General features: G+C 68.4%; 98 protein-coding genes, 1 tRNA gene and 3 pseudogenes (1 of these 102 cut by a window edge). 40 read left to right on the top strand and 62 right to left on the bottom strand.

Annotation, left to right across the window (positions count from 1 at the left end):
* Together CRT23_RS07180 and CRT23_RS07175 are read left to right on the top strand one after the other, a co-directional pair.
* Positions 1–282: the end of an arsenic resistance protein gene (locus CRT23_RS07180; RefSeq protein ID WP_103709146.1), read on the top strand. 738 nt of this gene lie to the left of the window's left edge; only the last 282 of its 1,020 coding nucleotides appear in the window; the start codon falls outside the window, past its left edge; the stop codon is at positions 280–282.
* 291 nt (positions 283–573) lie between these two features.
* A complete protein-coding gene (locus tag CRT23_RS07175; protein WP_103709145.1) occupies positions 574–2,238 on the top strand; it encodes an OFA family MFS transporter in 1,665 nt (554 codons plus the stop codon).
* A gap of 63 nt (positions 2,239–2,301) precedes the next feature.
* Here CRT23_RS07175 and CRT23_RS07170 read toward each other — a convergent pair whose 3' ends face one another.
* A complete protein-coding gene (locus CRT23_RS07170) occupies positions 2,302–3,570 on the bottom strand; it encodes an EAL domain-containing protein (RefSeq protein ID WP_146056338.1) in 1,269 nt (422 codons plus the stop codon).
* 174 nt (positions 3,571–3,744) lie between these two features.
* Between CRT23_RS07170 and CRT23_RS07165 the strand changes: the two genes are divergently transcribed.
* Positions 3,745–5,871 carry an adenylate/guanylate cyclase domain-containing protein gene (locus tag CRT23_RS07165; RefSeq protein ID WP_103709143.1) on the top strand — a complete coding sequence of 709 codons (2,127 nt, stop codon included), beginning with the start codon at positions 3,745–3,747 and terminating at the stop codon, positions 5,869–5,871.
* Positions 5,872–5,892: 21 nt separating this feature from the next.
* Here CRT23_RS07165 and CRT23_RS07160 read toward each other — a convergent pair whose 3' ends face one another.
* The 3 genes from CRT23_RS07160 to pyk form a co-directional block, all read right to left on the bottom strand.
* On the bottom strand, positions 5,893–6,288 hold the full coding sequence (locus CRT23_RS07160; protein WP_103709142.1) for a DUF3307 domain-containing protein: 396 nt from the start codon (positions 6,286–6,288) through the stop codon (positions 5,893–5,895).
* Positions 6,289–6,428: 140 nt separating this feature from the next.
* Positions 6,429–7,082 carry a FecR family protein gene (locus CRT23_RS07155; RefSeq protein WP_162242046.1) on the bottom strand — a complete coding sequence of 218 codons (654 nt, stop codon included), beginning with the start codon at positions 7,080–7,082 and terminating at the stop codon, positions 6,429–6,431.
* A 300-nt stretch (positions 7,083–7,382) separates the two neighbouring features.
* Entirely contained in the window at positions 7,383–8,804 is a 1,422-nt protein-coding gene (pyk, locus tag CRT23_RS07150) for a pyruvate kinase (protein WP_055952506.1), read from the bottom strand.
* Between the two features lie 479 nt (positions 8,805–9,283).
* Between pyk and CRT23_RS07145 the strand changes: the two genes are divergently transcribed.
* Complete coding sequence (locus tag CRT23_RS07145) at positions 9,284–10,303, top strand: PAS domain-containing protein (protein ID WP_103709141.1); 1,020 nt, start codon at positions 9,284–9,286, stop codon at positions 10,301–10,303.
* Positions 10,304–10,588: 285 nt separating this feature from the next.
* Here the strand turns inward: CRT23_RS07145 and CRT23_RS07140 are convergent, their stop codons facing one another.
* From CRT23_RS07140 to CRT23_RS07125, 4 genes are all read right to left on the bottom strand, one after another.
* Positions 10,589–10,831: a hypothetical protein gene (locus tag CRT23_RS07140; protein WP_146056337.1), complete on the bottom strand. Its 243-nt coding sequence runs from the start codon at positions 10,829–10,831 to the stop codon at positions 10,589–10,591.
* Positions 10,832–11,087: 256 nt separating this feature from the next.
* On the bottom strand, positions 11,088–11,657 hold the full coding sequence (locus CRT23_RS07135) for a helix-turn-helix transcriptional regulator (RefSeq protein WP_244477308.1): 570 nt from the start codon (positions 11,655–11,657) through the stop codon (positions 11,088–11,090).
* 704 nt (positions 11,658–12,361) lie between these two features.
* The gene (locus CRT23_RS07130; RefSeq protein ID WP_103709139.1) at positions 12,362–13,147 is read right to left on the bottom strand and encodes an alpha/beta hydrolase; all 786 of its coding nucleotides are present in this window, start codon (positions 13,145–13,147) and stop codon (positions 12,362–12,364) included.
* A 283-nt stretch (positions 13,148–13,430) separates the two neighbouring features.
* Entirely contained in the window at positions 13,431–14,183 is a 753-nt protein-coding gene (locus CRT23_RS07125) for an SDR family oxidoreductase (RefSeq protein WP_103709138.1), read from the bottom strand.
* Positions 14,184–14,294: 111 nt separating this feature from the next.
* On the opposite strand from CRT23_RS07125, the gene CRT23_RS07120 reads away from it, so the two are divergent.
* Positions 14,295–15,188: a LysR substrate-binding domain-containing protein gene (locus tag CRT23_RS07120; RefSeq protein ID WP_103709137.1), complete on the top strand. Its 894-nt coding sequence runs from the start codon at positions 14,295–14,297 to the stop codon at positions 15,186–15,188.
* Positions 15,189–15,424: 236 nt separating this feature from the next.
* Here the strand turns inward: CRT23_RS07120 and CRT23_RS07115 are convergent, their stop codons facing one another.
* The 5 genes from CRT23_RS07115 to CRT23_RS07095 form a co-directional block, all read right to left on the bottom strand.
* On the bottom strand, positions 15,425–15,964 hold the full coding sequence (locus CRT23_RS07115; protein WP_103709136.1) for a gamma carbonic anhydrase family protein: 540 nt from the start codon (positions 15,962–15,964) through the stop codon (positions 15,425–15,427).
* A gap of 13 nt (positions 15,965–15,977) precedes the next feature.
* Positions 15,978–16,763: an enoyl-CoA hydratase gene (locus CRT23_RS07110; RefSeq protein ID WP_103709135.1), complete on the bottom strand. Its 786-nt coding sequence runs from the start codon at positions 16,761–16,763 to the stop codon at positions 15,978–15,980.
* Positions 16,760–18,007 (bottom strand): CoA transferase, encoded by a 1,248-nt coding sequence (locus CRT23_RS07105; RefSeq protein ID WP_103709134.1) that lies wholly within the window; start codon positions 18,005–18,007, stop codon positions 16,760–16,762. The genes CRT23_RS07110 and CRT23_RS07105 overlap by 4 nt, the downstream gene beginning before the upstream one ends.
* A gap of 150 nt (positions 18,008–18,157) precedes the next feature.
* The gene (locus CRT23_RS07100; RefSeq protein ID WP_245436021.1) at positions 18,158–19,480 is read right to left on the bottom strand and encodes an MFS transporter; all 1,323 of its coding nucleotides are present in this window, start codon (positions 19,478–19,480) and stop codon (positions 18,158–18,160) included.
* A 293-nt stretch (positions 19,481–19,773) separates the two neighbouring features.
* Complete coding sequence (locus CRT23_RS07095) at positions 19,774–20,949, bottom strand: aminotransferase class V-fold PLP-dependent enzyme (protein ID WP_103709132.1); 1,176 nt, start codon at positions 20,947–20,949, stop codon at positions 19,774–19,776.
* A gap of 249 nt (positions 20,950–21,198) precedes the next feature.
* Here CRT23_RS07095 and CRT23_RS07090 point away from each other — a divergent pair, with 249 nt between their 5' ends.
* Complete coding sequence (locus CRT23_RS07090; RefSeq protein ID WP_055953740.1) at positions 21,199–21,927, top strand: GntR family transcriptional regulator; 729 nt, start codon at positions 21,199–21,201, stop codon at positions 21,925–21,927.
* A gap of 115 nt (positions 21,928–22,042) precedes the next feature.
* Here the strand turns inward: CRT23_RS07090 and CRT23_RS07085 are convergent, their stop codons facing one another.
* A complete protein-coding gene (locus CRT23_RS07085) occupies positions 22,043–23,089 on the bottom strand; it encodes a threonine aldolase family protein (RefSeq protein ID WP_103709131.1) in 1,047 nt (348 codons plus the stop codon).
* A gap of 130 nt (positions 23,090–23,219) precedes the next feature.
* Between CRT23_RS07085 and CRT23_RS07080 the strand changes: the two genes are divergently transcribed.
* Positions 23,220–26,234 (top strand): FAD-binding and (Fe-S)-binding domain-containing protein, encoded by a 3,015-nt coding sequence (locus tag CRT23_RS07080; protein ID WP_103709130.1) that lies wholly within the window; start codon positions 23,220–23,222, stop codon positions 26,232–26,234.
* Positions 26,235–26,343: 109 nt separating this feature from the next.
* Positions 26,344–27,174 (top strand): oxidoreductase, encoded by an 831-nt coding sequence (locus tag CRT23_RS07075; protein WP_103709129.1) that lies wholly within the window; start codon positions 26,344–26,346, stop codon positions 27,172–27,174.
* A 25-nt stretch (positions 27,175–27,199) separates the two neighbouring features.
* Here CRT23_RS07075 and CRT23_RS07070 read toward each other — a convergent pair whose 3' ends face one another.
* Positions 27,200–28,270 carry a hypothetical protein gene (locus CRT23_RS07070; RefSeq protein ID WP_245436019.1) on the bottom strand — a complete coding sequence of 357 codons (1,071 nt, stop codon included), beginning with the start codon at positions 28,268–28,270 and terminating at the stop codon, positions 27,200–27,202.
* Positions 28,271–28,530: 260 nt separating this feature from the next.
* Between CRT23_RS07070 and CRT23_RS07065 the strand changes: the two genes are divergently transcribed.
* Positions 28,531–28,818 (top strand): hypothetical protein, encoded by a 288-nt coding sequence (locus tag CRT23_RS07065; protein WP_055952552.1) that lies wholly within the window; start codon positions 28,531–28,533, stop codon positions 28,816–28,818.
* A gap of 29 nt (positions 28,819–28,847) precedes the next feature.
* Here the strand turns inward: CRT23_RS07065 and CRT23_RS07060 are convergent, their stop codons facing one another.
* On the bottom strand, positions 28,848–29,567 hold the full coding sequence (locus CRT23_RS07060) for a hypothetical protein (protein WP_103709128.1): 720 nt from the start codon (positions 29,565–29,567) through the stop codon (positions 28,848–28,850).
* Positions 29,568–30,252: 685 nt separating this feature from the next.
* On the opposite strand from CRT23_RS07060, the gene CRT23_RS07055 reads away from it, so the two are divergent.
* Positions 30,253–30,849 carry a DUF1003 domain-containing protein gene (locus CRT23_RS07055; RefSeq protein WP_103709127.1) on the top strand — a complete coding sequence of 199 codons (597 nt, stop codon included), beginning with the start codon at positions 30,253–30,255 and terminating at the stop codon, positions 30,847–30,849.
* Between the two features lie 22 nt (positions 30,850–30,871).
* Here the strand turns inward: CRT23_RS07055 and CRT23_RS07050 are convergent, their stop codons facing one another.
* The 3 genes from CRT23_RS07050 to CRT23_RS07040 form a co-directional block, all read right to left on the bottom strand.
* Positions 30,872–32,308 (bottom strand): MATE family efflux transporter, encoded by a 1,437-nt coding sequence (locus CRT23_RS07050; RefSeq protein ID WP_103709126.1) that lies wholly within the window; start codon positions 32,306–32,308, stop codon positions 30,872–30,874.
* Complete coding sequence (locus tag CRT23_RS07045) at positions 32,301–34,214, bottom strand: monovalent cation:proton antiporter-2 (CPA2) family protein (RefSeq protein ID WP_103709125.1); 1,914 nt, start codon at positions 34,212–34,214, stop codon at positions 32,301–32,303. Before CRT23_RS07045 ends, CRT23_RS07050 begins: the two co-directional genes overlap by 8 nt.
* 189 nt (positions 34,215–34,403) lie before the next feature.
* Positions 34,404–34,733, bottom strand: a complete 330-nt coding sequence (locus CRT23_RS07040) for a DUF1127 domain-containing protein (protein ID WP_103709124.1) — start codon at positions 34,731–34,733, stop codon at positions 34,404–34,406.
* A 119-nt stretch (positions 34,734–34,852) separates the two neighbouring features.
* Here CRT23_RS07040 and CRT23_RS07035 point away from each other — a divergent pair, with 119 nt between their 5' ends.
* The 3 genes from CRT23_RS07035 (at position 34,853) to thrB (ending at position 38,487) form a co-directional block, all read left to right on the top strand.
* Positions 34,853–36,277: a PLP-dependent aminotransferase family protein gene (locus CRT23_RS07035; protein WP_103709123.1), complete on the top strand. Its 1,425-nt coding sequence runs from the start codon at positions 34,853–34,855 to the stop codon at positions 36,275–36,277.
* A gap of 137 nt (positions 36,278–36,414) precedes the next feature.
* A complete protein-coding gene (ispH, locus tag CRT23_RS07030) occupies positions 36,415–37,416 on the top strand; it encodes a 4-hydroxy-3-methylbut-2-enyl diphosphate reductase (protein ID WP_055952574.1) in 1,002 nt (333 codons plus the stop codon).
* A gap of 90 nt (positions 37,417–37,506) precedes the next feature.
* Positions 37,507–38,487, top strand: a complete 981-nt coding sequence (gene thrB / locus CRT23_RS07025) for a homoserine kinase (RefSeq protein WP_103709122.1) — start codon at positions 37,507–37,509, stop codon at positions 38,485–38,487.
* 102 nt (positions 38,488–38,589) lie between these two features.
* On the opposite strand, the gene CRT23_RS07020 is transcribed toward thrB, so the two are convergent.
* The gene (locus CRT23_RS07020) at positions 38,590–39,072 is read right to left on the bottom strand and encodes a peroxiredoxin (RefSeq protein WP_103709121.1); all 483 of its coding nucleotides are present in this window, start codon (positions 39,070–39,072) and stop codon (positions 38,590–38,592) included.
* Between the two features lie 218 nt (positions 39,073–39,290).
* On the opposite strand from CRT23_RS07020, the gene CRT23_RS07015 reads away from it, so the two are divergent.
* Positions 39,291–39,899: a YqgE/AlgH family protein gene (locus tag CRT23_RS07015; protein WP_055952582.1), complete on the top strand. Its 609-nt coding sequence runs from the start codon at positions 39,291–39,293 to the stop codon at positions 39,897–39,899.
* Between the two features lie 9 nt (positions 39,900–39,908).
* On the opposite strand, the gene CRT23_RS07010 is transcribed toward CRT23_RS07015, so the two are convergent.
* Positions 39,909–40,880 carry a hypothetical protein gene (locus tag CRT23_RS07010; RefSeq protein ID WP_103709120.1) on the bottom strand — a complete coding sequence of 324 codons (972 nt, stop codon included), beginning with the start codon at positions 40,878–40,880 and terminating at the stop codon, positions 39,909–39,911.
* 438 nt (positions 40,881–41,318) lie between these two features.
* On the opposite strand from CRT23_RS07010, the gene dnaK reads away from it, so the two are divergent.
* From dnaK to CRT23_RS06995, 3 genes are all read left to right on the top strand, one after another.
* Positions 41,319–43,232: a molecular chaperone DnaK gene (gene dnaK, locus CRT23_RS07005; protein WP_055952588.1), complete on the top strand. Its 1,914-nt coding sequence runs from the start codon at positions 41,319–41,321 to the stop codon at positions 43,230–43,232.
* 155 nt (positions 43,233–43,387) lie between these two features.
* Complete coding sequence (gene dnaJ / locus CRT23_RS07000) at positions 43,388–44,554, top strand: molecular chaperone DnaJ (protein WP_103709119.1); 1,167 nt, start codon at positions 43,388–43,390, stop codon at positions 44,552–44,554.
* Positions 44,555–44,732: 178 nt separating this feature from the next.
* A complete protein-coding gene (locus CRT23_RS06995; RefSeq protein WP_055952594.1) occupies positions 44,733–45,368 on the top strand; it encodes an rRNA adenine N-6-methyltransferase family protein in 636 nt (211 codons plus the stop codon).
* A 472-nt stretch (positions 45,369–45,840) separates the two neighbouring features.
* On the opposite strand, the gene deoA is transcribed toward CRT23_RS06995, so the two are convergent.
* Genes deoA through CRT23_RS06975 form a run of 4 tightly spaced genes read right to left on the bottom strand, consistent with a single transcriptional unit; the run spans position 45,841 to position 49,172 of the window.
* Positions 45,841–47,154: a thymidine phosphorylase gene (gene deoA, locus CRT23_RS06990; RefSeq protein WP_103709118.1), complete on the bottom strand. Its 1,314-nt coding sequence runs from the start codon at positions 47,152–47,154 to the stop codon at positions 45,841–45,843.
* Complete coding sequence (deoC, locus tag CRT23_RS06985; RefSeq protein WP_103709117.1) at positions 47,151–47,894, bottom strand: deoxyribose-phosphate aldolase; 744 nt, start codon at positions 47,892–47,894, stop codon at positions 47,151–47,153. The genes deoA and deoC overlap by 4 nt, the downstream gene beginning before the upstream one ends.
* Positions 47,891–48,724, bottom strand: a complete 834-nt coding sequence (locus CRT23_RS06980) for a purine-nucleoside phosphorylase (RefSeq protein ID WP_103709116.1) — start codon at positions 48,722–48,724, stop codon at positions 47,891–47,893. The genes deoC and CRT23_RS06980 overlap by 4 nt, the downstream gene beginning before the upstream one ends.
* Positions 48,717–49,172 (bottom strand): cytidine deaminase, encoded by a 456-nt coding sequence (locus CRT23_RS06975; RefSeq protein WP_103709115.1) that lies wholly within the window; start codon positions 49,170–49,172, stop codon positions 48,717–48,719. The genes CRT23_RS06980 and CRT23_RS06975 overlap by 8 nt, the downstream gene beginning before the upstream one ends.
* A 149-nt stretch (positions 49,173–49,321) precedes the next feature.
* Here CRT23_RS06975 and CRT23_RS06970 point away from each other — a divergent pair, with 149 nt between their 5' ends.
* Positions 49,322–49,543: a DUF2093 domain-containing protein gene (locus tag CRT23_RS06970; RefSeq protein WP_103709114.1), complete on the top strand. Its 222-nt coding sequence runs from the start codon at positions 49,322–49,324 to the stop codon at positions 49,541–49,543.
* 265 nt (positions 49,544–49,808) lie between these two features.
* On the opposite strand, the gene CRT23_RS06965 is transcribed toward CRT23_RS06970, so the two are convergent.
* Complete coding sequence (locus tag CRT23_RS06965) at positions 49,809–50,324, bottom strand: hypothetical protein (protein WP_103709113.1); 516 nt, start codon at positions 50,322–50,324, stop codon at positions 49,809–49,811.
* A 701-nt stretch (positions 50,325–51,025) separates the two neighbouring features.
* Positions 51,026–51,649: a hypothetical protein gene (locus CRT23_RS27720; RefSeq protein WP_146056336.1), complete on the bottom strand. Its 624-nt coding sequence runs from the start codon at positions 51,647–51,649 to the stop codon at positions 51,026–51,028.
* Between the two features lie 280 nt (positions 51,650–51,929).
* Between CRT23_RS27720 and CRT23_RS06960 the strand changes: the two genes are divergently transcribed.
* Positions 51,930–52,838, top strand: a complete 909-nt coding sequence (locus CRT23_RS06960; RefSeq protein WP_103709112.1) for an alpha/beta fold hydrolase — start codon at positions 51,930–51,932, stop codon at positions 52,836–52,838.
* Between the two features lie 532 nt (positions 52,839–53,370).
* Here the strand turns inward: CRT23_RS06960 and CRT23_RS29580 are convergent.
* From CRT23_RS29580 to CRT23_RS06935, 6 genes are all read right to left on the bottom strand, one after another.
* Positions 53,371–53,721 (bottom strand): tetraacyldisaccharide 4'-kinase, encoded by a 351-nt coding sequence (locus CRT23_RS29580; protein ID WP_280951962.1) that lies wholly within the window; start codon positions 53,719–53,721, stop codon positions 53,371–53,373.
* Positions 53,703–53,942: a hypothetical protein gene (locus CRT23_RS29575; protein WP_280951961.1), complete on the bottom strand. Its 240-nt coding sequence runs from the start codon at positions 53,940–53,942 to the stop codon at positions 53,703–53,705. The genes CRT23_RS29580 and CRT23_RS29575 overlap by 19 nt, the downstream gene beginning before the upstream one ends.
* A gap of 61 nt (positions 53,943–54,003) precedes the next feature.
* Positions 54,004–57,498, bottom strand: coding sequence for a PAS domain-containing protein (locus CRT23_RS06950; protein WP_103709111.1), 3,495 nt, complete (start codon positions 57,496–57,498; stop codon positions 54,004–54,006).
* Positions 57,499–57,653: 155 nt separating this feature from the next.
* A complete protein-coding gene (lpxK, locus tag CRT23_RS06945) occupies positions 57,654–58,658 on the bottom strand; it encodes a tetraacyldisaccharide 4'-kinase (protein ID WP_103709110.1) in 1,005 nt (334 codons plus the stop codon).
* Between the two features lie 10 nt (positions 58,659–58,668).
* Entirely contained in the window at positions 58,669–59,985 is a 1,317-nt protein-coding gene (locus tag CRT23_RS06940; RefSeq protein WP_245436017.1) for a 3-deoxy-D-manno-octulosonic acid transferase, read from the bottom strand.
* Complete coding sequence (locus CRT23_RS06935) at positions 59,982–60,758, bottom strand: lysophospholipid acyltransferase family protein (RefSeq protein WP_103709109.1); 777 nt, start codon at positions 60,756–60,758, stop codon at positions 59,982–59,984. The genes CRT23_RS06940 and CRT23_RS06935 overlap by 4 nt, the downstream gene beginning before the upstream one ends.
* A 357-nt stretch (positions 60,759–61,115) precedes the next feature.
* Between CRT23_RS06935 and CRT23_RS06930 the strand changes: the two are divergent.
* Positions 61,116–61,586 (top strand): annotated as a pseudogene (locus CRT23_RS06930) (VIT1/CCC1 transporter family protein); the annotation flags it as partial.
* Between the two features lie 100 nt (positions 61,587–61,686).
* The gene (locus CRT23_RS06925; RefSeq protein ID WP_103709214.1) at positions 61,687–62,586 is read left to right on the top strand and encodes a metallophosphoesterase; all 900 of its coding nucleotides are present in this window, start codon (positions 61,687–61,689) and stop codon (positions 62,584–62,586) included.
* A gap of 38 nt (positions 62,587–62,624) precedes the next feature.
* Here the strand turns inward: CRT23_RS06925 and CRT23_RS28395 are convergent, their stop codons facing one another.
* The 5 genes from CRT23_RS28395 to CRT23_RS06905 form a co-directional block, all read right to left on the bottom strand.
* Positions 62,625–62,777, bottom strand: a complete 153-nt coding sequence (locus CRT23_RS28395) for a hypothetical protein (protein ID WP_181017274.1) — start codon at positions 62,775–62,777, stop codon at positions 62,625–62,627.
* A gap of 339 nt (positions 62,778–63,116) precedes the next feature.
* Positions 63,117–63,692 (bottom strand): hypothetical protein, encoded by a 576-nt coding sequence (locus CRT23_RS06920; RefSeq protein ID WP_103709108.1) that lies wholly within the window; start codon positions 63,690–63,692, stop codon positions 63,117–63,119.
* Between the two features lie 148 nt (positions 63,693–63,840).
* Positions 63,841–64,233, bottom strand: a complete 393-nt coding sequence (locus tag CRT23_RS06915) for a hypothetical protein (RefSeq protein ID WP_055952625.1) — start codon at positions 64,231–64,233, stop codon at positions 63,841–63,843.
* 144 nt (positions 64,234–64,377) lie between these two features.
* A complete protein-coding gene (locus tag CRT23_RS06910) occupies positions 64,378–65,895 on the bottom strand; it encodes a chromosome partitioning protein ParA (protein WP_280137542.1) in 1,518 nt (505 codons plus the stop codon).
* Between the two features lie 291 nt (positions 65,896–66,186).
* The gene (locus CRT23_RS06905) at positions 66,187–66,465 is read right to left on the bottom strand and encodes a hypothetical protein (protein WP_103709107.1); all 279 of its coding nucleotides are present in this window, start codon (positions 66,463–66,465) and stop codon (positions 66,187–66,189) included.
* Positions 66,466–66,754: 289 nt separating this feature from the next.
* Here CRT23_RS06905 and CRT23_RS06900 point away from each other — a divergent pair, with 289 nt between their 5' ends.
* Positions 66,755–67,588, top strand: coding sequence for a Crp/Fnr family transcriptional regulator (locus tag CRT23_RS06900; RefSeq protein ID WP_103709106.1), 834 nt, complete (start codon positions 66,755–66,757; stop codon positions 67,586–67,588).
* Positions 67,589–67,671: 83 nt separating this feature from the next.
* Here CRT23_RS06900 and CRT23_RS06895 read toward each other — a convergent pair.
* Positions 67,672–67,746 (bottom strand) — tRNA-Glu (locus CRT23_RS06895).
* A 247-nt stretch (positions 67,747–67,993) separates the two neighbouring features.
* Between CRT23_RS06895 and CRT23_RS06890 the strand changes: the two genes are divergently transcribed.
* On the top strand, positions 67,994–68,944 hold the full coding sequence (locus CRT23_RS06890; protein WP_245436039.1) for an RluA family pseudouridine synthase: 951 nt from the start codon (positions 67,994–67,996) through the stop codon (positions 68,942–68,944).
* 235 nt (positions 68,945–69,179) lie between these two features.
* Entirely contained in the window at positions 69,180–70,070 is an 891-nt protein-coding gene (gene rpoH / locus CRT23_RS06885; protein WP_055952636.1) for an RNA polymerase sigma factor RpoH, read from the top strand.
* Positions 70,071–70,260: 190 nt separating this feature from the next.
* Here the strand turns inward: rpoH and CRT23_RS06880 are convergent, their stop codons facing one another.
* The 5 genes from CRT23_RS06880 to purB form a co-directional block, all read right to left on the bottom strand.
* Positions 70,261–71,916 carry a histidine kinase gene (locus CRT23_RS06880; RefSeq protein ID WP_103709104.1) on the bottom strand — a complete coding sequence of 552 codons (1,656 nt, stop codon included), beginning with the start codon at positions 71,914–71,916 and terminating at the stop codon, positions 70,261–70,263.
* Positions 71,917–72,062: 146 nt separating this feature from the next.
* The gene (locus CRT23_RS06875; RefSeq protein WP_055952641.1) at positions 72,063–73,355 is read right to left on the bottom strand and encodes an adenylosuccinate synthase; all 1,293 of its coding nucleotides are present in this window, start codon (positions 73,353–73,355) and stop codon (positions 72,063–72,065) included.
* 187 nt (positions 73,356–73,542) lie between these two features.
* The gene (locus tag CRT23_RS06870) at positions 73,543–73,893 is read right to left on the bottom strand and encodes a hypothetical protein (RefSeq protein ID WP_103709103.1); all 351 of its coding nucleotides are present in this window, start codon (positions 73,891–73,893) and stop codon (positions 73,543–73,545) included.
* A gap of 215 nt (positions 73,894–74,108) precedes the next feature.
* Positions 74,109–74,969: a D-amino-acid transaminase gene (locus CRT23_RS06865; protein WP_103709102.1), complete on the bottom strand. Its 861-nt coding sequence runs from the start codon at positions 74,967–74,969 to the stop codon at positions 74,109–74,111.
* A gap of 58 nt (positions 74,970–75,027) precedes the next feature.
* Positions 75,028–76,335: an adenylosuccinate lyase gene (gene purB / locus CRT23_RS06860; RefSeq protein WP_103709101.1), complete on the bottom strand. Its 1,308-nt coding sequence runs from the start codon at positions 76,333–76,335 to the stop codon at positions 75,028–75,030.
* A gap of 493 nt (positions 76,336–76,828) precedes the next feature.
* On the opposite strand from purB, the pseudogene CRT23_RS06855 reads away from it, so the two are divergent.
* Both CRT23_RS06855 and CRT23_RS06850 read left to right on the top strand, forming a co-directional pair.
* Positions 76,829–78,875 (top strand): annotated as a pseudogene (locus CRT23_RS06855) (TonB-dependent siderophore receptor).
* 321 nt (positions 78,876–79,196) lie between these two features.
* Positions 79,197–81,338 (top strand): TonB-dependent siderophore receptor, encoded by a 2,142-nt coding sequence (locus tag CRT23_RS06850; protein ID WP_103709100.1) that lies wholly within the window; start codon positions 79,197–79,199, stop codon positions 81,336–81,338.
* Positions 81,339–81,420: 82 nt separating this feature from the next.
* Here the strand turns inward: CRT23_RS06850 and CRT23_RS06845 are convergent, their stop codons facing one another.
* The 4 genes from CRT23_RS06845 to hemB all read right to left on the bottom strand — a co-directional run bounded on the left by CRT23_RS06845 (position 81,421) and on the right by hemB (position 84,480).
* Positions 81,421–82,167, bottom strand: coding sequence for an arginyltransferase (locus CRT23_RS06845; protein WP_055952656.1), 747 nt, complete (start codon positions 82,165–82,167; stop codon positions 81,421–81,423).
* Between the two features lie 224 nt (positions 82,168–82,391).
* Positions 82,392–82,880: an RDD family protein gene (locus CRT23_RS06840; protein ID WP_103709099.1), complete on the bottom strand. Its 489-nt coding sequence runs from the start codon at positions 82,878–82,880 to the stop codon at positions 82,392–82,394.
* Between the two features lie 113 nt (positions 82,881–82,993).
* Entirely contained in the window at positions 82,994–83,425 is a 432-nt protein-coding gene (locus CRT23_RS06835) for a hypothetical protein (RefSeq protein WP_103709098.1), read from the bottom strand.
* Positions 83,422–84,480 (bottom strand): porphobilinogen synthase, encoded by a 1,059-nt coding sequence (gene hemB, locus CRT23_RS06830; RefSeq protein WP_103709097.1) that lies wholly within the window; start codon positions 84,478–84,480, stop codon positions 83,422–83,424. The genes CRT23_RS06835 and hemB overlap by 4 nt, the downstream gene beginning before the upstream one ends.
* A gap of 338 nt (positions 84,481–84,818) precedes the next feature.
* On the opposite strand from hemB, the gene CRT23_RS06825 reads away from it, so the two are divergent.
* From CRT23_RS06825 to CRT23_RS06815, 3 genes are all read left to right on the top strand, one after another.
* Entirely contained in the window at positions 84,819–85,898 is a 1,080-nt protein-coding gene (locus CRT23_RS06825) for an enoyl-CoA hydratase/isomerase family protein (RefSeq protein ID WP_103709096.1), read from the top strand.
* A 25-nt stretch (positions 85,899–85,923) separates the two neighbouring features.
* Positions 85,924–86,391, top strand: a complete 468-nt coding sequence (locus tag CRT23_RS06820; RefSeq protein ID WP_055952671.1) for a DUF6163 family protein — start codon at positions 85,924–85,926, stop codon at positions 86,389–86,391.
* A gap of 164 nt (positions 86,392–86,555) precedes the next feature.
* Positions 86,556–87,068, top strand: coding sequence for a winged helix DNA-binding protein (locus CRT23_RS06815; RefSeq protein WP_055953756.1), 513 nt, complete (start codon positions 86,556–86,558; stop codon positions 87,066–87,068).
* Between the two features lie 90 nt (positions 87,069–87,158).
* Here CRT23_RS06815 and CRT23_RS06810 read toward each other — a convergent pair whose 3' ends face one another.
* The 4 genes from CRT23_RS06810 to CRT23_RS06795 form a co-directional block, all read right to left on the bottom strand.
* Complete coding sequence (locus CRT23_RS06810; RefSeq protein WP_055952674.1) at positions 87,159–87,689, bottom strand: phosphate-starvation-inducible PsiE family protein; 531 nt, start codon at positions 87,687–87,689, stop codon at positions 87,159–87,161.
* Between the two features lie 162 nt (positions 87,690–87,851).
* Positions 87,852–90,131, bottom strand: coding sequence for a xanthine dehydrogenase family protein molybdopterin-binding subunit (locus tag CRT23_RS06805; protein WP_103709095.1), 2,280 nt, complete (start codon positions 90,129–90,131; stop codon positions 87,852–87,854).
* Between the two features lie 107 nt (positions 90,132–90,238).
* The gene (locus tag CRT23_RS06800) at positions 90,239–91,243 is read right to left on the bottom strand and encodes an alpha/beta hydrolase (RefSeq protein WP_245436015.1); all 1,005 of its coding nucleotides are present in this window, start codon (positions 91,241–91,243) and stop codon (positions 90,239–90,241) included.
* A 134-nt stretch (positions 91,244–91,377) separates the two neighbouring features.
* The gene (locus tag CRT23_RS06795; protein WP_103709213.1) at positions 91,378–92,532 is read right to left on the bottom strand and encodes a dimethylmenaquinone methyltransferase; all 1,155 of its coding nucleotides are present in this window, start codon (positions 92,530–92,532) and stop codon (positions 91,378–91,380) included.
* A gap of 241 nt (positions 92,533–92,773) precedes the next feature.
* Between CRT23_RS06795 and dinB the strand changes: the two genes are divergently transcribed.
* The gene (dinB, locus tag CRT23_RS06790) at positions 92,774–93,862 is read left to right on the top strand and encodes a DNA polymerase IV (RefSeq protein ID WP_103709093.1); all 1,089 of its coding nucleotides are present in this window, start codon (positions 92,774–92,776) and stop codon (positions 93,860–93,862) included.
* Positions 93,863–93,884: 22 nt separating this feature from the next.
* On the opposite strand, the gene CRT23_RS06785 is transcribed toward dinB, so the two are convergent.
* Entirely contained in the window at positions 93,885–95,054 is a 1,170-nt protein-coding gene (locus CRT23_RS06785) for an MFS transporter (protein ID WP_103709092.1), read from the bottom strand.
* Between the two features lie 102 nt (positions 95,055–95,156).
* Between CRT23_RS06785 and CRT23_RS06780 the strand changes: the two genes are divergently transcribed.
* Entirely contained in the window at positions 95,157–96,173 is a 1,017-nt protein-coding gene (locus CRT23_RS06780) for a LysR family transcriptional regulator (RefSeq protein WP_103709091.1), read from the top strand.
* Here the strand turns inward: CRT23_RS06780 and pqqA (CRT23_RS06775) are convergent.
* Positions 96,166–96,255 carry a pyrroloquinoline quinone precursor peptide PqqA gene (gene pqqA, locus CRT23_RS06775; protein WP_055952690.1) on the bottom strand — a complete coding sequence of 30 codons (90 nt, stop codon included), beginning with the start codon at positions 96,253–96,255 and terminating at the stop codon, positions 96,166–96,168. The genes CRT23_RS06780 and pqqA (CRT23_RS06775) overlap by 8 nt on opposite strands.
* 94 nt (positions 96,256–96,349) lie before the next feature.
* Positions 96,350–96,439, bottom strand: a complete 90-nt coding sequence (gene pqqA, locus CRT23_RS06770) for a pyrroloquinoline quinone precursor peptide PqqA (RefSeq protein WP_055952695.1) — start codon at positions 96,437–96,439, stop codon at positions 96,350–96,352.
* Positions 96,440–96,960: 521 nt separating this feature from the next.
* On the opposite strand from pqqA (CRT23_RS06770), the gene mgtE reads away from it, so the two are divergent.
* A complete protein-coding gene (gene mgtE / locus CRT23_RS06765; RefSeq protein ID WP_055952700.1) occupies positions 96,961–98,331 on the top strand; it encodes a magnesium transporter in 1,371 nt (456 codons plus the stop codon).
* 6 nt (positions 98,332–98,337) lie between these two features.
* Here mgtE and CRT23_RS06760 read toward each other — a convergent pair whose 3' ends face one another.
* The gene (locus tag CRT23_RS06760; RefSeq protein ID WP_055952703.1) at positions 98,338–99,084 is read right to left on the bottom strand and encodes a sigma-70 family RNA polymerase sigma factor; all 747 of its coding nucleotides are present in this window, start codon (positions 99,082–99,084) and stop codon (positions 98,338–98,340) included.
* A 411-nt stretch (positions 99,085–99,495) separates the two neighbouring features.
* Positions 99,496–100,206 (bottom strand): Crp/Fnr family transcriptional regulator, encoded by a 711-nt coding sequence (locus tag CRT23_RS06755; RefSeq protein WP_103709090.1) that lies wholly within the window; start codon positions 100,204–100,206, stop codon positions 99,496–99,498.
* 426 nt (positions 100,207–100,632) lie between these two features.
* Between CRT23_RS06755 and CRT23_RS06750 the strand changes: the two genes are divergently transcribed.
* Positions 100,633–101,418: a Crp/Fnr family transcriptional regulator gene (locus CRT23_RS06750; RefSeq protein WP_103709089.1), complete on the top strand. Its 786-nt coding sequence runs from the start codon at positions 100,633–100,635 to the stop codon at positions 101,416–101,418.
* Positions 101,419–101,746: 328 nt separating this feature from the next.
* On the opposite strand, the gene CRT23_RS28390 is transcribed toward CRT23_RS06750, so the two are convergent.
* The gene (locus CRT23_RS28390) at positions 101,747–101,920 is read right to left on the bottom strand and encodes a hypothetical protein (protein WP_181017273.1); all 174 of its coding nucleotides are present in this window, start codon (positions 101,918–101,920) and stop codon (positions 101,747–101,749) included.
* Between the two features lie 128 nt (positions 101,921–102,048).
* Between CRT23_RS28390 and CRT23_RS06745 the strand changes: the two genes are divergently transcribed.
* Positions 102,049–103,356 (top strand): efflux RND transporter periplasmic adaptor subunit, encoded by a 1,308-nt coding sequence (locus CRT23_RS06745; RefSeq protein WP_245436013.1) that lies wholly within the window; start codon positions 102,049–102,051, stop codon positions 103,354–103,356.
* Between the two features lie 12 nt (positions 103,357–103,368).
* Entirely contained in the window at positions 103,369–106,512 is a 3,144-nt protein-coding gene (locus tag CRT23_RS06740) for an efflux RND transporter permease subunit (RefSeq protein WP_103709088.1), read from the top strand.
* Positions 106,513–106,596: 84 nt separating this feature from the next.
* On the opposite strand, the gene CRT23_RS06735 is transcribed toward CRT23_RS06740, so the two are convergent.
* The 4 genes from CRT23_RS06735 to CRT23_RS06720 all read right to left on the bottom strand — a co-directional run bounded on the left by CRT23_RS06735 (position 106,597) and on the right by CRT23_RS06720 (position 109,551).
* Positions 106,597–106,791: a hypothetical protein gene (locus tag CRT23_RS06735; RefSeq protein WP_103709087.1), complete on the bottom strand. Its 195-nt coding sequence runs from the start codon at positions 106,789–106,791 to the stop codon at positions 106,597–106,599.
* Positions 106,792–106,923: 132 nt separating this feature from the next.
* Complete coding sequence (locus CRT23_RS06730; protein ID WP_244477334.1) at positions 106,924–108,249, bottom strand: ATP-binding protein; 1,326 nt, start codon at positions 108,247–108,249, stop codon at positions 106,924–106,926.
* A 70-nt stretch (positions 108,250–108,319) separates the two neighbouring features.
* A complete protein-coding gene (locus CRT23_RS06725) occupies positions 108,320–109,042 on the bottom strand; it encodes a response regulator (RefSeq protein WP_103709086.1) in 723 nt (240 codons plus the stop codon).
* Positions 109,042–109,551, bottom strand: a complete 510-nt coding sequence (locus CRT23_RS06720) for a MarR family transcriptional regulator (protein ID WP_103709085.1) — start codon at positions 109,549–109,551, stop codon at positions 109,042–109,044. The genes CRT23_RS06725 and CRT23_RS06720 overlap by 1 nt, the downstream gene beginning before the upstream one ends.
* Positions 109,552–109,845: 294 nt before the next feature.
* On the opposite strand from CRT23_RS06720, the gene CRT23_RS06715 reads away from it, so the two are divergent.
* The 5 genes and pseudogenes from CRT23_RS06715 to CRT23_RS29060 all read left to right on the top strand — a co-directional run.
* The gene (locus tag CRT23_RS06715) at positions 109,846–110,136 is read left to right on the top strand and encodes a DUF3072 domain-containing protein (protein WP_055952726.1); all 291 of its coding nucleotides are present in this window, start codon (positions 109,846–109,848) and stop codon (positions 110,134–110,136) included.
* A gap of 197 nt (positions 110,137–110,333) precedes the next feature.
* Positions 110,334–110,567, top strand: coding sequence for a Flp family type IVb pilin (locus CRT23_RS06710; protein WP_103709084.1), 234 nt, complete (start codon positions 110,334–110,336; stop codon positions 110,565–110,567).
* A gap of 516 nt (positions 110,568–111,083) precedes the next feature.
* Positions 111,084–112,541 carry a helix-turn-helix transcriptional regulator gene (locus tag CRT23_RS06705; RefSeq protein WP_103709211.1) on the top strand — a complete coding sequence of 486 codons (1,458 nt, stop codon included), beginning with the start codon at positions 111,084–111,086 and terminating at the stop codon, positions 112,539–112,541.
* 278 nt (positions 112,542–112,819) lie between these two features.
* Entirely contained in the window at positions 112,820–113,323 is a 504-nt protein-coding gene (locus CRT23_RS06700; protein ID WP_181017272.1) for a CsbD family protein, read from the top strand.
* Positions 113,324–113,492: 169 nt separating this feature from the next.
* Positions 113,493–113,629 (top strand): annotated as a pseudogene (locus CRT23_RS29060) (PhnA-like protein); the annotation flags it as partial.

The following is a 113,629-nucleotide window of genomic DNA, read 5'->3' as shown; positions in this document are numbered from 1 at the left end:
CCCGCCTACCTAGCCTTCGCCGCGATCGCTCCGCTGATCGGCTGGGGCGCCGGGCGCGTGTTCCGGCTCGACGCGCCCACCGGGCGGACCCTGGCCTTCAGCGCCGCGACGCGAAACTCGCTCGTGGTCCTGCCCCTGGCCTTCGCGGTTCCGGGCGGAGTGCCCCTGCTGCCGGCCGTCATCGTCACGCAGACGCTGGTCGAACTGATGAGCGAGCTGGTTTACGTGCGGTTGATCCCGCGGCTCGGGCGCCCGTCCCACCACGCTGCGTCCGCGCCCTGACCGCCGTTCACCCGGCCATCCGGACCGGCGACCCACCAGTGGCCGGCGTCGGCGCGCGGGATGCGAAGGGTGAGATCGCCGGCAGGACCCGTCGGACCAGACGATGCAACCGCCAGCCGCGCCGGATGCAAGTCGGGCCTGCGATCAGGCGCCGGAAAACACGGTGGAGCGCCTGACAGGGCAAGCAAAACGTTCGACGCTTGCCTTCAGCGCCGTCGCACGACGTTTCTCGCCATGCTTTAATCCCGAAAAATCGCTGCACCGCGGCGTATCGGGGGAGCAATGCCTGGAATGGACCTTCGCGTTTCTGACGCGTCCCTGTCGGACGCACATACGCCCGGGTGGCTGTCCCGCGAGGCGATCGTCGCGAAGCCCGGCTTCAACCGGTGGCTGGTCCCGCCGGCGGCCCTCGCCATCCATCTCTGCATCGGAATGTCCTACGGTCTGTCCGTGTTCTGGCTGCCCTTGTCCAGGGCGCTGAGCGTCGGCCAGCCCGCGCCGGCGGCCTGCCCGGACATGAGCCTCGCCACGGCCCTGTTCACCACCACCTGCGACTGGCGCGTCAGCGACCTCGTCATCGTCTTCTCCATCGGCATCGTCATGCTCGGCCTCTCGGCGGCCGTGTTCGGCGGCTGGCTGGAGCGGGCCGGCCCGCGCAAGGCCGGCCTTGTGGCGGCGCTCTGCTGGGGCGGCGGGTTCCTGATCGGCGCACTCGGCGTCTACGGGCATCAGCTCTGGCTGATCTGGCTCGGCATGGGGCTGATCGGCGGCATCGGCCTCGGGCTCGGCTACATCTCCCCGGTCTCGACCCTGGTGAAGTGGTTCCCCGACCGCCGCGGCATGGCCACCGGCATGGCCATCATGGGCTTCGGCGGCGGCGCCATGATCGGCTCGCCGCTCGCCACCCTGTTGATCAACACCTTCAAGACCCCCGATTCCACCGGCGTCTGGCAGACCCTCGCGGTGATGGGCGGGCTCTACAGCGTGGCGATGCTCTGCGGCGCCTTCGGCTACCGCGTGCCCCCGGCCGGCTGGCAGCCGGACGGCTGGACCGCGCCGGCGGCCAAGAGCGCGATGATCACCTCGGGCCATGTCCACCTCGACCGGGCCCACAAGACCCCGCAGTTCTGGCTGCTCTGGGCGGTTCTCTGCCTCAACGTCTCGGCGGGGATCGGCGTGCTCGCCCTCGCATCGCCGATGCTGCAGGAGATCTTCGGCGGCGCCCTGATCGGTCAGCCGGGTGTCGGCTTCGGACAGCTCGATGCCGGCCAGAAGACCCAGATCGCAGCGGTGGCGGCCGGGTTCGTCGGCCTCCTGTCGCTGTTCAACATCCTCGGACGCTTCTTCTGGGCCTCCATGTCCGACAAGATCGGCCGCAAGGTGACCTACGCCACCTTCTTTGCCCTCGGATGCCTGCTCTATGCCGGCGCGCCCTGGGAGGCGTCGATCGGCTCGAAGGCGCTGTTCGTGACCTTCTTCTGCGTGATCCTGTCGATGTACGGCGGCGGCTTCGCCACGATCCCGGCCTACCTCGCCGACATCTTCGGCACGCAGTTCGTCGGCGCCATCCACGGGCGGATCCTGACCGCCTGGTCGACCGCCGGCGTCGTCGGCCCCTTCGTGGTGACGGCGATCCGGCAGGCGCAGGTCGATGCCGGCATCCAGGGTGCGGCACTCTACACCCGCACGATGTATATCCTGGCGGCCTTCCTCGCGGCCGGCTTCGTCGCCAACCTCCTGGTCCGGCCGCTCGCGGCACGCTGGTTCATGAGCGACGCCGAACTGACTGCCAGCGCGAAGGGCGGAAGCGCCACGGCGCTGGGCCGCACCGGCGATGCCGGCATCGGCCGGGGCGGCGTCACGCCCCTCGCGATCCTCGCCTGGGTCGCCGTCGGCCTTCCGATCGCCTGGGGGATCTGGAGCACCGTCTCGAAGGTAATGATCCTGTTCGGCTGAGGGCCGCCGCGGCCCTCCCGGACGAAACGCCGACGCGCCCGGCCGGGTCGACCGGTCGGGCTTTCAGGCGATCAGGCGAAGCCCGGGACGCTCCGGCTCCGGCGCCGGCCAGGTCCGGATCGCCTGTACCGCGCTGGCCAGGGGCGCGGGGCGCCCGAAATGATACCCCTGCCCGAAGGCGCAGCCCATGCCGGCGAGAAGATCGGCCTCCGCGGCCTGCTCGATGCCCTCGGCCACCACGGACACGGCCAGATCGTCGGCCAGCCGGAGGATCGTCTGGACGATGCCCCGGCTGGTCTGATCGGCCAGGAGGGTGCGCACGAAGGCACGGTCGATCTTCAGGGTCGTCACCGGCAGGGTGCTGAGATAGCTCAGCGAGGAATACCCCGTTCCGAAATCGTCGATCGCGATCCCGAGGCCGGCGTTGCGGCACTGCATGAGGGTGGCGGCGGCGCGCTCGGGATTGTCCATCAGCATGCTCTCCGTGACCTCGATCTTGAGGCTGGAGGGCGCGATCTGGGTCCGGGCCAGGAAGTCGGCGATCATCTCGGGGAACGAGGCGCCGGCGAGGTCGCGGCCCGAGACGTTGACGGTCATGAAGAGGGGACCATCCAGCGCGTCGGGATTGGCCTGGGCGGCGAGGATGAGTTCGGGGAAGACCCGCCCGACTTCCGCGAAGGCATGCGCGGTCAGGTCGATGATGAGACCGGACGCCTCGGCGGCGGGGATGAATTCGATGGGCGGCACCAGGCCCCGGGTCGGGTGGCGCCAGCGCATCAGGGCTTCGAACCCGGCCAGCCGCCGCGACGACAGCCGCACGATGGGCTGGAAGAACAGTTCGAACTCGCCGTTGCGCAGGCCGGCGCGGATCTCGCGCTCCAGCGAAAGGGCACCGAGGGCGGCCGCGAAGGTCTCGGACGGGGGTGTATCGGCGCCGAGGACCGGCGGCGGCGCAGTGCCCTTCATCTGCTCGAGGATGGCCACCGTCTGCCGGTAGCGCGCCAGCACCACGCCCAGGCACATCCGCAGGATCGGATCGGTCTGAGCGATGCGGTGGGAGAGTTGCTCCTCCGTGATGACGACGAGTTCGCTGTCCTCCAGGGCCCGCACCGCGGCGGAGCGCGGCTGGTGATCGAGGATCGCCATTTCCCCGACGATCTCGCCGGGCCCGCGATGCGCCAGGATGAGGTCCCCCTCCGGACGCTCGAGCACGATCTCCAGCCGGCCGCTGACGATGAGGTAGGCGGCATCGCCTACGTCGCCGGCCGAGAACAGGCGCGCACCCGCCGGCAGGTGATGATGGTCCAGGGTCGTCGCTTGGGAACTCGGCACGGAACGTTCCAGGCTGGGCACAGTGATGGCCCGGGCCGAAGCGTGGCGGGGCCCGGTTAAGGGCTGGCGAACGACAACCGCTTTCTTTCGCGGGCCGAGTCCTATCCTTAACGAGATCTCAGCACGCCGGCGCGAGACTGATCGCGAAGACGCCCCGCGCGGAGCCCAGCCCCGATGTTCCTGTTACGACGCCTGGTCCCGGTGGGCGTGGGCCTTGGCCTGGTGCTCACCCTGCTGGCCGTGCGAACCGCCGTTCCAGAGCCGTTCGAGCGCCTGCGGCAGGCGGCCTTCGACAGCTTCCAGCGGATCAACCCCCGCCAGACCGACGGCGCCGCGGTCCGGGTTGTCGATATCGACGAGGAGAGCCTGAAGCGGCACGGCCAGTGGCCGTGGCCCCGTCACGTGGTGGCGGACCTCGTCGCGGCCCTGCAGGACCTCGACGCCGGCGTCGTCGCCCTCGACATGGTCTTCGCCGAGCCCGACCGCACCTCGCCCGCGCTCCTCGTTCCGGACTGGACGCGACGCTTCGGCTTCCGCGCGGTGGAATCCGCGACGCCCCTGCCGGACCACGATGCCACCCTGGCGGCGGTGTTCGCGCGGGGCCGCGTCGTCGCGGGCTTCGCGCTGACGCGGAACGCGCAAGGCGCCCCCGTGACGCGCAGTGCCGGCTTCGCGACGATCGACGGCGATCCCGCCGGGACGGTCCCGAACTTCGAGGGCACGGTCCTGAACCTGCCCGTGCTCGACGCGGCCGCCGCCGGTCACGGCAACTTCGCCATCGCGGCCGGCAGCGACGAAATCATCCGGCGCCTGCCGCTCCTCGCAACAATCGGGGACCGCCTGGTGCCCTCGCTCGCCCTCGACGCCCTGCGGGTGCTGCAGGACGAGGAGAGCTACACGGTACGGGCGGAGCGCGACGGCGGGACGCTGACCGGCTACACGATCCGCGTCGGAGCGGTCGACCTCTCCGTCGATCGCTCCGGCGCTCTGGCCCTGCACTACCCGACGGCCCGCTCGACGCCGACGATCCCGGCCTGGCGGCTGCTGGATCCCGAACAGCGTCCCGGCCTGCGCGCGGAGATCCAGGGCCGTGCGATCTTCCTCGGGACCAGCGCGGTCGGGTTGTCGGATCTGCGTCCGACGCCGATGACCCCGTTCGAGCCCGGCGTGAACCTGCACGCCATGGCCCTCGATCAGGCGGTCAACGGACAGGCGCTCAGTCGTCCGGCCTGGGCCCTCGGTGCGGAGATCGTGGCGGCACTGCTGCTCGGCCTCGCCGCCGCCCTGGCCTGCGGCTTCGTGCGGCTGCGCAGCGCCGGGCTCGCCATGGCCTTCCTGGCGCCCGTGCCGACCTTCGCCACCCTGGCGCTGTTCGCCCGGGGCGGCCTCCTCCTCGACCCGACCCTGCCGACCTTCGGCCTCCTCGTCGCCCATGCGGGCGGGAGCCTCGCCCGCTACGCCGGCTCGGAGCGCTCGGCCCAGCGCCTGCGCGCCGCGTTCACGCACTACCTGTCGCCGGATCTGGTGGCGGTGCTGGCCAGCGATCCCGGTCGGCTGAAGCTCGGCGGCGAGAGCCGCGAGATGACGTTCCTCTTCACCGACCTCGAAGGCTTCACGGCGATGACCGAGGCCTCGGGTGCCGAGGCCCTGGTCAACCTACTGAACGCCTATCTGGACGGCATGTGCTCCATCGCGATGGCCCATGGCGGCACCGTCGACAAGATCGTCGGCGACGCCGTGCACGTCATGTTCAACGCGCCCCTCGACCAGCCCGACCACGCCGAGCGGGCGGTGGCCTGCGCCCTCGCCCTTGACGGCTTCGCGGAAGCGTTTCGGCAGCGGCAGCGGGCCAAGGGCGTGCCGTTCGGCGCCACCCGCATCGGCATCAACACCGGACGCGCTGTGGTCGGCAATTTCGGCGGGACGCGCCGCTTCGACTACACGGCGCACGGGGACGCGATCAACACGGCGGCGCGGCTCGAATCCGCCAACAAGGCCCTCGGCACCCGCATCTGCATCGCCCGAACCACCTGCGACCAGGTGTCCGGCGTCAGCTTCCGGCCGATCGGCACGCTGATGCTGAAGGGCAAATCTGTGGGCGTCGAGGTGTTCGAGCCGACGGGACAGGCCAGCGACGCGCTGGACGCCTATCGCGAGGCCTTCGGACGGCTGGTCTCGGGGGAGGCCGGCGCGGCCGAGGCGCTGCTGCGCCTGCACGCGGCGAACCCGGACGACCCGATCCTGGCACTCCATGCCCGCCGCATCCGGGCGGGCGAGCGTTCCGTCAGCATGGCGGCCTGAGGCGGAGCCGCCGGGACGATCTCAGGCGAGGACGAGAAGCACCACCAGGGCGATGTTCGTGAGCTGGTGCAGGAACTGGTCGAAGCCCATCAGCCACCAGAAACGCGGGTCGGTCATGGGCCAGCGGGTGCGGTGGGCGACCAGGGTCTTGGCCCGGTCGATCAGCCCGTGGACCACGAAGTCGACGAGCGCGAGCCACCACAGGCCGGGCTTGTAGAGCAGGGCGATCGCCAGGGTGCCGAGGGCATGCGTCCCGGCATGGACGGCCAGCGGCGCCGCCCAGCCCGCGACCCGCTCCTTGCCGCGGGCCATCCAGTCGGTCTGGACCACGAAGTCGATCAGGTAGTGCTTGGCCGCCATTGCAACCATGAGAGCCGCCAGGGTCGACAGGGGAACGGGCGTGTCGAGGGCCTGCACCAGGGCGGTCTCCAGAAGGTCGGGCGGCGCGGGACCGCGGTCCCGCCCGGGCGTTGCGGGGTCACCCGGGTGCGGTGGCGGCGGACGCTAGCGGAACGGCGCGCGGAAGCCCACCGGTCCGACCTCCGCTCGCGAGTCTGTCAGCGGCCGAGCGTCGGGACGAAGCGCGCCTGGTCGCTGATCGTGACCGTCGCCACGGCCCGCTTGGTGCGATCCTCCGGCCAGGGTGCCGCCGCCTCGGGGGCCCGGCCCTTGTAGACCATCGTGCCCTGGCCCTTGCGCATGAGGACGCTGCCGCGCTTCGTCCGCAGCATCACCTCGCCGTCGAGCACGAGCACGCCGAAGCCCCCGTCGATGGCGCCGCCCCAGACCGTCGTCCCGCGCACCCCGAGGGTGCCGACCGCGGTCTTGATCGCGACGTTGCCGCCGGTCGGACCCTCGATCTTGCCGCCAACGAAGAGGAAGGCGCCGCGCGCCACCGAGAGGGCAAGCTTCCCGCCCTGGGCGCCGGGCTTGTAGACGAACTCGTCCACGGTGATCTTGCCGCTCTCGCCGAGGGTCAGGACGGTGTCGTCGGCGAGCTTGGCCTCCAGGCGCGACTCGACGCCGGTGCGGATCATGTCCTTGAAGAACACCGGCCCCTGGGGAGCCATGTCGCGGGCCTGGCCGGACTGGGAGGCGACGGCCTGGCGGTCGACCTTGACGACCACGCCGACCTGCTGGGGCGCGGCGACGGCCGGCGCGACGCCGACGAGGAAGAGGGTAGCGAAGGCGCCGACGGTTTTCAGGGTCACGGTCATCGTCCACGTGGCAGGGCGGGAGAGCAGGCACGTGGACGGGGACGCGAACGTCCGCTCAGGTTGAACGACGGCAAGGCACCGGTACACGTGCCCGGGTTCTACGCCTGCGGTCTTAAGGCATCGCTAAATAGCCTGGATCGCCGGGCCGGGCCGGCGCCTCTTCTTGCCGGAACTCGCCTAGACCGTCGACGACACACGAGAAACGGCCCGGTTGCTGCGTTTCTCGGCGACGTTGTGCACAGGAATCGGGTTGTTGCCCACCCCCGCCGATCGCGGCGCCGAGGACGGACCGGTTCAGGCGGGCGGCACCTGCGCGACGCGAATGTTGTTGGTGGTGCCGGCCACCGCGAAGGGGATGCCGGCGGTGATCACCACGCGGGCGTGGGGCAGCGCGAAACCCTCCTCCACCGCGTGAGCCAGGGCGTTGGCCACCATCGCCTCGTAGGAATCGACCTCGTCGGCCCGCAGGCTGTGCGCCCCCCAGAGCAGGCACAGGCGGCGCGAGGTCGCGAGATCCGGCGTCAGGGCCAGGATCGGCACCTGCGGCCGGCGCCGGGCGATCCGGGCCGCGGTGGTGCCGCTCAAGGTGTAGGCGACGATGGCGGCCGCCCCCACCGCATCGGCGAGGGTCGCGGTGGCGCTGGCGACGGCATGGGGCGGCGTCTCCTCCTCGCCCGGATCGGTGGCGGTGATCAGCGAGCGGTAGAGCTTGTGCGTCTCGGTCCGGTGGATGATGCGCGCCATCATCGCCACGGTCTCGACCGGGAACTGCCCCGTGGCGGATTCGGCCGAGAGCATCACCGCGTCCGCCCCGTCATAGATCGCGGTGGCCACGTCCGAGGCCTCGGCCCGGGTCGGCGTCGGGGCCGAGACCATGGAATCGAGCATCTGGGTGGCGACGATCACCGGCTTGACCGCCAGCCGGCAGGCCCGGATCAGCTCCTTCTGCCGTCCGGGGACGTCCTCGTGCGGGATCTCGACCCCGAGATCGCCCCGCGCCACCATGACGGCGTCGGACAGCCGGATGATGTCGTCGATCCGCTCCAGGGCCTGGGGCTTCTCGACCTTGGTCATCAGCCCGGCCCGGTCGCCGATCAGGGCGCGGGCCTCGATGAGGTCGGCGGGCTTCTGGACGAAGGAGAGCGCGACCCAGTCCACCCCGAGCTCCAGCCCGAAGGCGAGGTCGGCCCGGTCCTTGGCGGTGAGCGGGGAGAGGTCGAGCAGGGTGCCGGGCAGGTTCACACCCTTGCGGTTCGAGAGCGTCCCGCCGGTGATCACCTCGGCGGTGAGGCTGTCGCCGGTCAGGCCAGTGACCCGGACGCGCACCCGTCCGTCGTCGATGAGCAGGTCCTGGCCCGGGGCCACCGCCAGGAAGATCTCCCGATGGGGCAGGGGGATGGCATGCCGGTCGCCCTCGGCGCCCTCGAGCACGAAGCGCAGCGTCTCGCCGGGCGCGACGTCGAGGCGCCCGCCCGCCAGGGTGCCGAGGCGGATCTTGGGTCCCTGCAGGTCCTGCAGGATGCCGATGGGCCGCCCGGTCTCCCGCTCCAGGGTGCGGATCGCCGCGTAGACCCGGGCATGGTCGTCCTGCGTGCCGTGACTGAAATTCAGGCGGAAGGTGTCGACCCCGGTCACGAAGAGCCGGTGCAGCATGTCGGGCGACGACGAGGCGGGCCCGACGGTGGCGACGATCTTGGCGTGGCGGTTGCGGCGCATGAGTTCCCACGGCCGCGCACGGCCGCCTCCCTGGCGTGAAGGCAGAGGATCACGACGGGGTGCACCGTCCGCGCGGTCATCCCGACGGGTGAAGCAAGCGGCGACGATTGCGGCCGGCCGGACGATCCGGCGACCCTCGGAATACGCCGAAACCCTATCGCAGGTTAACGGACGGGTAAACGCCGGACGAAGGTCCCTCGGGCCGGGCCAGCCCACGGGCACCGGTGCCAGGCGCCGAGCACGGCGCGTCCGTCACGCCACCCAGCAGCCCTTCCCACCGCGTCCGCGGCAGCAACGCGACCGGCCTTCGGCAGGCCGGAGCGTACACGAAGAGGTTTTTCTCGCACTACAACTACAATTTCAGGTTGGTCTGTACTCACTATTATTTGATTTCGCGCAGGGTTTCCGTGGCTCTCCTCAAGTGCTGTAGGAGAAAAATAACCTATGATATTTTCTCGACCAGGAGATCCGACCCGGCGATGGATGTCGACAGCCTACAATTCTCGTCGCGGCATTTCCTCCATCTTCTCGAGAGCCGCGGCATCAGCGGCACGTGGGGATGGCGCTTCGCCACCGATCAGCATGTCTGGTCGCCCGGCTTGTTCCGCATCCTCGGGCTCGATCCCCAGACGACCCGGCCGAGCTACGACCTGTTGGTCGGGCTGGTGCATCCGGAGGATCGCGGCCGGATGGCGAGCGGCGCCGGCCTGATCCGGGACGTGTCGCAGGGGAAGCAGACGATTCGCGTGATCCGGCCGGACGGGTCGCACCGCGCCCTGTCGGTGCGCAGCGAGCTCAACCTTGCCCCCGATGGACGTCCCCTGGGGATCGTCGGAAGCGTCCTCGACGTGACCGAACGGGAAAGCCTGAGACGGGCCGTGGCGGCGGAGCAGCGCCGCCGGCGGGCGCTGTTCGACCGCACCCGGACCCTGACCTTCTCCAACGATCCGGACTACGCCTACACCTTCTCGGAGGAGGCCTACGAGTTGACCGGCCTCTCGCCGGACGAGACGGCCGATGACGCGTTCCTGGCGGTGGTGACCGAGGAGCGGGAGCACTGGCGCGCCGTGAGCCTCGCGGCGCATCAGGTCGGGCGTGTCTATACGATGAAGCCCGTCCTCTACATCGCCGGCCGGAAGCGGGAGCGCTCCGAGATCTTCACGGTGCCGATCACCGATGCGAGCGGCCAGGTCGTGGATTGGGGCAACCTCGCGCGGCCCCTCGGAACACGGGGAAGCCCGCCCCTCGGCATGCTTCTGAAGGGTCTCGAACAGGCGATCGGCGGACATCACCTGCGCGCCGCCCGCGCCCTGCTGGACTGGTCGATGTCCGATCTCGCCAGGGCCGCCGGCCTGTCCCTGTCCACCGTGAAGCGCATGGAGGAACACCCGGACGGCACGGCCCAGCGATCGCGGCACAAGGCCGTGGAGACGCTGCGGACCGTCGGGATTCGCTTCTCCGTCCTGGACGGCGGCGTCATCGCCGTCGGGCGTCGCTGAGGGCGACGGTTCCCGCACCGGTCCGGGCCGGCGGGAACCCCCGGGCGAGAACGATCCCGCGGCAGGACGATCCCGCGGCAACACACGCTCACGAAACGGTCGCATCCCGCGGACGCGGTCCCATCGGGGACCGGCGCGCACCGATGGGGCGCCGGCCGTGATCGCATGGGTCGATCGGATCGTCCGAGGCGCGGCGGAGACAGGACCGGATCCGAAGACCCAGCCCCGATCCCCGGGAACAGGCCGCGTCCCGCGCCCGGTCCCGGTCGCGCCGGACCGCTGGACTCAGAGGCTGCCGTCGCCGTGATGACCGTCCTGGAGGCGGATGGCGATGTCGGTTCCGTCTCCGTCGAAATCCTGACGCGCGGCAGTGGGCTGGACCGGCACGGTCGGGATCGGCTTCGCTGCGTTCAGGGATGTGTACTTCGCGGAGAGACGCTGCTGTTTCGCGGCAGCCGTGGCCGGTGCGGCGGCCATCACAGTCAGGGACAGGCCGGCCAAGACGAGCACAGGACTGAAATATTTCATTGTTTCCTCCCGTCGATTCTACGACGCCACGAGGATCGTCCAAACCGAGACGCCGTCATCCCCTAAACTGACTACGATCCATCAATATTCGCACCCAGATGCGACAACATATGCTTGCTATGATTGTTCACTTCATGCTGGCATACAATATCTCACAGTGCGAGATTTGATGGAAACTTAGGATGTTCATCGGTCAGCAGGCCATGACCATGAATTGCATTCGGCCGCGCCGCGCGCGCGTGAGCCGGATCGCCGATCAGGGCAGGCTGGAGAGCCGGGACACCAGCATCACCAGTTCGGCCTGCCGATGGGTGTGCGTCTTGGCGAAGATCGCCCGAAGCTGGGCCCGGACGGTGGCGACGCGGACACCCTGGAGGGCCGCCGCTTCCGCGAGGGTCGCACCCTGCGCCATCAGGGTGGCGAGTTTCGCCTCGGTGCGGGTCAATCCGAAGACCTGTTCCAGGGCGCCGTGGTTGAGGATCGGCGTTGCGTCGAGGTCGATCAGCAGGAGGACGGAGTGCGACCCGTCGACCTCATCGATCGGGAGCGGCACCGCATTCATGATCAGGGGGCGCTGGTCGGGGCGCTCCACCAGGATCCAGTTCTCACTGTCCAGCTGAAAGCGGGCCCGACCCTGATTGAGCAATCGCTTGACGATCCCGCGCCCGAGACCGTCCAGCACATCGACCTCAACCTCGGACCGGCTGAGACAGAACATGGCCTGGAAGATGCGGCGCGCGCTGTCGTTGAGGGCCAGCACATGCCCATGCGTCGAGAGCACGAGCCCGCCGTAACCCATTCGGTCGAAGACCCGCAAGAATGGCATCCCGACAAGCATGGTCGCGACATACCTATCCCGATGCCAGCCCGGCGCAGCGACCGTGTCGGGTTACGTTAGGCAATATTCGCGTGTGGTCAATACGTCCGCAGATCCACGGATACTGATCTATCCTGACAGTCCTAATGGATCGCGGGATCGAAGATGACCAGAACCCTGCGATCTGCAGACGTTTTCGCGAGGGCCGGACAGCTGCACCAGGACACCTGGACGCTCGCGTACAGGACCTAGCGGCAGGGGCAACCGCCGGAACGGTCCGGAGCGGTGCCTGGCGAAGCCCGATTGCCGGTTTGACGACGGATCACGGACCGGCCAATGCTTCGTGCGGGGTGTCTCGGCCAGTCCATGGCCCCGCGTGGTCGGAATCCGGCGCTTGGTTCCGATTGGTGTGGGTCCGCTGCGGCTGGATGGCTACCGGTCCGCTCCCGAGCATCGCAGGCCTTACGCGTGCTCTCGACCGGACCCGGCCGCTCGGACGGCCATTGCCCCAGCCCAAAAGACGTCGACCATCCGGCGACTCGACGCGAGGTGGCCGATGGACAATGGCTCGATGAACAGGAGCGGAGCTTCGGCTGCAAGCGAGACACCGAGCTTGCCGAGTGCAGAACGATGCAGTCCGCTCAGAGCCAGGCTGAACTGCTCTTCGCCTTCAGCAATCTCGGCGACGATGCCTTGCTCAGCGGCGCCTCATGTCACCAGCCCCTCACATAGGCCTGGGCAAAGTCACGGATCATGGCGTTGATCTGATCGGGCACGAGAAGTGTTGAGAAGTGACCTGACCCGATCGTCTGCCCGACCTTGATCTGAGGCTGGACTTCGCGCAAACGGCCGACGTTCGCGCTCGAAGTGTCTGCGCCAATATAGGCGATCGGCACTGTGCAGCGCGCGGCAACCGGCTCTGCATCGTAGTTCAGAATGTGTTCGTCAAAAGCTTGTGTGAGAACACGCTGGTGTGTCCTGCGAAGCGAGCCAAAGAACGCATCTCGGATACTTGGATCTTCTCCCGGTATGTACAAACCTGCAAGGCTCACTTCGATGGCCTTGAGGTAGTCCTCCCCCTTCAGCTGTTCGCTGAATATCTCCATCGCATCCCGGAATGGCGTTGGCAGGCAGACATAGCTGTCGACCATGACCACGGCCGCCGCGATATCCGGGTGACTTGCTCCAAATTCGAGCGCGATCGTCCCACCCATGCTATGTCCAACGACAATCGGCTTTTCAATGTCGAGTTTGAGACAAACCCACGCGAGGTCGTTGGCGAAGTTACTGACGGTGTAGTCTTCGGTTGGAGCATCGCTTTCTCCATGACCACGAAGATCAACCGCGATGGCCCTCCGGGTCTGTCCGAAGAATTCCTGTTGGCGTTTCATGAATGAGCGGTTGCACCCCCATCCGTGTACCAGCAGAACAGGCGGATTCGACCCACTTCCGACTTCGTCATAGACCATCTTCATGCCATTGATGCTGAGTTCCGACATCGTGATCTCCGCCTTTTGCTTAGAGCATGACGCTATGCATGCTGTCTTGCGTATCGATTATGAAGTCGCGTGTTTCGGTTTCATGTGTAACGCTTGAGCTTTCGGAGCTTCGCTCAGCACGCAAGCAGAGCCAGACTGGGCGTGCGGTCCCGCAATCCAAGCGCGACCGTTCCAGAAAGCCGCCGATGCGGTTGGAGCTCGGATCACGCCTTCCCCGGCGAGGGCGCCGCCCGTGTCGTCCGAAGCCGACGGCCCAAGGGGCTCGGGCTGCCGGCCGGTGTGATCAGATCTGGGTCAGTCCGCCGTCGACGAACAATTCCGCCCCGTTGATGAAGCTGGCATCGTCCGAGGCCAGGAACAGCACGGCCTTGGCGATCTCCTCGGGCCGGCCGATCCGGCCGGCCGGGATCTGCGTGGCGAGGAAATCCTTGATGCCCCGCGCCTGATCGCCGCCGCCGAACACATCGTTCAGCCCGTTCGTCTCGGTCGGCCCCGGGCTGACGACGTTCACCCTGATGCGACGATCCTTGAGGTCGAGGATCCAGCTACGCGCCAGGTTGCGCACTGCGGCCTTGCTCGCGCTGTAGACGCTGAACGCGGGCGTTCCCGACGAGCCGGCGTTGGAACCGTTGAGAACGATCGACGCGCCGTCCTTCAGCAGAGGGAGCGCCTTCTGCACGGTGAAGATCGTGCCCTTCACGTTGGTGTCGAACGTCCGCTGGTAATGCGCCTCGGTGATGGCCCCGAGCGGAAGCATGTCGCCGCCACCGGCATTCGCAAACAGGACGTCGATCTGAGCGTGCCGCTGCCGGACGGCTTCGTAGACCCGGTCGATGTCGGCGAGGTCGGACATGTCGGCGCGCAGACCCGTGACCTGGCCGCCGATCTCCGTCACTGCGGCGTCGAGCACATCCTGGCGCCGCCCGGTGACGAACACCGAAGCGCCCTCCTGCGCGAACGCTTTGGCGGCGGCGAGGCCGATGCCGCTGGTGCCGCCTGTCACCACCACCACTTTGTCTTGAAACCTACCGGTCATCGTCGTTCTCCCGAGTCCAGCGGCGTGTGAGCCGTTGCCAAGAGAGATGGCCGCAGAACGATGATGCGGATAGGTCGCAAATCTGGCACGTAGCGTTCCAATCGAGGAACGATGATGCGCTCAGACCTCAACGACTACGTCACCTTCGCCGAGGTCGTCGCCCATGGCGGCTTCACCGCCGCAGGTCGGGTGCTTCGCGAGCCGAAATCGAAGCTGAGCCGCCGCGTCGCGGCGCTGGAGGCGCGGCTCGGGGTGCGGCTGATCGAGCGCTCAAGTCGACGTTTCCGCGTGACCGAGATCGGGCAGACCTTTTACGAGCGCTGCCGGGCCATGATGCTGGAAGCGGAGCGGGCGGAAGCGCTCGTTGCGGAAGCGCAGGCCGAGCCGCACGGGCGCATCCGGATGAGTTGTCCGCCGAATCTGGTGAAGGTGGTGTCGGCCATCGTGCGCGGCTTTCTCGACCGCTTCCCGAAGGTCCACCTCCAACTCGTCGTCTCGAACCGCGCCGTCGACCTGATCGGGGAGCGGATCGACGTCGCGCTCCGCGTTCGCCACGAGTTGACGAGCGATGCGTCCCTCACGATGCGGTCGCTCGGACGTTCCCGTTGGATCCTCGTCGCCAGCCCGCAGGTTGCGAGCGGCCTCGGTGCGGATCTTGCCGACCTCGCCTCCGTTCCGACCATGAGTACGAGCGACGAGGCGGGCGAAACCACCTGGAGGCTTGAACGCGAGGACGGGACGGCGCAGGTGCTGCGCCATGAGCCGCGGCTGACCTGCGGGGACTACACCGTTCTCTGCGATGCCGCGGCAAACGGACTGGGCGTCGCCTTCCTGCCTGATCACGCATGCGCAGCGTACATGAACGCGGGCAAGCTCGTCCGCGTGTTCCGGGACTGGCGGAGCAAGGACGGCATCGTGCATATCGTGTTCACGACCCGCCGCGGTCTGCCACCCACCGTCCGCGCGCTGATCGACCACCTGGCGAGAGAGTTTCCGGACCTGTGACGGCGCCAGACCGGGGGTTGATGCTCGGCGCCGCGCGCGTATCGGAACGCAGACGGTCGAGGAAGGAGCGCTCCCGGGAAGCGTCGATGCCGGTCTGAGCAAGCGCCCAGGGTCGCGGGCGGACGATCCCGAGCGTCAGCCGGGCAGGGCGGGGACCTCGTGGGTTTCGCGAGGGCCTGCCACCCGCGAACCATGGGTGACGACGACCAGGCCCCCCGTGCCGGCGCCGGTCTCGGTCAGGCGTCTTCGGGGAGCGCGTGCAGATCCTGGCGGAAGCGGCGGCCGTTGGCGACGTAATTGCCAGCAGTCTGCGTCAGGCGCTCCGCACTCTCCGGGTCGAGGGTACGGACGGCCCGGGCGGGAGCACCGACGATGAGGCTGTTGTCGGGAAACGCCTTGCCCTCGGTGACGAGCGCATTGGCCCCGATCAGGCAGTTGCGGCCGATGCGGGCGCCGTTGAGGATGGTGGCGCCCATGCCGACGAGGCTGCCGGCCCCGATGGTGCAGCCATGCACGATGGCCCGATGCCCGACGGTGACATCATCTCCCAGGTGCAGGGGGAAGCCGGGATCGGCATGCAGCACGGCCCCGTCCTGGATGTTGGTCCGGTCCCCGATCCGGATCTCGTCGTTGTCGCCGCGCAGGACGGAGCCGAACCAGATCGAGACATTTCGGCCGAGATGGACGCGCCCGACCACGTGGGCACCCGGGGCGATCCAGGTGCTGTCCGGGTCCGCGAGCTGCGGGTGGTGCGGGCCGAGGGCGTAGAGGGTCATGCGGCGTCCTCGCTCAGGTTCCGGTCCAGGCCGCGGGGCGCTTGGCCAGGAAGGCCTCGACGCCTTCCGCAAAATCCCGGCTGCCATAGCATTCCGCGATGAGGTCCGTCGCCTCGGCCTGCGGGTCCAGCTCGAGCCGGCGCAGCATCGCACGGGTGACCCGCATGGTCACGGGGGCATGGCCGAGGAGGCGCTCGCAGATTGCCGCCACCTCGGCGTCGAGCCGATCGGCCTCGGCCACGGCGGCGAGGTAGCCGAGCGGCGCCAGGGTCTCGGCGGTCGGCATCTCGGCGAGCAGCATCATGCGGGTGACGAGGCCCTGGCCCAGGGTCGCGGTGAGGCGGCGCAGGTTGGCCGGCGAGAGGCAGTTGCCCAGGGTCCGGGCGATCGGCACCCCGAAGCGGGCCCCGGCCTGCGCCACCCGGATGTCGCAGGCATTGGCGATGGCGAGGCCGCCGCCCACCGCCCAGCCCTCGATCACCGCCACGGTCGGCACGCGGCAGCGCTCCAGCCCGGCGACGTAGCCCTCAATGCGGGCCTCGTAGGCGACGCCGTCCGCGCCCGTGAAACCGACGAACTGCTCGATATCCGTTCCGGCCACGAAGGCCTTACCGCCGGCGCCCCGCAGGACGGCGACGCGCACGGAGGGGTCGGCCTCGATCCGCGCCAGGCTCTCCGCCAGCGCCTCGTACATCGCGAAGGTGAGGGCGTTGCGGGTGGCCGGCCGGTCGAAGGTCAGGTGCGCGACACCGCCCTCGACCCGGTAGCGAACGGCGCCCGTATCCTGGGTCTCGCTCATGCGGCGAAGGCCCCCTCCGCGCGCAGGCGCTCGATCGCCGCCTCGGACAGGCCGAGCTCCGCCAGGATCTCGTCGGCGTGCTCGCCGAGCAGCGGCGCGTGGCGGCGGACCTGGGCAGGCGTGCCCGAGAGCTTCACCGGGAAGCCGATGTTGGGCACGCTGCCCTCGATTGGGTGGGGCACCTCGATGCGCATCGCCCGGTGCCGGCCGTGCTCGCTCTCGAAGGCTTCCGGATAGGTGTTCATGCGCCCGGCCGGGATGCCGGCGGCCAGCAGATCGGTCACCCAGTCCTCCGCGTTCTTGGCGGCGAAGCTCGTCTCCAGTTCGGCGATCAGGGCCTCGCGGTGGGCGAGGCGCCCGGCGATGTCCTGGAAGCGCGCGTCCGCCAGCAGGTCCTCCCGCCCGAGCACGCCGCAGAGCAGGCGCCAGAGCTTCTGGTTCGTCGCGCCCATCACGAAGTAGCCGTCCGCCGCCTGAACCGCCTGATAGGGCGCGCTCATGCGGTTGGCGGTCCCGAGCGGCTCGGGGATCCGGCCGGTGCCCCAGTACTCGCTCGTATCCCAGATCGAGAAGGCCAGCGCCGAATCGAACAGCGAGGCGTCGATGTACTGGCCCTCGCCGCTGGCCTGCCGGCCGATATAGGCGCTGAGGATCCCGTAGACCGCGAAGAGCGCGCAGCCGATGTCGGCCACCGGCACGCCGGCCTTCACGGGCGGACCGCCCGGATGGCCGGTGACGCTCATGACGCCCGACATGGCCTGGGCCATGAGGTCGTAGCCCGGCCGCTTGGCCCAGGGGCCGGTCTGCCCGAAGCCCGAGATGCTGGCGTAGATCAGGCCGCGGTTGCGCGCCCGCATCGCCTCGTAGCCGAGGCCGAGCCGGGCCATCACGCCGGGGCGGTAGTTCTCGACCACGATGTCGGCGGTCTCGGCCATGTCGAGGAGGAGATCGCGCCCGGCCGGGCTCTTCAGGTTGAGGGCGAGGCTGCGCTTGTTCCGGTTCATGTTGAGGAAGCCCATGCTGTCGGGCCCCTTCATCTTGAACCCCATGGCGCCCCGGGTCTGGTCGCCGGTGCCGGGCGGCTCGATCTTGATCACGTCCGCCCCGAGATCGGCGAGCAGCATGCTGCAGACCGGCCCCGCCATCACCTGCGTCACGTCGAGGACGCGCAGGCCCGCGAGGGGCAGGGGGCCGGTCGGGGGGCGGGACCGGGGGTCGGTCGTGTCCTGCACGGCTTCGTCCATCGTGCGCGGTTCCCTGTGTCTTGCGCTACGCAGCTCTCCTCCCCCTCGCGGGGAGGCATGGAAGGTGGGGGCGGCTCCGCCGGCCTCGGCACCGCGAGGGAGGCTCAACCGCCCCGGACCCCTCCCCGCACGGGGGAGGGGGGAAACGCCTCACTCCGCCGGAACGGCCCGCCCCAGCGGCACCGCGGGCTCCTCCACGAAGGGGCGCTCGGGGTGCATGGTGAAGGCGAGGCCGGCGCCCAGCAGGCAGAGGCCGATCGAGCCGACGAAGGGCAGGGTCCAGCTCCCCGTCATGTCGACGATCATCCCGAAGACGATCGGCGAGATGATCGCCGCCACCGCCGAGCCGGTGTTCATCAACCCGGCCGCCGTGCCCGAGTAGGTCGGCGCGATGTCCATCGGCACCGACCAGATCGGCCCGATGACGAGCTCCGCGAAGAAGAAGCCCGAGCTCAGCAGCAGCGCCACCAGGGTCAGGTCCTTGGTGAAGAACACGCCCGTCAGGCTCGCGGCCGCCCCGAGGAAGCCGACCACGATCACGCTGAGCCGGGCGAGCTTGAGGTTGCCGGTCTTCTTAAGGATGCGGTCGCTGAAGACGCCGCCCAGGGTGTCGCCGACGACGCCGGCGAAGAACACGCCGGAGGCGAACAGCGCCGAGTTCTTCAGGTCGAGGCCGTAATTGAGCTTGAAGAAGCTCGGCAGCCAGCCGAGGAACAGCCACAGCGTCCAGCCGTAGCAGAAGTACGTCAGGGTCACGGGCAGGATCCGCATCGTCAGGCGGCTCCAGGGGATGTTCTGCTTGGCGCCGACCTTGCGCGGCTCGGGCAGCACCGCGAGTTCCTCCGGCGTGATGGCCGGGTGGTCCTTGGGGTCATCGCGGAAATACAGGTACCAGACCACGACCCAGGCGAAGCTCGCGACCCCCAGGACGACGAAGCCGATGCGCCAGCCGACGTGGTAGATCAGGACGGCGACGATGGGCGGCGCCACCGCGTTGCCGAGGCGCGCGAAGGCGTGCGTGATGCCCTGCGCGAAGCCGCGCTTGCCCGGCGCCGTCCAGTTCTGCATGGCGCGGGTGGCGGTGGGGAAGGTTGCGCCCTCGCCGAAGCCGAGCAGGACGCGGGCGAGGAACAGGCTGACCAAGCCGCCGACGAGGCCGGTCAGGATCGTGGCCGAGGCCCAGATCAGGCCGCAGACCAGGAGCGTGCGCCGGGCGCCGAACTTGTCGCCCACCGAGCCGCCGATGACCTGGAAGATGGCGTAGGGGTAGGCGAAGGCGGACAGGATCAGGCCGAACTGGGTGTTCGACATGCCGAGATCCTTCATGATCTCGCCGCCCGCCGTGGCGATGTTCACCCGGTCGAGATAGGTGACGAAGTACATCAGGCAGAGCAGGAACAGCACCATGTTCGACGCGGAGACGCGTCGTTTGGCAGGGCCTGACGCGGAGACGCGTCCACTTGCTGGCGTCATCGGGGTTTCCTCCAGTTGAACGCGACACCCCGCCCGGTCTGATCGCCGGGCTTCTTTGCGGGGGCACGCAGGATCGGTGTGATCGGCTGACGTGACGGGCTTTGGTTTCTTCGAGGTCTTCGTCGTCCTAGGCCCTCCGTCAGCCCGGGGCCGCGCAGCGGAGCCCGGGATTTCAGGACCATCGGTCTCATCGCGTCCGGCACCGTCGGCGGATCGGGATCCGGGGCGCGCCGGCGGCGCCCCGGAACGACGGCGTGTCGGACCCGATCCGTCGGGTCCGCCGGAGGGGTCGCTCAGTCGTCGAGGCCGGAGCGCAGCGTTTCCATGGCCGCCAGGACGCCGCCGGCCTTGTGCGGCACGCGGCCCGCCTTGAGGCCCATCTCGACGCCGGAGAGCGCGGCCATCAGCATGAGGTCGTTGGTCTCGCCGAGATGGCCGATGCGGAAGACCTTGCCGGCGACCTTCGCGAGGCCGGTGCCGAGGGAGAGGTCGTACTTCTCGAGGATGAGCGTGCGCAGGGCGTCGGCGTCATGGCCCTCCGGCATCACCACGGCGGTGAGCACGGGCGAGTACTCGGACGGCTCTTGGCACAGGACCTCCAGGCCCCAGGCCTCCACGGCGGCGCGGGTGGCCGCGGCGAGGCGTTGGTGACGGGCGAAGACCTGGGGCAGGCCCTCCTCCATCAGGATGGCGATGGCCTCGCGCAGGCCGTAGAGCAGGTTGGTCGCCGGCGTGTAAGGGAAGTAGCCCGCCGCGTTCGGCTTCAGCATCTCCTGCCAGTCCCAGTAGGAACGCGGCAGGGTCGCGGTCTTGGTGGCGGCGAGCGCCTTGTCCGAGAGGGCGACGAGGCCGAGGCCCGGCGGCAGCATCAGGCCCTTCTGCGAGCAGCTCACCGAGACGTCGACGCCCCAGGCGTCGTGGGCATACTCGGCCGAGCCGAGGCCCGAGATGGTATCGACCAGGAACAGGGCCGGGTGGTTGGCCCGGTCGATGGCCTTGCGGATCTCGGCGATGCGGCTGGTGACGCCGGTGGAGGTCTCGTTATGGACCACCATCACGGCCTTGATCGCCTTCGCGCGGTCCTCGGCCAGGATCGCCTCGACCTTGGCCGGATCGACGCCCCGGCGCCAATCGCCGGGAACGAACTCGACCTCGATCCCCCAGCGGGCCGCCATCTGGCGCCACAGGGTGGCGAAGTGGCCGGTCTCGAACATCAGGACCCGGTCGCCGGCCGAGAGCGTGTTGACGATGGCGGCTTCCCAGGCCCCGGTGCCCGAGCCGGGATACAGGATCACCGGCGCGCGGGTCTGGAACACGGCCTGCGCGCCTTCCAGCACCGCCCGTCCGAGCTTGGCGAAATCCGGACCGCGATGGTCGATCACCGGCATGTCCATGGCGCGCAGCACGCGCTCGGGCACCGGGCTCGGGCCCGGGATGTGCAGGAAGTGGCGTCCGGTCCGTGTCGTCATCGGGGGCCTCGCAGGCGTTTCAGGTGTGCCAGGCGAAGCTGGCGGGCGGGTGCGCCAGGCGACGCTGGCAGGTCGCGGGACAAGGGCAGCGCCACGGCCTACGGTGGCGAACGGCGCTGGATTGTCGTCGATACGATCCGCATCCGGTTCAGTCGACCAAAAATTTGCATTCATTTTTGGAAGACACAAGCATTATTTTGCGCTCGATCGCCCTCGACCGCGGCCGCGGCGGCTGATAATTCTGGAATGATGATGCTCGATTCCGTCCCGGATTCCGCGGTCGAACCGGAAGCCGCGTCCCTGCCCCGGATCGCCGGTACGGGGGCCGCCTCGCTCCACGGGACCCTGCTGGCGCAGCTGCGCGACTACGTGGTCGAGGGCAACCTCGCCCCCGGTGCCCGGGTGCCGGAACGCCTCCTCTGCGAACGCTTCGGCATCTCGCGCACCCCCCTGCGGGAAGCCCTCAAGGTGCTGGCCTCCGAGGGGCTGATCGACCTGCTGCCGAACCGGGGCGCCTGGGTCCGCCAGCTCGGCCCCGACGAGATGGTGGCGCTGTTCGACGTCATGGGCGGTCTCGAAGCCCTGGCCGGGCGCCTCGCCTGCGAGAAGATCACCGAGGCAGGCTTCTCCGAGATCGAGCGCCTGCACCACGCGATGTACGCGGCCTACCTCCGCCGCGACCTGCACGGCTACTTCACCGGTAATCAGGCGATCCATGACCGCATCGTCGAGGCCGCCGACAATGAGCCCCTGCGGACGACCTACGCCAATTTCGCCGGGCGCCTGCGCCGGGTGCGGTACGCCGCCAATCTCGACAAGGACCGCGACCGCTGGGGCGAGGCCATGCGGGAGCACGAGGAGATCCTCGACGCCCTGCGGCGCCGGGCCGGCTCGGAACTCAGCGACATCCTGTTCCGTCACCTGCGCAACAAGCGCCGGGCGGCCGCCGTGCGGGAGACCGCGGCGGCCGGCGCCTGATGGCCGCGATGGGGTCCGCTCCGAATCGTCCCGAAGCGGACCGTCCTGAAGCGGACCTCGGCCAACCGAACCTGGGCCAACCGAACCTGGGCCAACCGAACCTGAGCGAAGCGGCTCAGGCGAGGCGTCCCGACAGGCGCTCGGCCTCGGCGCGGATCACCTCGGCCGCCCACAGGATGCCGGCTTCGTCCACCTCGAGATGGGTCGTGGCGCGGATCTGATGGGCCCCGATCGCCCGCACCCGGACATCCTGGGCGAGGCAGGCCTTGGCGAAGGCCGCGGCCGTGACGCCGAGGGGCTCGACCGAGAAGCACAGGATGTTGGACTGCGCCGCACCGGCGTCGATGGCGAGGCCGGGCGCCCCCGCGATCCGGTCGCGGAGCAGGGCCGCGTGGGCGTTGTCGCGGACGAGCTGCTCGCTGTGGTGATCGAGGGCGTAGAGGCCGGCCGCCGCCAGGATGCCGGACTGGCGCATGGCCCCGCCGAGGCGGTACTTCCAGCGCCAGGCCTCAGTGACGAACGCCTGCGTCCCGCACAGGACGGCGCCGACCGGGCAGCCGAGCCCCTTGCTCAGATCGATCCAGGCGCTGTCGAAGCCCTCCGCGTAGTCCTTCGCGGCGATGCCGGTGGCCGCCACCGCGTTGAGCAACCGGGCCCCGTCGATATGCGCCCGCAGGCCCTTCTCGTGGGCGATGTCGCGGATGCGCCGCATGTCCGGGAGCGCCCAGACCGAACCGCCGGAGAAGCTCGTGGTCTGCTCGATCGAGACCAGGGCGGAACGCGGCGCCGTGCGGGCGGGCGGGCGGATGGCCGCCGCGAAGGCCTCGGGCGTGTAGACGCCCGCCGGGGTCCTGAGGGCCATCACCGAGACGCCGCCGATGGCGGCCGAGCCGGCGGCCTCCGTGTTGTAGATGTGGGACTGGTCGTCGACGATGATCTCATCTCCGGGCCGGGTCTGCACCAGGATCGACACCAGGTTGCACATCGTGCCGGACGGCATGAAGACGCCCGCTTCCTGCCCGAGCAGGTCGGCCACCCGTTCGCAGAGCGCCAGGGTGGTCGGGTCGGAATCGGACTGCTCATCCCCCACCTCGGCCCGCGCCATGGCGTCCCGCATCCCCGCCGTGGGCCGCGTCTGGGTGTCGCTGAACAGGTCGATCATCTTGCAAGCCCATTTGCATTCAAAATATCACCGTATCTTAGCTCCGGCGGCTCAGACCGCCACCCCATCCGGCGGCCGCAGCCCGGCATTCCGATCCGGCTGCGCACCCGCAACGCGAGGACGATGAAGCATGACCGCCACGGCTGAGCCATCGACCCCGCCGCGGGCGGCGACCAGCACGCCCCGCGCGGCCACGCGACAGAATGCCGGACTCGCCCGGCGGCTGGCCGAGGCCCTGCAGGGCGAGGCCCGCTTCGATTCCTTCACCCGTGGACGCTACGCCACCGACGCCTCGATCTACCAGATCATCCCGGCCGGCGTGGTCCTGCCCCGGTCCGCCGCCGACATCGCCGCGACGCTGAAGATCGCGGCCGAGCACGACGTGCCCGTCATCATGCGCGGCGGCGGCACCTCCCAGAACGGGCAGCCGATCGGGCACGGCCTCGTGGTCGATTGCTCGCGCCACTTCAACGGCATCACCGCCTACGACCCCGCGGGGGGCACCATCACGGTCGAGCCCGGCATGGTGCTGGAACGCCTGAACACCCGGGTGAAGGCGGATGGCTGGTTCTTCCCGGTGGAGCCCTCCACCGCCACCCGCTGCACCATCGGCGGCATGGCCGGCAACAATTCCTGCGGCGCGCGCTCCCTCCGCTTCGGCAAGATGAGCGACAACGTCCTGGCCATCGAGGCCTTGTTCCCTGACGGCACGCCCTTCGGCTTCGGTCTCACGGGCAACGACAGCACCGGCGTGACCGGCCCCGACCGGGCCGAGCACCTCGCCGCCGCGATGCGGGCCCTCGCCGAGGCGGAGCGCGACGAGATCCTGGCCCGGTATCCGCGGGTGCAGCGCCGGGTCGGCGGCTACAACCTCGATGCCCTGATCGAGACCCGGCCGAACCTCGCCCACCTCCTGGTCGGCTCCGAGGGCACCCTGGCGGCCACCACCGGGGTCACCCTGAAGCTGTCCCGCCTGCCGGCCCACCGGGTCATGGGCGTCTGCCACTTCCCGTCCTTCCGCTCCGCCATGGAGACCACGAAGGCGCTGGTCGACCTCGGCCCGGTGGCGGTGGAACTCGTCGACAACAACGTGCTGGTCCTCGGGGCCGACATCCCGCTGTTCCGCACGACGCTCGCCGACATCACCCGCGGCACGCCGAACTGCCTGCTGCTGGTGGAATTCGCCGGCGACGACCGCGACGCGCTGCTGGCCGACCTCCGGCGCCTCGACGCCTGCATGAGGGACCACGGCTTCCGGAACGCCGTGGTGGAGGTGCCCGAGCCGGTCCGGCAGAAATCGGTCTGGGAGGTGCGCGAGGCCTGCCTCAACATCATGATGTCGATGAAGGGCGACGCCAAGCCGGTCTCCTTCATCGAGGATTGTGCGGTGCCCCTGGAGCACCTGGCCGACTACACCGACACCGTCACCGAGGTCTTCACCCGCCACGGCACCCGCGGCACCTGGTATGCCCATGCCTCGGTGGGCTGCCTGCACGTGCGCCCGATCCTCGACATGAAGCAGGGCGGCGACGTCGCCAAGATGCGGGCCATCGCCGAGGAGGCCAGCGCCGCCGTCCGCCGCTTCAAGGGCTCCTATTCCGGCGAGCACGGCGACGGCATCTCGCGCTCCGAATACATCGAGCCGATGTTCGGAGCCCGGCTCACCCGCGCCTTCGAGACGGTCAAGGACGGCTTCGACCCGGACAACCGCCTGAACCCCGGCAAGATCGTCCGGCCCCTGCGGATGGACGACCGCGCGCTGATGCGCTTCCAGCCCGGCTACGCGGTGACCCAGCCCGCCGCCACGGCCCTCGACTGGTCGGACTGGGGCGGGTTCGGCCCGGCCGTCGAGATGTGCAACAGCAACGGCACCTGCCGGAAGCTCGCCGGCGGTGCCATGTGCCCCTCCTACCGGGTCACCAAGGAGGAGCAGCACCTCACCCGGGGCCGGGCCAATTCCCTGCGGCTGGCGATCTCGGGCCAGCTCGGGGCGGACGCCTTCACCAGCCCCGAGATGAAGCGGACCCTGGATCTCTGCGTCTCGTGCAAGGCCTGCCGCCGCGAATGTCCCACCGGCGTCGACATGGCCAAGATGAAGGTCGAGTTCCTGCACCATTACCACGCCCGGCACGGCCTGCCCCTGAAGGAACGCCTCGTGGCGGCGCTCCCGCTCTACGCCAGCACGGCCGCGCGGCTGGCACCCCTCCTGAACTTGCGCGACCGCCTGCCGGCCCTGGCCCGGCTGTCCGAGCGCTGGGTCGGCCTCTCGGCCCGCCGGACCCTGCCGCAATGGCGTCGGCCCTGGCACGAATCCGGCGAGCCGGCGCATCCCGGCGACGTCAGCGGCGACTTCCGCGACGTCGTCCTGTTCGGCGACACCTTCAACCGGGCCTTCGAGCGCGAGAACCTCGAGGCGGCCGAGCGGGTGCTGCTCGCGGCCGGCTACCGCCTGCACCGGGTCTTCCCCCATCGCGGCCGCCGCCCGCTCTGCTGCGGGCGGACCTACCTCGCATCGGGCCAGACCGACCGGGCCCGCGCCGAGGCCCGGCGCACCCTGGCCGCGCTGCTGCCGTTCATCCGCGCCGGCGCCCGGGTCGTCGGCCTCGAGCCGTCCTGCCTCCTCACCTTCCGGGACGAGTTCACCGCGCTGCTTCCGGGCCCCGAGGCCGCCGAGCTCGGGCGCGCGAGCTTCCTGTTCGAGGAGTTGCTCGCCGCCGACCTCAAGGCCGGACGCATCGACCTGCCGCTCGCCGACCAGGGCGGCCGGGTCGCCCATCTCCACGGCCATTGCCACCAGAAAGCCTTCGCCGCCATGGGTGCGGTGGAGACGGTCCTGCGTGCGGTGCCCGGTCTCGATGTCCGCCCGATCGAGTCGAGCTGCTGCGGCATGGCCGGCGCCTTCGGCTACGGCGCCGAGACCATCGACGTGTCCCTGGCCATGGCCGAGCTGTCACTGTTCCCGGCCCTGCGCCAAGCCGGCCCCGACGATCTTGTGGTCGCCGACGGTACGAGTTGCCGCCATCAGATCCACGACGGCCTCGGCCTGACCGCACGTCACGTCGCGCGCGTTCTGGACGACGCCCTTGTGACCTCGACACGTCCTTCGCCCCCGTTGCGAAACGGAAAGCCGTTTTTGCCGCTGTAATACCAACGACGCGCGTGTGCCGCGACACGCGCGTCGGCTTGTCGTTTTAGATTATGTACGTCATTTAAAAGGGGTGGGGCCGGCGGATCGGACCCGCTGGGAGAGCGTCATGAGCCAAGCCATTCGCAAGCAGCCCGTCCGCAGGACGGCCATCGTCACCGGAGCCTCCTCCGGCATCGGACTCGCCAGCGTGCGGGCCCTCCACAAGGCCGGCTATCGGGTGTTCGGGACGAGCCGGCGCAGCAGCACCGTCCTGGGCGATGCCGGCACCCTCCTGACCTGCGATATCACCGACGAGGCGTCGGTCGCCGCCATGGTGAAGACCGTGCTCGACGAGACCGGCCGGATCGATCTTCTCGTCAACAATGCCGGCTTCGGCATCAGCGGCGGCGCCGAGGAATCCTCGATCGCCCAGGCACAGGATCTCTTCGATGTGAACCTGTTCGGCGTGGTCCGGGCCATCCGCGCGGTGCTTCCGACGATGCGCGCCCAGAGGAGCGGACGCATCATCAACATCAGTTCCGTGCTCGGCCTGATCCCGGCCCCCTACATGGCGCTCTACGCCGCCAGCAAGCACGCAGTGGAAGGCTATTCGGAATCCCTCGTCCACGAAGTGCGCGGTCAGGGCATCCGCATCGTCCTGGTCGAGCCGGCCTATACCCGCACGGCCTTCGACCAAAACCTGCTCGTCCCCGATGCTCAACTCGAGCTGTATGCCGAGGCCCGCGCCGGTGCCGACCGGACGATGCGTGAAGCCATGGCGACCGCCGACGCGCCCGAGACCGTGGCCGACACCGTGCTCGCCGCGGCCGAGGCCTCGGTGCCGCAGCGCCGCTACACCGCCGGCAAGGTCGCGCGCCAGATCAGCCTGCTTCGGCGCTTCGCCCCCGCCCACCTCTTCGACAAGAGCCTCCGCAAGCAGATGCACCTGCCGAACTGAGGCGAGGGCTCTCCGCGACCGGCTCTCAGAACTCCATACCGAACTTGACCCGGACGTTGTGCCGCTCGAACTGGTTCAGGCCGAGCGCGCGGCCAGCCAGGGTCGGGTCGGTATCGCGGCCCCAAACCTGCCCTGCATACGCCACCGTGAGCCAGATCTTCTCGGTGAAGCGGTGGTGCAGGGCAGGGCCGACAAACAGCGCCTCGCTTTCCAAGTCATTGAGAAACGTGCCGTTATAGCCCCGCAGGTAGCGGACCTCCGGCCCCAGATAGGTGCTCTCCCCGACGCGGGCGATCAGGGCGTTCGACCAGAGGAAGGTCGATGACCGGTAACCCGGTGCGTCGGGACCGCGCTGGCGACCGGCAGCCGGTTCGAAGCTGATGTTGCTGCCATACCAGAGCTTGTTCGGCACAAGCTGGAGATCGAGTTGGAGCACGGTCTCCATGTCGAAGATGTCGGCACCATTTCCCTCAATCGGCAAGACGCGGGCGAAGCGCGGCCGGAGTTCGAGGGCAAGCCCGAGCGGCTGATCCTTGTCGCCCTTCAGGAACTGGTACTTCACCTCCACGGAAACCCCGTCGAACGTCCCATAGGACTTGTCGTCGAGGTCGATGATGTTGCGCACCTGACGGAATGTGCCGAACGCGCCGAATTCGATGCTCAAGCGGTCGATGGGGTCGAACTGGTAGCCGAACTTGGTGTCGAGCACCCGGTAGTGGCCACCGCCGGGACCCGATAGCCGCTTGCCCAGGCGGGAAATCGTATCCACGACGACCTCCTGCTCGCCCTTCTCACCAGCATCGGAGCCTTCGGTGAAGCCGAAAAGATGCTCGGTATCGACATCCTGGGACTTGCCGTCGTTGCCGCCCTTGCCGCCCTGCGTGTCCTTGCTCGCCTTCGATTCCTGACGGTCCGCTTGGCCCCTCTGCGCCGGGACATTCTTTCGGGCAGAGCCTGTCGGGCCGTCCTTCGGCGCCTTGCTCGATCGTTTAACCGTTGCAAGCTCGTCGTTCTCCGCGGCGCCTGCGACTGTCGACGACAGCGCTATGACCACACCAATGATAGATAGGATCGAACGCACACAACCCGCAGTCATCAGGCGAAATCCTGCTTCGGCCCCCAACTTGATGACTGGTGGACCCTCGTGATGACCTTAGACACGCCCGCGCTGTTCCTGCCTGCTGCGGATGAGACACAGATCGAGAAAATGACGATGCCGGTGGATTAAGAACACAGCTTCCTGGGCGCGGGAGGCGCGGAAGAGATCGCATCGGCAATTTACCGAGTCCGCTTGGTCCGCTCGGAACGGGTGCGATGCGCGAGGGTTTCCTCGACGCATCAGCCGGGAGATTGAACATGCGGATCATTGCGACAGCGTCGGCCCTCGCCCTCCTCACCTTCGGGAGCGTCGGAGCGGCCGAGGCGAAAGGGTGCATCAAGGGCGCGATCATCGGCGGACTCGCCGGGCACTACCTGGCCGAGCGTGGCGTCGTCGGGGCAGTCGCCGGCTGCCTCGGCGGACGCTATCTGGCCAACCGTCAGGCGAAGCGGCAACGCGACATCGACTACGGCTCGCGCGTGGAGTCACGCGGCACGGGGTATGGGCAGTACCAGGGGCCGGCGCGCCGCAACTACAGCTACTGAAACCGGGCACCAGTCCTGCGCGATCGGGCTCAGGCCTTTGTTCCCAGCGACGCGAACCGCAGCGGAGCAGCGGGACGCGTCGCCATCCAGAGAACGTGGCGCGGTCCGCTCACCCCGCTGTTGGCACGGATTCGAAATTCGTCGACGGCAAAGCCATGCAGGCGCAGGCGCGCCTTGAAGCGCCGGTCGGGTTTGCCCGACCAGACGGCAAGAACGCCGCCGCTCCGCAGGGCATAATGTGCCCGCTTCAAACCCCAGGCGTCGTAGAGGCGATCATTTTCCCGTCGGGTCATGCCGGACGGACCGTTGTCGACATCCAGCAGGATCGCATCGAAGCGCTCGGGCCCTGATTGGATCAGGCGGTTGACGTCCGACTCGACGATTTTAACGCGTGGGTCGTCGAGACTGTCACCGAACAGATGGGCGAGGGGGCCCCGGGCCCAGGCAACAACGGCGGGGATCAATTCGGCGACAACGATTTTTGCGTCCGGTCCGAGGGCGCCCATGGCTGCGCGCAAGGTGAAACCCATGCCCAATCCCCCGATCAGGATACGCGGCGCCGCGCGACCAGCAAGGCGTTCACACGCGATGGTCCCAAGGGCCTGCTCCGAGCCGCGATCGAGGTTCGTCATGAGTTCCGCATTCCCGACCTGGATCGAGTAGGCGTCTCCCTGCCGCAGCAGGTTCAGCGGAGCAGAACTACCGGGTATGACGCTGGTGTCACAAAGGACCCAGGGGAGTGAGGACATCGACGCTGAACTCCGTCCGCGACATCGTTCGGACGCGGCTGCCACCGGGTCATCCGAAATCGCGTGGAGGTCAACCTCAACAGGCGCAGCGCTCGTTCATCGCGTGGCCTGGCCAGGAGGCCTTCCACAACCTGGATATCGCAAGCTTGAGGCGTGGAATTCTGGACTTGCGGACTGACGCCGCCGTGCGGCCAACGGGTTCGGCGCTCGATCTTGATCCTGGTCACAGCCAAACGACCGTCTTGGATTGTCCGGGCCTCGGTCGAGAGGGAGAAGGCTGCGTGAACCGGTCCGATCCGTCAGGCGGCGGAATGACTCCATCGGGAGGCTCGTTCGGGCCAGGAAACCGATTTCCTGGACGGATTTGACGATGCTGCACCCGACGACCTCGTCGGCGCAGATCCGGAAGTCCTGGGCCATGCATGGTAGGCTGATCGGTCTGCGATAAGAGAGGCCTACCGCATCCAGGTTCCTGACGAAGTGGACGGTCTCCCGGATCCCTATGATCTGGGGCGTTCGTGTCCTGAGCCTCCGCGTCCGTTCATCCCCGCTGAGGGACATCCATCTCGATCGGAAATGGCCCGAACGCCGCGAAGCATTGGCAAAGATTGGGGATCAGGGACGGTTTAGAAGCGGTTGAATCCCAGACGACACCCTCATCCAGCACTTCGTCTGTGAAGTCCCGATGGCCCCTGGAACACTGCATCGATCGCAGGACGCGGATCCGACCCGGCCGACCTACCCGCCGCCGCAGCCGGACGGCCTGTCTCCGGCCCTGGCGCGCAACATCCGTGCACTGCAGGAGCGACGTGCGCAGGACGAGCAGCGTGCGAGCCGAGCAGACCGAATTGCCGAGATGATCACCCGGTTCACCGGGAGCATGGCTTTCGTCGTCCTGCACGTTCTGGTGTTCGGCCTGTGGACCCTGGTCAACGCCGGTCTACTGCCTGTGCTGCCACGCTGGGACGCGAGCTTCGTCATCCTTGGCACCACTGCCTCGGTGGAGGCGATCTTTCTCTCGACCTTCGTTCTCATCAGCCAGAACCGCATGGCGGTCGCCGCCGCAAAGCGCGCGGACCTCGATCTGCACATCGGGCTCCTGGCCGAGCACGAGGTCACCAAGCTGGTGACGATGGTCTCGGCGATCACCAATCACCTTGGCATCGCCACCGAGGCAGATGCCGAGGTCGACGAACTCACTCAGGATGTGTCTCCGAACGTCGTCCTCGACACCATCGAGGGGACGGATTTAGCTCGATCCAGGGGTACTACGGCTCGTTGAAAATCCCCGCCACTGGCACGAGTCAGATCAGGGCGCCGGACTGCGCGGGTGCAGCGGCGCGGGTGGAATCCGTGCCGGCATTCGACGCCTTGACGGCATTGGTCGGGGAGAGCACGACCCCGGCCCGGCGCTCCAAAGTGACGACGGTGCGGAAGGCGAGGGCGATGCCCACGAGACCGAACAGGATCGAGCCGAGGCCAACCCCGGCGATGACGCCCTTGGGACCGAACAAATGCGCGCCGATCAGGGCTGGCGGCACGGTGCCTAGGGTGGCCCGTCCCCAATTCAGGGCCGTCGAATAGAATGGGAAGCCGAGATTGTTGAACGAGGCATTGGCCAGGAACAGCAGCCCGGTAAAGAACCAGACACCCCCGCTGACGAGACAGAAGAATCCAAACAGGTCAGCGGCGACACCCTCGAGCGCAAAGAGGCGTATCAGAGGGCCGGCTCCCAGGATCAGCGCCATCCAGACCACCAGCACGTAGACGGCGGTGACCAGCGTACCGTCACGCAGAACACCGCGCATTCGATCGTAACGGGCCGCACCCCAGTTCTGGCCCAGGATCGGTCCGATCGAACCAGACATGGCGAAGAGGCCGCCGAACGCCACCGGGGTCAAGCGGTCGACCACCACGTTTCCGGCAACCGCGACAGCGCCGAACTTCGCGAGCGCGTGGGCGATGAAGGCGCTTGCCACGGAAGGTGCGAGGTTCGTCAGCACCGCCGGCAGGGCGATCCGCATCACGACGGGAGCATCCGCGATGATGTCAGCGAGCTTCGGTTGCGTGAGCATCCGGTGCTGGCGGACACCCCACAGACCGATCACCGCAAATGTGGCGCGGGCAAAACACGTGGTGATGGCTGCCCCATCGACGCCGAGACCAGCACCAAAAATCAGTAGCGGGTCGAGCCCGGCGGTGACGATGGCGCCGCCCAGGGTGACGTACATGGCCTGACGAGCCGCGCCGACCGCTCGCAGCAGGCCGGAAAACATCATGCCGGGCCCCATCAGCAGGTTGGAGGGCAGCGTGATCCAGAGAAAGCGTGTCGCTATCGGAAGAGTCTCAGCATCGGCTCCAATCCAGCTCAGCACCGTAGGCAGGCAGGGCAGCATCGCCACGACAAGGAGGCCGGAGACCACGATTCCCTGGATGGTCCCGGAGGTGGCGAGGCGCCGCGCACCCGCTTCATCACCGGCCCCGATGGCTCGGGAAACGAGAGCACCGGCTGCGATCATCAGCCCGATATTGATAGCGATGGCAAAGAACTGGACGATGGTGGCAAAGCCCACCGCTGCCGTCAGCGTCGGATCTCCAAGCTTGGAGACGTAGAGCAAGGAAAGGAAGTCAACGACGAAGATCGCCATGAGCCCGACCGAGCCAGTTGCGCTCATCGTCACCACGTGACGGAGAATCGAGCCCTCGACGAACCGCGCCGATCCGGCTGTCGCCTCAGGCATCCGTTCGGGCCTCCTGCTGCTGACTTTGGTAGTCATCATCAGTCTCAAGGGTGCGGGTCGCGGCCTCTCGCCTCTGGGATCCAATGATGTCGCGCGTCTCCGCATTCAGCGCGCGGGAAGGCCGCTTCGGCTCCGTCAGGGGCTCGGGCTTGATCTCGTTAAGGCCACGGGCCCAACTCATCGTATCCGTCAGAGCGCCTGCCTGCTGCAGCACGAGGCGCGCAACGTCGCGCTTACGAACGTCCTCCGCGGTAGCGGCGGCCGCCTCCGTGCTGAGACCGAGACCCTCAAGGGTCGCGCGACCGAAGGCGAGAGCGGATTCGACGGTTTCGCGGAGCTGAAAGTCGACGTCCCGGTTCATCAGCTCGACGGCGTGCGTGCGGTCGAAGGCCCGCACGTAAGTGCGCACGCTGGAGAATTCCTCGTGCACGATATCGACGATTTTCAGCGCGGCCTCGCTGTCATCGACGCAGATGCAGAGGAGCTCGGCCCGTCCGATGCCGGCGGCGCGCAGGACATCGAGGCGAGTCCCGTCCCCATAGTAGATGCGGAACCCAAAGCGTGCGGCGCTGCGGATCTGATCCACGTCCTTGTCGATCACCGTGACGCTAACGCCTTCAGCCAGCAGCACCTGCGTCAGGATTTGGCCGAAACGGCCGAAGCCGATGACGAGCACGCGGGCCTCGGTGCTCTCAATGGCCTCCGGCACCGCCTCCGGCCCTTCGGGACGTCGGGCAAGCCCAGCGTCCAGAGCCTTCGCCGCCACTGGACCGACCAGCATGGTCAGAGCCGCGAGCGCCACGGCAAAGCGTGTGCTCGCAGGATCCACGAGGCCGAGCTCACCGCCCGCCGGCAAAAGCACGAATGCAAATTCTCCGGCCGGTGCCAGGATGGCACCCCCGCGCACCGCATCGAGCCAAGGCGAGCCGAACAAGCGGAACAGGCCGGCCACCAACGCGACCTTAAGCAGGATCGCACCGGCTGTTGCCCCCAGCAGGGTCGGCCATTCGGCCTTGAGGAGGCCACCATCAATGGACATGCCCACGCTCATGAAGAAGAGGCCAAGCAGCATGCCGCGGAACGGCTCGATGTCGGCCTCGAGCTGATGGCGGAAGTTGGATTCGGCCAGAAGCACTCCAGCCAAGAACGCGCCCATCGCCATCGATAGGCCGACATGCTCCATCAGCATCGCGGTTCCAAGCACCACGAGGAGGGCAGCCGCCGTCATGACTTCGCGGGCCCCACTGGCTGCGAGCAGACCGAAGAATGGATTGAGGCCATAGCGCCCGACCAGCACGACGGCGAGGATCGCCGCGCCCACCGTGCCGGTGGATTGCAGAGCCGAGAGGAGCCAGCCATCGCCGCCGCCCGTGCCGGATGAAGCGACCAAAGGCATCAGCGCCAGGATGGCAACCACGGAGATGTCTTGAAACAGCAGCACCGCAAAGGCTCGGCCGCCATAGGGCGTCCCCATGTCGCCGCGCTCTTCCAGCAATTGCAGCGCGACGGCTGTGGCCGAGAGGGCGAGAGCGATGCCGATGACGAGGCTGGCCGAAGGCTTGGCCCCCATCAGGATCCCGACGCCTGCCAGAGCTGCCGAGCAGACAATGAGCTGGGCAGTGCCGAGGCCGAAGATGTCCCGCCGCATCGAAACGAGTCGTGAGATTTGTAATTCGAGCCCAACGATGAAGAGCAACAGCACTACGCCGAGTTCAGCGACACTCGCAGCCGTCTCTGGCTCCGCGATCAGCGAGAAGCCAAAGGGCCCAATCACTACACCGGCAACGAGGTAGCCGAGCACGGCGCTTTGGCCGATGAGGCGAAAGATCGGCACGCCGATCACCGCCGCCGACAGGAACGTCAGCACGGGAGGCAGGAAGCTGACGTGGGTCGCGGCGCTTGCCATGAAAATCCGAGGTTGGATGAGAATCCCAGACGGCGATGGACCACCCCATTCAGAGCGATTCGGGCTCGCCAGGCGGCTCCGTCTTAACCAGCAGGGGCCCAGCCGTCACGTGCACAGGGAGGGGAAGCTTACCGCAAACACTCGCTTGAACGTCCCACAGTGCGAATCGGCACTTTCCCGGATTCGGCGTCAGTGACGCCGCGGCGGCCAACCTCCGCGCGGAATGCTCCGGCTCGCCCGGCGCTCATTTCGGCGGTCGACCAGAAAATCCGACGCGTCACCTTCGACCAGCAGGATCCCTGCATCGAGCACGTCCTGGCGGCTGAGACCGATGTCCCGAAGTTCGCGATCCGACATCGCCGATAGCTGACGGACGACCCTGCGGTTAATGGCAGTGCGGGAAATCCCTGAAGCCACAGCAGCCAACCCGGCGCTTAACCAGGCCCTAAGTGCCGCTACGGCGGTCAGTGTTCTGCCCGCAGTGACAGGTCCAGCCTTGAGCTGAGTAAAGCCGTGCATGGGGTGCGTCCTCTCGTGATGTACGGGCCGATGCCGCGACCATGCGTGGCGGGGGATAGTCGTGATAGGGACAGTCCAGTACGGTTGGATTGAATCGTCCGGCGCGAGGATCAGGACAGATGAAGGTGTCCCCCGTGTCCAAGCTCACCTTGGTCGAGACCGTGGCGGCGGAGGTCACGGATCGGATCAACAGCCGCCAGCTCATGCCCGGCGCACGCCTGCCCTCGGTCCGCGCCTTCGCCGAAGCCATGGGGGTCTCGAAGTCCACCGTCGTCGAGGCCTATGACCGGCTCGGGGCCGAAGGCACGATCGTGGCCCGGCGCGGCTCGGGCTTCTACGTGGCGGGTAAGACCCGACCGCTCTGTCTCAAAGCAGTAGGGCCTCAGCTCGACCGGGCGGTGGATCCGCTTTGGATCACCCGACAATCCATGCAGGCCGGCCCGGACCTCGTAATGCCGGGCTCCGGCTGGTTGCCGTCAGCCTGGATGCCAAGCCAGGCGATCCGGCGCGGCCTTCGACAGCTCGCACGCGGTCCGGAGACCAACCTGGTCTCACACGATCAGCCCCTCGGCTTTCCACCTCTACGCGCACAGATCGCACGGCGCTTGGCGGAGAAAGGGGTTGAGGCCGGCGCCGATCAGGTGGTGCTGGTCGATTCGGCGACGCAGGCTCTCGACCTGCTCTGCCGATTCCTGCTTGAAGCCGGCGATACGGTACTGGTCGACGATCCGTGCTACTTCAACTATCACGGACTCCTCAGAGCGCAGCGCGCCCGGGTTGTTGGTGTGCCGATGACCCCGAACGGTCCTGATCTCGCGACCCTCGCCATGCACCTCGCTGAGCATCGGCCGCGCTTCTACGTCATCAATTCCGCGCTCCAGAACCCGACCGGATCCATCCTCGCGCCCGCGGTCGCCCATCGCATCCTGAAGCTCGCTGAGGCGCACGATACCCTTATCATCGAGGATGACATCTTTGGAGATTTCGAGAGTGAGCCGTCTCCACGCCTGGCCGGTTTTGACGGGTTAGAGCGGGTCATCCAGATCGGAAGCTTCTCGAAGACGCTGTCGGCCGCCATCCGTTGCGGTTTCATTGCGCTGCGCGAGGACTGGGTCGAGCCACTGGTCGATCTCAAGCTCGCGATGAGCCTGGGGAACAGTCATCTGTCGGCGAGCCTGATGCACCGGCTCCTGACAGACGGCACATACCGCCGACACCTCGCCGAGGTCCGCGAGAAGTTGGGACGGGCGACGGCGCCGGCCCTTCGGCACCTCGAAGAATGTGGACTGAAGGCGTGGCTGGAGCCGTCCGGAGGCTTCTTCCTGTGGATGCAGCTGCCGGATGGGGTCGATTCGGCGGACGTCGCTCGGTGCGCTCTTGCACGCGGACTCGTGCTCGCTCCCGGAGGCGCTTTCAGCCCCTCGTCACTCGGCAACAGTTTCCTACGCTTCAACGTAGCCCAGTGCACCGACCCACGTATGATTCCTATGCTCGAGACTTCCCTTGCCGAGGGCGCGATGGCGCGGCCCAAGCGGGTGGCCTAGCGCGCGTATTACGGAGAGTTCCCTGGGTCCTGTGAGTCACGTGCACTCGCTTTCGCTGGGCCGCAGGTGCCCGCGGGGGACTTTTCCGTTATGACAGGTTGACAGGGGCGCCCCCGCCTCGCCACATCCCGGCTATCATGAGCGACGCGAATCTGACGACTTCCTCTGCCTCCGGTGACACGGTTAAGCCGCCTCTGGAGATCCTGCTCTGTGCGCCGCGCGGTTTCTGCGCTGGAGTCGTGCGGGCGATCGACGTAGTTGAGCGGGCGCTCGCCATCTACGGACCTCCGGTCTATGTCCGCCATGAGATCGTCCACAACAAGTACGTGGTTGAGAGTCTGAAACGGAAGGGCGCCGTGTTCGTCCGCGAGCTCGACGAGGTCCCCGACGGCTCCGCTCCGGTGATCTTCTCGGCGCACGGCGTCGCCAAGACGGTGCCGCACAACGCGGATTCCCGCGGCCTCACCACCATCGACGCCACCTGCCCGCTGGTGACGAAAGTTCATCGCGAGGCGGAGATCCACCACAAGCGCGGTCGACACGTTCTGCTCGTTGGCCATTCCGGTCATCCGGAGGTGGTCGGCACCATGGGTCAGCTGCCAAAGGGCTCGATCACGCTGGTCGAGGATCTCGACCAGATCGCCGCCCTTGAACCAGAGAACCGCGACAACCTCGCATGGGTGACGCAGACAACTCTGTCGGTGGACGACACCCACCATATCGTCGAGGCGCTGAAGAAGAAGTTCCCGACGATCACCGGCCCGCACAAGGACGATATCTGCTACGCCACCACCAATCGTCAGGAGGCGGTGAAGCAGGTGGCGCCGTTGGTCGATGCGGTCATCGTGGTCGGCTCGTCGAACTCGTCGAACTCGCAGCGCCTGCGCGAAGTCGCTGAGCGCGTCGGCTGCCCGATCACCCGGTTGGTGCTGCGCGCCGAGGAAATCGATTGGCCAGCCTTCGAGGGCATTCGCAAGCTCGGACTCACGGCCGGAGCTTCCGCGCCGGAGGTGCTGGTGGAGGAAATTATCGATGCCTTTGCAGCACGCTACACCGTGACGGTGGATACGGTCTCGACGGTGGTCGAAGATATGTCCTTCCCGTTGCCGCGCGAACTGCGTAGCGAAGCCGCGGAATAGGCAGACAGCGCTCCCGATAGATTCGTCTTCAGCAGGGGCGCCATTCGGCGCCCTTGTCCATTTTGTCCCGAAATTTCAAGCGAACAAGCCGTGGCAGTCTACACCGAGGTCTCCGACGCGGCGCTGACCGCCTTTCTTGCGGCCTACGACATTGGAACGCTGCTCTCATACAAGGGCATCGCCGAAGGCGTGGAGAACACGAATTTCTATCTCCACACCACCGGCGGCTCCTTCATCCTAACCCTATACGAGAAGCGCGTCAGGGCGGACGATTTGCCGTTCTTCCTCAACTTGATGGAACACCTCGCCGCCCGAGGCCTCGCTTGCCCACAGCCGATCCGCGATCGCACCGGATTCGCACTGGGTGAGCTCTGCGGTCGCCCCGCGGTGATCGTGACTTTCCTCGATGGTGTTTCGGTGAAGCAACCCGGTATCGATCACTGCCACGCCCTCGGCCGCGCGCTCGCAGGGTTGCACGCGGCGGGAGCCGATTTTGGGATGCGGCGCGTCAACAATCTCTCCGTAGATGCGTGGGAACCGCTCTTTCGCCTCGCTGAGCCTCAGGCGGAGACCGTTTCACCCGGTTTGACCGAACGCGTTCTGGGTGACCTCGCGGTGCTACAGCGCTCCTGGCCCTCGGGCCTACCCTGTGGCGTGATCCATGCCGACCTATTCACCGACAACGTCTTCTTCATCGGAGACGAACTGTCGGGGCTGATCGACTTCTATTTCGCCTGCACCGACGCCTTCGCTTACGATCTGGCCATCTGCCTCAATGCCTGGTGCTTCGAGGCGGACGGCAGATTTCACCGCGACATGGGTGCGGCCCTGATCGCCGGGTACGAAGCGGTGCGTCCCCTGGTCTCCGCCGAGGTCACGGCTTTGCCGATCCTTTGCCGGGGCGCCGCCCTGCGCTTCATGCTGACCCGCCTCGTCGACTGGCTCAATGTGCCGGCCGGAGCCCTGGTCCGGCCGAAGGATCCTCTGGAATACGACCGTAGGCTGAACTTCCATCGCACCACGACGGACGCGCGGGATTACGGTTGGGCCGGTCCGGGACAGTCGGCCTAGCTCCCTGCAGAGGCAAACCATGCTCATGGCGCGGAGCGTTTGAGCGTCAGGCGAAAGCGTCCCAAGTTACCGGCGGATGCATCACATCCGCCGGTGGATCGGTCAGATCACCTTGAGAAGGGCTTCGGCGCCCGACAACTCAGTCTTGGCTGGGGAGTCCTCGACATTAAGTACGCGCACGACACCGTCCTCTACGAGCATCGCGTAACGCTTCGAACGGGTACCAAGTCCGAAGCCGGCCCCGTCCATGTCGAGGCCAATCGCCTTCGCGAATTCAGCGTTGCCGTCAGCGAGAAACTCGAGGCCCTCGGCGCCACTCGCCTTCTGCCACGCATCAAGCACAAACACGTCGTTGACCGACGTGATCGCGATGGTGTCGATGCCGCGAGCCTTGATCTCGGCCTGCTTCTCCACGAAGCCGGGCAGATGGTTGCGGTGACAGCTCGGCGTGAAGGCGCCGGGCACCCCGACGAGGACGACGCGGCGGCCCTTGAAGAAGTCGTCGGTGGTCTTGGCTTCCGGGCCGTCCGCCCCACTCACGCGAAACGTGACCTGGGGGAGGTGGTCGCCAACCTGAATGGTCATCCGTCGTCTCCTGAAGATCGCCGGGGCATCCGAACCGTCAGATCCCTAGCTACTGTCACAGAGTCGTACCCAGTTCACGCACCGGGCCGGCTCGCGAAAAATCGTCTAGCTCGCAGGGGTTAGCCTGTCGAGTTTCCGCCGTCGCCAATGTGGCGGATATCCCTTGGCGGAACGTGCCGTGCCCTGGACAAAGGCGCCTACCCGCGTAGCATACGGCAATGCAGCGTTCACAGGCCCACACGGGCGATCCCGCCTACCTTGACGGTCAGTTTCTTGTCGCCATGCCGGGACTGACGGATTCGCGCTTCGCCCGGTCGGTCATCTATCTCTGTGCGCATTCGGCTGACGGGGCCATGGGGATCATCCTCAACAAGGCCGTCTCTGACCTCAATATGCCCGACCTGCTGATTCAGCTTGATATCGCGAGCGAGACTGATGCGATCCGGCTCCGCCAGCGTGTCGGCCACATGCCCGTGCTGATGGGCGGACCTGTTGATGCCAAGCGCGGCTTCGTGCTCCACACTGACGACTTCCATATCGATCAATCCACGCTGATCATCGACGATGGAATCTGCCTCACAGCAACGGTGGACATTTTGAAGGCGATCGCCGCCGGCGACGGTCCGGCCAACGCCGTCCTCGCCCTTGGCTATGCAGGATGGCAGGCAGGACAGCTCGAGAGCGAAATCCTAGCCAATGGTTGGCTGGTCTGCCCAGCCGATCCGGACATGATTTTCCATACGGCTCTCGAAGCCAAGTACGAGCGCACGTTACGCAACAATGGCATCGACCTCGCGATGCTGTCGGTCAGCGCCGGCCATAGCTGAGCGTTCGCGCTACTGGTCGGAGAACGAAGCGCCACCTGTATCCGGATTCATACCTTCCACCGGGGGCTTGCGGCGCGAACGGGGCGAGGACGCCGAAGCGCTTGGCGCAGCGGTGCTTGTATTGACCCCGAGGCGGGTGGCAAGTGCCAAAGCCCGTGCTTCAGTGAAGCGCAGGTTGCAGAATCCGTGCGCCCCTTCACGAGCATAGGTTCGGCACATCTGCTCGCGATCGGAGGAGAAGGCCGCCTGTTCGGTGACCACGGGGCGAAGCTCAGGGCCACGCAGGCGCTGACTAATCAACTTGTAATTCTCCCGAACGGCCCGGTCGGCTCCACCGCGCGCCGCCTCAAACTCGCTCGCCCGCGAAATGAGCGTGGCCGCGGCCGGTCCCCACAAACCCGTGGGCGTCGTGGCGCAATCGGCCGCCGCGAAAGTACAGACGGTACCGGACACCGATTGCACCAGAACGGCGCCATCGAGTACGTCGAACCGGAGGGGACATTCGCCGCCGGTGATCTCGAAGCGGCCGACACCCTCCGCACGGCCCTCGGATGAGACCGCCACCGGCGCCCCTCCGTTCAGCGGTACCTTGCAGGCTTCGACGGGCTGCGAGATTTTATTGCCCGGCAAAACGACGCGAGCTGTGGTCCCCCCCCCGGCTCGCTCAAGCTTCAGGCTACCGGTGAGCCCGTTTAGCATCAACTCCTGTCCCATCACGTTGTCCTCGGAGGGCGCTTTGAGGACAATAGGCTGACGCGGTACCGGAGGTGCTTTCGGTGCGTCCGACGCAGCCGGCGCCCCGCCCTCGCCGGGTGCGCTTGGCACAGGAGTTTGTGGAGCGGAAGGAACGCCCCTTGGCGGCACTGGCGGCTTAGCCGCCCGCCCGATTCCGAACAATTCCTCGAAAAACGACTGCGCGCAGGCTGGGTGAGGAACCGATGCCAGCACCGGTAGAAGAAGAAGCACGCGGGTCAGACGCATCGAAACTTTCGAGCCTATATCCGTGGAGGCAGCGTGGTGCGCAGGCAAGCACGTTCACCTCCCACTTACCATGCAACGAGCCTTGTGACACGGCAGCGATGCCGCTTCTTGACGATGAAACATTGGGGAGACCGCCGACGCCATCGTTGCAAAACCCCAGCAGGCGGCTCGTATGGCTATTCCAAGTCAAAGGCGATGAAGAGGATAACGTGGCTCCGCGCAATCCGATGCGTCTCGTCGGCGGGCTCTGCCTTGCGGCCTCACGACACCCTTCTTATATCGGCCGAGACGCGGGATTAAGACCCGGCTCTGCACCGTTCCGGGGCGCGAACCGGTGTCCAAACCCGTTCTCACACACTCAGTTTTGCACAGCCATGGGCCGAGCTGCTTCGGGGCTTGGCGGTCTGCTTGACCAAACGACAACAGAGGGATCCCACCATGGGTAAGGTAATTGGTATCGACCTCGGCACCACGAACTCCTGTGTGGCCGTCATGGAAGGCACGCAGCCTAAGGTCGTCGAGAATTCGGAAGGTGCGCGCACCACACCGTCCATCGTTGCTTTCACTGACGAGGGTGAGCGGCTGGTCGGCCAGCCAGCCAAGCGTCAGGCAGTTACGAATCCTGAGCGTACGTTCTTCGCCATCAAGCGCCTCGTGGGTCGGACCTACGACGATCCGATGACACAGAAGGACAAGGGTCTCGTCCCCTACAAGATCGTTCGCGGCGACAACGGCGATGCCTGGGTCGAGGCAGATGGCAAGAAGTATTCGCCTTCGCAGATCTCTGCCTTCACGCTGCAGAAGATGAAAGAGACTGCTGAGGCGCATCTCGGTCAGCCGGTGACGCAGGCTGTCATCACGGTGCCGGCCTACTTCAATGACGCGCAGCGCCAAGCCACCAAAGATGCCGGTAAGATCGCTGGCCTTGAGGTTCTTCGGATCATCAACGAGCCCACGGCAGCGGCACTTGCCTACGGCCTCGACAAGAAGAAGGCTGGTACCATCGCGGTGTATGACCTCGGCGGCGGCACCTTCGACGTCTCGATCCTCGAGATCGGGGATGGCGTGTTCGAGGTGAAGTCCACCAACGGCGACACCTTCCTGGGTGGCGAGGACTTCGACAACCGCGTGGTCGAGTATCTGACGAGCGAGTTCAAGCGCGAGCAGGGCATCGATCTCACGAAGGACAAGCTTGCGCTTCAGCGCCTCAAGGAGGCCGCTGAGAAGGCCAAAATCGAGCTGTCGTCTGCGACTCAGACCGAGATCAACCTGCCCTACATCACAGCCGATGCCACGGGTCCGAAGCACCTTGCGCTCAAGCTCAGCCGTGCAAAATTCGAGTCCCTCGTGGACGACCTCGTCCAACGCACGATCGAGCCCTGCCGCAAAGCGCTGAAGGATGCTGGCGTGTCGGCCTCCGAGATCGACGAGGTCGTGCTTGTGGGCGGCATGATCCGCATGCCCAAGATCCAGGAAGTCGTGAAATCCTTCTTCGGCAAGGAGCCCCACAAGGGCGTCAACCCGGATGAGGTCGTGGCCATCGGCGCGGCCGTTCAGGCTGGTGTGCTTCAGGGCGACGTCAAGGACGTGCTACTCCTCGACGTCACCCCGCTGTCACTGGGCATCGAGACACTGGGTGGCGTGTTCACCCGTCTGATCGACCGCAACACCACGATCCCAACGAAGAAGTCCCAGACCTTCTCAACAGCGGAGGACAACCAGAACGCGGTGACCATCCGGGTCTTCCAGGGTGAGCGCGAGATGGCGGCCGACAATAAGTTGCTCGGCCAGTTCGACCTGATGGGCATTCCGCCGGCGCCGCGCGGCATGCCGCAGATCGAGGTGACCTTCGATATCGATGCCAATGGCATCGTGAACGTCACTGCCAAGGACAAGGCGACGAACAAGGAGCACCAGATCCGGATCCAGGCCTCCGGTGGTCTGTCGGATTCCGACATCGAGCGCATGGTTAAGGACGCCGAGGCGAATGCCGAGGCGGATAAGAAGCGCCGTGAGCTCGTCGAGGTGAAGAATCAGGGTGAGAGCCTGATCCACGCCACCGAGAAGTCGGTGAAGGAATACGGTGACAAGGTCTCCGCGGACGACAAGGGAGCCATTGAGACGGCGATCACCGCACTCCGTACCGCTCTCGACGGCGACGATGTAGAAGTCATCAAGGCTCGCACCACTGACGTGATGCAGGCGTCGATGAAGCTCGGCGAGGCGATGTACGCGGCCAACCAATCCGGCGAGGCGGGAGCCGAAGCCGGCGCCGGCGAGGCGAAGAAGGACGATGTCATCGACGCCGACTTCCAGGAAGTCGATGACAAGGACCAGAAGAAGCGGGCATAACGCCTGCATCTGAGTTCGGGGCCGGAGCGATCCGGCCCCGAACCATGTTCGGCTTGTCCCGTTGAGCGGAGCCAGCTGAATTTCAAGCGCATCAGCGCTCGAGTTGGACGGCGTGGTCCGGTCGGACCAGTGCGCCGGGGACTTTGAGGACGGGAATGTCGAAGCGGGACTATTACGAGATTCTAGGCGTCTCCAAGACCGCGACCGACGGCGAGATGAAAGTCGCCTTTCGCAAGCTCGCCATGAGCTACCATCCGGACCGCAATCCGGGAAATGCCGAGGCCGAAGTCAAATTCAAAGAAATTAACGAGGCTTATCAATGCCTCTCTGATGGTCAGAAGCGTGCTGCCTACGACCGCTTCGGCCATGCCGCGTTCCAACAGGGTGGAGCGGGTGGTCCCGGGTTCGGTAACGAGTTCGGTGACTTCATGTCAGATATCTTCGACAATTTCTTCGGTGACGGCCGAGCCGGTGCCGGCGCCGGTGGCGGGCGCGGTAGCGCACGCGGTGGTCCGACCCGCGAACGGGGTGCCGACCTCCGCTACAATCTTGATATTTCACTGGAGGAAGCGTTCAGCGGGAAGGCTGAGACCATCAAGATGGCGACTTCGGTCACCTGCGAGGTCTGCTCCGGCTCCGGTGCCAAGGCTGGTTCGAAGCCGCGTCCCTGCCAGACCTGTGGTGGCTATGGGCGGGTCCGTGCGGCACAGGGTTTCTTCGCCATCGAGCGCACCTGCCCGAACTGTCACGGCCGCGGCGAGGTGATCGACGATCCATGTGGTGCCTGCAGCGGTGCTGGCCGCGTGACGCGAGAGCGGACCCTCTCCATCAACGTGCCGGCTGGCGTCGATGACGGCCTCCGGATCCGTTTGGCCGGCGAGGGTGAGACGGGCCTTCGCGGCGGACCAGCGGGGGATCTCTACGTCTTCCTCTCGATCAAGCCACACGAGTTTTTCCAGCGTGACGGCGCAGACCTGTTCTGCCGGGTACCAATCTCCATGGTAACCGCAGCGCTCTCAGGCGAGATCACTGTCCCGGTGATCGATGGCTCCCAGACGCAAGTGCGTATCCCTGCGGGCACTCAGACAGCGAAGCAATTCCGTATCAAGGGCAAGGGGATGCCGGTGCTGCGTTCGAGAGACGTCGGTGACCTTTACATCCAGGTCTTCGTAGAGACGCCGCAGAACCTCTCGAAGCGTCAGCGCGAGTTGCTGCAGGAATTCGACCAGTCGGCCTCCGACGAGAACCATCCGGAGAGCGCGGGGTTCTTTTCGAAGGTCAAGGACTTCTTCGACGGGCTCGGAGGGGCGGCGAGGACCTAGACTTGCAATATCGTGCGGATCAAAACGGTTCGGCCACGGTTATCGCATGTGGCGGTCGGGCACCGCCTGCGCGATCCTTCTGTGCGCTCCAGCGTGTTCGGTGGTTGCAAGCTTGACTGCCGGAGAGCTTCGTCGTCTAGCCTTTCCCTCCCAACCCGTGATCTGAGGACATAGGGTCTTGCCGCCGCTACGCCGCTCCAGCGCAAAAGCCGACCTCGCTCCCGGTGCCAACCGTACACGGCGGGATCCGCTGGAGGACGAGGCGCGCTTTCTACGCTCCTGGTTCGAGCGCCCCCTCGTTACGGGTGCTGTAACGCCGTCGGGCAAGATGCTCGCCCGCACGATGGCTTCCTACGTCGATCCGCGCGTCAGCGGACCTGTGATCGAGCTTGGACCTGGGACCGGACCTGTCACCGAGGCCCTGATCCGGCGTGGCATTGAGCAAGAGCGGCTGATCTTGGTCGAGTACAATCCCGATTTCTGCAAGCTGCTGCAGAAGCGCTTTCCGCGTGCAACGATCATTCGCGGAGATGCGTACAACATTCGCGAGACGTTCGGCACGATGCTCACCGAAAAAGCGGCTGCGATGGTTTCAAGCCTCCCGCTGTTCACGAAGCCCTTGGAGCAGCGGCTCGATCTCTTGAACGCCGCCCATGAAATGATGCATCTGAGCGCACCCTTCGTACAGTTCACCTACGCGGTGGTTCCGCCTATTCCGGCTCGGTGTGATGCCGGCACCTACACGGCCAGTCGGTCGAACCGGGTCTGGCTCAATCTTCCGCCCGCACGCGTCTGGGTCTATCGCCGACCTTAGGCGGAATCGGCTGCTCACCGAAACCAAGCGAAGTTCGGTGGCAGAGAGCGTTCAGTGCGCTAGCCCTATCCCGATTGCCGAGGGCGAGATCCCCCTTGGCAGTCAGGCCAAAAACTCCACGATGACCACCTCATGCACAGTCACATTGCGGGGATTGAGAACCTTGTTCGCGGCGTTGGGCTACGCCGGGGTCTTGCCTTCGTGACCGGGGCGCACGCGTCGTCTCTCGTGGCGGCTGCCCAAACTGAGTAGCACAGGGCAATCAGCCCTTTGTAGTACTGGGGCGGGCACGGCGACTGAAGCCATCATCGACAGCATTACGAAGACCGGGGCTTTGGCCATCACCGCCGGCATTATGGCTGGGGGCACCACCGCGGTTAGGAGTGGAGTCAACACCGAAATCACGGTGGCGGACATCACGACTTCTGAGCGCCTTCTTACATCCCTCGGTTCTCCCTGTAGAGGGGACTAACTAATCGGCAATTCGTTCCAAGATCGCGGGCGTTGGCTTCAGGGGCACCGTGTCAATGCGGTAGGCCGTCAGCAGAGTAGCTTCGGCCCTGTCGGCAGATGCTGCATCAGCGGCATGAACGATCGCAAGAGGCTGGCCTTGCTCGATCTTGGCTCCGATACGAGGCAGTCCGGTGAGGCCGACACGGGGGTCGACGTTGTCCTGCGGACGGGTCCGCCCACCACCGAGGCCGATCACTGCAAGTCCCAAGTTTCGCGTCGCGATCGAGGTGACGTAGCCGTCCGTCTTCGCGACGACCACGCGCGTGATGGGCGCCGCTGGCAGGTAGTGCGCAGACCGCTCGACCAGATCGACGGGGCCGCCGAGCGCAGTGACCATCCGGGCGAAGACTTCGAGGGCGCGTCCCGAGGCTAGCGCCGTTTCCAGGCGCGCGGAGGCGTCGCCGATGTCGGGACTGAGGCTGCCGACCACCAGCATCTCGGCCGCGAGCCTGAGCGTGACGGCGTGGAAGGCCGGCTCGCGCGAGCGCCCACTGAGATAGTCGAGGGTGTAAGCGACCTCCAGGGCGTTCCCCGCGGCCGAGGCGAGGGGCGAGTCCATGTCGGTGATCAGCGCCACCGTACGCAGGCCCGCCCCACCCGCGACATCGACGATGCTCCGCGCGAGGGTCTGGGCCTCACGGCGCTCGGCCATGAAGGCGCCCGAGCCCACCTTCACATCCATCACCAAGCCGTCGAGACCGGCAGCGAGTTTCTTCGACAGGATGGACGCGGTGATCAGGTCGAGGGACTCGACGGTGCCCGTCACGTCGCGGATGGCGTAGAGGCGCCGATCCGCAGGCGCGAGGTCGTCGGTCTGCCCGATGATGGCGCAGCCCACGTCGGCGGTCACGGTCCGGAAGCGCGCGAGCCCCGGCATCGCATCGTAGCCGGGAATGCTCGCGAGCTTGTCGAGGGTGCCGCCGGTATGCCCGAGCCCGCGCCCCGAGATCATCGGTACGTAGCCCCCGCAGGCCGCGACCATCGGCGCGAGTGCGAGGCTGACCGCGTCCCCGACCCCGCCGGACGAGTGCTTGTCCAGGACCGGCCCGGGCAGGTCCCAGCGCAGGACGGTGCCGGACTCGGTCATCGCCCGCGTCAGCGCCACACGCTCCGACCACGAAAGACCGCGGAAAAACACCGCCATCGCGAAGGCTGCGGCCTGCCCCTCGGTCACCCGCCCGTCCGTCAGGCCCGCGATGAAGTCCGCGATCTCCTCCGGCGGGATCGCGCCGCCGTCCCGCTTGGTGCGGATGACTTCCTGGGGCAGCCTCATCGCCCAGCCTCCGCGACCGCCGCGACCAGCGCCGTGCGCAGGCTGCTGGCGCCGAGGCGGAAGGTGCGCGGCGCGACCCAGGTCGGCCCCATGATCCGATCCGCGAGGGCGAGGTAAGTGCCGGCATCCGCGACGGTTTTCAAGCCGCCCGAGACCTTGAGACCGACGGGTTGCCCCGCGGCGTGGTCGCGGATGGCGCAGAGCATCGCCTCGGCGGCCTCCGGGGTCGCGGAAACCGCGCTTTTGCCCGTGGAGGTCTTGAGGAAATCCGCCCTGGCCTCGATGGCGAGGCGGCTCGCGGCCGTGATGGCATCCGGGGTCGCCAGAACACCGGTCTCCAGGATGACCTTCAGCAGCCGGCCACCGTCGCAGACGTCGCGGATCGCGGCGAGCATGGCGCGGGCGGTGCCGGTCTCGCCGGCGAGGACGCTGCGATAAGGCAGGACGAGATCGATCTCGTGGGCGCCGTCGGCGAGGGCTTCGGTCGTATCCTCCACCGCCCGCTCGATGTCGTCGCCACCGGCGGGGAAGTTGATGACGGTGGCGACGCGCACCGGCGATCCGGCGAGCAGCCGGGCGGCGCGGCCGACGTAGTGCGGCCAGACGCAGACGGCGGCGACCGCGCTCGCCCGGGCGTCGCGGCAGAGCGTGTCGATGGCGGCTTCCGAGCAGGATTCGCCGAGATCGGTGAGGTCGAGCAGGGGCAGGGCCCGCCGGGCGAGGGAGGCGTCGTCGGTCATCGGGGGGCACTCGCGGGCAGGCGGGCGACGAAGGCGGCGACCAGGCGGGCGAGGGCGTCCCCGGCCCGGGCGGCGGCGGCCTTGGTCTCCGCGTGGCGGGGATCGCCGCCGTCGAGGCCGGCACCGAGGTTGGTGACGACGGACAGGGCGGCGACGGGCAGGCCGTAGAAGCGGGCGAGGATGACCTCGGGGACCGTCGACATGCCGACGAGGTCGGCCCCGAGGCGGCCGGCCATGCGGACTTCCGCCGGGGTCTCGAAGCTCGGTCCGGAGAACCAGGCGTAGACGCCCTGGTGCAGAGCGACGCCGGATTCATGTGCCGCATCAAGGAGATGGGCGCGCAGCTCGGCGTCGTAGGCCCCCACCATGGGCACGAAGCGGGCGTCGCTGGCCTCGCCGATCAGCGGGTTAAGGCCCGAGAGATTGATGTGGTCGGTGAGCGCCACCAGGCTGCCGGGGCCGACCTCCGGCCGCAGGGAGCCGGAGGCGTTGGTGAGGAGAAGCGCTTGCGCCCCAAGGACTTGCGCGACGCCGAGCGGCACCCGCATCACGGCGGCGTCGCCGGTCTCGTAGGCGTGGGCACGGCCCTCGAAGACCAGGACCCGGCGTCCGGCGAGACGCCCGGCATGGAGGCGGCCGCCATGGCCGCTCACGCCGAGGGCCGGAAACCCCGGAATTTGCCCGTAGGATACCGAGAGGGTCGTGTCGAGGTCACGCACGAGTCCGCCGAGTCCGGTGCCGGTGACGATCGCGCAGGCGAACGGTCCGCCGAACCCCTGCGCGCGCAGCAGACCGGCGGCGGCCTGGATCCCCGGCTCCAAATCACGCATGGGGCCCCCGGGGATCGGTGCCCAGGTTGTCCGGGCCGAAGGAGTCGGGCAGCAGGGCCCCGACGCTGAAGGAGGCGCGGAGGGCTGTGGCGTCGGCGACGTGGACCCGGACTGCCGGACCGGCGAATTCGCGGATGCGCTGCCGGCAGGCGCCGCAGGGGGTGACGAGGCCGGGCCCCGGGCCGAGGACCAGCAGCGCGGCGATGCGCCGGCCGCCGGCGGCGATCATGGCGGCGATGGCGCCGGCCTCGGCGCAGGTCCCCACCGGGTAGGCGGCGTTCTCGACGTTGCAGCCGGCATGGAGGGCGCCCGCCTCGTCGCGGAGCGCCGCGCCGACGGGAAAGCGCGAGTAGGGGGCGTAGGCGCGCCCCTGCGCCGCCAGGGCGGCGTCGAACAGGCGGGACAGGTCCGGAGTCAGGATGTCCGGAGTCGGGGGAGCCAGGGTCATCGGGGCGGGACACGGCGCGGCATCGCGCGACTTAGGCACCAAGTGGCGGGGCTGTCGAGGCCCGGCGCCGGCGCGGCGAGCGCATCGACAGCGCGCCCCCGGCCTCCTAAGACGGGGCGAGCGGGGGCAGACCCGGGAGGCGAGGGACCATGTTGGGACGTTTCGAGCGCGGAGCCTCCGGCGAGGCGGTGGTGGAGTACGGCGACGGCACCATGCGGGTGATCAAGCCCGGCAGCTTCGTGCGCTGCGCCGTGACCGGCGAGGCGATCCCCCTCGACGCCCTGCGCTACTGGAGCGCGACCCGGCAGGAGGCCTATGCCAGCCCCGAGGCAGCGATGCAGCGCCTCGCCGAGACCGGACGACCGGAGTAGGGGATTTTACCGGATTGGAAAGTCGGCTGAAGACGCTTTGGAAGTATCCATCCGATAGATGCTAATATCCGTATAGACTTATAGTTTAATTATTTTGTACGACCGGTTTGGGTGGGTTTGCGACGGTCTGCTTTCGGGCGAGAGTTGGGAGAAGCAGACACCACCGTCGTGCCCGGTCACGACCCATTGCAGAAGCTGGGAAAGTCCGCTTGCAGGCTCTCGGTATGGCAGTGGCCTACGGCCGGGACGGGTGGAAGGCGGACCCTCAACGTCTTTGCATGTGTCCTACGCAGTTCAAGACCGTTTCCGAAACCGGTGTGAGACCAAGCTCAGCAAATCGGCGACGAACGTTATCCGGCGTCCAGCCCTTGTTGCAGAAGCGGGAGCCTGTCGAAACGGAATCGTACGGGCGGCTGGAGGAGATGCCGTTCGATGGGTTGGCGAGCATGTCGGTGTCCCACTCGTAACTGACACACTCCACGTAGCTGTCGGCCTCAGGTTGGCAGCGGAGCCCTTCGCAGTCGCACACCTTACGGTCCTTGAAGAGGTGCAAGGGGACATCATGGCACCTCACCTTGCCGCCACTGAACCATCCACGACCTTTCAGGCTGCAAAGGCTCGGGTCGATGGCGAAAGCAATTGCTAAGGTCGTGGCTCCGGTGCGGGAAACGGACAGCCGAAGGGCCTCGTCCTCTGACGGCGCACGCCAGATGAGAGCAGCCCAATACACGACGAGGGCCAAGCCGATCGCAAGGCCCGTCACGATGAGCAGCACGGCCATTGTGCGTCCGCTACTTAGCGAAGGGGGCGTTACCTGGATCACGCTAACTCTGGTCCCGATACAGCACGTTATAGCCGATCAAGTTCGCTTCGCATGTCTGCAATGAATCGAAAGCGGAAGCGGCATCGGATGATGGGGAGATTATCGACCTGGCGGTGACCGAGATGGTGAAGGTGGATCGAGAGTAGCGTATGAGTAGGGCTAAGACTTACAGGGCATGATGATGCGCGGCGTCGCTCATATCGTCGTCTTTACGATTTCAGCAGCAATAGCAGCGCTGACTGCTTATCTTACCGCCTTTATACTCGGGCTGCTTTGGGTAGATTTGCTTATGCGCATTTACCCAAATCATTTTTTAAAGTATTTTTTTAGTATTTCCTATCTCTGCGGAGCTTTTTTGATTATATCGTATGAAGTATACGCAGTATTCTACCCGTTACGCAGGATATTTTATGATAATCGCCCGGAACTGTAAGCAGAATTGGCATTTGAAAATGCCTCAAAATTGTTTCTGCACTATCTCGAACGCGTAAAAATTGAAAAAGGGGGTGTACCCCCTCAGGGGGTACCCTCCCGGCCGGGCGCGTCGGTTCTGTTAAGACTAGATCAATTGCCGTCTGGAATCTCACGACTAAACATCTCGACTTATCATAAGTATACTTGGTGTATCCGATAAGTCTGTGATCTATCACTTCCCTTCATTACGCTTCCCACTGAGTCAGTTCATCAGTGGTGCCTCCACAGTGTCGGACGAGCGCGCCCATGGTGTGAACCAAAATGTACCGCCGCTCATTGAGTGACATGATATCTATATCGACGCGTCGCCCGCTTTCCCGGTTGATTAAATGAAAGTAAAATTCGAATAATCTGGACCTGATTTCAACTGGTTGATGAAGGTGCAATTGAACAATGGACCAGCCATGCTTGTTCGATTTCACACTCATATGGCGCACGTTCGTCCATGCCACATGTACATCCTGCCTCCTGTCGCGCACACCTTCCGCTGTGATGTCCAACTGATCTTTGGGATTCCAAGCAAGGTGGATGCATTTCACCATAGAGCCAATGCACACAGAGCCAGCTATCGCCACAGCCACGAATACTATTATCGGACCCGCTAATTGAAAGCGCTCATCGAACTTGGTGGCCCAAAGAAACAGAGCACCCGAACCGAGGAAGATTGCGCCAACTACCGCTGATAGGATGGCCTTAAGCACCAAGGTAACCACCTGTGCGGACACCACCATGGGCAAATTCACATTGATGGGTGGCACATTATAGGTGTGCGAGAACTTGAACGGCCCTGGGATGCTTATGTGGTTCATTCTATGGAGTGAACCTGAGGTGCCCGCTTTACGCAACCAACGTTGTGATCGTTTCTCACCCTTCACGGAAGCGGGGAACGTCCGCTTGCGGGCTGCTTGGTGAGCCAGAAACCTACGACCGGGATGGGTGAGCAGCAAACCGTCTGGTTAGGAGATAGCAGACATATTTCAGCCGTCTGTTCATCTGGGACCCTACGGTGTGACGATGCGGAAGACGGGTAGGAGCTATCTCCTGATTAGCCTCGTATCCATCAGTGGTTGGAAAACAGAGGCCGCGCCTATGACCACCCATGAGATACAAGCTCCTGGCCCCGCCGGAGCACTTTCTGGGATTGCGCTCGGGCCATCCGATCCCAATGCCCCGATTGTCCTGATTGTCCCAGGTTCAGGGCCGACCGACCGCGACGGTAACAACCCGTTGGGTGTCCAGGCATCCACCTACCGCCTGATCGCTGAAGGGCTGGCAGCGCGCGGCATCAGGAGCGTGCGCATCGACAAGCGAGGCATGTTCGGAAGCGCCCGTGCGATTGCGGATGCCAACGCCGTCACCATCGAGGACTATGCCGCCGACATCCAAACGTGGGCTTCCACGATCCGCGAGAAGATGGGTGCTCCATGCGTATGGGTGCTGGGTCATAGTGAAGGTGGTTTGGCGGCCCTGGTCGCGGCCCAGCAGGCCGAGAATATCTGCGGTCTCCTCCTTGTCGCCACGACGGGACGCAGACCGAGCGATGTGCTTCGCGAACAGCTTGCCGCAAACCCAGCCAACGCACCGATCCGCGAACAAGCCGAGGGTGCCATCGCGCGCCTGGAGACCGGACAGCGCGTCGCGGCCGCAGACATTCACCCCGCCTTGCGCCCTCTATTTCAGCCAGAGGTGCAGGGCTTCCTAATCAGCATTTTCGCCCTCGATCCTGCCAAGCTCATTGCGGCCTATGCGGGACCGGTGTTGATCCTCCAGGGCCTTCGCGACATCCAAGTCAGCCGAGCGGATGCCGAACGCTTGCTCCATGCGCGTCCGGACGCTGACATCGTCCTGCTCCCAGACGCCAACCACGTCCTCAAAACAGTGGCATCCGACGACCGAGTTGCGAACATCGCGGCTTATCAGGCTTCAAATCGCCCCCTTGCCGATGGTGTTATCGAAGCTCTCTCGACCACTGTGAGACGGTCGAGGAAAGACCGCTAAGGGTCGGGTGCGGAACGTCTGCTTACGGACGCAAGGCCAGGGCCCGCTTCCCACCCTTTGCAGACTTTTCGAACTAACAGCTAGCGCAAAGCATCAGGGTGAGAACGAGCCCACATGCGCCATCGAATGATCCCTACTACCGAGGCAGAGATCACGCCCCCAAGAATGCCTGATACGAGCTTCGCCGTAGACCAGTTGAGTATGAAGGTATCCGAGCCGGGCTCATGAGACACCATCATGCCTACTGCGCAGGCGATCCCAACCAGCACGAACCTCCCCGTATCGGTTGCGATCTTCGTCAAGAAAATTGCGCGACCCATAGCGCCTGACTCTCCCTGTTTCTCAGGAGCCGTATCAGATGACCCGGACACTAACGCCTACCTTCCGCTCCCCACCCGGAGCCGACGTTTCCGGACGGCCGACGAGTGACTGCTTTCGGGAACGTCGGACGGCGATCTGAACGACCGTGTCGGGTCGTAAGCGGAATGTCCGCTTTGAACCGAAGATCGAAATAAGTGTCAGGCAAACGATTCTACCCTAGCACTCTCCCAATCTTCGCTACGCAACCACACCCACATCCAACCCCCGCAACGGCCACCGCATCCGCAAACGCAAGTGTCATAGGCAGCACCCCGGCGCGGGCGGCGAAGGGGGGTGAGACGCCGACGTGGTCCTTCTCGGTGGTGACGAGGTGGGCGCCAAGGCGGGAGGCCTCAGCCGCGAGGGTGACCTCGTCGGCGGGGCCGTAGAGGTGGTGGTCCGGGTAGGGGCGGGTCGCCGCGAGGGTGGCCCCGGCCTCTTCGAGGCTCGCGAGGAATTTTTGGGGGCGGCCGAGGTTCGCGAAGGCGGGGACGCGGCGGCCCGTCAGGTCGGCGCTCGGCACCAAGCGGGCACGGTGGACCGGGAGGCTGTGCGCCCGCGCCCCGCGGCCACGGCCTCGCCCCGGGGCTCGGTCCCGATCAGCTCGAGGCCATGGACGTGCGGCCATTGCCGCGCGAGGGGCACCCGCAGGGGACCGGCCGGGAAGGGCAACCCGTGGTCGAGGCCGGCGCCGGCATCGACCACGGCCCGCGACAGCGCCTCGGCCAAACCCGGGCTCCGCAATCCGCTATCCCTGACGATGAGGTCGGCGCCCTCGGGGACGCCGCGCGCAACCCCCGATCCGTCAGTGCGCCGTCATGAGCTGGGCGAGGCTCGCGGCCAGCTCGTCCTTGCGGAACGGCTTGGTCAGGCGGGCCAGGTCCGGGTCCACGCCTCCGCGCTCGGCGTAGCCGGAGACCAGCAGCACGGGCATGCCGGGCTTGAGGGTCCGGACTTGGCGGGCGAGGTCGGTTCCGGTGAGGCCCGGCATCATGTGGTCGGTCACGAGCAGATCGAAAGGGCCGCCCGCGTGGAGCAGGCGCAGCGCCGCTTCGGCGGAGTTGGCTTCCACCACTGCGTAGCCGAGATCGCTCAGCATATCCCCCGTGCTCATCCGCACGAGCTCCTCGTCATCGACCAGGAGCGCCGTGCCGCGCGTCGCCGGCATGGCGGACGTCCCGGCCGCCGGCCGGGCGGGCTGCGGCTCCTCCGTGCTCTGGGGAAGCCAGAGCTCGACCTGGGTGCCGAGCCCGGGCCGGCTCTGGATCGCGAGGGCGCCGCCCAGCTGAGACGCGAGGCCGTGCACCATCGACAGGCCGAGACCCGTGCCCTTGCCGACGCCCTTGGTCGAGAAGAACGGCTCGACGGCGCGGGCGATCGTCGCCTCGTCCATGCCGGAGCCCGTGTCGGCCACCGACAGGCAGAGATAGCGGCCGGGTCGCAGCTGGGTCCGATGCCCCGCCGCGACGTCTTCCCGCCGGGTCGAGATGCGCAGCGTGCCGCCGCCGTCCTCCATCGCGTCCCGCGCATTCACCGCGAGGTTCAGCAGTGCCATCTCGAGCTGGTTCGGGTCGGCCTTCGCCAGCGGCAGATCCTCCGGGGCCTCGACCACGACCTTGATCTGCGGCCCCGTGGTGCTCGCGACCAGCTCGCCCATGCCGGCGACCAGCTTCGCGAGGTCGACGGGCACCGGCTGCAACGGCTGGCGCCGCGCGAAGGCCAGCAGGCGCTGGACGAGGGTCTTCGCCCGCTCGGCCGATTGCATCGCCCCGGCGATGAGGCGCTGCTCGCGCGGGCCGCCGAGCTGCCGGCGCTGCAGCAGGTCGAGCGAACCGACGATCGGCGTCAGCAGATTGTTGAAGTCGTGCGCGACGCCGCCGGTCAGCTGGCCCATCGCCTCCATCTTCTGCGACTGGCGCAGGGCGTCCTGGGCCTCGGCGAGTTGCGCCTCGCGACGCAGGCGGTCCGTCACGTCTGTGACGAACTGGTAGACGCCGACCTGCCGACCGCTCTCGTCGCGGAGCGGGCGGAAGTTCACCTCGTAACAGGGCCGCGCCCGGCTCGGCTCGCCGTAGCCCTCGACGAAGGTCACGGGCTCGCCGCGCATGCCCAGCGCCCACCCGGTGCGCACCTGCTCCTGGTGCTCGGGCTGGCCGTCGAGCAGCCGGAGCATGTTGTCGCCGGCCTTCGGACGCACCCCGTAGAGGCGCGCGAACTCGTCGGCATTGGCGGCATTCACGGCCAGGATGGTGTAGTCGAGATCCACCGCCATGATCATGATGTCGGTCATCTCGACGAGCTTGGCGAGCATGTTGCGCTCGGCCAGGGCCTCGTCGACCCGCCGCTCGAGGGTGTCGTTCAGCTCGCGCAGCCGGTCCTCGGCCCGGGCCCGCTCGATGGCGGCCTTCACGCGCTCGCCGACCTCCCGGAACAGGCCTTCCTCGGACGCGCTCCAGCGCCGGGGCCGGGCGCTCTGCAGGGCCAGCAGGCTGACCCAGCGCTCGTTCTCGTACAGCACGACGTCGAGGTAGGCGCCGACCTGCCGGGCCAGCAGCCCCGCCCGCGCGCCGTCACTGAAGCGCAGGTCCGTGCGGACGTCGTCGACCTTGACGATGGGGCGATCGTGGTAGGCGCGCAGCAGGTCGGGGCCGAACGCCCCCAGGTCGTGCTCGCCCACCAGGGACTCGACCCCCCGCGTGTAGTCGCGCTCGACCCGCATCAGGCTGCCGAAGAACTCGGCGTAGAACACCCGGCTCAGGCCGAAGCGTTCGCCGAGACGCTCGGCCGCCGTGGAGGCGATCTCCGCCGGTGTGCGGAGCAGGCGGATCGCGTCCGAGAGCGAGAGCAGGAAGGCCTGCCGGGCCTCGCTCTCGCGCAGCTTGGCCTGCGCCGTCGTCCGCTCGATCGCGTCGGCCGCCTGGCGGGCGAGCACGACGAACAGCTTCAGGTCGCGCTCCGGCGGCACGTGCGGCCGCTTCCAGTGCGTCGAGATCATGCCGATGGGCTTGCCCGCGCGGGACAGCAGGGGCGTCGTCTGGATCGCCCGCATCCCCGACCAGCGGTACGACCGGAGGTCGCCGCTCTCGTGCGCCAGGCCGCTGAGCTCCACGTCGGGCACGATCACGCGTTCGCCCGTGGTCATGGCGATGCCGCAGGTGCTCTCGGACTCGGCGTCGACCGTCTGCCAGTACGCGGCCGAGCGCGGGTCGTATCCGTGATGCGCCAGGAGCTTGAGGTCCCCCGCCGCGTCCAGCATCTGGATGCTCGCGCATTCGGAGCCCATCAGGTCGGCGGCGGCGGTCAGGATCGCGTCGTAGACCGCCTGGGGCGCCTCGTCGCTGACCAGCCGCGTGCTGATCTCCTGCAACCGCCCGAGCGCCGCCACCTCCGCGGCCAGGGCCGCCTCGGCCTCGTGCTCCGACGTCCGGTCGCGAAACATGTTGAGATAGCTGCCGCCGTCGGCGTCGAGGCGCATCATGAGCCCCGAGGCCCAGAACCGGCTGCCGTCCCGGCGCATGTGCCAGCGTTCGTTGAGCGCGCGCCCGTCGCGCGCGGCCCGGCTCAACTCGTCGTCGGCCCGGCCCGAGGCCCGGTCCTCGGGCGTGAACAGGATGTCGCCCGGCTGCCCGACCGCATCGCGCTCGGTGAACCCCGTGAGACGCTCCGCGCCGGTGTTCCACGTCGTGATGATCCCGCGATCGTCGAGGCGCACGATCGCGTAGTCCTCGGCGCCCTCGACGATCTGCCGGTAGCGGATCTCGCTGTCTCGCAGCGCCTGCTCGGCCCGGCGCTGGTCCTCCGCCGCCGCCTTGTTGCCCGTCACCTCGGAGAGCGAATGGAACACGCCCGCCACCGCACCGGCCTCGTCGCGCAGGGGCTGGAAGCTGCCGTTGAAGTAACGCTGCTCGGTGAGGCCCGAGGGCGTCCGCAGCAGCACCGCGTGCTCGTCGATCCGCACCGTCTCGCCGGCGAAGACCCGGTCGAGGAGAGGACCCAGGAAAGTGTCGTAGGCCTCGCTCCAGTTCCGCGCCGCCGGTCGGCCCAGCGCGGCCGGGTGCCGACCCGCCGCGATCGGAATATACGCGTCGTTGTAGAGTTGTATGCGGTCGCGCCCCCAGAGGATCGACACCGGGCTCGGCGCGGTGAGCATGATGCCGATCGCGGTCTTCAGGGGCGTCGGCCACCCCGCGATCGGACCGAGCGCGGTCCCGGACCAATCCCGCGCGCCGATCAGCAGACCGGTCTCGCCGCCGTCGGCGAGGAAAGCAGGCTGGGTCTTGTCGACCGGTACAGAGGCCACGAACGGTCCTTTCCGCGGGCGACTCCCGAGCAGATGGCGACGAATGCCTTCGACAATTACCGAAGGCGGACCGTCACGTCACGAGCGAACCTCTTGTGACCAGCTTGATCGGTGGTTTCGTCGGGGGACATGACCCGGGCGCAACGGTCGCCGAATCAGGACGGACGGTCCGGGCCCCGGATCGCGGTCGCGCCGACCAGCCTGCGCAGCTGCGCCAGGAGCGGAGCTTCATCGGCGAATGCCAGGGTGACCGGCAGCACCCCGACGCGGGCGGCGAAGGGGGGTGAGAGGCGGACGTGGTCCTTCTCGGTGGTGACCAGCTCGGCGCCGAGGCGGGTGGCCTCGGCCGCGAGAGTGGCCTCGTCGGCGGCGCCGTAGGGGTGGTGGTCCGGAAAGGCGCGGCGCGCGACGATCGTGGCCCCGGCCTCTTCGAGGCTCGCGAAGAATTTTCGGGGACGGCCGATGCCCGCGAAGGCGAGGACGCGGCGGCCCGTCAGGTCGGCACCCGGCACCAGGCGGGCGCGGTGGACCGGGAGACCGCGCGCCCGCGCCGCCGCGGCCACGGCCTCGCCCCGGGGCCCGGCTCCGATCAGCACGAGGCCGTGGACGTGCGGCCATTGCCGGGCGAGGGGCACCCGCAGGGGACCGGCCGGGAAGGGCAGCCCGTTGCCGAGGCCGGCGCCGGCATCGACCACGGCCAGCGACATCGTCTTGGCGAGGCTCGGATTCTGCAGGCCGTCATCCATGACGATGACGTCGGCGCCCTCGCGGACGCAGAACGCGGCGCCGGCCGGGCGGTCGCGGGCGAGGATCGTCGGCGCGATCCGCGCCAGCAGACGGGGCTCGTCGCCGGTCTCGGCGGCCGACTGGCGGGACGGATCGACCCGCACCGGTCCGGTGAGGCGCCCGCCATAGCCCCGGGTGAGGAAGGCCGGGTTGGCCCCGAGGGTGCGCAGGCGGGCCGCGAGGGCCAGGGCGGTGGGGGTCTTGCCGGCGCCCCCCAGGGTGAAGTTGCCGACGCAGAGCACGGGGCAAGGGGCCGGGGCGCCGGGCCGGTCCATGCGCGCGGCGGTGTGCCGGCCGTAGAGGGTGCCGACGGGGCCGAGCAGCCGGGCGGCGGGATGGCCGGGATCCGCATCCCAGAAGGCCGGGGCGCGCATCAGCCGGCCCTCACGAGGCCGCCATCGCCTTGAGGGTCATCTGGGCGATGAAGGGATCGAGCACCGACAGGGTGCGGGCGACGGCGCCCTCGAAGGGTTGGAGGGCGGCGGCCCCGGCCCGGCTCATCGCGTCGATGCGGGGGCGGTCGGCCAGAAGGGCGTCCAGGGCCGCCGCCAGGGCGTCGGCATCGGTCACCGGCAAGGCTCCGCCGGCGGCGTCCAGGGCGCGATAGACCTGGGTGAAGTTGTGGACGTGCGGCCCGTGCAGCACGGCGGACCGAAGGCGCGTCGGCTCGATCGGGTTCTGGCCGCCATGGGGCACCAGGGAACCGCCGAGATAGACGATGCGGCCGAGGCGGTAGAACAGGCCGAGCTCGCCGAGGGTGTCGGCGACGTAGAGGTCGACGCCGCCATGGGGCCGGCCGCCCTGCGAGCGCCGGGCACTGGTCAGGCCCTCGGCCCCGGCGCAGGCGGCGACGTCGCCGCCGCGATGGGGATGACGCGGCACGATGATGGTGAGCAGGCGCGGCCAGCGCGCCTTGAGGCGGGCATGGGCCCGGGCCGCCATGGCATCCTCGCCCGGATGGGTGCTGGCCGCGACCCAGACCGGCCGGTCGCCGACGAGGTCGCGCAGATGGGCGAGCTGCTGGCCATCCGCGGGCGGCACCTCGGAATCGTATTTCAGGTTCCCGGAAACGCTGACCCGGGGGGCGCCGAGGCGGCGGAAGCGGTCGGCATCCTCGTCGGTCTGGGCGAGGCAGATCGCGATGCGGGCGAGGAGCGCCTCGGCGGAGCGGGGGGTGCGGGCCCAACCCCGGAACGAGCGCTCGGACATCCGTCCGTTGACGACGAGGAGGGGGATGCCGTGCCGGTGCAGGCCGACGACCGTGTTCGGCCAGATCTCGGATTCGGCGACCAGGGCGAGGTCGGGGCGCCAATGGGCGAGGAAGCGGTCGACCCAGCGCGGGGCGTCGAGGGGCATGTACTGGTGCACGGCTCCGGCCGGCAGCCGCCGCCCGATCAGGTCGGCGGCGCTGCGGGTGCCCGTCGTCACCAGCACCGAGAAGCCCCGGGCGATCATGCCGTCGACGAGGCCGACGAGGGACAGCGCTTCGCCGACGCTGGCCCCGTGCATCCAGACCAGGCGGCCCGTCGGCCGGGCCCGGCCCGGCAGCCCGCGCCGCTCGGCCAGGCGTCCGGGATCCTCCTTGCCCCGGCGGGAGCGCCAGGCCAGCAGGCCGGCCAGGGCCGGCTCGCCGAGATAGAGCCCGGTGCGATAGGCCCGCAGGATCGCCGTGAGGGGCGGGGCCTTCGCCATCGCCTTCATGCCGGTTCCCCGACCCGGCCGCTCGCCCCGACGCGGTCGGGATGGCGGACGCGGTCGTGGGGTCCGACCCGGTCGGGCCGTCCCACCAGGGTGTAGGCGCGGTCGTGCACGCGGTTCATCTCGGCCTCGAGCTGCCGGCGCAGGGCCTCGAGGGCGTCCGGCTCGATGTCCCGCGGCACGAAGATGGGCTCGCCGAACACCATCGCGCCCCGGCCGAAGGGCATCCCGAGGCAGGCCCGGTCCCAGCTGTTGAAGCGCCAGTGCCGGCTCGTCACCACCGCCACGGGGATGATCGGCCGGCCGGAGAAGCGCGCCAGGGTGAGGATGCCGGCATCGGCCCGGCGCGAGACCTTCGGCACGTCGGCGCTGAAGGCCACGGACTCGCCATCCTTCAGGGCCCGCAGCATGGCGCGCAGCCCCTCGGCCCCGCCCTTCGCCTTGGCATCCCGCAGGGCGCGGCCCCGGGCGCCGGAGGCCCGGATCACCCGCACGCCCATGCGGGTGAGCGCGATGGTGTTGATGTTGCCGTCGGGCGAGCGCGAGATGATCGTGGCGATCCGGTCGTGCGGCCGGCGCATGAACGAGATCATCGTATGCTGGCCGTGCCACATGCCGGCGATGAAGGGGCTGAGCCCGTCGAGCCAGACGTCCGGCGCGGCCGGCTCCACCGTGAAGCGGTTGGTGCGCCGCACGAGGCGGAGGTAGCCGCCCGCGAGGATGCCGAGGGCCTGCTGGACCGCGGGCGCGCGGCCGATGCGTTTGACGAGGCTCATCACTTCGCTTTCGCGTCGCGGCGCCGATGGGCCGGCGATGCCTTCGAGGAGGGGATGTCCACGGAGCCGTCCCGCACGGCGCGCCGGGACGCGCGCCGGACGGGCAGCCGGCTGTCTAGCTCCGATCGCGCGGCCGGCGCAACGGCGCAGTGGCGGCCGAATCCCCCGTTTCGGGCCCGGAAACGCGCACAATCGCCTTGTTTGGATCCATTCCAAGTTATAGATTGGAATGGATCCAAACAAGGATGTAGCCCGAGACGAGCCGGTCAGGACAGGACGCGCACGATGATGATCTCCCCCGCCCAGGACGCCCCGGACGTGACCGCCGCACGCGACGCGGCCGAGGCTCATCGCGCCTTCGTCCTGCGCTACGTCCAACCGGGCCTCGCCGGGCTGATCGACGGCTCGGTCTCCACCCTGGCGCCGATCTTCGCCGCTGCCTTCGCCACCCACAGCAACGGCGCCACCTTCCTGGTGGGGCTCGCCGCCTCCATCGGCGCCGGGATCAGCATGGGTTTCACCGAGGCGCTCTCGGATGACGGGCAGATCACCGGGCGCGGGACGCCTTGGATGCGCGGCCTCGTCTGCGGGGTCATGACCACGGTGGGCGGCCTCGGCCATACGCTGCCCTACGCGATCCCCGCCACCTGGCCGAACGCCTTCGGCGTCGCGACGGCCCTGGCGATCCTGGTCGTGGTGGTGGAATTGCTGGCGATCGCGGCGATCCGCACCCGCTACATGGCGACGCCGTTCTGGCGCGCGGCGATGCAGGTCGTGCTCGGTGGCGCCCTGGTGCTGCTCGCCGGAATCGCCATCGGCAGCGCGTGAGGGGCGACGGGCGGATTCGTGGCCCGAGGCTTGACCCCCGGCCCCGGTTGGGGCGATGCGGGGCGCGAAATCCCGATCATCGACCGCGCATTGGGGGATGATGTTCCGCCTCGCCCACCTGACCGACCCCCATGTGGGGCCGCTGACACGCCCGCGCCTGCGCCAACTCCTGAGCAAGCGCGCCACCGGCTACGTGAACTGGCAGCGCGGCCGCAAGGACGCCCACGACATGGAGGTGCTGGCCGCCCTGGTGGCCGACCTCCAGGCGCAGGGGCACGACCACATCGCCTGCACCGGCGACCTCTGCAACATCGGCCTGCCGAGCGAGTGGTCGACCGCGAAGGTGTTCCTGGAAGCCCTCGGAACACCCGAGGCCGTCAGCTTCGTGCCGGGCAACCACGACGCCTACGTGCGCGGCTCCCTCGAGGGCCTGCTCCTGGCCTGCGGCGCCTGGACCGCCGGGGACGACGGCACGCACGGGCATTTCCCATACCTGCGCCGGCGCGGGCCGGTGGCCCTGATCGGCCTGTCCTCGGCGGTACCCACGAAGCCGCTGATGGCCAGCGGCCGCCTCGGGCCGCAGCAGATCGCCGCCACGGAGGCCCTGCTGCGGACGCTGGGGGCCGAACCCGAGCCGCCCTTCCGCGTGGTGATGATCCACCACCCGTCGCATCCCGGCGGCACGTCGTCCGGGCGTGAACTGAAGGATGCGGGGGCGTTCACCGCCATGGTGGCCCATGCCGGGGCGGAGTTGATCCTGCACGGGCACAATCACGTCCGCAGCGTCGCGTTCGTGTCCGGGCCCGGGGGGAGATCGATCCCGGTGGTGGGAGCCGCCTCGGCATCGGCCCGGGGCGATGCCCGGCATCACCGCGCCAGCTACCACCTCTATACGATCACGCGCCAGGCGACGGGCTATGCCGTCGCGGGCCTCGAGCGGGGCCTGACGGAGACCGGGATCATCGCGGATCTCGGCGCCCTGGCCCTGGCCCGGTCCTGAGGCGACGCCGCACGGGCGCCGCCCCTGGGGTGTCGGGGTCAGGCGTCCTCGAGCACCTTCGCCTGGGCGGCGATGCTGGCCTGGTAGCGCTCCGCCTGCAGGCGGGTCAGGCCGCTGACGAGCACGGACTCGCCGCGGTACACCGTATAGGTGCCGTCATGCGTCGGCTTCACGCGAATCACGTTGGACATGGCTGTCACCCCGTCAAAAAAGGTTAGACGCGATATGATTTTGGCGGAGAGGAAACATTAACGGTCGGTTCAGACTACGCAAGTCCTCGCCTGCCCGGGAACTGATAAATCGATCCCGCAACGCAGCGAACATCTTGGTATTTCAGTCCGGCCCGCGAAAACCCTGAACCTTCTCAACGAATGGCTACGCTTGCGCTGCACCATGATCGCCGGGGGAGGGCGGGGCCGGCAAAGCCTGTTCGCTCGGCGGCCTGGTCCGTCCCCCCCTCCCGGACCCCACGGGGGCCACCTCGCCGCCGCGGCTGATTCTCCGGATCCGCGCCCGGGGGCGCCCGTCCGTCAGGCGTCGCGCGCCGGCCGGCCCGGAGCGCCGCCGAGATTGGCCTGCAGGTAGTCGCTGATCTTGCGCAGGTAGGCTTCCAGGTCCTGGACTTCGCCCTCGGCGGAGCGCGCCCGCTGCCGCGCATCGAGGGCGGCCTGATCCGCTTCGCGCCGCGCCATCTCGGCCTCGCGGACGCGCAGCTGGGCCTCGCGCATCCGGATCTCCAGCTCCATGGCCTGACGCCGCCAGGCGGATGCCTCCGCCCGGGCGCGATCCAGCTCGGCCTGCTGCTCGACCCGCTCCCGGTGGGTGAGGCGGATCAGGTCCCGGGCCTGGGCCGAGATCGTATCCACCCGCTCGTGCAGCGCCTGGATCGTCTCCATGCTGTGCTCGACCAGGCGCAGGGTCGTGGCGCCGAGCTCCGAGGTGGGCGTGGTCGACGGCACGGGCACCAGGGCGAGCGCCTGGCTGCCGCTCCGCTCGGGGCTCTCCGTCTCGCGCAGGTCGGAGACCTCGACCCCGTGACGGACGGGCAGCCGGGCGAGCGCGAGATCGATCACGGGCGACAGGATGGAGGAGGCGGCAGCGGACATCTGTGCAGCAGACCTGGGGGCGGGGACCCGGACGGGAAAACGGTCTTGGCGAGGGTCTTGGTGACGGTCTCGGTGGCGGTCGTCGCGCAGGGTCCCGGGCGGGCGGCGGGACCACGCAGGGTGGGTCCACCGCCGACGCCCCGGCCCCTCACGGCGTCGCGACCTTGGCCGGATTCGCCTCCTCCGCCGGCGCGCGGCGGGTGAAGCCCTCGACCACGGCGTCGTGCAGGCGGGCCAGCCACTCCTCGGCCTCGTCCGCCCGGCGCTCCGCGAGGTCGGCGCGGGACTGGGCGGCGGCGACCTGCGCCTCCAGGGCGGTGGCCCGCTCCAGGGCCCGTGCCACCGTGCGCTCCAGCTCCTGCTCCAGCTCGGCGGCCCGCTCCTCGCTGATGCGGATCGCGGCCGTCGCCTCGTGGATGAGGTCGAGGGAGGCGGACCAGTCCCGCTTCGGACCGGCATTGGCCGGGGCCGGCAGCGCCTCGTCCGACGGGCCCTGCTCGGGTGCGGCCGACCCGCGATGGGGGCTGGGCAAGCTGCGCATCAGCCAGGCTCCGGCAGAAGAGGTTTCTCGGTCGCGAAGCGCGGTCTCGGACATCTGGGCATCCCTGCGCGGGGTCTCCGCCGCGCCGTCTCTTGAAGGGGTGGAGGGGTCGGGTCGGCGAGGCTGGATCGGTCGGGTCGGGCGCTACTTCTCGGGCGGGGGCGTGAAGGGACGGACGTTGCTGGGCTCCGGCGCGGGCGCGGCCGGCTCGTTCCGCGCCACCTCGTCCCCGGCGAAGCTGCGGGCCGAGCGGCGCAGGGCCTCGTGCTGCTTCTGCAGGGCGACGCGGCTCTCGCGGGCGATGTCGAGGGCGCCCTGGGCCAGCTTGCGCTCGGAGCGCTCGTGCTGGAGCTCCTCGATCAGGCGGTGGTTCACGGTCTCGAAATCCGCGCGCTCCACCTCCTGGCGGTGGACGAGGTGGTCGATGCGGTCGGACAGGCTGGAGACCCGGCCGAGGGCCTGTTCCAGGGCCGCATCCTTGGCCGCCATCGCCTTGGTCAGCATCTCGCAGCGATGCTCGAATTCCGAGCGCGCCCGCTGCATCTCGAGGAAGCGCTCGTTCTGCCGGGCGAGATCCACCTGGGCGCTCTCCAGCCGACGCTCCAGGGTGACGCGCTCGATGGAGGCTTCCTTGAGACCGCGCTCGGCCGAGCGGCCGGCCTCGTCGCGTTCGCGCAGCTGGGTGCGCAGCTGGGACAGCATCTGCTCGGTGTTGGCGAGGCGGCTCGTGGCGGCCTCGACCCGCATGGCGAGGCTCGCGCGCTCGGTGCGATGGTTGGCGACCTCGGCCTCGTACTGGGCCTCCGCCTTTTGGGCGGCGGCGACCTCGGCGGCCAGCTGCTGCTCGACGTTGTGCAGGGCGACGCGGTTGGACTCGGCCTGGCCCTCGAACTCCTCGGCCCGGGCGGTCAGCTCGGCGAGCTGGGCCGCCTGAGCCTCGCTCAGGTTCTGGAGCCGGAGGTTGTCCCGGTCCAGGGCGTGCCGGCTCTCGCGCAGGTCCTGCAGCTCGCTGTCGGAGCGGGCCAGGGCCTGGTCCAGGGCCTTGGCCTCGACCCGCAGCGCCTTGCTCTCGCCCTGCAGGGCACGGCTCTGCTCGGTCTCGGCGAACAGACGCCGCTCCAGGTTCTCGGCCTGTAGGGTCTTGTCGCGCAGGGCGATCCGGACCTCCTCGGCCGCCGCGTCGCGGGCCTGGAGGCTGGTCTCGAGGTGGTGCAGCTGGATCTTGGCGGCGGCGACGTCGTTGGTCGCCGCGGCGAGGCGCCCGGTGGCGTCGGCGAGATCGCGCCGGAGGGTGGCGGCGGTGCTCTGCTCCATCGCCAGCAGGGTCTCGAGCTCCGCCGTCCGGACCTTGGCCCGCGGAAGCTCCTCGGTGATCGCCACGATCGGCACGAGCAGGGCGGAGAAATCCGCCTGGAGCGACTTCAGGTCGTCGAGCCGCTCGGACATTTCGGCCACGCGGAACCGCAGGCTCTCGTTGTGCTGCCCAAGAGAATCCAGCGAAAGGTCTTCACTGTCCAGTGAAGGCTCCGTCGTCTCGGCCTCATCAGCAATTCGGATAAAAGGCACGTCCTGTATTGGAGCGCGCAACAACGCATCGGTCTGTTGGGAAGACGGTGCCTTGCTTTCACTTGCGGTCAATTTGCGGAGCGAAAGCCAGCTCATTTCTGCGATCCATCCTCGTGGCGGACAACCCACGACACGGATTTATCAAAGTTGCAATTTCCCTCCCCTGTCAATCACGCCAAACGGGTCCTGTTAGCAAAATGTTAACGTATGGCTTTTGTGGCGCAGGGCCGCGAGATCCGGCGCGTTGCTGGGCTCGGTCTAACAATCGTGAGGGTCCATTTGGGGGCCGGACGGACGATTGCTGGAATACGGCGCACAAGCGTATCCGTAATTCCTCGCGTAAGCGTGAACACTCCGCTGGGGATGGCGGGTACCGCCCGCGCCGATTCACGCCGGTCCGGCGTCGCGCGGTCCTTCGGGATGCTCGGGCGGCGTCCCGTCGGCGGCGGGGCGGAAGTCGCCCCAGGCCTCCCGCGCCCCACGCCAGGCCAGGAGGTGGAGCAGCGGAAGCCGCACCTCGACGACGAGGTCATCGTCCAGCAGGCCGGGGACGATCTCCGTGGTGGCGTCCGGAAACCGGGCGAGGACCGCCGCCTGAATCCGGCGCAGGCGCGGGAGCTGGTCCGCCGTGGGCTCGACGAGAATGTGCTTGATGACCCGGATCATGCCCGCTCATCGCATGGCAAGGGCGCGGTCGTCAGCCGGACAGCTTGTCCTATCGCGGCCAGGCCCCCCGGAACGACGTCCGATCACGATGTCGCGGCACCGCCTCGGGACCTTGCAGTTCAAAGGCGTCTTCGCTGCACGGACTCGCATTCTCAGCGCAGCATAATTTGTCCGATTGTCGACAATTCGTGTATAGATGATTGAATACGCCCAATTCGCTCGCTAACATTTATAGACATAAGAACTACTTAAGTTCAGTGATCCACCGGGTATCACGAGTGAAGACTGCATGAACCGGACGGACAACGCGGCTGCACGCTTACCGAATCCCGTCACGCGAAAGCTCGAGAGCTTTGTCGAGTTGTCGGAGGCGGACCGGGCGATGCTGGAACGGATCAGCGCGGAGCGGCGCAGCCTCGACCCGCACACCCCGCTGGTGCGCGAGGGCGAAAAGCCGGACGGTCTCTGGCTGATCGTGGACGGGGTGGCGTGCCGCCAGAAGGCGCGGGTCAGCGGCCGGCGTCAGATCCTGGCGTTCCTGCTGCCCGGCGACCTCTGCGACCTGGATGCCTCGCTCCTGGAGCGGATGGACCACAGCATCGTCACCCTGTCGCCCTGCAAGGCGGTTCACCTCGCGTCCGACACCATCGCCGACCTCCTGGACACCGCCCCCGCGGTGGCCTGCGCCCTGCGGCTCAGCACGCTGGTCGACGAGGCGACCCTGCGCGAGTGGGTGGTCAATCTCGGATGCCAGCCCGGCGTGAAGCGGATCGCCCACCTGTTCTGCGAACTCTTCGTTCGTCAGGAGCGGGTGGGGCGGACGACCGGCAACAGCTGCGCGCTGCCGCAGACCCAAGGCGATCTCGCCGACGCCACCGGCCTCTCGAACGTCCACGTCAACCGGGTTCTGCAGGAGCTGCGCGGCGATGGGCTCATCGAACTCCGGGACCGGCGCCTCACCATTCCCGATCTGGCGGCCCTGTCCGCCTTCGCCGAATTCGACCCGGGCTACCTTCGCGTCGAGTCGGACACGGACCAGCGCCCGATCCAGCGGATTCCAGCCCATCGTCTCAACGCCATGGCCGCCCATTGCCTCGGCGCCCAGACCCCGCGTCCGAATTGACGGGCAACGGACCGCCCAGGATCTCGGCCGCGCCCGAACGCTCGGGCTCCGGCGGATCTGTCGTGCAAGGAGAGGGAAGTGCTTGGCGCGCCCACGGGGAATCGAACCCCGGTCTGATCCGTGAGAGGGACCTGTCCTAACCGCTAGACGATGGGCGCGGACCGGCGGGAAGCCGTTGGTAATCGCCGCGGCGATCCGTGCTTCCCGGCCGATGGGCGATCGTATAGCGAGGGTCGCGCGGCACGACAAGGGCTGAAATGGCCCGGTCGGCGCAGACGCAACATTTTTAGAGCGAAGGATCGCCCCTTGCCGGGACTCCAAGATCTGCCGGGACTCGAACATCTGCCGGGACGCGACCATGGGCAGGGGTCCACGGACCGCCGTGCGACGCTCCCCGAGGACGCCGTGACGGAGCGCCTGGACCGGGCCCTGGCCCGGGCCTTTCCCGACGTCTCGCGCTCGCGGCTGCAGGATCTCATCCGAGCCGGACAGGTGTGCCGGGACGGCACCGTCAGCCTCGACCCGTCCGTGAAGGTCGGCCCCGGCGCCGAACTCGCCGTGGTGATGCCGGAGGCCGTGGCGGCGGAACCCGTGGCCCAGGCCCTCGACCTCGCCATCGTGTACGAGGACGACGACCTCATCGTCATCGACAAGCCCGCCGGCCTCGTCGTCCACCCGGCGCCCGGCCACGAATCGGGCACCCTGGTGAACGGCCTCATCGCCCATTGCGGCGAGAGCCTGTCGGGGATCGGCGGCGTGCGCCGGCCGGGGATCGTCCACCGCATCGACAAGGACACCAGCGGCCTGCTGGTGGTGGCCAAGAACGATCTGGCCCATGCGGGGCTCACGGCGCAGTTCGCCGACCATGGCCGTACCGGGCCCCTGGAGCGGGCCTATCTCGCCCTGGCCTGGGGCGTCCCCGAGCCCCGCGCCGGCACCATCGAGGCGAACCTCGCCCGCAGCGTGCGCAACCGGGAGAAGATCGCGGTGGTACGCGGGGAGGGCGGCCGCCACGCGATCACCCATTACCGGGTCGAGGCGGTGCTCGGGACCGAGGCGCCGGTGGCGCTGGTGCGCTGCACGCTGGAGACGGGACGCACGCATCAGATCCGCGTGCATCTCAGCCATCGGGGCCATCCGCTGCTGGGGGACACGGTCTATGGCGGCGCCTTCAAGACCAAGGCGGGCCGCCTCGGCCCGGAGGCGCGCGCCGCCCTCGACACCCTGGGGCGACAGGCCCTTCACGCCAGCGTGCTGGGCTTCGCCCATCCGCGCACGGGCGACACCCTGCATTTCGAGAGTCCGCTGCCGCCGGACCTCCAGGCCCTGGTCGGCGCGCTCCGGGCCGGGGCGTAGCGCCGCTGACACAGTCAAGACCGCGTGGGCGTGCGCCAGGACACGGCGGGCTGCGGCCATTCGTGACATGACAGACCCAAGCGAGATTCCGCGCGTTGATGCCAGACGCGGCCCACGCGTCGCCTTTCCGTTCCCGCCGGTTTCCCGCTAGAGTGAGGGAATCGAACGGTCGGCTCAAGGGAGCGGCGGTTCGCTCCGGACCGCCCTCAGGGGGTCCTTTCAAGGAGGTAAGATCATGGCCGGCGCATTGCCAGTGCTCGCCACCGAAGGTGGCCTCTCACGCTACCTTGACGAGATCCGCAAGTTCCCGATGCTGGAGCCGAACGAGGAGTTCACGCTCGCGAAGGACTGGCGCGAGAAGGGCGATCGCAACGCCGCTCATCGGCTCGTCACGTCCCACCTGCGCCTCGTCGCCAAGATCGCCATGGGCTATCGCGGCTACGGCCTTCCGATCGGCGAGGTCGTGTCCGAGGGCAATGTCGGCCTGATGCAGGCGGTCAAGCGCTTCGAGCCGGACAAGGGCTTCCGCCTGGCCACCTATGCCATGTGGTGGATCAAGGCGGCGATCCAGGAGTACATCCTGCGCTCGTGGTCCCTCGTGAAGATGGGCACCACCGCCAACCAGAAGAAGCTCTTCTTCAACCTGCGCAAGGCCAAGGGGCGGATCTCGGCCCTCGACGAGGGCGACCTCAAGCCGGATCAGGTCGCGCAGATCGCCACCAAGCTCGGCGTGCCCGAGCAGGAGGTGATCGACATGAACCGCCGCCTCTCGGGCGACACCTCCCTCAACGCGCCCCTGCGCGAGGAAGGCGAGGGCGAGTGGCAGGATTGGCTCGTGGACAACAGCCCGAGCCAGGAGACCGTGCTCGCCCGCGAGGAGGAGGGGCAGAACCGCCTCTCGGCCCTGCGTGACGCTCTGTCCGTGCTCAACCCGCGCGAGCGGCGCATCTTCGAGGCCCGTCGCCTCGCCGACGACCCGATCACCCTGGAGGACCTCTCGGGCGAATTCGGCGTATCGCGCGAGCGCGTCCGCCAGATCGAGGTCCGCGCGTTCGAGAAGATCCAGGAGGCGGTCAAGCGCAACTTGGCCACCCGCGAGGCCCCGCGCGCCGAGGCCCACGCCTGATCGTCAGAGCGGGTCTGCGGTCAAAGCGGTCATCAGTGAAACGACAACAGGCCCCCCGGCCATCGTGCCGGGGGGCTGTTGTCGTTTACGGCCGCGTGTACGATCGAACCTCGCTCACCGAACGTAAGCGCGCCCGCAATTCAGGGCGCGGCCTCACCGCTCCTTGACCGAGGCCGCGGCGCGCGACGCCTCAGCGCCACTGGTCGAAGGCGCTCTGCAGGACCTGGGTCCCGGCGGTGCCTTTCTCGAAGGCGATGATCCCACGGGGCCCGGCGGCGAACTTCAGCGTGATGTCGAACCAGTTCTTGTGCAGCAGGATGTCGGTGTTGCGCTCGATGTCGTTCGGCAGCGAGGACAGCCCGATGAGGAACAGGTTCTCGCGCACCCGCACCGGCAGGCCGGACACGGGGGAGCCGCGGGCACCCTCCTCGTCCTTGCCTTGAAGCAGACCGATATCCTGGACGTTGTGCCGGGCGGCCGTGGGACCGCTCGGCGTGAAGGCGAGCTCGATGGTGTGCGAGGCTGGCAGGGTCGCGTCGAGGTTGCGGCGCACGGTCATCACGAGAGACAGCCCGGCATCCGGGAACTCGGCCGTGGCACGCACGACGGTCTCCAGCTGCTGGCCCTGCTCACCCGGAACGGTGTCGAGGCGCCAGACCACCCGGCCCTGGGTGGTGGTCGGCGTGGCGTTCGCGCCGCCGCCCATGTTCTCCTCGTAAAGCATCGCGCGCTGGGTGACCGCGAGGTCCGGCTGCGCCTGGGTCGGTGCGGCCGGCGTCGGGGACGCCGCCGGCGCCGGGGCGGGACGCCGGGCCGGCGCGGCGCGCTCGGCCGGTGCGGCGTCGCCGCCGACCCGATCGGCGAACTTCGAATCGGCACCGTCCGGAGCCACGTCCTGCTGCTCGCTGGCGATCGGCTGAAGATCGGCCGGCTTGTCGCGCAAAAGGAAGGCGGCCACGGCGATCAGGCCGATCACCGCGATCAGGATGCTGCCCACGAGCACGTTGCGCAGGAGGCGCGAGCGTCCGTCCCGCGGCCCGACCACCTCGATGCGCGGTCGCTGGCGCTGGCCGCCATCCGGGGGCGGCACTTCGCTGCCGTCATCGGCGACCGACGGGGTCGGCACGGCCGCTTCGTCCGCCCCGTCGGCGGCCATGAAGGGCGGGTTCTTCGCCTTGCGGGCCTGGATGCGGACCGGCGGCGGGATGGTGTCGGCGCCGTTCTCGGACGACGGGCCGGCGCTGTCGCGTGGCCCCGGCGGCGCGACGGTGATCGCGGGCGCCGGCTCAGGTGCCGGCGGAACCGCCTCGTCACGGGCGGGCTCGGGCGAGACGCTTTCGGGCCGTGCGGCTTCGGGGGACCGCACGACTTCGGGCGGCCGTGCCACTTCGGGCGGCCGTGCGGCGGGCACACCGAGATTCGGCGGCGGCGCGGGCGGCAGGGTCGCCCCCGGCGGCGTCGGCTCCGGCGGGGACGGCTCTGGGGGATGCGACCCGGCCGAAAGCGCCTCGGGCGGCGCCGGCTCGGGCAGGTCGATGGGATCGTTGGCCGGGGGTGGCGGCCGCAGGGGTTCCGGCTCGGGCGCGGGCGGCACCGGCACCGGCACCGGGGCCGGGTCGGGCGCCGCCGCCGCGGCCCCGCCGTGGTCGCGCTCCAGGCGCAGGATGGCCGCCTCGAGGGCGTTGCGCTCGAGGTCGATGTCGTCCTCGGACAGGGGCGGATCGAGGGAGCGGAGCTGACCGATCAGCGCGCCGCGCGCGCGCTCGTAGACGGCCTGGCGCAGGGCCGGGGAGCGGTCGGGCATCGCGTCGAGCGCCCGTGCCAGCAGGGGATAATAGTCGGCCATCGTGCCTCAGATCCGCCTTCTCACCGGCGACTGGCCGGCCGCCTCGTCCCGCAGTCCCGCGGACGGGCGGAGCCGGCCGACCGCCGCGGGGCCGTCATGGGCGTATCTTCCCCACGCGGCCGCGCGCCCATCAAGCGGAAACCGCCCTAGTCCTCAAAGGGGTTGTGCATGAGGATGGTGTCGTTGCGCTCCGGGGAGGTCGAGAGCAGCGCCACCGGCGCGCCGATCAGCTCCTCGATCCGGCGCACGTACTTGATCGCCTGGGCCGGCAGGTCGGCCCAGGAGCGGGCGCCGGCCGTCGTGCCCGACCAGCCCTCGATGGTCTCGTAGATCGGCTCCACCTTGGCCTGCGCCGCCTGGTTGGCGGGGAGGTGGTCCACCACCTGTCCGTCGAGGCGGTAGCCGGTGCAGACCTTGATCGACTCGAAACCGTCGAGGATGTCGAGCTTGGTCAGGGCGATGCCGTCGATGCCCGAGGTCCGGACGGTCTGGCGCACCAGCACCGCGTCGAACCAGCCGCAGCGACGCTTGCGCCCGGTGTTGACGCCGAACTCGCGGCCGCGCGCGCCGATGGTCTCGCCGATCTCGTCGAACAGCTCGGTGGGGAACGGACCCTCGCCGACCCGGGTGGTGTAGGCCTTGGCGATGCCGAGCACGTAGCCGATCGCTGAGGGGCCCATGCCGGAGCCGGTGGCGGCCTGCGCGGCCACGATGTTCGAGGAGGTCACGAACGGATAGGTGCCGTGGTCGACGTCGAGCAGGGCGCCCTGCGCGCCCTCGAACAGGATGCGCTTGCCGGCGCGGCGCTCGTCGTCGAGGAGCTTCCAGACCGTGTCGGCGTAGGGCAGGATCGTCGGCGCGATCGCCTTCAGCTCGGCCAGCAGGGCGCCCGCATCCACCTCGGCGATGCCGAGGCCCCGGCGCAGGGCGTTGTGGTGGGTGAGCACCCGCTCGATCTTCGATTCGAGGGTCGACGCGTCGGCGAGGTCGACGACCCGGATGGCCCGGCGGCCGACCTTGTCCTCGTAGGCCGGGCCGATGCCGCGCTTCGTGGTGCCGATCTTGAGCCCGGCGTTCGAGGTCTCGCGGAAATGGTCGAGCTCGCGGTGCAGCGGCAGGATCAGGGTGGCGTTGTCGGCGATGCGCAGGGTCTGGGGCGAGATCTCGACGCCCTGGGCTTGGAGCCGGGCGATCTCGTCGACGAGGTGCCACGGATCGACCACGACGCCGTTGCCGATCACCGACAGCTTGCCGCCCCGCACCACGCCCGACGGCAGCAGCGCGAGCTTGTACGTCACCCCGTCGACCACAAGCGTGTGGCCGGCATTGTGGCCGCCCTGGAAGCGGACGACGACGTCGGCCTGCTCGGAGAGCCAGTCGACGATCTTGCCCTTGCCTTCGTCACCCCACTGGGCGCCTACGACGACGACGTTTGCCATTCACTCAAGACCTGTGCCGTAACCCGCGCGAAAGCGGCCCGACCTAACGGGCGGACCGCTTTCGCTGTCCTCGGGTCTTTCCGCGATCCGTGCGCGGAAATCAAGCAAGGGGCCCGTCCGCGCCCGGATGAGCGGGTATGCCGAGGGGTCGGGCCCGATACTGCGGTCCCGCTACCGGCCCTGGTGCCTAGCGGGCCTCGGTTCCGGGCTGGCGGCCGGGCAGGTCGCCGGGTTTGATCACCGGCATCGCGCCGGGATTCGGGTCGGGCGGGGTCACCACCATGCCGGGGGCCGCGTTGCCGGGCGGCTTGATGACGCCGTCGCTCTTCTCGAGCTTGTCGCTGAGCGTGCCCTTGTCGGCGGAGGTGCCCTTGTCGGCGGTCCCGTCGGAGGGACGGATCTTGTCGGGGATGGTCTGGTTCGGCGGCGGCAGGGCCGGATCGGTGTCCCGGCCCTTCAGCGGCGCGTCGGGGGACTGCGCGAAGGCCGTGCCGGCGATCAGGCTGAAGCCGACCGCGAGGGTGAGGATCGAGCGCATAGGGTCTCCCTGTCTCGGTTGCGAGGTTTCAGGGAGAACAGGCCGGGGGCCGAAGCGTTCCTGTCCCACCGGTCCTGTGATGGGACGAAGGTCCTGGGGCGGGGCTCTGGAGAGGAACGGGTCCCGCGGTTTCATCCCCCCTTGCGCGGGGGAGCGGAAGCCGCGCGGAGGGCCGTCCTCGACCTACCTGCTCTCGCGCGCCATCGTCCGAAGGTTCACGCGCTCTCGCGCGCCATGGCGAGGTAGAGCTCGCGCAGGCGCCGGGTGTGGGGGCCGGGGCGGCCCTCGCCGACGGCATGACCGTCGATGGAGACCACCGGCATCACGAAGGCCGAGGCGCTGGTGTAGAAGGCCTCGGCCGCCGCCAGGGCCTCGGCGACGCTGAACAGGCGCTCCTCCAGGGCGAGGCCCGCTTCCTCGGCGAGGCGCAGCACCGCCTTGCGGGTGATGCCCGGCAGGAGCGCCGTGGACAGGGGCCGCGTCACCAGGGCGCCGCCCGTCGTGACGATGAAGGCCGTCGAGGACGAGCCCTCGGTGACCGCATCGTCCTCGACCATCCAGGCCTCGGCGACGCCGGCGGCGGCGGCCTGCTGCTTGGCCAGCACCTGGGCGAGGAGGGCCACCGACTTGATGTCCCGGCGCTTCCAGCGCAGGTCCGGCACCGTGATGATCTTGGCACCGGTCTCCGCGAGCGGGTTGGCCGCCACGGTCTTGGCCTGGGTGAACATCATCACCGTGGGCCTGGTGCCGGCGGGCGGATAGGCGAAGTCGCGTTCGTACACGCCGCGCGTCACCTGCATGTAGACCAGCCCCTCGGTCAGCCCGTTGCGGGCGATGAGGTCGGTCTGCAGGCCGATCCACTCGGCCAGGCTGTGCGGGTTGGCGATGTCGATCTCGCCCAGCGAGCGGTCGAGGCGGGCGAGGTGGGCCTCGTTGTCCACGAGGCGCCCGTCGAGCACCGCCGAGACCTCGTAGATCCCGTCGGCGAAGAGGAAGCCCCGATCCATGATCGGCACGCGCGCCTCGGTGAAGGGCAGGAAGTCGCCGTTCAGGTAGACGATGCGGGCCTGGGACACGGGGTTACCTCTTCGGTCCGGGTGGAACTGGTCGGGACAGGCAGGATTCGTGCGATGTTCAGCTTGCGCCGAACACCCGGGCGAAGATCGTGTCCACGTGCTTGAAGTGGTAGCCGAGATCGAAGCACTCCTCGATCTGCTCCGGGGTCAGCGCCGCGGTGACGTCGGCATCGGCCTTCAGCAGGGCCAGGAAGTCGCCCTCGCCGCGCCAGACCGGCATCGCGTTGCGCTGGACCAGGCGGTAGGCGTCCTCGCGGGACACGCCGGCCTGGGTCAGGGCCAGCAACACCCGCTGCGAGTGGACGAGGCCGCCGAGCTTGTCCAGGTTGCGCTGCATGTTCTCCGGATAGATCAGCAGCTTGTCGACGACGCCGGTGAGGCGGCCCAGGGCGAAGTCGAGGGTGACGGTGGCGTCCGGCCCGATCATGCGCTCCACCGAGGAGTGCGAGATGTCGCGCTCGTGCCAGAGGGCGACGTTCTCCATGGCGGGCAGCGCGTAGGCGCGCACCATGCGGGCGAGGCCCGTCAGGTTCTCGGTGAGCACCGGGTTGCGCTTGTGCGGCATGGCCGAGGAGCCCTTCTGGCCCTCGGAGAAGAATTCTTCCGCTTCCAGCACTTCCGTGCGCTGGAGGTGGCGGACCTCGATGGAGAGGCGCTCCACCGAGGAGGCGACCACGCCCAGCACCGCGAAGAACATGGCATGGCGGTCGCGCGGGATGACCTGGGTCGAGACCGGCTCGGGCGTCAGGCCCATGGCCTCGGCGACGTACTCTTCCACCCGCGGGTCGATGTTGGCGAAGGTGCCGACGGCCCCCGAGATCGCGCAGGTGGCGATCTCCGCGCGGGCCGCCACGAGGCGGGCGCGCGCCCGCTCGAATTCCGCATAGGCCCCGGCGAGCTTGAGGCCGAAGGTGACCGGCTCGGCATGGATGCCGTGCGAGCGGCCGATGGTCGGCGTCATCTTGTGCTCGAAGGCGCGGCGCTTGAGGGCGGCGAGCAGGGCATCGACGTCCTTGATCAGCAGGTCGGCGGCGCGGACGAGCTGGACGTTCAGGCAGGTGTCGAGCACGTCCGACGACGTCATGCCCTGGTGGACGAAGCGGGCCTCGGGCCCGACGATCTCGGCCAGATGCGTCAGGAACGCGATGACGTCGTGCTTGGTCACCGCCTCGATGGCGTCGATGCGGGCCACGTCGAAGACCGCGTCGCGGCCCTTCTCCCAGATCGCGTCGGCCGCCTGCTTCGGGACGACGCCGATCTCGGCCAGGGCCGTGGTGGCGTGGGCCTCGATCTCGAACCAGATCCGGAAACGCGATTCGGGGGACCAGATCGCGGTCATCTCGGGGCGGCTGTAGCGGGGGATCATGCGGGCGCCTCGGTCAACGCGTCGGGAAAGGGGGCAACGGGATCAGGCGCGCCTAGCATGGGTGGCGTTGGCGCTCAACGCGGACGGCGCAGCGCAGCCGGGCGCCCGGACGTTGCAGCGCGTCATTTTCGCCTCAGTGCCGGCCATTGAGCCACGACTGGAAACATTCCAGGAAAGCGTTCCTAGGGCGATTTCTGTTGTGTTGCAGCTCGTTGGCCACACGCTCCTTGACTAAGCTGGAATAGGTCCAGAGAAAACCAGCGTCGATCCACTGGACTATACGGAACTCCTCCAATAACGGCGCAGGGCGTATCAGAACAGTCCGGATCTCACACGGGGATGTGCTGCATCTGAGTTACGCATTCTCCTGCCGACGAGAGCGTCCATGCTGCCTGCCCCCGCCGGATTCCACCGCGCCATCCTCCTGGGTGCAACCTTCCTGGGGACGGGGAGCCTCGGCCTCGCGGATGCGGCCTCGGCCGAGGACGCCGCCATCACCCTCGACCAGCTCCACGTCGTCGGAAGCCCGGGCGAAAGCGTCGGCTACCTGACCACCCGGACGCGCGGCGCCACCAGGACCGACACAGCCCTGATCGACACGCCGCAATCGGTGACGGTCGTGACCCAGCAGCAGATCCGCGACCAGGGCATCCAGAGCATCGCGGACGCGATCCGCTACGTGCCGGGCGTGGTGGCCCACCAGGGCGAGGGCAACCGGGACGACGTGGTGATCCGGGGCCAGCGCTCGAACGCCGACTTCTTCGTCAACGGCATCCGCGACGACGTTCAGTACTTCCGCGACCTCTACAACGTCCAGCGCATCGAGGTGCTGAAAGGTCCCAACGCGATGATCTTCGGGCGGGGCGGCGGTGGCGGCGTGATCAATCGGGTGCTGAAGGAGGCGGACGGCGTGCCGGTCCGCGAGGTGGTGGGGCTCGGCGGCGCCTATGGCGTGAAGCGCGTGGCCGTCGATGTCGGCGACCGGATCGGCGACAGCGTGTTCTTCCGCCTGAACGGGATGTTCGAGGACAGCGGCAGCTTCCGGAACTTCGTCGATCTGCGCCGCTACGGCGTCAATCCGACCCTGACCTTCCTGCTCGGCCCGGTCACGACGCTGAAGCTTTCCTACGAGTCTTTCCACGACGACCGCACGGCGGACCGGGGCATTCCCTCGCAGTTCGGGCGGCCCTATCGCTATCGGCAGAACATCGCGACCTTCTTCGGCAATCCCGACCTCAGCTACGCCCGGGTCGATGCCCAGATCGCCACGGCGACCCTGGACCATGCCTTCGAATCCGGGATCGCGCTGCACAGCCAGCTGCGCTTCGCCGACTACGCGAAATTCTATCAGAACGTCTATCCGAACATCGGCGCGGCCGGCTCGGTGAACGCCGCCGGCACCGCCCTGGCCCTGGCGGCCTACAACACCGAGTCGCCGCGGACGAACATCTTCAGCCAGAACGATGTCACCTACCGGTTCGATACCGGCCTCCTGAAGCACACGCTGCTCGGCGGGTTCGAGCTCGGCCACCAGGAGGGTCTGACCCTCCGCCAGGACGGCGTCTTCGCCACCACCGGCACCCAGGCCCTGGTGGTCAACCCGCTCTTGCCGGTGAGCCGCGTCCCCGTCAGCTTCCGCAACGTCGCGAGCGGCGCCAACACCCGCTACGACCTCGGCCTCGCGGCCGTCTACGCGCAGGACCAGGTCGAGATCGGGCCGCACCTTCAGCTCATCGGCGGCCTGCGCTACGACCGCTTCGATTTCGCCGCCACGGACCGGCGCAGCACCGTCACCCAGGCCCGCGTCGACGACCTGCCCTCGCCCCGCCTCGGCCTGGTGCTGAAGCCGGTCGAGGCGCTGGCCGTCTACGCCAGCTACAGCGTGTCCTACCTGCCGTCCTCCGGCGACCAGTTCAATGCCCTGACCCCGGGCCTCGCCATCGCCAAGCCGGAGCGGTTCGAGAACACCGAGATCGGCGTGAAGGTCGACATCGCCCCGACGCTGCAGCTCACCGGCGCCCTGTACAACCTCGACCGCAGCAACCAGCGCCTCGCCGACCCGAACAATGCCGGCTTCTTCATCACCAGCGGACAGACCAACACGCGGGGCGCCGAGACCGGTGCCAACGGCTACGTCACCGACGGGTGGCAGATCGCCGGCGGCTACGCCTTCACCTGCCCGCATCGTCAAGGGCTTCAACATCGGCGGTACCTCCGTCCGACCCGGCAACCAGGTCGGCCTCGTCCCCTTCAACGCCGTGACCCTGTGGAACAAGTTCGACGTGACCGAGGCGTTCGCGCTCGGCATCGGCTTCGTCCACCAGACGCACAGCTTCGCGGCCTCCGACAACACCGTGCGGCTGCCGGGCTACAGCCGCGTCGACCTCGGATTGTTCTATCAGGTCACCGATGGCGTCCGGGCCCAGCTCAATGTCGAGAACCTGTTCGACCGCGGCTACATCGCCACCGCCGACGGCAACAACAACATCAGCCCCGGCGCCCCGCGCCTGATCCGCGCGCAGGTGGTGGCCCGCTTCTGAGGCGGCCGCCGCCCCGGCGCGCGGTCGCGGCTTCCGGGACGGCCTTCGACGTGTGGCATCGCCGCAACATGCCTTGCCAGATCATCCCACCCTGGAATATTTCCAGGATTAAAAGCCGATGCAGTTTTGCCGAATGTTGCGAGGATGTTGGCGCACTGTTTCGAGCGCTTCTTAGAAGCCCTTTAAAACAAAGGTCAGGAAACGCCGCCGCGCTCGCTTGATCCTGTCTTAGCCGACCTTCAAGGGGGGCACCACGCCCCGTGACTGATTTCGGGGACGCAAAATCAACAAGACACAGTCAGTCGAGCGAACGGTACGATCATGAACATTGGAGCAGCATCGCGTTTCCTCGCCACCCTCCTGTGCGGGACGGCGCTGGCGACGACGGCCCGGGCGCAGCCGGCGCTCCTGCCCGAGGGCACGGCCGTCACCCTCGACCAGCTCAGCGTCGAGGGCGTGCGCGGGAACACGGTGGGGTACCTGACCCGCACCACGCGCAGCGCGACGAAGACCGACACCCCGCTCCTCGACACCCCGCAATCGGTGACCATCGTCAGCCGGGAGCAGATCCGGGACCAGAACTTCCAGAACCTCACCGACCAGCTGCGCTACGTGCCCGGCGTGATCCCGGCCCAGGGCGAGAGCAACCGCGACGAGGTCGTCATCCGCGGGCAGAAGACCAACGCGGACTTCTTCGTCAACGGCGTGCGCGACGACGTGCAGTACTTCCGCGACCTGTACAACATCGAGCGGATCGAGGTGCTCAAGGGCCCGGATTCGCTGATCTTCGGCCGCGGCGGCGGCGGCGGCGTGATCAACCGCGTTCTCAAGGAGGCCGACGGCCTGCGCGTGCGCCAGGTCGTGGCGGGCGTCGGCCAGTTCAACCAGAAGCGCGTGGCCCTCGATGTGGGCGACCGGATCAGCGACAGCGTGTTCTTCCGCCTCAACGGCGTGTTCGAGGACAGCCAGACCTACCGCCAGTTCGGCGCGTTGCAGCGCTACGGCATCAACCCGACGATGACCTTCCTGCTCGGCCCGGCGACCACGCTGAAGCTCTCCTACGAGTTCTTCCACGACGACCGCTTCCCCGATCGCGGCATCCCCTCGCAGAACGGCCGGCCGTACAACTACCGCAACAACATCCGCACCTTCTTCGGCAACCCGGACGTGAACACCACCCGGGTCGATGCCAACATCGCCACGGCGACCCTCGACCACACGTTCGAGTCCGGCGTCCAGATGCGCAACCAGCTGCGCTTCGCCGACTACAATCGCTTCTACGCCAACACCCTGCCGGGCGCGCCGGTCAACGCCGCCGGGACCCAGGTGCCGATCACCGGCTACCGCAACGAGACCGACCGGACCAACTACTTCAGCCAGAACGACTTCACCTACAAGTTCCTCACCGGCGACGTGAAGCACACCCTGCTGGCCGGCTTCGAGCTCGGCTACCAGGAAGGCCTCGCCTTCCGCCAGACGGCGTTCTTCAACACCGGCAGCAGCCTCGTCACTAGCGTAGTGGTGAACCCGATGGCGCCGATCACCCGCGCGCCGGTGACCTTCCGCAACAACGGCACCACGGACGCCAACTTCCGCTACGACCTCGGCCTGGCCGCGGCCTATGCCCAGGACCAGATCGACCTGAACGAGTACGTGCAGATCGTCAGCGGCCTGCGCTACGACTATTTCGACTTCTCCTCGCAGGGCCGCGTCACCGGCCTGACCAACGAACGGGTCGACAACCTCGTCTCGCCGCGCGCCGGCATCGTGATCAAGCCGCTGGCGAACCTCGCCTTCTACGGCAGCTACAGCGTCTCCTACCTGCCGTCCTCGGGCGACCAGATCGGCAGCTTCACGCCGGGCCTCGCTATCGCCAAGGCGGAGGGCTTCCAGAACCTCGAAGTGGGCGTGAAGTACGACGTCACCCCGAGCTTCCAGGTCACCGGCGCCCTGTACAACCTCGACCGCACCAACCAGCGCCTGGCCGACCCGAACAATGCCGGCTTCTTCATCCTGTCGGGCCGGACCAACACGCAGGGCGCCGAGATCGGTGCCAACGGCTACCTCACCGACTGGTGGCAGATCGCAGGCGGCTACGCCTTCACCGATGCGCGGATCGACAGCGCCGTGTCGACGACCATCGTGAAGGGCAACACCGTCGGGCTGGTGCCGTTCAACAGCGTCTCGCTCTGGAACAAGTTCGACATCACGCCCGAATTCGGCCTCGGCATCGGGGTGATCCACCAGACCCACACCTTCGCCACCTCCGACGACACCGTGCGGCTGCCCAGCTACACGCGCTTCGACCTGGGGCTGTTCTATCAGGTCAGCGAGTCGGTCCGGGCGCAGGTGAACATCGAGAACCTGTTCGACCGGCGCTACATCTACACCGCCGACAACAACCAGAACATCACGCCGGGCGCGCCGCGCACGATCCGGGCGCAGATCATCGCGAAGTTCTGATCCACACCAAACTCTGATCCCGGCCAAGTTTCGACGCCGGTTCAGATCGGAGAAGCGGACCGCGGCGGTGCGGGCGGGTGGGTTACTCCACCCGCTGCCAGCCGGGGCCCATCAGGCGCTCCTGCGGGGTGAAGCGGGCCTTGTAATCCATCTTCCGCGAGCCCTCGACCCAGTAGCCGAGATAGAGGTAGGGCAGGCCGAGATCGGCGGCGCGGCGGATGTGGTCGAGGATCATGTAGGTGCCGAGCGAGCGGTGCGCCTCGGCCGGATCGTAGAATGAGTAGACCATCGACAGGCCGTCCGCGAGGACGTCGGTCAGGCAGAGGGCGACGGTCGGCCCGGTGCCGCGCCCGTTGATCGCGGTGTCGGGGCCGCGCCGGCGATAGCTCACCAGGTGGGTGTCGACGTGGCTGTCCTCGATCATCATGGCGTAGTCGAGCACGGTCATGTCGACCATGCCGCCGTCGCCGTGGCGGGCGTCGAGGTAGCGCCGGAACAGGGCATACTGCTCGGAGGCCGGGCGGTTGGGCTCCGGAGCGCCCACGAGGTCGGCGTTGCGCTGGAGGATGCGGCGCTGGCTGGCCGAGGGCCGGAAATCGGACACCACCACCCGCACCGAGATGCAGGCCCGGCAGGATTCGCAGGCCGGCCGGTAGGCGATGGTCTGCGAGCGGCGGAAGCCGCCCTGCGTCAGGATCTCGTTGAGGTCGCGGGCGCGGCGCCCGACCAGGTGTGTGAAGACCTTCCGCTCCTCCTGCCCCGGCAGGTAGGGGCACGGGGAGGGCGCCGTGAGGTAGAATTGCGGGGTGTCCCGGGAATGGCTCGTCACGCTTGTCTGTCGCTCGCCGCGCGCCGGGTGCGCACAGCGCACCCCTAGACTTGAGTGTATCCGCAACGCGGGCGGGCTCAACACCCTCCCGGGGTTCCGCGACAATTTCGTGCGAAACCGTGCGTCTGAATCTTGGCGCCTCGAACGTGGCGCCGGAAACTTCCCTCGTCTTGTTCAGCCGCGAACGGCCGCGTCGACGGTGACTCCCGGCGAAGGCGACCGCGTCAGCCGGCCCGCACCACCGCGAGGCCGAGGAGCAGGTCGTGGCCGAGGCGACGGTCGGCCCGCACCAGGCCGATGCCGACATCGAGCATCCAGAGCAGGAAGGCCGAGGCCACGGCGACGTAGAACAGCAGCGCGTGGATCGCGGCGGTGAGGTAGTCGACGCGGGCGCCGCTCTCCGGCGCGACCACGCGCAGGCCCATCATCCGCATGCCCCAGGTGCTCTGGCCCCGGCCGCCGACCGTGATCGCGCTGTAGAGGATGCCGCTGGCCGGCAGGATCGCGAACAGGGTCCAGCCCAGCCCGAAGGTGATGGCGCCGATCACCGTGATCACCAGGGTGAGCAGGGCGGTGAACCCGAAGATGAACAGGATGTCGAGGAGGTAGGCCATGAAGCGCGCGCCCAGGCTGCCCCGGACATGGGGCACCGGGAACTGGGGGGCGTAGCCGGTCTGGAAGCGATCGGCGTAGGGGCTTTGCGTCTCGCGCATGGGGCGCTCCTGGATCGCGCTCGCGGACGGAGCGGCGACGTTCTGAGCGGAGAGATGGGCGTGCGCCCGACGAGACTCAAGCCGGCACCGCGAGATCGACGCGTCCGCCCGGCTCAGTGCGTCAGGCGGTCGGCCGGCACCGGCTGGACGCCCGGATCCGCGGCGGCGGCCTCCGGGGTCTCGAGGTAGTAGTGGCGCAGCAGGAACAGGCGCGCCCCGTTGACCGGCCCGCCCTCGGTGGCGAGGCCGAGGAGTTCCGCGCCGGGACCGAAGCTGCAGGTGACCCAGCGCTGGCGCGCAGCCTGGCCGGGCCGCCCCGCCACCGCGTAGTCGACGCGGAGTTCGTCCGGCGTCGCGCCCGCGCCGATGCGCAGGAGCTTCACCGCGGTCTCGGGCGGTGCGAGCGCGGGCACGACCCGTCGGCAGATCAGGGCGCGCTGCCGATCGACCGAGCTCTCGCAGCCGCCGAGGGTGAAGAGGCCGAGGAGGGCGACCCCGCCGGCGAGCGCCGCGCGGAGGCCGCGCGCGGTGGACCTGAGGCTCACGCGCCGGCGCGCAGCCGCTCGGCGACCCGCAGCGCGTAGTAGGTGAGCACGCCGTCGGCGCCCGCGCGCTTGAAGGCCAGCAGGCTCTCGACCATGGCCCGCTCGCCGTCGAGCCAGCCGTTGCGGGCAGCGGCCTCGATCATCGCGTACTCGCCCGAGACCTGGTAGGCGAAGGTCGGCACGGCGAACTCGTCCTTCACCCGGCGGATGATGTCGAGGTAGGGCAGGCCGGGCTTCACCATGACCGAATCCGCGCCCTCCGCGAGGTCCAGGGCGACCTCCCGGATGGCCTCGTCGGAATTGCCCGGGTCCATCTGGTAGGTGCGCTTGTCGCCGACCAGGGCCGCCTGGGTCCCGATGGCATCCCGGAACGGGCCGTAGAAGGCACTCGCGTACTTGGCCGCGTAGGCCATGATCTGCACGTCGCGGAAGCCCGCCCGGTCGAGGCCGGCCCGGATCGCGCCGACGCGCCCGTCCATCATGTCGGAGGGCGCGATGATGTCGGTGCCGGCCTCCGCCTGGATCAGGCTCTGCTCGACCAGGAGGGCCACGGTCTCGTCGTTGAGGATCGCGCCGTCCTCCAGCAGGCCGTCATGGCCGTGGCTGGTATAGGGATCGAGAGCGACGTCGGTCATGATGCCGAGCTCGGGCACCGCCGTCTTCACCGCCCGGACCGCCCGGCAGACGAGGTTGTCCGGATTGAGCGATTCCGAGCCGGTGGGATCGCGCAGGCTTGGCTCGGTGTAGGGGAAGAACGAGATTGCCGGGATGCCCGCGCGGGCAGCCTTCTCGGCGTCCCGGACGATCTCGTCAACGCTGAGGCGCTCGACACCGGGCATCGAGGCGATGGGCTCGCGCCGGCCCGACCCCTCGATCACGAAGAGCGGCCAGATCAGGTCGTCGACCGTGAGGGTATTCTCGCGCACGAGGCGGCGCGACCACTCGGCCTTGCGGTTGCGGCGCGGGCGCTGCGTGATGCCGAGGGCCACGGGGCGAGCGGCTTCCTGGGCCGTCTCGACCGCCAGGGGACGCGGGGTCGCGGGTTCGTTGGTCATCGTGGGCGCACTCGATCGTTTTCGGCCCGGGCCGTGGCCGGGAGAGACCCTAGCGGGGAGAGCCCCTGGCCGGGAGGGGCCCTGGCCGGGGCGGGCGAGCACGGGCCTAACACATCCGGAAAAGCCTCCGAAACCCGTGATGCCGACGCAGGGATGGCGGGTCGACCTGCACCGTCAGCCTGCACCGTAGACCTTCCCCTTAGACCTGCACCGTAGACCCGCGCCGTGCGCACAGACGAAGCGCCTCCGGCGACGCCCCTCCGATTGACGCCCAACGCCAAAACCTCGTCTAAGCAGGCGGTCCAGGCTGGAGACCCCGGCCGGAGGCGGGAGAACCCATGGCAGATTCGGGCGAAGCGGAGATCCTGTTCGAGCGGCGCGGGGCGTTGGGCCTCGTGACGTTGAACCGGCCGCGCGCCCTGAACGCCCTGTCCCTGGCGATGCTCGGGGCGATGCAGGCCCAGCTCGACGCCTGGGCCGGTGACGTCGCGGTGACGCGGGTGGTGCTGCGCGGCCGGGGCGGACGAGCCTTCTGCGCCGGCGGCGACATCCGCCAGCTCTACGCCCTCGCCAAGGCCGGCGCACATGCCGCCGTCGATGCCTTCTGGCGCGCCGAGTACGGCCTCGACGCCACGGTGCAGCGGTACCCGAAGCCCGTGGTCAGCCTGATCGAGGGCCTGGTCATGGGTGGCGGCAACGGCATCTCGGTCCATGGCAGCCACCGGGTCTCGTCGGAGCACTACAGCTTCGCCATGCCGGAAGTCGGGATCGGCCTGTTTCCCGATGTCGGCATGACCTACGTGCTACCGCGCCTGCCCGGATGCACGGGAACCTACCTCGCCCTGACCGGCGCCCGCATCGGACCGGGCGATGCCCACGCGGTGGGTCTGGCCACCCACCACGCCGCGGCGGCGGATTTCGACGAAATCGTCGACGGCCTCGCCTCCGGCGGGCCGATCGAGGCGCTGCTCGCCGACCGAGGCCGACCGGTGCCGGATCCGGAGACTCTGGTCGCGGCCCGGGCCGTGATCGATGCCTGCTTCTCGGCTGCTACGGTCGCGGAGATCCTGGCACGCCTCGATGCGGACGGCTCTCCCTTCGCCACCGAGACGGCCGCCCTGATGCGCACGCGCTCGCCCACCAGCCTGGTTCTGGTGCGCGAGCAGATGCGCCGCGGCGCCGCTTCGAGCTTCCCCGAGGCGATGCTGACGGAATACCGGATGGTCAGCGCCCTGATGCGCGGCCACGACTTCTTCGAGGGCGTGCGCGCGGCCGTGATCGACAAGGACGGCGCGCCGGCCTGGAAGCCCGCCAGCCTGGACGCCGTCGACCCGGCGTCGATCGCCGCGGCCTTCGCGCCCACGGGCCGGCAAGAGCCGACCTTCGGCGGATCGCCCAAGTCAGGATCCATGTCGTGATCCCAGTCATGAGAAGAGGTCCGGCGTGCGCGGATTGACGAAGGTCCCTGGCTCCCGCGAGATCCGCGGACGCAACCAGGACGCCGGTGCCGACCGGATCGAGCGTGCGCCCCAGGTGCCACAGACCGGCTGGGACGTGGTGCTGGTCTGGTTCATGCGCCTCACCGCCCTGTTCTGGCTGGCGAAGGCCGTCGCCACCTGGGCCGGCATCCTCGACATCCTGCCCGGCGGGCGCCCCTTCGAATCGGAGACGCTCGGGCGCCAGAGCGTGATCGTCTACTTCGCGGTGATCGACCCGATGGCGGCGGTCGGTCTCTGGCTCACCAGCGCCTGGGGCGGCGTGGTCTGGCTGCTGGCCGCCACCAGCGCGCTCACCCTCGCGGTCCTGACCCCGCAGCTGCTGCCAATAGCCCCCGTATACCTGGCAATACAGGCTGGAATTATTGCGTTGTATTTTATCTTGTCTTTCCTGGCCGCGCGGGAAATCCGGTAAACGCCGGGTTACGACGTTCGCTTCATCTTGCATTTACCGAGAGAGGTAAATCGCAAATTCATCCTATCGCTTAAACCGTCTTTCATCTGGGACTTCTAGGTTGGCTTCATAAGCGGTGGCGAAGAACACCGGCCCTGAAACACAGAAACCTGAAGAGGCCCATGATGAAGTCCCAGGCTGCAAAGGTTAGCAAGACCGAAACCGCTCCCGAGGCCGCTCCGGCACATGGCTCGTATCTTGAGGCCCTGCACCTCGTCGAGCGCCTGCACCGCCGCCTCCTCGATGTCATCAAGGACGAATTCGAGCGCCGCGACCGCGAGGACGTCAACAGCGTCCAGGCCCTGCTGCTCTACAACATCGGCGACAAGGAGCTCACCGCGAGCGAGCTGCGCACCAAGGGCTACTATCTCGGCTCGAACGTCTCCTACAACGTCAAGAAGCTCGTCGAGGCGGGCTACCTCCACCACGCCCGGTCGAAGACCGACCGCCGCTCGGTCCGCATCAGCCTCACCGACAAGGGCCGTCAGGTCCACGACATCATCCAGAGCCTGTACGACAAGCACGCCCGCACCATCCAGCCGATCGGCGGGATCTCGGACGACGATTTCGGTCGCCTCAACACCGCGCTCAGCCGCCTGGAGCGCTTCTGGACCGACCAGATCCGCTACCGCCTCTAGGACCGGATCGCGCGCGATCGCAGCATCACACAAGCCCGGCTCGCCGGGCTTGTTCGCGTTCCGGATTCCCCATGAGGGCGTCCCGCTCCGTCAGGAGCCCGCGTGCTCGGCCGATTCCTCGCCCGCCGGCTTGCCGTCGTCCCGGGCACGGTGGAGCATGAAGATCGCGAACACCATCGTGAGGATCAGGCCGGCGAGGACGCCGAGCTCGATCATCGAGGCCTGGAACAACGCCTGCTTCTCCGGCGACCAGTCCTTGGCGTGGGTGATCTCCGACGATTGCAGGGTGATGACCAGAACCCGTCGGATCGAGGCGATCAGGCCGACGATGAGGAACGGCTCGCAGGTCAGCTTGCCCGAGCGCATCGACACCCGCACCGTGTGCAGGATCTCGATCAGCATCAGCAGGAACAGCAGCCGGTCCACCACCTCGAGGATCTGGTCGGCCCCGCCCAGGTGGCGCAGGGCTTCCCAGGTCAGCGCGGTGGCGTCGACAAGGGCGACGAGGGCCGTGAGGGCGAGGAGCACGCCGAGGGCCGCGTAGATCGCGTGCTCGGTGTGCAGGAAGACGAAGCTCGCCGCACGCGTGAGCCGGCCCTGATCGTCCCGGTCGTCGGACATGACGCGCTCCCCCCTCTGTCGGGTCGATCAGACAGGATCGACGGGCGGGCGTCCAGCGCGGCCACGCTCCAGGACCGGCCCGGGTGGAGCGCCCGCGACGGCCGGAGCGTTCACGACCGCGTCAGCGCCACAGCATCGACGGTCGCAGCGGCACCGGCCGGGTCACAGCATGTCCTCGACCCGGATCGGCAGCGAGCGAATCCGGCGGCCCGTGGCGTGGAACACCGCGTTGGCGATGGCGGCGTTGACGCCGATGATCCCGAGCTCGCCGAGACCCTTCAGGCCGAGGGGGTTCACGGCGTCGTCCGGGTCCGACACGAGAAGCGCCTCGACCTCCGGCGCATCGGCCGCGGTGGCGACGAGGTACTCGGCCAGGTCCGCGTTCCGGTAGTGGCCGCGGTCGAGGATCGTCTCCTCGAGAAGTGCCGAGCCGAGGCCCCAGATCATCCCGCCGGTGAGCTGGCTCCGGGCGGTCAGCGGATTGAGGACCCGGCCGGCCGCGAAGGCGCCGAGGAGCCGCGGCACCCGGATCTCGCCGGTTTCGTCGTGAACCCGCACCCGCGCGAACTGCGCCCCGAAGGCCCAGGACAGGGCCTTGCTGCCCGCCCCTGTGCCAAGGGCCATCTTGCCCGCCTCGATCACCTCCAGGGCTTCCGGCCCCGACCCCTCGGGGGTGAAAGCCGCCACGGTCTCGATCCCGTTCGGATCGAGGCTGGCGACGAGCATCCGCAGCGGACAGGTCCGCCCGTCCGGCGCGACGAGACCGCCCGCCTGCAGGCGCAGCGTCGCGGGATCCGCCCCGGCCAGGGCACCGGAGTCGATGGCGGCGGAGGCCAAACGCGCCCGAAGGGTCTCGCAGCCCTGGGCCAGGGTGTGGAGCAGGCTGGTCGTGGTGGAGGAGCCGCCCGAGAGCCCCGCTGCCGGCAGCGCCGTATCGCCCAGGCGGACCGTGACGGCCTCGGGCGCGGTGCCGAGCCACTCGGCGGCCCCGAGGGCGAGCAGCGTCGTGATCCCGTTGCCGATCTCGTGGTGGGCGGTGGCGACGGTGACGCGGCCATCGGCCGTGAGGTGGATCCGCAGGGTGGCGGGGGAGATCTTCACCGGCCGGGCCGAGGCGGCGCAGCCGAATCCGATCCGCCACGGGCCGTCGCGCATCCGCCCCGGTTCCGGATCGCGGGTCGCCCAGCCGAAGGCTTCCGCCCCGGCGTCGAAGCAGGCCATCAGCGGACGCGAGGAGAACGGCTTGCCGGAGATCGGATCGGTGGCCGTGTCGTTGCGCCGGCGCAGGGCGATGGGATCGATCCCGAGGGCGACCGCCATCTCGTCGACGGCGCTCTCCAGGGCGAAGAGGTAGGGCACCTCGGGCGGCGCCCGCATCGGCCCCGGGGTGTTGCGGTCGACCCGCACGGCACGCTCGTCGGTCCGGACGGCCGGGCAGGCATAGAGGCTCGCGGTGACGTCGGTGCCCTCCATGGCGAAGGGATCGAAGCGCGAAGCGATGACCGCGGCCTCGTGCACCAGGGCGGTGAAGCGCCCGTCCGCGCGCGCGCCGAGGCGGATGTCGTGCCGGGTCTCGGGCCGATAATTGGCGATGGTGAAACCGTCCCGCCGGCTCGCGACCAGGGAGACCGGCCGACCGAGGGCGCGGGCCGCCAGGGCGACCGGCGCCGTGTACTGCGCCAGGGCGAGCTTCGCGCCGAAATGGCCGCCGATCAGGCCCGAGACCACCCGGATGTCGGCCGGGTCGAGGCCGAGCTGCGCGGCGAGGCCGTGCCGGACCGCGCCGATGTAGCGCGACGGCTCGTGGACGGTGAGGCGCGGGCCGTCCCAGGCGCAGGTGGTCGTGAACAGTTCGATCGGGTTGTGGTGCTGGATCGGCGTGGCGTAGCGCGCGGCCACGGTGACGTCCGCCCGCGCCAGGGCCGCGTCGGCGTCGCCGATCCGAGGGTCGTGGTGCTCCGGCTTCAGGTCGGCCAGGCGCACGACCTCCGCCCGCGGCGCGTCGAATCCGTCGGCGAAGGCCTCGGCCGCGTAGTGAACCCGGGTGCAGGCCGCCGCGGCGCTCGCCGCCTCGACGGTCTCCGCCACCACCAGGGCGACGATCTGACCGGCATACGCCACCGTGTCCGAGCCCAGGGGCAGGTGACTGCTATTGGCGTAGCCCCCGGCCATGAGGTGCTTCACCGGCCGGATCGCGCCGGCGAAATCCCGATGGGTGAAGATGCGCAGGCAGCCTGGGACCGCCTGCGCCGCCGCGAGGTCGAAGCCGGTGATCCGTCCGCGCGGAATGGGGCTGGTGACCAGAGCGGCGTGGGCGAGGCCCGGCAGGCGGGTATCCGAAGCGTAGACGGCCGTGCCCGTGACCTTGGCGCCACCCTCGACACGCGGATGCGGATGCCCGAGCCAGATCGGGCGATCGGGCAGGTCGGTCGGTCTCGCCATCGGGCTCTCCTCGCCTCACGGCAGGAGTAACCGTAGTGCCGGGCCGGGCGATCCGGGCGCGACCGCGAGTCGCTCAAGCGCCCGCGGTGCGGTGCGACGGCCGGCCGTCAGGCCAGGAAGGGACGCAGGTGGTTCAGCACCAGCTCGGGGGCTTCCTCCTGCAGCAGATGCCCGCAGGGGAGGGCGTGCCCCTCCACCCGGTCGGCCTTCTCGCGCCAGGTGGCGGCGACGTCGTAGAGTTCGCCAACCGTGCCCCCCGCACCCCAGAGGGCGAGGAGCGGCGCCGTGACCCGGCGTCCGGCCGCGTCGTCCGCGGCATCGTGGTCGAGGTCGATGCCGGCCGCGGCGCGGTAATCCTCGCAGATCGCATGGATGCTGCCGGGCGCCTGGTAGCAGCGCAGGTATTCCCGGATCATCGCCTCGCTCGGAATCCCGGGCGTCCGGCTCTGGCCGGCGAGGTGGTGACGCAGATAGGCCTCCGGATCGGCGCCGATCATGCGTTCCGGCAGGGGAGCGGGCTGGATCAGGAAGAACCACCAGAAGTAGCGGGTCGCGAAGGCGCGGTCGGTCCGGGCGTACATCGTCTGCGTCGGTGCGATGTCGAGGACGGCAAGGCGGTCCACCGCGGCGGGGTGGTCGAGGGCCAGGCGATGCGCGACCCGGCCGCCGCGGTCATGTCCGACGACCGCGAAGCGCGCGTAGCCGCAGGCCCGCATCAGCGCGATCGCATCAGCCGCCATGGCCCGCTTGGCGTAGGGGGCATGATCGGCCGCCGAGTCCGGGCGCTCGGAATCGCCGTAGCCCCGCAGGTCGGGGGCCACGACGGGATGGCCCAAGTCACGCAGCCGGGGCGCGACCGCGTGCCAGGTGGCGTGGGTCTGGGGATGACCGTGCAGCAGCAGGACCGGGAGACGGTGCCCGCCCGGCGACAGGGCGACCCGAAGGCGCAGGTCGGGCAGCGTCGCGTCGGCGAGGTCGAAGCCCGGCAGGAACGGACATGGCCCACGGCTGAGGAGGTCGATCGGCGGCATGGTGTCCCCGGAAACGTCGCTGAGAAGGTGGGCCCGCCCCGGCACGGAACCGGTTCCGAAGCGCCGGCGGGTGTCCGGCACCGCGCGCGACGCCGCGGTGCCAGGCAGCGGGACGCCCCGTGGCGCGGATGCCGCGGGCTGCGTGCGCCGACGAGTCTGCCGCGCTCTGGCCCGGCCGGCAATTGGGCGCGGCCAGGTCGGCGCGATCGCGCGCCTCAGCCCTTCCAGTTCTTCAGGGCCCCGAACGGGCTCAGTGCCGGATCGGCCGCCGGCGGGTTCAGCACGGGCTCGACCTGCGCGATGGCGTCCGCCAGGGAGAAGGCCGAGCCGCTGGTCAGCTTGCCGCCCGCGGCATCCTTGTGCCCGCCGCCGCGGAAGCGCCGCGCGCCGTCGAGGGCGGTCTCGTTGTTGGAGCGGAAGGACATCGTGCCGGCCCGCTGCACGTTGAGGACGCGCTTGGCCCGGCCGCTCTCCATGATAAGGTCCGAGACTCGCTGGAAGGTGCCGGAATCGAGCCCAAAGGACATCAGCGTGCCGTCCGAGAGGGGATGGAACAGGTCCGAGCGGGCGAGCACCCGGGCGATGCGCATGCGTGTGGTGAGGGTGCGGTCGTCCTCGGCATCCTCGGCGAGGTAGCCGTCGAGGATCGTTTTGCGCAGGGCCGGCACCTGGCCCTCGATCACGGCCGGGGAGGCGCCGTCGCCGAGGAGGCGGGCCGCGCCGAGGAGGAGGTCGCCGACGAACCGGTCGTGCCAGGGATGGCCGATCGGCACGAGGTTCGAGACGTTGTCCCAGAACATCTCGTCGAGGCTCAGACCACTGCGGAAGGCCGGCCGGTCCTTGCGCCACAGATCCACGGCATCGACCGCCGTCACCAGGGCGCCGAGGATCGGATCCTCGCCGCTCTCGCGGGTCGCGTAGAGGGCCCGGTGCTCGTAGGCCATCCGGGTGGCGCAGCAGGCCTCGTCGATGAGCACGACGAGGTTCGGATCTTCCAGGTCGAAGCGCTGCAGGCTCGGCGTTGCGGGATCGGCCAGCGGTGCGAGGCCCTGCTCGCGCAGCTGGTCGACCGAGGAGGCGTGGTGGTCGAGGACGACGAGCCGGTGGCGTGCCTCGGGCTCGCGGCGGCGGTTCAGGGCGGCGAAGTTGCGCAGGAAGGTGACGGCCACCGCCTCCAGGCCGAGATCGGTCATCACGATCATTTCCGGGGCGGACGCCTTGCCGAGGCGCTTCAGCTCGGTCTCGACCACCGGCCCGACATCGGAATAGCGCGGCACGTGCACGATGCGGGCGACCTCGGCGAACTGGCCGACCACCGTGGAGGCGCCGTAGCCGTCGAGGTCGTGGTGGGTGATCTGGGTGATGTTCAAGAACCTGTCCTCGGGCGAATCGCGAAGCATGGGCTTCGTGTGTCCTGGGCGCCCTTATGCGGCACGCCCCGGTTCGCGGCGAGCCCCCCGCGCGGTGAGACGCCCCTGCTTGCGTCCCCGCTTGGCTGCGTCGGTTTCGCGGGGGATCGGGACCCGGCAGGGGTTGATTCCCGGGCCGGGACCGGGATGCTGCGAACAGACCACGAACAAGAGCGATAGAACGATCGGAGGAGCGTCCGCGATGGACCCGGACGGCGCGGGCGCGATCCGCAAGATCATCCATATCGACATGGACGCGTTCTACGCCTCGGTGGAGCAGCGCGACGACCCGGCGTTGCGGGGCCGGCCGGTGGCGGTGGGCGGATCGCGCGAGCGCGGCGTGGTGGCGGCGGCGAGCTACGAGGCGCGGGCCTTCGGCGTACGCTCGGCCATGCCCTCGGTCACCGCGCGCCGGCTCTGCCCCGACCTCGTCTTCGTCAAGCCGCGCTTCGAGGTCTACCGCTCGATATCCGAGCAGATCCGGGCGGTCTTCGCCGAGCACACCGACCTGATCGAGCCCGTGGCCCTCGACGAGGCCTATCTCGACGTCACGGAGAACCGTCAGGGACTGCCGACCGCCACGGCGGTGGCCCGCGCGATCCGGGCCACGATCCGCGCGCAGACCGGTCTCGTGGCCTCGGCCGGCGTCTCGTACAACAAGTTCCTGGCCAAGGTCGCCTCCGACTTCCGCAAGCCCGACGCCCTCTTCGTGATCACCCCCGCCATGGGGCCGGCCTTCGTCGAGGCATTGCCGATCGGGCGTTTCCACGGCATCGGCCCGGTCACCGAGGGGCGGATGAAGGCCCTCGGCATCCTGACCGGGCGCGACCTGCGCGCCCTCAGCCTCGAGGCCCTGACGAAGCGGTTCGGCGCCTCGGCGCCCTACTATTACGGGGTGTCGCGGGGCATCGACCCGCGTCCGGTCCGGGTCAACCGGATCCGGAAATCCATCGGCGCCGAGAACACCTTCTCGGACGATTCGTCGGAGTTCGCGGTGCTTGCGGAACGGCTGGCCCCGATCCTCGACAAGGTCTGGGGTGCCGCCACCGCCAAGGAGGTCCGGGCCCGCACGGTGACGCTGAAGGTCAAGTTCGCGGATTTCGAGCAGATCACCCGGGCCCGCTCGGTGCCCGGCTTCGTCCCGGATCGCGCCGCCCTGGAAGAGACGGTTCTGCTCCTCCTGCGCGACCTGTTCCCGCTCCGGCGCAGCGTGCGCCTCCTCGGGGTCTCTCTCTCCGCCCTGGAACACGGCCCCGCCCCGGAACCGCGCCAGCTCGGCCTCGGATTGTAGAGGCGCGCCCGGTTCCCCGGCGTCAGGGACACGCCGCCGCGCCGGCGACGCGCCGGCCGCGCCGCAGAACGAGGAGGAAAGCGAGGCCGACCGCCGCCATTGCTGACCCCGCCACCGAGACCGCCGGGTAGCCTCCGCCGAGGTCGATCACGAGGCCGCCGAGGGCCGCACCGATGGCGTTGCCGAGGTTGAACGCACCGATATTCAGGGCCGAGGCCAGGTTGGGCGCCTCGCTGGCCTCCGCCATCACCCGCATCTGTAGGGGCGGCACCAGGGCGAAGCTCGCGACGCCCCAGAGCAGGATGAGCGGGGCGGCGACCCAGCGCGAGTCCATCCCGACGGCGAACACCCCGAGCAGCAGGACCAGGGCTACCAGGGAGGCGATGATGGTTCCGTCCACCGTGCGGTCGGCGAGGCGTCCGCCGGCCCAGTTTCCGAGGGTCAGGCCGACGCCGTAGACCACCAGCATGGCCGTGACGAAGGAGGCGTCCGCCCCCGTCTCGATGCGCAGGATCGGGACGATGTAGGTGAAGACTGTGAACATGGCGCTCGACCCGAGGACCGTGAGTGCGAGGGCGCCGAGAACGGCCGGCCGCGCCACGACGCGCAGCTCCGCGCGGATGTCGGGGGCGCCCTCCACGGGCAGGGGCGGCAAGGCCAGCCGCAGCGAGAGCATCGCCACGGCGCCGATGCCGGCGATGCCCCAGAAGGCCGCGCGCCAGCCCAGCGCCTCCCCGACCCAGGCGGCGAGGGGCACGCCGCCGATCGTCGCGATGGTCAGGCCGGAGAACATCGCGGCCACGGCGGCCGCACGCCGCTCAGGCCGTACGAGGCTGGCGGCCACCACCGATCCAATCCCGAAGAAGGCGCCGTGGTTGAAGGCCGTGACGATCCGTGCCGCGAGCAGCATCGCGTAACCGTCGGCGAGGGCCGAAATCACGCTGCCTACCGTGAAGATGCCCATCAGGCCCACGAGAAGCGCCCGGCGCGGCACCCGCGCGAAGGCGAGGGTCATCAGCGGGGCGCCGATCAGGACGCCGAGCGCATAGGCGCTGACCAGCAGGCCAGCGGCCGGGATCGAGACGCCGAGATCGTTCGCGATCAGCGGCAGCATGCCCATCGGCGAGAATTCGGTGACGCCGATCCCGAAGGCGCCGATGCTCAGCGCCAGCAGCGCAGGATGGATTGTCATGGGGGTTGCCTCTCGGTCATTAATCCCGACAGGCACATGATGCAGCGCGACACCGGGCGGTAGCCCCATCTCCGGACCGACATCTGTGCGTCAGGAGCACGAATGCCGCGGGACCGAATCGACCGGACGGGGGAGATGGCGGCCTTCCTCGCCATTGCGCGAGACGGCAGCCTGTCCGCGGCGGCCCGCGGGCTCGGGCTGACTGCCTCCGCCGTCAGCCGCATCGTCGCTCGCCTGGAGGCACGCCTCGGCGTGCAGCTGATCGTGCGAACCACCCGGACGCTGCGCCTTACCGCCGAGGGCGAGAGCTATGCCCGTGCCGCGCGCCGCATCCTCGCCGATATCGCCGAGAGCGAGAGCGCAATCGCCGATCAGGCCTCCCCCCGCGGTCGGGTCCGGATCAGCACCCCCTCCGCCCATGGGCGTCTGGTGATCGTGCCGTTGCTGGCGGAATTCGTGACGCGCCATCCCGGCATCAGCGTCGACATCGACCTCAGCGACCAGGTCGCCGACATCCTCGGCGGACGCGCCGATGTGGCGATCCGCTTCGGGACTTTACCGGACAGCCCGCTCACCGCGCGCCGCCTCGGCGACACGGGCCGGACGGTCGTGGCCTCGCCCGCCTATCTGGCGCGGGTCGGAACACCGGACATCCCCGCGGACCTCGCCCGACACAACTGCCTCGACTTCAACTTCCGCCGCGCCGAGCCCGGGTGGCCGTTCCGGGAGGAGGGACGCGATTACCTCCTGGCGGTCTCCGGCTCCATGTCCGCCAACAACGGCGAGACGCTGGTCCAACTCGCCCTCGGCGGCATGGGCATCACCCGTGTCGGGCGCTTCCACATCGTCGACGAACTGGCCAGCGGGCGCCTCGTGCCGCTGCTGGAGCGCTACAATCCGCAGGACCGCGAGGCCATCCATGCGGTCTTCATCGGCGGCCCGTCGATGCCGACGCGCGTCCGGGTGCTGATCGACTTCCTGGCGGAAGCGCTGCGCTCGCCGAGGCAATCACCGCCGCCCGACACTCTCAGCCCAAACGAAAGGGGCGCCACCCTTTCGGATAGCGCCCCCTCGGATCAGCCGGTCCCGCGGGCGGGACCCGCGATCTCCCTTAGTTGAAGGGATCGATCTCGGCGGACTCGTAGCTCGTCACTTCCATGCCGACGCAGATTTCCTGGACGATGGGGGCAGACCACTTCATGACGTCTCTCCTGGTTGGTTTGGGATTGTGAAAGCCGAACCCGAATGGGTTCGATCCGCCTTCCGACTAAACGCGTGCCTCGATGGGCAGCGGCTTAGTTGAAGGGATCGATCTCGGCGGACTCGTAGCTGGTGACTTCCATGCCGACGCAGATTTCCTGGACGACGGGGGCGGACCACTTCATGGGAAACTCCTTCGTGTTCGACACCCTGGATATGCCGTTGTGTTGGGCACAATACAAGCGGGCGCTACACTTATATTTCTCATAGGATCTGGGAGAAATTTCCGGTCACGCGCCTGAGGGCCCTGTGGATGCCGGGTCGTGCCTGGGAAAGCAGAGATATGATGCCGTAGCCTTTCGCGTGCGCGGCGGACCGCGATGGCTCGCGACCGGGCGGGGCGGCAGCGGCGCCACGCCCGCGGGGGAAAGATCCGGCCGATGCCGGTTTCGGCTTGACGCCCCGGGGAGGGGAGGCGCACTGACGCGCCGCCGAACGGGCCTGCGCGGGAGTCCCGACTCACCACGTGGTGCGCGCTTCGGCTCCCTCTCGACGATACCGATGCCCAGCGACAATCCAGACCGATCGCCCGCGCCGTGCGCGGCCGCCTCCGCTTTCCTCGCCTGACGCCCCGCTGACCGGGCTCGGGCGGCTCGGCGCGGGACGGCCCGTCACGGCCGGATCGCGCGCCCTGCGAGGTGAGCCCATGAACGAGATCGCTTCCTTCCCGACCGGCATCGATCCGGCGGTGCTCGCCGCCCGCCTGTCGGACGAGCGCGCGCCCGACATCGTCGAGGCGCTCAACGACGAGGCCCCGGAGGTCGCCGCCGCAATCCTGCTCGGCCTGCCCGTGGAGCGGGCGATCGAGGTGCTCGACCAGCCCGAACTCGACTGCGCCGCCGACATCATCGAGATGCTGCCGCGCGATCGGGTCGCCTCCTACCTGTCCGGCATGTCCGCCGACCGCATCACCGACCTCTTCCGGGAGATCGAGGAGCCGGGCCGCTCGGATCTGCGCGCCCGTCTCGACGCGGAGACCCGGGGCGCCGTCGACCGGCTCAGCACCTACGGCGAGGAGACCGTCGGCTCGCTGATGACGACGGAGTTCGTCGCCGTGCCGGGCAACTGGACGGTGCAGCAGACCCTCGATCACGTCCGCCAGGTCGAGAAGACCCGCGAGACCATCTATGCGATCTTCGTCCTCGACCCGCGCACCCGGGCCCTGACCAAGGCGGTGCCCCTGCGCCGGCTGATCTCGGGCAATCCGGGCGACAACGTGCTCTCGGTGGCGCCGAACCGCCGGCCGCTGGCGGTCTCGCCCACGGCCAGCCGCGAGGAAGCCGCCCGCCTGATCTCGCGCTACGACCTCCTGGCACTCCCCGTCATCGACGCGGTCGGCCACGTGATCGGCATCGTCACGGTCGACGACATGATCGACGCGATGGTGGAGAAGCAGACCCAGGACGTGCAACGCTTCGGCGGCATGGAGGCCCTGCCCGAGCCCTACATGGACATCGGCTTCGGCACCATGATCCGGAAGCGGGCCGGCTGGCTCTGCGCCCTGTTCCTCGGCGAGATGATGACGGCCACCGCCATGCAGGGCTTCGAGGGCGAGCTCGAGAAGGCCATCGTGCTGACCCTGTTCATCCCGCTGATCATGAGCTCGGGCGGCAATTCCGGCAGCCAGGCCACCTCGCTGCTCATCCGCGCCCTGGCCCTGCACGAGGTGCGCCTGCGCGACTGGTGGCGGGTAGCCCTGCGCGAGTTGCCCACAGGGCTCGTCCTCGGCATGATTCTCGGGGTGATCGGCATCGTCCGCATCGTGGTCTGGCAGAAGACCGGCCTGTACGATTACGGCGAGCACTGGATGCTGGTGGCGGCCACCGTGGGAGCGGCCCTCGTCGGTATCGTCACCTTCGGCTCGCTCACGGGATCGATGCTGCCCTTCCTGCTGCAGCGCCTCGGCTTCGACCCCGCCACGGCCTCGGCCCCATTCGTCGCCACCCTCGTCGACGTCACGGGCCTCGTGATCTACTTCTCGGTGGCGATGCTGATCCTGCGCGGAACGCTGCTGTAGGCGGCCTCAGGCCCGGGGCCGGAGGCTCAGGTCGCTGAGCACGGAGGTGGCGAGGCGGTCCGGCCCGATCTCGTTGGCGGAGTAGCCGACGAGGGCGGCGAGGCTTTCGCGGGCCCGCCAGACCCGGCTCTTCACCGTGCCGATCTTGCAGCCCATCACCGTGGCGGCCTCGTCGTAGGTCATGTTGTCGATGGCCACCAGGGTCAGGGCCTGGCGCAGGGTCGTGGAGAGCCGCCCGATGGCGGCGTTGACGTCCTCCAGGTCGAGGACGGCGCCCTGGGCCGGCAGGGTCACCAGCTGGGCCGCATAGCTGCCGTCGCTGTCCTCGACCTCGTGCACGCGCTTGCGCTGGCCGGAATAGAACGTGTTGCGCATGATGATGGTCAGCCAGCCGCACACGTTGGTGCCGGGCGTGAAGCTCTCGCGGTACATCCAGGCCCGCAGCATCGTGTCCTGAACCAGATCGTCGGCCCGGGCGGCGTCGCGGGTCAGGGAGAGGGCGTACTTGCGCAGGCCCGCCGCATGGTCCTGGAGCCCTTGCCGGACCTCCGCCGTGAGGGTCTCGCCGCGGGCAGCCAGCACCGCCTCGAGGCGTGCGAGCAGGACAGCGAAGCGGTCGGGCTGGTCATCATCGAGGGAGGCGTAGGTCTCGCGCAGGTGCTGCCCGAGGGTCCGACGGATCGACGCCGTCAGGGGCGGGGCGTTCTCGGGAACGAGGCGGGTCGGTGCATCGGATCCAGATTGCGATGTCATCCAGTATCTTCTCATTCGGCCGGGAGAGGCATGGGCCCCATCCCCGTGGGTCCGAGAGAGTGTGCAAAACGAGGAACTCACTCGCATCAACACAGGTTAATGGGAAGACATTCAAAGGTTTCTGCACGAAATCGTACGCTCAAGCTTAGATTCAGCCTTAAAACCACAAAGTTTTTCTGTCGAGATACATTATAGAAATACGCAAAGAGCCCGCCACGGCTATTGCCGGGCGAGCCGAGTCCAGGGAGGAACGCATGATGCGTACACCTTCAACCCGGCAGGCGAGAGAGTGTTCACTGGCGCGTGAGCGCGAGATGGCGACGTCACAGCGCCATCGACCGTGGCCCGACGCGGCACGGCCGTCCGGGCGATGTCGTCGCAGCGAGGGTCGGCTGGGATCGAGCCCTGGGGTCAGGCGCCTTCGATCAGGCGGAGATACTCGGCCTCGGGCACGCCGTAGCTGTCCCCTGCGACGCCCAGAAGACCGGTGCGGTCGAGAACCCCGATCCGCCCGCGACGCGCCTTGATCAGGCGGTTGCCCTCCAGGAGCTGCAGGGCGAGGGTCACGGTGGTGCGCTGAACGCCCAGCATGAATGACAGGAAGTCATGCGTGACCGTCAGTTCGTCGCCGATGACCCGGTCGTGGCACATGAGCAGCCAGCGCGCGAGCCGGACCTCGATGTTGTAGCTCGCATTGGCGAAGGCGGTCTGCGCCGTCTGAACCAGTAGGGTCTGGACGAACCGCAGCAGCAGGTTGCGCAGCGCGAGGCTCTCCTCGGTGGCAGCCAGCAGCGCAGCGGCGTCGATGGCCAGCATCTCGCCGGCATTCTGGACGAAGTGGTCGTAGGGCGTGCGGTCACTCCCCAGGAGCACCGGAGCGGCCCCCACGACCCCTTCGGGCCCAATGATACCGACCTCGACCTTGCTCGTTCCGGACGTCGTGATCGACGCGTAGCCGGCCTCCTGGAAGTAGAGATCCTGGATCGGGCGATGTGGATAGATCAGACCCTGACGCAACTCCGTCGGCATCGAGCGCAGATGCGGTTGAAGCAAAAGGTAATCGCTTGGCGAGAGCCGTCTGAGCAAGCGGTTACGAACGGCAGATTGCTCTAGCAGCGACACGGCCCTGTCCCTTGGGGCAAGAGCACAAATAGTCTCTCACGGACCCATACTCAGGAATATATACAAGCGATTTCTCGACTATCTGTACGATGCGAGACAAAGGCAAGCCCAACAGGAGATCTGTCGGGTAGTCGACATTCCCCGAATGTCGGCCACCACACCAAGAGCGCAGAGCCCTGTCCGAGCTGGCTTTTTAGGATTTATTAACGCTGCGGATCGGGGAATATCGCGACCGGCCGCGTGTCTTGCGGTGGCGGTACGCGAGTCGACGGCTCGCCATCGATGCCCCTGCGGTCGCATCTCGGCAGGACCACGCGCAGGCGGAGCAGCCCGGAATCGGTTGGAGGAGGGGCAGGACGCCGTGACGGGTTGGGTGAACGAAGGACCTCAGGATCGGGCGCGTCGACGAGCGCCGGAGCATCGGCAATGAGTGCGTCGGGCGCGGGTCCGGAGCTGCCCCGCCGCTTAGCCTTGCGCGATGACGACGCTGTGACGGCCCCTCTGATCCGGAAGCTGGAGCGCTTCGGGGCCGTGTCGGCCGAGGATCGGGAGATCCTGACGCGCCTCTGCGTCCCCGTCGATCCCGTCGGACCGCGCACGGAGATCGCGCGCGAGGGCGAGCGTCCCGACAGCGTCTTCGTCCTCGTCGAAGGCATGGCCTGCCGCTACAAGCTGCGCGCCGATGGAACCCGACAGATCCTCGCCTATCTCGTACCGGGCGATTTCTGCGACCTCGATATCGGCCTGCTCGACCGCCGGGACCATGCGATCGCCAGCCTTTCGGCCTGCCGCATCGCGCGCATGGATCCTGTGCCCCTCGGGGACCTCGTCAGCCAGCAGCCCCGACTGGTCACGACCCTGCGGCGGGCGAACCTGGTGGACGATGCGACGCTGCGCGAGTGGCTCGTAAACCTCGGCTCCCGCTCCGCGATCGAGCGGATCGCTCACCTGTTCCTGGAGTTGCTGATGCGCCTGCGCGCCGTCGGACTGGCCCGGGGCGACGGCTACGACCTTCCGGTGTCACAGCTCGACCTGGCCGATACGACCGGCCTCTCGACCGTCCACGTCAACCGCACGCTTCAGGAGCTGAAGCGGCAGGGCCTGATCGAGCTGCGCTCGCGGATTCTGATGATCCGGAACGTCCAGCGTCTGACCAGCCTCGCCGGCTTCGATCCCCGCTACCTGTCGCTGAGTTCCACGGCGCTCCGCTAGGGTCCGGTCCGGCCACGGATCGCGGCCACAATCCTCCCAGCTGCAGCGCCAGGGGGTGTCACCTCGACCCTGCCGCCGAGCGACGCGCCCTCCGAGCTGTTCACCCAGGGCCTACGCCCCCCAAGGATTTCCAGGCTGTGCCGATCGCCGCGCGCCCGCGGCCGCGACCGGTGCAGCCAGTCGGCATCCGAAGCGAGCCGACCTCCCATGGGTAACGACGCTTCACCGCGCAGTCCGAAGAATACGCCAACAAAAAACCCACCTGTCCGGTCGGACGGGTGGGTTCTTTGCTTTTTCCGACCCCTCAGCGGAGGGGCAAAGGCAAGCTCTAGACGATCGGACGGGCCACCGGGTGGGCCGCGCGGATCTCCTCGGGAAGAGCCTGGAAATCGATGTAGCCGGCCTCGCGCGCCATCGCATCGAGGGCGGAGACTTCGTCGAGCGCGCTGCCGGTCCAGAGAACGGCGCCGTTCGACTGCTGACGGACCTCGAAAATGCTCATGGTTCGTTAACCCTCAACCGGGAAAGGTCTATAGTTGCTCTAACGTGACGACCGGCAAAAAGTTGCAACGTCTTGGACCCAGTGGGGGCGATTTAACCGCGACTGCCACGTCGCCGCGGAGATGCGCCATGAAATCGCCGGTCTCGCTCCGCATGGGCACGCTTTCCGTCCTCGTCGAGCGCCCTGTCATGCGACCCCCTCGGCCTGCGCCGTCCGGACAACGGTTCCGTTTCGCCCTCGCGGTGCTGGCCGGCGCCGCCGCGCTCGGCCCAATCGCGCGCGCGGCGGAGCCGGCGGCGGTTCCGGATCCGGCCGCCCTGGCACCGGCCGTGACGGTGGCCTCGGCGGTCGCTCGCCAAGTCGTGGAATTCGCCGTAGTGACCGGCACACTCGTCCCCCGCGACGAGATCCTGGTGGCACCCGAGATCGAGGGCCTGCGCATCACCGAACTTCTCGTGGAGGAGGGCGCCCAGGTCACGCGCGGCCAGCCTCTGGCGCGGCTCTCCCTCGAGATGATCCTGACCCAGGAAGCGGCCAATGCCGCCACCATCGCCAAGGCGCAGGCAGCCATCATCCAGGCCCGAAGTCAGATCGTGCAGGCCGAGGCGGCCCAGGTCGAGGCGAACCTTGCCCTTGAGCGCACCCGCAGCCTGATCCGCACCGGCAACGCCACGGCCGTGATCCTGGAGCAGCGCGTCTCCGCCGCTCAGGGCAACGAGGGCCGGCTCGCGGCCGCCCGCGGCGGATTGCAGCTCGCCGAGGCCGATCTCGCCACCGCGCGGGCTCAGGGCGCGGAAATCGCGTTGCGGCGCGCCCGAACCGAGATCCGTGCTCCCGAAGCCGGGATCGTCAGCCGGCGGACCGCCCGCGTGGGCGCCACCGCGACCGCAATCGGCGAGCCGATGTTCCGCATGATCGCCCGCGGCGAGATCGAACTCGAGGGTGAGGTGCCGGAAGTCTGGATGCCGCGACTGCACGTCGGCGATCCGGCCCGCCTGGACTGGGACGAAGGACGGACCCTGAAGGGACGGGTGCGGCGCATCGATCCGGAGATCGACCGCACGACGCGCCTCGGGCGCATCCGCATCGGCCTCGACCCCGATCCGGGCCTGCGCATCGGCGCCTTCGCCCGCGGCAAGGTCGAAGTCGCACGCCGCACCGGCGTCGCCGTGCCCCTGTCGGCGGTGCTCTACGGCGCCGATGGCGGCGCGAGCGTCTTCATCGTCGCCGGCGACCGCGTCGAGGCTCGCCGGATCGTGCCCGGCCTCGCCGCCGACGGCGTCCTGGAGGTGCGTGCCGGCGTCAAGGCGGACGAGGTGGTGGTGGCCCGTGCCAGCAGCTTCCTGCGCGACGGCGATCGCGTCCGACCCGTGGTTCCGCCCATCAAGGCGGCCGATGCCGCGACGCCTTCGGCGGCCGATGCCGCCCCCCGCTGATCGGACGATCCCATGCGCCTGAACATCTCGGCCTGGGCGATCCGGAAGCCGATCCCCTCCCTCGTCCTCTTCCTGGTGCTGGTGGTCCTCGGACTGGTCAGCTTCCGTGCGCTGCCGATCACGCGTTTTCCGAACATCGACATCCCCATCGTCTCCGTCCAGGTCTTGCAATCCGGGGCCGCGCCCTCGGAGCTGCAGACCCAGGTGACCAAGGTCGTCGAGGATGCGGTGGCGGGGGTGAAGGGCGTCAAGCACGTCATCTCGACGATTTCCGAAGGCGTCTCCAGCACCACGATCGAGTTCCGCCTGGAGGTGAACAGCGACCGGGCGGTCAACGACGTCAAGGATGCCATCTCGAAGGTCCGGGTGAACCTGCCCCGCACCATCGAGGAACCGATCATCAACCGCGTCGAGATCGCGGGCCTGCCGATCATGATTTACGGCGCCTCGGCGCCCGCGATGACGCCGGAGGACCTGTCCTGGCTCATCGACGACGTCATCGCCCGGCAGGTGCAGAGCGTGAAGGGCGTCGGGGGGGTCGAGCGCCTCGGCGGCGTCGCCCGCGAGGTTCGCGTGACCCTGAAGCCCGACCGCCTGCTGGCACTCGGGATCACGGCCGCCGACGTGAACCGGCAGCTGCGCCTGACCGCCGCCGACATGGCGGGCGGACGCGGCGAGCTCGGCGGACAGGAGCAATCCATCCGGACCCTGGCCGGGGCGGCGAGCCTCGACACCCTGGCGGAGACCTCGATCGTCGTGCCGGGCGGGCGCAAGGTCCGCCTCGACGAGCTCGCCACGCTGGTGGACGGCTCGGAGGAGCCGCGCACCTTCGCGCGCTTCAACGGCGAGCCCGTGGTGGCCTTCGCGATCTCGCGCTCCACGGGTGCCAGCGACGCGGAGGTCGCCGTCGGCGTCGCCAAGCGCATCGCGGAACTCGGCGGCCGCCATCCCGGCGTCCGCTTCGACCTCATCGACACCTCCGTCACCAACACGGTGGGCAACTACCACTCGGCGATGCTGAGCCTGGTCGAGGGCGCGACCCTTGCGGTGGTCGTGGTCTTCCTGTTCCTGCGCGACTGGCGTGCGACCCTGATCGCCTCGATCGCCCTGCCGCTCTCGGTGCTGCCGACCTTCTGGGTGATGAGCAGCCTCGGCTTCTCCCTGAACGCCGTCAGCCTGCTGGCGATCACGCTGGTCACCGGCATCCTCGTCGACGATGCCATCGTGGAGATCGAGAACATCGTCCGGCACATGCGCATGGGGAAATCCCCCTACCGCGCCGCCCTGGAGGCCGCCGACGAGATCGGGCTCGCCGTCATCGCCATCACGGCGACGATCATGGCGATCTTCGCCCCCGTCTCCTTCATGAGCGGCATTGCCGGGCAGTACTTCAAGCAGTTCGGTCTCACCATCGCGGCGGCGGTGTTCATGTCGCTCCTGGTGGCGCGCCTGATCACGCCCCTGCTCGCCGCCTATTTCCTGCGCGATCACGGCCCCGATCACACCCGCGAGGGCCCGGTGATGCGGGGCTACACCCGCGTGGTCGCCTGGTCGGTGCGCCACAAGTTCATCACCCTGGTGCTCGGGCTCGTCTGCTTCGCCGGGTCGATCCTGTCCACGGGCCTGCTGCCGGCGGGCTTTCTTCCCGCGGAGGACGCCGCCCGCACGATCTTCGTGGTCGAATTGCCGCCGGGGGCCCGCCTCGCCGATACCACGCAGGTGACGGACGCTCTCGTGGAGCGCATCCGCGCCCTCCCGGAGGTGCGCAGCGTCTTCGTTGACGGCGGCCGCCAGCTGCCCGCGAAGAAGGAGGTCCGGCTCGCGACCTTCACCATCAATCTGACGCCGAAGAACACCCGCCATCGCACCCAGAAGCAGGTGGACATCGCCATCCGGGCACTCTTGCACGACGTGCCCGACATCCGCTTCTGGGCCCTGCGCGAAGGCGGCCAGCGCGACGTCACGCTGATCGTGTCCGGCCCCGACAAGACCGTGGTGGCGGAGACCGCGGCCAAGCTCCAGCGCGAAGCCGCGGGCGTGCCGCACCTCGTCAACGTGCTCTCGACGGCCCCCCTGGACCGCACCGAGATCCGCATCCGCCCGAAGGCCGGGGTCGCGGCCGATCTCGGCGTCACGACCGACCTCATCGCCGAGACCGTCCGGGTCGGCACGATCGGCGACATCGGGGCGAATCTGGCCAAGTTCAACACCATCGATCGACAGGTGCCGATCCGGGTGCAGCTGCCCGAGCGCCTGCGCGGCGACCTCTCGCAGATCGAGACCCTCAAGGTTCCGGTCAAGGGCGGCGCGGCGGTGCCGCTCTCCACGGTGGCCGATCTCACCCTCGGCCGCGGCCCGACCGCCATCGACCGCTACGACCGGGCCATCCGCGTCGCCCTGGAGGCCGACATGGAGGGCTCGGACGCGCTGGGTGCCCTGATCAGCGCCGTCCTCGCCCTGCCCACCGCCAAAGACCTCCCGCCCGGGGTCACGATCCGCCAGACGGGCGACGCCGAGGTGATGGGGGAGGTCTTCGAGGGCTTCGCCCTCGCCATGGGTGCCGGCCTGATGATGGTGTTCGGCGTGCTGGTGCTGCTGTTCGGGAATTTCCTGCAGCCGCTGACCATCCTGTTCTCGCTGCCGCTCTCCATCGGCGGCGCGATTCTCGGCCTCCTGATCTTCAACAAGCCGATCTCGATGCCGGTGGTGATCGGCATCCTGATGCTGATGGGCGTGGTGACCAAGAACGCCATCATGCTGGTGGACTTCGCCGTGGAGGAGATGGCCCGCGGCGTCGACCGCGCCACCGCGATCATCGATGCCGGTCGCAAGCGCGCCCGCCCCATCGTGATGACGACCATCGCCATGGCGGCCGGCATGGTGCCCTCGGCCATGGCGCTCGGCATCGGCGGCGAGTTCCGCGCGCCCATGGCCATCGCGGTGATCGGCGGCCTGATCGTCTCCACCGGCCTGTCGCTGGTCTTCGTGCCGGCGATCTTCGTCCTGGTCGACGACCTGTCGCGCCTCTTCGTGCGGGTCTTCGGTCGCTTCGTCGGACGCGTGGACGAACCGACGGAGGGGGCGTTCGCGCTGCCGCCGACCCATTCAGCCAACGACGCGAAGCCGATCCTGCCCCCGCGCATCGCCGCCGAGTAGTCCGGCGGCAGGGGTGCGAAACGAAAAGGCCCGGACCTTCCGGTCCGGGCCTTTTCGTCAGCGCTCTCGCACTCGCGGGGAAGCTCAGCCCTCGCTGCGGGCGGCCAGGCGGCTCGCGGCGAAGCAGAGCCCGCCGGCGACGATGAAGAGTACCGCGAAGGTCTTGACGGTGGCGTAGAACAGCGTCGGCTCGATGCCCGCATCCGTGTAGAGCACGGCGCAGATGGCGGTGATCGGCAGCAGCAGCAGGATCAGGAGGGGGGTCAGCGGGCTGTTCATGGGCGGGTCTCTCAACCTCTGTCGGACCCGGCTTACCGGTCCCTGTGGCGTTTGCTGCGCCCCTCATAGCATCGCCCCGCACCCGGCGCCAAGCTGGATCGGCTACGCTTTCCTGCGGTCGATGAGCCCGGATCAGGCGGGGATCCGCACCGTGGCGCGCAGGCCCCCGAGCGGGCTGTCGTGCAGGCTGACATCGCCACCATGGGCGCGGGCGATGTCGCGGGCGATGGAGAGCCCCAGGCCGGAGCCGCCCGCATCCTGGCGCGCATCGTCGAGGCGTACGAAGGGCTTGAACACCTCCTCGCGCTGGTCGAGCGGGATGCCCGGGCCGTCGTCGTCGATGGAGACCAGGAAGGCCCTGGCCTCGCGCCGGCCCGTGATCGCGACGGTCTCGCCGTAGCGGGCCGCATTCGCCGCGAGGTTGAAGAGGCAGCGCCGCATGGCGTCGGGCCGCAGGGTCAGCTGCGGACGGTCCTCGAGCTCCACCGCCTCCACGTGGGCCCCGAGGCGCTCGACGTCGGTGCGCAGGTCCTCCAGGAGCGCGCGCATGTCGGTGGGCACCGCCACCTCGCCCGAATCACCGCGGGCGAAGGCGAGGTAGGCCTCCAGCATCCGGCTCATCTCGTCGACGTCGCGTTGCAGGTCCTCGACCTCGGGCGTCTGCTCGACCAGGGCGAGGGAGAGCTTGAATCGCGTGATGATGGTGCGCAGGTCGTGGCTGACCCCGTTGAGCATCGTCGTGCGCTGCTCCATCGCCCGCTCGATGCGCCGCTTCATCTCGATGAAGGCATGGCCGGCCTGGCGCACCTCGCGAGCCCCGCGGGGCCGGAACTCGATCTCCCGGCCCTTGCCGAAGCTCTCGGCCACGGCGGCCAGCCGCAGGATCGGCTTGATCTGGTTGCGCAGGAACAGGATCGCGACGCCGAGGAGCACCAGCGACGAGCCGCTCATCCAGAGCAGGAAGATGTGCGAGTTCGAGGCGTAGGCCATGCTGCGCCGCGCGGTGACGCGCATGACGCCATCGGGAATCGCGACCCGGATCTCGATCAGGCTGGAGCGGCCGACGGTGTCGATCCAGTAGGGCCGGCGGATCTGGCGTCGGATCTCCTCGGACAGGGCCTCGTCCAGGATCGAGAAGAACGGCCGCGGACCGGCCGGGGGGAGCTTAGCCCCCTTCAGGATGTCGACGTCGAGGTTGAGCCGGTCGTTGGCGATCCGGGTCAGGGTCTCGGAATCCTTGTCCTGCGGGTAGCTCTCGTAGATGTCGATCAGCGCGGCGACGTCGGCGGTGACGGCGGAGGACAGGCGGCGCGTCACGAGCTGCCAGTGGCGCTCCATGAAGGTGTAGGCGATCACCGACTGGAGCAGCACCACCGGCGCGATGATGATGATCAGCGATCGCGCATAGAGGCCCTTGGGCAGGACGTCGCCGATGGCGCGGCTGACGATCCGCCACATCCGCCCGGGCCGGGGCAGGGCGGCGAGGCGGGTCGCCGTGCGCTGGAGGAGGCCGGTGGCGGCCATGGGCTCAATCGACCGCGAGGCGGTAACCGACGCCCCGCACCGTCTGCAGGAACAGGGGATTGGCCGGATCGACCTCGGTCTTGCGGCGCAGGCGGTTGATCTGCACGTCGATGCTGCGCTCGGCGGCGAGGCCGCCGCTCCCGGCCAGGGCCTCGCGCTCCACGTTGCCGCCGGCGGCCTGGGCCAGGATGGTGAGGATCTCGCGCTCGCGCTCGGTAATCCGGATCAGCTCGTCCTCGCGGCGCAATTCACCGCGGTCGATCCGGTAGGCGAAGGGGCCGAAGGTCACGGTGTCGTGGCTCTGCGCGCGCCCGCCGGCCTCGTCGCGCCGCTTGATGATGTTCGACAGGCGCAGGATCAGCTCGCGCGGCTCGAAGGGCTTCGGCAGGTAGTCGTCGGCGCCGATCTCCAGGCCCATGACCCGGTCGTTGGGGTTCGAACGGGCGGTCAGCATCAGGATCGGCACGCGCGAGGTCTGGCGGACCTCGCGGGCGTAATCGAAGCCGCTCTCGCCCGGCATCATCACGTCGAGCACGAGGGCATCGAAGACGAAGCACTGCGCCTTGGTACGCGCCTCCGGCACGTTTCCGGCGGCGGTGACGCGAAAGCCCTGCTCGTAGAGGAAGCGGGACAACAGCTCCCGCACCCGCCGATCGTCATCGACCACCAGGATGTGCGGCGCGTGGTCGGGAAGCTCGGCGGTCGGGCGCGTCCCGGGCGTGGCCATCAGGCGGCCTTCCGGGCGCGCCGGGACATCAGGCGCTGCACGGCCGCGCGCGCATCCGGCTCGATCATGCCGAAGAGAAAGCTCTCGGCGGAGAGGGGGGCCTCGCCGCCGCGCTCCGACGCGGCGAGAGCGCGGGCCACCCGCCGGCTCTGGACCCGCATGAGGTCGCCGGCGAGGTCCGCCCCGGCCGCGGTGCAGAACAACAGCCGCTGGCGCCGGTCGCTGGTGCCGGTCTTCTGCGCGATGTAGCCCTGCTCGATCAAATCCTTCAGCACCCGGTTGAGGCTCTGCTTGGTGATGCGCAGGATATCCAGGAGTTCGGCGATCGTGAGACCTGGATAGCGGTCGACGAAGTGCAGCACCCGGTGGTGGGCCCGGCCGAACCCGTACTGGGCCAGGATACGGTCGGGGTCCCCGACGAAATCCCGGTAGGCGAAGAACAGGAGCTCGATGAGGTCGTCGCCGGAGCCGGAGGACGGCCGCGGCGCCTCGGCGTCGGCATCTCGCATCGCGTGGGCAGTCACGTCTCGGGAGACCTCGATTTACGTCAGCGATGTTGACATGTTCCAGCCCCGACGCGACCCGTCAAGCCTGCGCCTTCGCTGACGGGTGACGGCATCGCGTGCCCTGTTTCCCCGCCCGACTCGGGTGATCACCGGGATCGCCTTCGCCTTCGTCTCCAGGCCTCGCCGACCCTTGAGACATTTGACCACGGGACGACCGGCTTTTGCCGGCGCAGGCCCAGGAACCGGCTCCCAGGCCCCGCGTTCACTAGAACATTTCGTGAACCAAAGGATTCCAACATGGCCGGTACCCAGGCGAGCAAGTCCCAGACCTCCAAGTCGGAAACTTCCAAGTCCCAGACCTCCAAGGCGGACGAGAACCCCAAGACCGATCCGAAGGACGTCTCGAACCAGATCAAGGATCCGAGCGAATGGACCACCGGCGGCGAGCCGATGACCGGCGCGCAGGCTTCCTACCTCAAGACCTTGTCCGAAGAGGCGAAGGATCCCGAGGCGTTCGATCCGGAGCTCGATAAGGCCGAGGCATCCCAGCGGATCGACGCCCTGCGCAAGGAATCGGGCAAGGCCTGACCGCCGCGTCGGAAGCCGCCACGATATTCTGGCGGTTTCCAAGATTTGAGACGAAGGGAACCGTCGGGCCGGGGTTTGCTACGTCCAGCCTGACGGTTTCGGCGTGCCTTGGACTTCGACGATCCGTTTAAGTCCTCCGCAAGGAAACTCGCGTAGCGTTCCCGACGATCGACGTCCGCGAGAGATATCCTGGGGCCATGACCGAACTGGATCTCGAACATGCCAGGGTTCGGCGGAAATTTTCGACGCGGCACGATCTTCAGATCCTGACCCGCCGCTTCTGCAAGGATACGTCCGGCTCGACGGCCCTCGAATACGGCTTGATCATGGCCCTGGTCTTCTTGGCGATCGTGACCGCGATGCGGTTCTTCGCCGATCAGACGAATGCCATGTACAATTACATCGGTGCCGCCCTGACCCGGTCATCCTGAGATCGGATCTGCGAGCAGACCGCGCATCTGGGGAACCATCCAGCGGATTCGACTTACTCCCTCGTAAGTCGGAAGGCCAAGCACTTCGCGCGCCAAGCGACCCCAATTGCAGTCCCAAGGTCGGACGCAGGACCGGAACCCCACCGCTGTAGAGATCGCGAGCGCTCCGCAGGTCAGGAGAGCGAACGCTCCCCGCGCTGCACGGCCTTCAGGTGAGCAGCATGCCGTACCGGGCCCACTTTCCCGGGACCGCCATTGCGCCTTCTCTGTCATCGAACTGCGCCGACACGCCACGCGGCGACCGGCAGCTCCGGTCGGTCCAACCACCGGGCGACACCCCGACCGGCACCAACCCGACCCACTTCTTGAGGTGGCTTACGGCTACGCTCGCGGCAGATGATCGATCACGTTCACGTCAATGATCCGGATATACCAGACATTCGCTGGACCCGGTCGGAACCGGCCTTCGCGCAGGCAGGTTACGGCCGGACTTGATCGGAGTGGATGGAAGTCCCGGTGACACTCGGCGTCGACAGGCATGAACTCCAGCAGATCGTTGCCGGACTGAGCGAGGGCGTGATCCTGGTGGAGCCTGACCAGACCATCGCCTACGCCAACGCGGCGGCGCTGGCCATGCACGGCGCCGAGAACCTGGAGGAACTCGGCGGAACGGTCGATGCCTACCGTGAGCGCTTCGCGCTGCGTTACCGCAACAACCATGCGCCGAACCAGTATCCGATGGAGCGGGTAGTCTCCGGCGAACGCTTCCACGACGTCATCGTCGAGGTCACGCGCACCGACCGTCCCGATGCCGACTACGTGCACTCGTTGCGCAGCTTGGTTGCGACCGATCGCGAGGGCCAGCCGAGTTGCCTCGCCCTCATCCTGAAGGACGTCTCCGACCAGTTCGAAGCCGAAGCGCGCTTCGAGGCCACCTTCAACGCCAATCCCGCACCCGCCGTGATCTGCCGGCTCGCCGACCTGCGCTTCGTCAAGGTCAACCTCGGCTTCCTGGAGATGACCGGGTACACCCGCGACGCCGTCATCGGCCGCAGCGTCTACGAGGTCGACGTGCTGGCCAACGCCCGCAACCGAGATCTGGCGATCTCCCGGCTCAACGAGGGCGGCACCATTCCGCAGATGGAGGCCTGCCTCGACCTGCCCGATGGCGGCACCCGCTTCGTCATCGTGGCCGGGCAGCCGATGGAACTCGGCGACGAGCCCTGCATGCTCTTCACCTTCGCCGACCTCGAACTGCGCCGGAAGGCCGAGACCGCGCTGCGTCAGAGCGAGGAGCGCTTCGCCAAGGCGTTCCGCCTGACCCCTGTGCCGACCCTTCTGGCCCGCGCCAAGAGTCTGACGATCACCGGCGTGAACGAGGCCTTCACCCGCGTCTTCGGCTTCGGCCCGGAGACGGTCACCGGCCGCACGCCGGGCGACCTCGACCTCTGGGTCTCGGAGCCCCAGCGGGACCGGTTCGAGACAGCCCTGGCGCGCACCGGCTACGTCCTCGGCCTGGAGGTCTGTCTGCACCACGAGGATGGGAGCAGCCTCGATTGCCTGGTCTCGGCGGAGCGGGTCGAGATCGGCGCGGAGGTCTTCGTCCTCCTGGTTCTGCAGGACATCACCGAGCGCAAGCGAACCGAGCGCGAATTGTTCGAGGCGATCGAGGCCGTGATGGCCGACACCTCCTGGTTCAGCCGCGGACTGATCGAGAAGCTCGCTCATCTGCGCCAACCCGGTGCCGGCCATCAGGATGCGGTCTCACCCAACATGACGGTGCGCGAGCGCCAGATCCTGGACCTGATCTGTGCCGGGCTCTCGGACGAGGTCATCGCCAAACGGCTGAACCTGTCCAAGAACACGGTGCGCAACCACGCGGCGGCCCTCTATCGGAAGCTCGACGTGCACAAGCGGTCCGAGGCCATTGTCTGGGGGCGCAACAACGGATTCCCGACGGCATCGTCCGGGTAAAAAAACCCAGTTTACCGGTATGTTCTAACTATTGATACGTTGGTGAGAAGGGCCATCTCCCCAATCAGGCAAGGGGGCTGAGGGCTCCACCGCCGAGACCTCGGCCCTCACCGATCCGCAGCGGATCGGCGACAGGCCGACCGGGAGCCCGGCTCGGGCTCGCAATGGCCCACCAGCAATCCGGTTCTGGGGCCAGGGAGATTGGCGGCGGCGTTCCCAGTCGCTCTCACCGACACACACCCATGCGTCACGAAGCGCGCACAACAAGGACAATGATCATGGTCGACACGGATCGCATCACGGGGACTGCCAAGGAGCTTGGCGGCAAGGTTCAGGGCACGGTGGGCGACCTCACCGGCTCGAAGCGGGACGCGCTCGAGGGCCGTGCCCGCGAGGCGCAGGGCGCTGCGGAGAACCTGTACGGCCAGGCCAAGGACGGCGTGCGCGACGCTGCCGAGCACGTGGCCGACACCGCCCGCGAGATCGGCGGCAAGGTCCGCGACACCGTGGGCAACCTGATCGGGTCGGACGATGTCGAGGACCGGGCCCGCCGGGCCCAGGGGGCGGCCGGCGACACCTACGACCGGGCCGAGCGCGCCGTGCGCGGCGCCGGCCGCGAGGCCTACGACCGGGCCGGGGACGCCTACGAGAACGGCGGCCGCTCCCTGCGCCAGGGGGGGCGCGAGGTGAGCCATCAGGTCGCCGAGCACCCCGTGGCCGCGCTGCTCGTGGCCGGCCTCCTCGGCTACGGCCTCGGCCTGCTCATCCACGGCCGCGACTGACCGCGGCACCGCGCCCCGACACCGCGATGGATCGGTCCGACCGCGCCGGGACGGCGCGGTCGGACCCGGGAACGCCCCCCGACCGACCCTTCCGCCCCTGACCCTTCACACCTTGCCCCTTGGAACGACCGAACTTCTCGGACGACCGACGACCCGGAGTACCTGTCACGTGTCTACCTCTCCCCTTCTCGCGACCTCTTCCACGGCGGCCTCGGCCGACACCCGCACGGTCCTGCTGAACCAGGTCTCCTGGGGGGCGATCTTCGCCGGCGCCGTCACCGCGCTGGTGACCCAGGTCATCCTCAA

The organism is Methylobacterium sp. V23, from assembly GCF_002917135.1.
Taxonomy (GTDB): Bacteria; Pseudomonadota; Alphaproteobacteria; order Rhizobiales; family Beijerinckiaceae; genus Methylobacterium.
The sequence above is the reverse complement of the archived record's forward strand: the minus strand, read 5'-3'. Positions and strand labels throughout refer to the sequence as shown.

What these genes read in the sequence shown, in the direction of transcription:
- CRT23_RS07175 (WP_103709145.1), top strand. Translation starts at nt 574, where the DNA reads ATGGACCTTCGCGTTTCTGACGCGTCCCTGTCGGACGCACATACGCCC.
- CRT23_RS07165 (WP_103709143.1), top strand. Translation starts at nt 3,745, where the DNA reads ATGTTCCTGTTACGACGCCTGGTCCCGGTGGGCGTGGGCCTTGGCCTG.
- pyk (WP_055952506.1), bottom strand. Translation starts at nt 8,804, where the DNA reads ATGCGCCGCAACCGCCACGCCAAGATCGTCGCCACCGTCGGGCCCGCC.
- CRT23_RS07145 (WP_103709141.1), top strand. Translation starts at nt 9,284, where the DNA reads ATGGATGTCGACAGCCTACAATTCTCGTCGCGGCATTTCCTCCATCTT.
- CRT23_RS07140 (WP_146056337.1), bottom strand. Translation starts at nt 10,831, where the DNA reads ATGAAATATTTCAGTCCTGTGCTCGTCTTGGCCGGCCTGTCCCTGACT.
- CRT23_RS07135 (WP_244477308.1), bottom strand. Translation starts at nt 11,657, where the DNA reads ATGCCATTCTTGCGGGTCTTCGACCGAATGGGTTACGGCGGGCTCGTG.
- CRT23_RS07130 (WP_103709139.1), bottom strand. Translation starts at nt 13,147, where the DNA reads ATGTCGGAACTCAGCATCAATGGCATGAAGATGGTCTATGACGAAGTC.
- CRT23_RS07125 (WP_103709138.1), bottom strand. Translation starts at nt 14,183, where the DNA reads ATGACCGGTAGGTTTCAAGACAAAGTGGTGGTGGTGACAGGCGGCACC.
- CRT23_RS07120 (WP_103709137.1), top strand. Translation starts at nt 14,295, where the DNA reads ATGATGCGCTCAGACCTCAACGACTACGTCACCTTCGCCGAGGTCGTC.
- CRT23_RS07115 (WP_103709136.1), bottom strand. Translation starts at nt 15,964, where the DNA reads ATGACCCTCTACGCCCTCGGCCCGCACCACCCGCAGCTCGCGGACCCG.
- CRT23_RS07110 (WP_103709135.1), bottom strand. Translation starts at nt 16,763, where the DNA reads ATGAGCGAGACCCAGGATACGGGCGCCGTTCGCTACCGGGTCGAGGGC.
- CRT23_RS07105 (WP_103709134.1), bottom strand. Translation starts at nt 18,007, where the DNA reads ATGGACGAAGCCGTGCAGGACACGACCGACCCCCGGTCCCGCCCCCCG.
- CRT23_RS07100 (WP_245436021.1), bottom strand. Translation starts at nt 19,480, where the DNA reads ATGACGCCAGCAAGTGGACGCGTCTCCGCGTCAGGCCCTGCCAAACGA.
- CRT23_RS07095 (WP_103709132.1), bottom strand. Translation starts at nt 20,949, where the DNA reads ATGACGACACGGACCGGACGCCACTTCCTGCACATCCCGGGCCCGAGC.
- CRT23_RS07090 (WP_055953740.1), top strand. Translation starts at nt 21,199, where the DNA reads ATGATGCTCGATTCCGTCCCGGATTCCGCGGTCGAACCGGAAGCCGCG.
- CRT23_RS07085 (WP_103709131.1), bottom strand. Translation starts at nt 23,089, where the DNA reads ATGATCGACCTGTTCAGCGACACCCAGACGCGGCCCACGGCGGGGATG.
- CRT23_RS07080 (WP_103709130.1), top strand. Translation starts at nt 23,220, where the DNA reads ATGACCGCCACGGCTGAGCCATCGACCCCGCCGCGGGCGGCGACCAGC.
- CRT23_RS07075 (WP_103709129.1), top strand. Translation starts at nt 26,344, where the DNA reads ATGAGCCAAGCCATTCGCAAGCAGCCCGTCCGCAGGACGGCCATCGTC.
- CRT23_RS07070 (WP_245436019.1), bottom strand. Translation starts at nt 28,270, where the DNA reads ATGACTGCGGGTTGTGTGCGTTCGATCCTATCTATCATTGGTGTGGTC.
- CRT23_RS07065 (WP_055952552.1), top strand. Translation starts at nt 28,531, where the DNA reads ATGCGGATCATTGCGACAGCGTCGGCCCTCGCCCTCCTCACCTTCGGG.
- CRT23_RS07060 (WP_103709128.1), bottom strand. Translation starts at nt 29,567, where the DNA reads ATGTCCTCACTCCCCTGGGTCCTTTGTGACACCAGCGTCATACCCGGT.
- CRT23_RS07055 (WP_103709127.1), top strand. Translation starts at nt 30,253, where the DNA reads ATGGCCCCTGGAACACTGCATCGATCGCAGGACGCGGATCCGACCCGG.
- CRT23_RS07050 (WP_103709126.1), bottom strand. Translation starts at nt 32,308, where the DNA reads ATGCCTGAGGCGACAGCCGGATCGGCGCGGTTCGTCGAGGGCTCGATT.
- CRT23_RS07045 (WP_103709125.1), bottom strand. Translation starts at nt 34,214, where the DNA reads ATGGCAAGCGCCGCGACCCACGTCAGCTTCCTGCCTCCCGTGCTGACG.
- CRT23_RS07040 (WP_103709124.1), bottom strand. Translation starts at nt 34,733, where the DNA reads ATGCACGGCTTTACTCAGCTCAAGGCTGGACCTGTCACTGCGGGCAGA.
- CRT23_RS07035 (WP_103709123.1), top strand. Translation starts at nt 34,853, where the DNA reads ATGAAGGTGTCCCCCGTGTCCAAGCTCACCTTGGTCGAGACCGTGGCG.
- ispH (WP_055952574.1), top strand. Translation starts at nt 36,415, where the DNA reads ATGAGCGACGCGAATCTGACGACTTCCTCTGCCTCCGGTGACACGGTT.
- CRT23_RS07020 (WP_103709121.1), bottom strand. Translation starts at nt 39,072, where the DNA reads ATGACCATTCAGGTTGGCGACCACCTCCCCCAGGTCACGTTTCGCGTG.
- CRT23_RS07015 (WP_055952582.1), top strand. Translation starts at nt 39,291, where the DNA reads ATGCAGCGTTCACAGGCCCACACGGGCGATCCCGCCTACCTTGACGGT.
- CRT23_RS07010 (WP_103709120.1), bottom strand. Translation starts at nt 40,880, where the DNA reads ATGCGTCTGACCCGCGTGCTTCTTCTTCTACCGGTGCTGGCATCGGTT.
- dnaK (WP_055952588.1), top strand. Translation starts at nt 41,319, where the DNA reads ATGGGTAAGGTAATTGGTATCGACCTCGGCACCACGAACTCCTGTGTG.
- dnaJ (WP_103709119.1), top strand. Translation starts at nt 43,388, where the DNA reads ATGTCGAAGCGGGACTATTACGAGATTCTAGGCGTCTCCAAGACCGCG.
- deoA (WP_103709118.1), bottom strand. Translation starts at nt 47,154, where the DNA reads ATGAGGCTGCCCCAGGAAGTCATCCGCACCAAGCGGGACGGCGGCGCG.
- deoC (WP_103709117.1), bottom strand. Translation starts at nt 47,894, where the DNA reads ATGACCGACGACGCCTCCCTCGCCCGGCGGGCCCTGCCCCTGCTCGAC.
- CRT23_RS06980 (WP_103709116.1), bottom strand. Translation starts at nt 48,724, where the DNA reads ATGCGTGATTTGGAGCCGGGGATCCAGGCCGCCGCCGGTCTGCTGCGC.
- CRT23_RS06975 (WP_103709115.1), bottom strand. Translation starts at nt 49,172, where the DNA reads ATGACCCTGGCTCCCCCGACTCCGGACATCCTGACTCCGGACCTGTCC.
- CRT23_RS06970 (WP_103709114.1), top strand. Translation starts at nt 49,322, where the DNA reads ATGTTGGGACGTTTCGAGCGCGGAGCCTCCGGCGAGGCGGTGGTGGAG.
- CRT23_RS06965 (WP_103709113.1), bottom strand. Translation starts at nt 50,324, where the DNA reads ATGGCCGTGCTGCTCATCGTGACGGGCCTTGCGATCGGCTTGGCCCTC.
- CRT23_RS27720 (WP_146056336.1), bottom strand. Translation starts at nt 51,649, where the DNA reads ATGAACCACATAAGCATCCCAGGGCCGTTCAAGTTCTCGCACACCTAT.
- CRT23_RS06960 (WP_103709112.1), top strand. Translation starts at nt 51,930, where the DNA reads ATGACCACCCATGAGATACAAGCTCCTGGCCCCGCCGGAGCACTTTCT.
- lpxK (WP_103709110.1), bottom strand. Translation starts at nt 58,658, where the DNA reads ATGCGCGCCCCGGCCTTCTGGGATGCGGATCCCGGCCATCCCGCCGCC.
- CRT23_RS06940 (WP_245436017.1), bottom strand. Translation starts at nt 59,985, where the DNA reads ATGAAGGCGATGGCGAAGGCCCCGCCCCTCACGGCGATCCTGCGGGCC.
- CRT23_RS06935 (WP_103709109.1), bottom strand. Translation starts at nt 60,758, where the DNA reads ATGAGCCTCGTCAAACGCATCGGCCGCGCGCCCGCGGTCCAGCAGGCC.
- CRT23_RS06925 (WP_103709214.1), top strand. Translation starts at nt 61,687, where the DNA reads ATGTTCCGCCTCGCCCACCTGACCGACCCCCATGTGGGGCCGCTGACA.
- CRT23_RS28395 (WP_181017274.1), bottom strand. Translation starts at nt 62,777, where the DNA reads ATGTCCAACGTGATTCGCGTGAAGCCGACGCATGACGGCACCTATACG.
- CRT23_RS06920 (WP_103709108.1), bottom strand. Translation starts at nt 63,692, where the DNA reads ATGTCCGCTGCCGCCTCCTCCATCCTGTCGCCCGTGATCGATCTCGCG.
- CRT23_RS06915 (WP_055952625.1), bottom strand. Translation starts at nt 64,233, where the DNA reads ATGCGCAGCTTGCCCAGCCCCCATCGCGGGTCGGCCGCACCCGAGCAG.
- CRT23_RS06910 (WP_280137542.1), bottom strand. Translation starts at nt 65,895, where the DNA reads ATGAGCTGGCTTTCGCTCCGCAAATTGACCGCAAGTGAAAGCAAGGCA.
- CRT23_RS06905 (WP_103709107.1), bottom strand. Translation starts at nt 66,465, where the DNA reads ATGATCCGGGTCATCAAGCACATTCTCGTCGAGCCCACGGCGGACCAG.
- CRT23_RS06900 (WP_103709106.1), top strand. Translation starts at nt 66,755, where the DNA reads ATGAACCGGACGGACAACGCGGCTGCACGCTTACCGAATCCCGTCACG.
- rpoH (WP_055952636.1), top strand. Translation starts at nt 69,180, where the DNA reads ATGGCCGGCGCATTGCCAGTGCTCGCCACCGAAGGTGGCCTCTCACGC.
- CRT23_RS06880 (WP_103709104.1), bottom strand. Translation starts at nt 71,916, where the DNA reads ATGGCCGACTATTATCCCCTGCTGGCACGGGCGCTCGACGCGATGCCC.
- CRT23_RS06875 (WP_055952641.1), bottom strand. Translation starts at nt 73,355, where the DNA reads ATGGCAAACGTCGTCGTCGTAGGCGCCCAGTGGGGTGACGAAGGCAAG.
- CRT23_RS06870 (WP_103709103.1), bottom strand. Translation starts at nt 73,893, where the DNA reads ATGCGCTCGATCCTCACCCTCGCGGTCGGCTTCAGCCTGATCGCCGGC.
- purB (WP_103709101.1), bottom strand. Translation starts at nt 76,335, where the DNA reads ATGATCCCCCGCTACAGCCGCCCCGAGATGACCGCGATCTGGTCCCCC.
- CRT23_RS06850 (WP_103709100.1), top strand. Translation starts at nt 79,197, where the DNA reads ATGAACATTGGAGCAGCATCGCGTTTCCTCGCCACCCTCCTGTGCGGG.
- CRT23_RS06840 (WP_103709099.1), bottom strand. Translation starts at nt 82,880, where the DNA reads ATGCGCGAGACGCAAAGCCCCTACGCCGATCGCTTCCAGACCGGCTAC.
- hemB (WP_103709097.1), bottom strand. Translation starts at nt 84,480, where the DNA reads ATGACCAACGAACCCGCGACCCCGCGTCCCCTGGCGGTCGAGACGGCC.
- CRT23_RS06825 (WP_103709096.1), top strand. Translation starts at nt 84,819, where the DNA reads ATGGCAGATTCGGGCGAAGCGGAGATCCTGTTCGAGCGGCGCGGGGCG.
- CRT23_RS06815 (WP_055953756.1), top strand. Translation starts at nt 86,556, where the DNA reads ATGAAGTCCCAGGCTGCAAAGGTTAGCAAGACCGAAACCGCTCCCGAG.
- CRT23_RS06810 (WP_055952674.1), bottom strand. Translation starts at nt 87,689, where the DNA reads ATGTCCGACGACCGGGACGATCAGGGCCGGCTCACGCGTGCGGCGAGC.
- CRT23_RS06805 (WP_103709095.1), bottom strand. Translation starts at nt 90,131, where the DNA reads ATGGCGAGACCGACCGACCTGCCCGATCGCCCGATCTGGCTCGGGCAT.
- dinB (WP_103709093.1), top strand. Translation starts at nt 92,774, where the DNA reads ATGGACCCGGACGGCGCGGGCGCGATCCGCAAGATCATCCATATCGAC.
- CRT23_RS06785 (WP_103709092.1), bottom strand. Translation starts at nt 95,054, where the DNA reads ATGACAATCCATCCTGCGCTGCTGGCGCTGAGCATCGGCGCCTTCGGG.
- CRT23_RS06780 (WP_103709091.1), top strand. Translation starts at nt 95,157, where the DNA reads ATGCCGCGGGACCGAATCGACCGGACGGGGGAGATGGCGGCCTTCCTC.
- pqqA (WP_055952690.1), bottom strand. Translation starts at nt 96,255, where the DNA reads ATGAAGTGGTCTGCCCCCATCGTCCAGGAAATCTGCGTCGGCATGGAA.
- pqqA (WP_055952695.1), bottom strand. Translation starts at nt 96,439, where the DNA reads ATGAAGTGGTCCGCCCCCGTCGTCCAGGAAATCTGCGTCGGCATGGAA.
- mgtE (WP_055952700.1), top strand. Translation starts at nt 96,961, where the DNA reads ATGAACGAGATCGCTTCCTTCCCGACCGGCATCGATCCGGCGGTGCTC.
- CRT23_RS06760 (WP_055952703.1), bottom strand. Translation starts at nt 99,084, where the DNA reads ATGACATCGCAATCTGGATCCGATGCACCGACCCGCCTCGTTCCCGAG.
- CRT23_RS06750 (WP_103709089.1), top strand. Translation starts at nt 100,633, where the DNA reads ATGAGTGCGTCGGGCGCGGGTCCGGAGCTGCCCCGCCGCTTAGCCTTG.
- CRT23_RS28390 (WP_181017273.1), bottom strand. Translation starts at nt 101,920, where the DNA reads ATGAGCATTTTCGAGGTCCGTCAGCAGTCGAACGGCGCCGTTCTCTGG.
- CRT23_RS06745 (WP_245436013.1), top strand. Translation starts at nt 102,049, where the DNA reads ATGAAATCGCCGGTCTCGCTCCGCATGGGCACGCTTTCCGTCCTCGTC.
- CRT23_RS06740 (WP_103709088.1), top strand. Translation starts at nt 103,369, where the DNA reads ATGCGCCTGAACATCTCGGCCTGGGCGATCCGGAAGCCGATCCCCTCC.
- CRT23_RS06735 (WP_103709087.1), bottom strand. Translation starts at nt 106,791, where the DNA reads ATGAACAGCCCGCTGACCCCCCTCCTGATCCTGCTGCTGCTGCCGATC.
- CRT23_RS06730 (WP_244477334.1), bottom strand. Translation starts at nt 108,249, where the DNA reads ATGTGGCGGATCGTCAGCCGCGCCATCGGCGACGTCCTGCCCAAGGGC.
- CRT23_RS06725 (WP_103709086.1), bottom strand. Translation starts at nt 109,042, where the DNA reads ATGGCCACGCCCGGGACGCGCCCGACCGCCGAGCTTCCCGACCACGCG.
- CRT23_RS06720 (WP_103709085.1), bottom strand. Translation starts at nt 109,551, where the DNA reads ATGCGAGATGCCGACGCCGAGGCGCCGCGGCCGTCCTCCGGCTCCGGC.
- CRT23_RS06715 (WP_055952726.1), top strand. Translation starts at nt 109,846, where the DNA reads ATGGCCGGTACCCAGGCGAGCAAGTCCCAGACCTCCAAGTCGGAAACT.
- CRT23_RS06710 (WP_103709084.1), top strand. Translation starts at nt 110,334, where the DNA reads ATGACCGAACTGGATCTCGAACATGCCAGGGTTCGGCGGAAATTTTCG.
- CRT23_RS06700 (WP_181017272.1), top strand. Translation starts at nt 112,820, where the DNA reads ATGGTCGACACGGATCGCATCACGGGGACTGCCAAGGAGCTTGGCGGC.